The organism is Methylobacterium sp. 285MFTsu5.1 (genome assembly GCF_000383455.1).
Taxonomy (GTDB): Bacteria; Pseudomonadota; Alphaproteobacteria; order Rhizobiales; family Beijerinckiaceae; genus Methylobacterium.
The window spans coordinates 275,467-385,753 of the sequence record NZ_KB911270.1 but is presented as its reverse complement, the minus strand read 5'-3'; the positions used below and the strand labels follow the sequence as shown (position 1 = coordinate 385,753).

Sequence of the window (110,287 nt, the reverse complement as noted above, 5' to 3'; positions counted from 1 at the left end):
GTCGGTCTCGAAGATCTGCGTGGTGGAGCGCTCCGCGCGGCCGGACGCCGACATCGACTACACCTTCGTGCAGGTCGTGGTCCGGGACGGCCGCATCGACCTCTCGGGCAATTGCGGCAACATGCTCGCCGCCGTGGGGCCGTTCGCGGTCGACGAGGGGCTCGTCGACGTCCCGGACGGCCCGGTGCGGCTGCGGATCTTCAACACCAACACGCGCAAGCTGATCGTGGCGGGCTTCGCGGCCGCGGGCGGCCGCAGCGTCTACCGCGGCGACCTCGCGATCCCCGGCGTCACCGGCACGGGCGCGCCGATCCAGCTCGACTTCCTGGATCCGGGCGGCGCCACGACCGGCCGGCTGCTCCCGACCGGCGCCGTCCGTCAGTGGCTCGACGTGCCGGGCCTCGGCGCGATCGAGGCCTCGCTGATCGACGCCGCCAATGCCTGCGTGTTCGTCCGCGCCGCCGATCTCGGCCTCGCCGGCACCGAGCTGCCCGCCGCCCTGGAGGCCGTGCCGGGCCTCCTCGACCGGCTGGCGCGGATCCGCCGGGCCGGCTCCGTGGCGATGGGCATCGCGCCCGATCTCGAGGCGGCGGCGCGCGTCGTCCACGTGCCCTTCGTCGGCCTCGTGGCGCCGCCGCAGGATTCCGGCAGCCTCTCCGGCGCCACGATCCGCGCCGCCGAGACCGACCTGACCGCCCGGGTCATCTCGAACGGCGTGCCGCACCAGGCGCTGCCGCTCACCGCCACCCTGTGCCTCGCGGTCGCCGCCCGGCTCGAAGGCAGCCTCGTCCACGAGGCCGCCCGCCCCACCGAAGCGGTCCTGCGGGTCGGCATGCCGTCGGGCATCCTCACCGCCGACGCCGCCGTGACCCGCGGGGCCGACGGCTGGCGGGCCGAGCGCGGCGCCTTCTTCCGCACGGCGCGCCCGCTGATGCGCGGCGCGGTGTTCTACGATGCGCCGCCGCCCGTCTGAGCGACCGACGCATCCATGATCGACCTCATCGGCCTCTTCTCCCTGCGCCGCCGCTCCATCGCGGTGCGGCTCGCCGTGTCGGCGTTCCTCTCGAGCTCCGCGATCCTGCTGATCGCGGCCTGGATCCTCACGACCCTCTACCGCGAGAACACCGAGCGCTCCTTCGACAGCCGGCTCCTCGTCTTCGCCAACAATCTCGCCACCGACCTCGTCTCGCCCAACGACCCCGAGAGCCGGACCTTCTCGCTCGGCGACCCGCGCTTCGACCTGCCCCTGTCCGGCTGGTACTGGCAGGTCGGCAAGCCCGACGCGAAGCCGCGCGACGTGCGCACCTCGCGCTCCCTCGTAGGCGTGCCGCTGCCGGCCGCGACCGATTCCGACGGGAAAGTCGGGGTCGGGCAGATCCGCCAGGGCTACGGCAAGGGGCAGGACGGACGCCTCCTGCGCATCATGGAGCGCGACGTCGATCTCGGCGAGGAGGGCCGCTACACGGTCCGGGTCGCGGGCCCCGCCGACGAGATCGTCAACGACGTCGACCGGTTCCGGAACTCGCTGACCATCACCTTCGGCCTGCTCGGCCTGTCGCTTGCGATCACCACGCTGCTGCAGATCCGCTTCGGCCTCGCGCCCCTCAAGAAGATGCGCGCCGCGCTCGGTGCCGTCCGCCGGGGCGAGGCCGACCGGATCACCGGCACCTATCCCCGCGACATCGCGCCGCTCACCGGCGAGGTGAACCTCCTGATCGAGACCAACCGCGAGATCCTGGAGCGCGCCCGCACCCAGGTGGGCAACCTCGCCCACGCCCTGAAGACGCCGCTCTCGATCATCGTCAACGAGGTCGGGGCCTCGGACGCCCCCGAGGAGCTCGCGCAGAAGATCCGCGAGCAGGCCGCGGTGATGCGCGATCAGGTCAACTACCACCTCGACCGGGCCCGCGCCGCGGCGCTCGCCGGCACGCTCGGCACCTCCACGGAGGTCGAGCCGGCGCTCGCCGGCCTCGTGCGCACCTTCGGGAAGATCTACCGAGACAAGGACATCGCCTACGACGTCCACGTCCCGCCGGGCCTGCGCTTCCGCGGCGAGCGCCAGGATTTCGAGGAGATGGTCGGCAACCTCGTCGACAACGCGTCCAAGTGGGCCCACGGGCGGGTGGCGATCCGGGCCGAGGCGGTGAGCAAGGACGATTATCCCCACCTCGTCGTCGCCATCGAGGATGACGGTCCGGGCCTGCCGCCGGAGGCCCGGCAGGCCGTGCTCGGCCGGGGGCGCCGCCTCGACGAATCGAAGCCCGGCTCGGGACTCGGCCTGTCGATCGTGGCCGACCTCGCCGCCCTGTACCGGGGGCGCTTCACCCTGGAGCAGGCGGCGCTCGGCGGCCTGCGCGCGGTGCTGGAGGTGCCGGGGGACCTGCCGGTCGGCACGGCCGCCCACTGAGGTCGTCGGCCGCGCCCGGGCAAATCCGGGCACGTCCGGCCGCGTCCGGGTACGGGCCGGGAGGCGGCGCGCGGCCTCATGGCTCCCGCCCGGGGCCTTGTCATCGCAACAGAGTTGCGTGACACCGAGCCGCCGCCGGGAGGCGTCGTGGCATCACGCCGCCGGCTCCACAGGGCGTGGGGAGGGGCGGGCCGGTGCGGCCCGTTGGCGATAAGGTCCATGACGGCGATCTGGTTCATCCTGGCGGCCATGACCGCGGCGGCCGTGCTCGGCCTGCTCTGGCCGATGTCGCGGCGCGCCGCCGTGCCGACCGGCGAGGCCGGCGGCAGCGGGCTCGCCACCGAGACGGCGTTCTACGAGGATCAGATCGCCGAGATCGACCGCGACCTCGAGCGCGGCCTGATCGCCCCCGACGAGGCCGAGACCGCCAAGGCCGAGGCGGCGCGCCGCCTGCTCCGGTCGAGCCGCGAGGCGCAGCGCGAGGCCGAGGATTCCGGCATCGCCGAGGCCGCGCGCCCGGCCGAGCCGCGCCTGCGCCGCCGGCGCGCCGCCTCGGCCTTCGCGCTCTCCACCATCCCGCTCGTGGCGCTGATCGCCTACGGGCTCTACGGCTCGCCCGAGGTGCCGGCGCAGACCGAGGCCGACCGGCAGGCCGCCCGCGGCGGCGCCGACGAGCTGATGAAGGCGGTCGGGCAGATCGAGGCGCGCCTCGCCCGGGACCCGAACGATGCCCGCGGCTGGGCCGTGCTCGCCCCGGTCTACATGCGCACCGGCCGATTCGACGACGCCGCCCGCGCCTACGGCCACCTCGCGCGGATCAAGGGCGAGACCGCCGACCTCCTGGCCGACCAGGGCGAGGCGCTCACGGCGGCCGGCGACGGCACCGTGTCGCCCGAGGCCAAGGCGCTGTTCGAGAAGGCGCAGGCCAAGGAGCCGAACGCGCCCAAGCCGCGCTTCTACCTCGCCCGCGCGGCCGAGCAGGCCGGCGACACCGGCGAGGCGATCCGCCAGCTCACCGAGCTCGAGGCCAGCAGCCCGCCGAACGCCCCGTGGCTCGGGATCGTCAAGCAGAGCCTCGCCCGCCTCAAGGGCGAGCCGCCCCCGCCCGCGACGCTCCAGGCCGCCCCCGAGATCCCGGCCGAGCAGCAGGCGGCGATTCGTGGCATGGTCGACGGGCTCGACGCCCGCCTCAAGACCGGCGGCGGCACCCCCGACGAGTGGCTGCGGCTCGTCCGGTCCCGGATGGTCCTCGGCGAGCGCGCGCAGGCGACCGACGCCCTGGCCCGCGCGCGCACGGCCCTCGCGGGCGACCCGCAGGGTCTCGCCCAGGTCGAGCAGGGCGCCCGCGCCGTGGGTCTCGGCGCCGAGGGCGCGGCGCCCGCGCCGGCCGAATCGGGCCGGGCGGGACCGGGCGTCCAGGCCGAGAAGGAGGCCGCGATGGCGGCCGTGCGCGCCATGCCGCAGGCGGAGCAGCAGGCGGCGATTCGCGGGATGGTCGAGGGACTCGACCGGCGCCTCGCCGCGCGGGGCGGCACGCCGGACGAGTGGATGCGGCTCGTGCGCTCCTACAGCGCGCTGGGCGAGCGCGACCAGGCGGTGAAGGCCCTCGACCGCGCCCGCATGGCGCTGGCCGCCAACAGCGAGGCGGTGGCGCGGCTCGACGGTCTCGCCCGGGAGCTGGAGCTCCCCGCCAAGCCGAACCCCTGACGCACCGAACCCCTGACGCACCGAACCCCTGGCGCGCCCGTTCCCCGGCGCCACGAAATCGCGAGCCCACCTCCGCGGAGCGGCCCGTACGACAATCGGTCCCGACGCCCGCCCTTGACCCGCGGGCGCCTGGAGCCGACACCCTCAAGACTAGAATGAGAACGGTTCCGGTCGAGGCGGGTCTCCGCGCGCCGGACCGCGGGGTGGAAGTATCGTGACGCGTAAGAAACGCCGCCTGATCCTGATCGCCGCCTGCGGCAGCGTCCTGGCGCTCGCCGTGGGGCTGATGCTGTACGCCATGAGCGGCTCGATCGTGTTCTTCCGCTCGCCCACCGACATCGCCAAGCAGGCCATCGCCCCGGGCACGCGCCTGCGGCTCGGCGGGCTGGTGAAGGACGGCTCGCTCAGGCGCGGCCCCGACCAGACGGTCGATTTCGCCGTCACCGACACGAACGAGACCGTCGAGGTCCACTACAAGGGCCTGCTGCCGGACCTGTTCCGGGAAGGGCAGGGCGTGGTCGCCGAGGGCGTGCTGGAGCCGGGCGGGCAGTTCCGCGCCGACACGGTGCTGGCCAAGCACGACGAATCCTACATGCCCCGCGAGGTGGCCGACGCGCTGAAGGCGCAGGGGCGCTGGCAGGAGGGCGGCCCGAACAAGGGCGGCCCGGCGCCGAAGCCCGCCACCGCGGCGGCGGACAGCACCCTCGGTCCCCGCAGCGAGCGGTGAGGGAACCCGCATGATCGTCGAGACCGGCCACTTCGCCCTCGCGCTCGCGCTGGCGATCTCCCTCGTCCAGGTGGTGATGCCGATCTGGGCCGCCCGCTCGGGCGATCCGGCCCTGCGCCAGACCGCCTCGCAGGCGGCGCTCGGCGCCTTCGCCTGCGTGCTCTTCGCCTTCGCGGCGCTCACCTACGCGCACGTCACCTCGGACTTCTCGGTCCAGAACGTCGTCGAGAACTCGCACACGCAGAAGCCGCTGATCTACAAGATCTCCGGCGTCTGGGGGAACCACGAGGGCTCGATGCTCCTCTGGGTCCTGATCCTCACCCTGTTCGGCGCCTGCGTGGCGGCGGCCAAGAATTCGGTGCCGCCGCGGCTGCGGGCCAACACCCTGGCCGTGCAGGGGCTGATCACCTTCGTGTTCGTGCTGTTCATCATCACGACCTCGAACCCGTTCACCCGGGTGATCCCGGCTCCGCTCGAGGGCAACGACCTCAACCCGCTGCTGCAGGATCCGGGTCTCGCGGTCCACCCGCCACTGCTCTACGTCGGCTATGTCGGCTTCTCGATCAGCTTCGCCTTCGCGGTGGCCGCGCTGATCGACGGGCGGATCGACGCCGTCTGGGCGCGGGCGGTGCGGCCCTGGACCCTCGCCGCGTGGTGCTTCCTGACGCTCGGGATCGCGATGGGCTCCTACTGGGCCTACTACGAGCTCGGCTGGGGCGGCTGGTGGTTCTGGGACCCAGTGGAGAACGCCTCCCTGATGCCGTGGATCGCCGGCACGGCGCTGCTGCACTCCACCGTGGTGATGGAGAAGCGCGACGCCCTGAAGGTCTGGACTGTGCTGCTCGCCATCCTGACCTTCTCGCTCTCGCTGATCGGCACCTTCCTGGTCCGCTCGGGCGTGATCACCTCGGTGCATTCCTTCGCCACCGACCCGACCCGCGGCGTCTTCATCCTGGCGATCCTGATCCTGTTCATCGGCGGCTCGCTGACGCTGTTCGCGTGGCGGGCGCCGCTGCTGCGGCAGGGGGGCTTGTTCGCGCCGATCTCCCGCGAGGGCTCGCTCGTCCTCAACAACCTGTTCCTGGTGGCGGCCTGCGCCACCGTGCTGGTCGGCACGCTCTACCCGCTGGTGCTCGAGATGCTGACGGGCGAGAAGATCACGGTCGGTCCGCCCTTCTTCAATTCCACCTTCGTGCCGCTGGCGATCCCGCTGCTGCTGATCGTGCCCATGGGGCAGGCGCTGGCCTGGAAGCGCGGCGACGTGCTCGCCGCCGCCCAGCGCCTGTTCGCCGCGCTGGCGGTCGCCCTGGTGGTCGGCTTCGCGGTGCTGGCGCTGACCTGGGGCGGGCCGGTGCTGGCGCCGGTCGGGATCGGCCTCGGCGCCTACCTGCTGATCGGGTCCGCCCTGGAGATCGTCACCCGCGCCCGCGGCTACGGGGCGAGCCGCGCCCGGTCCCTCGGACAGATCGGCCGCCGCGCCGTCGGCCTGCCGCGCTCGGCCTGGGGCACCGCCATCGCCCATGCCGGGGTCGGCGTGGTGGTGCTGGGCATCGCCGCGCAGGGCTGGGCCACCGAGGGGCTGGCGACCCTCAAGCCCGGGGAGAGCCTGGCGACGGGGCCCTACGTGGCGACCCTGGACCGGGTCGCGCCGCGCAAGGGACCGAACTACGAAGAGGCCGCCGCCTACCTGACGATCCGCACCCGCGGGGGCGACGAGGTCGGGAAGGTCGAGACCGGCAAGCGCTTCTACCCGAGCCGCAAGATGGCCGTGACGGAATCGGGGCTGCTGACCAACGGTGTCAGCCAGGTCTACGCGAGCCTCGGGGAGATCGGGCAGGACGGCGGCGTCGGCCTGCGCCTCTACTACAAGCCGCTGGTCCTGCTGATCTGGCTCGGGGCGGTGGTGATGGCGCTGGGCGGCGGCCTGTCGCTCACGGACCGGCGGATGCGCGTGGGCGTCCCCGCCAAGGCGAAGGCGCGGCCGCTCCCGGTCGCGGTGCCGGCCGAGTGATGGCGCGCCGTTCGCTCCGCCCGGCGCTGGCCGCGCTCGCCCTGCTGGCGTCACTGCCGGCCCTGGCGGTGCAGCCCGACGAGGTGCTGAAGGATCCCGCGCTGGAGCACCGCGCCCGGGAGATCTCGGCCGAACTGCGCTGCCTCGTCTGCCAGAACCAGTCCATCGACGATTCCGACGCGCCGCTCGCCAAGGACCTGCGCCTGATCGTCCGCGAGCGGCTGGAGAAGGGCGACAGCGACACGGCGGTGCTCGACTACGTCGTGGCCCGCTACGGCGAGTTCGTGCTGCTGCGCCCGGTCTTCGCGCTGCACACCCTGCTGCTGTGGCTGACCCCGGTGCTCGCGGTGCTGCTCGGCGGGCTCGGCATCTGGCGTCTCGCCCGCCGCCGCCCGCCCGCGCCGGCCCGGAACCTGTCGGCCGCCGAGCAGGCGGAGGTCGCGGCGCTGCTGCGACGGGAGTAGAATCGCCGCCGGAAGCGATTCGCCCGCCCCGTTCGGCACGAGTCTTGGATCGGGCCTCGCAGACCGCACGATCGGCGACGCGCCCGGGGCAGGACGATGACGGCCGCTACGCTCACCATCTCGAGCCGCAACTACTCCTCGTGGTCCCTGCGGGGCTGGCTGATCTGCCGGATGGCCGGGCTCGACTTCCGGACGGAGGTCCTGTCCGGCACCGACGCCACCACCCGGGCGGAGCTGCTGCACCTGTCGCCCTCGTTCCTGGTGCCCCGCCTGCGCCACGGCGACGTGGTCGTCTGGGACACGCTGGCGATCGCCGAGTATCTCGCCGAGACCTTCCCGGAGGCCGGCTTCCTGCCCGGCAACGTGGCGGAGCGCGCCCATTGCCGGTCGATCTCGGGGGAGATGCATTCCGGCTTCGTCAATCTGCGCTCGGCGCTGCCGATGAACCTGCGCGCCTTCCACCCCGATTTCCGCGTGTTCAACGGTGCCAAGGCCGATATCGAGCGCATCGTCACGATCTTCGACGATTGCCTGGACCGCTACGAGGGGCCGTACCTGTTCGGCGCGCGGCCGTGCCTCGCCGACGCGATGTTCGCCCCGGTCTGCACCCGCTTCCGCACCTACGACGTCGCGCTGCCGCCCCGCGCCGCCGCCTACCGCGACACGATCCTGCACTGGCCGCTGATGGTCGAGTGGGCGGAAGCCGCCGCCGATGAGCCGGACGAGATCGAGGAACTCGAGATGGAGTTCTGACGCGGCCGAGGCTGCCGTCTTGGAGCCCGCCACCGTCCTTGCGAGCGGAGCGAAGCAATACAGTCGCGCCACGCTTGCCGAGGTCGCGCTGCCCTGGATTGCTTCGCTCCGCTCGCAAGGACGGAGTGTTCTAACCGGACGTTCCGGGCCCGACGTGGCGGAATGCAATTTCTTGCAAAGCACAAATTTATGTTGCGACGCAAGCGACAAATCCTGACTGCGGATCGGATCTGAAAAATCGCGCTGCGGCAACAGGTTAACGAACTGGCTCCGCTCCTCGGGCCTGCGCGTTACAGCTCGACAAACGTCCTTTGTCGCCCGACCGGACAGCGCGATTGATGCCATTCGGCATTTCTGTTCCTCTTCGCATTAGAACAGGAACAGACTGGGCTGGAAACCATGGCGCGTCACGAGCCCTGGAGCGCGGAGCGCGCATCCAAGATCATCGCCGAGCACACCCATCTCGAGGGGGCCACGCTGCCGATCCTGCACGCGCTGCAGGAAACCTTCGGCTACGTGGATTCCGGTGCCGTGCCGCTGATCGCGGACGCGCTGAACCTGTCGCGCGCCGAAGTCCACGGCTGCATCACCTTCTACCACGACTTCCGGGCGCACCCCGCCGGCCGCCACGAGGTGAAGCTGTGCCGGGCCGAGGCCTGCCAGGCCATGGGCTCGGACAAGCTGCACCGCGAGATCCTGGGCCGCCTCGGCTGCGGCTGGCACGAGACCACCGCCGACGGCAGCGCCACGGTCGAGCCGGTCTACTGCCTCGGCCTCTGCGCCAACGGCCCCGCCGCGCTGGTGGACGGTGAGCCCGTCGCGCACCTGACCGCCGACGCCCTCGAAGCTGCCCTGACGGAGGTGCGCCAGTGAGCGTCACGCTCTACGTTCCGCGCGACGCCGTCGCCCTCGGGCTCGGCGCCAACAAGGTTGCCCGCGCCCTCTTCGCCGGCGCCGAGCGCCGCGGCCTGGACGTCACCATCGTCCGCACCGGCTCCCGCGGCCTGTTCTGGCTGGAGCCGATGGTTGAGGTCGGCACCCCCGAGGGGCGCGTCGCCTACGGGCCGGTGACGGTCAAGGACGTCGATGCCCTGCTGGATGCCGGCCTGACCGCGGGCGGCGACCACGCCCTGCGCCTCGGCGATCCGGAGAAGATCCCCTACCTCGCCCGGCAGCAGCGCCTGACCTTCCACCGCTGCGGCGTGGTCGACCCGGTCTCCGTGGACGATTACCGGGCCCATGGCGGCTACCGCGGCCTCGAGGCCGCCCTGAAGCTCGATGCCGAAGGCATCGTGGCGGCGGTGCGCGATTCCGGCCTGCGCGGCCGGGGCGGTGCCGGCTTCCCGGCCGGCATCAAGTGGAACACCGTGATGCTCGCCAAGGCGGACCAGAAATACGTGGTCTGCAACGCCGACGAGGGCGATTCCGGGACCTTCGCCGACCGGATGATGATGGAGGGCGACCCCTTCAACCTCATCGAGGGCATGACCATCGCGGGCGTCGCGACCGGCGCCACCCGCGGTTACATCTACCTCCGCTCCGAGTACCCGCAGGCCTTCGCCACCCTGAAGGAGGCGATCGCCAACGGCGTGACGGCCGGCGTGCTCGGCGACGACATCCTGGGCTCCGGCAAGAGCTTCCACCTGGAAGTGCGCCTCGGCGCCGGCGCCTATATCTGCGGCGAGGAGACCTCGCTGCTGGAGAGCCTGGAGGGCAAGCGCGGCATCGTGCGGGCGAAGCCGCCGATCCCGGCGCTCAAGGGCTTCCTGGGCAAGCCGACGCTGGTCAACAACGTCATGACCTTCACGGCCGTGCCGTGGATCCTGGAGAACGGCGCCAGGGCCTACGCCGATTACGGCATGGGGCGGTCGCTCGGCACCCTGCCGATCCAGCTTGCCGGCAACGTCAAGCACGGCGGCCTGATCGAGATGGCCTTCGGCATCACTCTCCGGCAGGTGATCGAGGATTTCGGCGGCGGCACCCGTTCGGGCCGGCCGGTCCGGGCCGTGCAGGTCGGCGGGCCGCTCGGGGCCTACTTCCCCGACCATCTCCTCGACACGCCCCTCGACTACGAGGCGATGGCGGCCAAGAAGGGCCTCGTCGGCCACGGCGGCATCGTGGTGTTCGACGACACCGTCGACATGGCCTCCCAGGCTCGCTTCGCCTTCGAGTTCTGCGCCACCGAGTCGTGCGGCAAGTGCACCCCCTGCCGCATCGGCGCGACCCGCGGCGTCGAGACCATGGACAAGGTGATCGCCGGCATCCGGCCGGACGCGAATCTCAAGCTGGTCGAGGACCTCTGCGAGGTCATGACCGACGGGTCGCTCTGCGCCATGGGCGGGCTGACGCCCATGCCGGTGATGAGCGCGATCACCCATTTCCCCGAGGATTTCAGGCGCGCCGGCGATCTGCCGGCCGCGGCCGAGTGAGGAGACGTCGATGGGCCTGATCAAGGAGATCGACTACGGCACGCCGATCCGCGTCAGCGAGCAGACGGTGACGCTGACGATCGACGGCATGTCGGTGACGGTGCCGGCCGGCACCTCGGTGATGGCGGCGGCGATGCAGGCCGGCACCCAGATCCCGAAGCTCTGCGCCACAGACTCGCTGGAGCCGTTCGGCTCCTGCCGCCTCTGTCTCGTGGAGATCGAGGGCCGGCGCGGCACCCCGGCCTCCTGCACGACCCCGGCCGAGAACGGCATGGTGGTGCACACGCAGAACGAGAAGCTCGCCAAGCTCCGCAAGGGCGTGATGGAGCTCTACATCTCCGACCACCCCCTCGACTGCCTGACCTGCGCGGCGAACGGCGACTGCGAGCTGCAGACCCAGGCGGGCGTCGTCGGCCTGCGCGACGTGCGCTACGGCTACGAGGGCGACAACCACGTCCGGCCGAGCTCCGAGAAGTACCTGCCGAAGGACGAGTCGAACCCGTACTTCACCTACGACCCGTCGAAGTGCATCGTCTGCAACCGCTGCGTCCGGGCGTGCGAAGAGGTGCAGGGCACCTTCGCGCTGACCATCGCGGGCCGCGGCTTCGACAGCCGCGTGGCCGCCGGCCCGACCAATTTCTTCGAGTCCGAGTGCGTTTCCTGCGGCGCCTGCGTCCAGGCCTGCCCGACCGCGACGCTCCAGGAAAAGTCGATCCACGAGTTCGGCCAGCCCGAGCACGCGGAGGTCACGACCTGCGCGTATTGCGGCGTCGGCTGCTCGTTCAAGGCCGAGATGCAGGGCGAGCGCGTCGTCCGCATGGTCCCCTACAAGGGCGGCAAGGCCAACGAGGGCCATAGCTGCGTGAAGGGCCGCTTCGCCTACGGCTACGCCACCCACAAGGACCGCATCACCAAGCCGATGATCCGCGAGAAGATCACGGATCCGTGGCGCGAAGTGTCCTGGGAGGAAGCGATCGACCGGGCGGCGAGCGAGTTCAAGCGCATCCAGGCGAAATACGGAAAAGATTCGGTCGGCGGCATCACCTCGTCGCGCTGCACCAACGAGGAAGCTTACCTCGTCCAGAAGCTGGTGCGCGCCGCCTTCGGCAACAACAACGTCGATACCTGCGCCCGCGTCTGCCACTCGCCGACCGGCTACGGCCTGATGTCGACGCTCGGCACCTCGGCCGGCACCCAGGACTTCAAGTCGGTCGAGAAGTCCGACGTGATCTTGGTGATCGGCGCCAACCCGACCGACGGCCACCCGGTCTTCGGCTCGCGCATGAAGAAGCGGCTGCGCGAGGGCGCCAAGCTGATCGTCGCCGATCCGCGCAAGATCGACCTCGTGAAGTCGCCCCACATCAAGGCGGACTTCCACCTGCCGCTGAAGCCCGGCTCCAACGTCGCCTTCATCAACTCGCTGGCGCACGTGATCGTCACCGAGGGGCTGATCGACGAGGCCTATGTCCGCGAGCGCTGCGACCTCGCCGAGTTCGAGTCCTGGGCCCGGTTCATCGCCGACGAGCGCCACTCCCCGGAGAACCAGCAGTCCTTCACCGGCCTCGACCCCGAGCAGGTCCGCGGGGCGGCCCGGCTCTACGCCAAGGGCGGCGCGGCCGGCATCTACTACGGGCTGGGCGTCACCGAGCACAGCCAGGGCTCGACGATGGTCATGGGCATGGCCAACATCGCCATGGCCACCGGCAACATCGGCAAGCTCGGCGCCGGCGTGAACCCGCTGCGCGGCCAGAACAACGTGCAGGGCTCCTGCGACATGGGCTCGTTCCCGCACGAGCTGACGGGCTACCGCCACGTCTCGGACGACGCCACCCGCGAGAGCTTCGAGGCCCTCTGGGGCGCCAAGCTCGACAACGCGCCGGGCCTGCGCATCACCAACATGCTGGACGAGGCCGTCGAGGGCACGTTCAAGGGCATGTACATCCAGGGTGAGGACATCGCCCAGTCGGATCCCGACACGCACCACGTGACCTCGGGCCTGATGGCGATGGAGTGCATCGTCGTCCAGGACCTGTTCCTGAACGAGACCGCCAAGTACGCCCACGTCTTCCTGCCGGGCGCCTCGTTCCTGGAGAAGGACGGGACCTTCACCAACGCCGAGCGCCGCATCTCGCGGGTCCGCAAGGTCATGGCCCCGATGGGCGGCTACGGCGACTGGGAGGGCACGGTGCTGCTCTCCAATGCCCTCGGCTACCCCATGAACTACAATCACCCGTCCGAGATCATGGACGAGATCGCCTCGCTCACCCCGAGCTTCACCGGTGTGTCCTACGCCAAGCTCGACGAGCTCGGCTCGGTGCAGTGGCCCTGCAACGAGAAGGCGCCGCTCGGCACGCCGATGATGCACGTGGACCGGTTCGTCCGCGGCAAGGGCCGGTTCATGATCACCGAGTTCGTGGCCACCGAGGAGCGGACGGGGGCGAAGTTCCCGCTGATCCTGACCACGGGCCGGATCCTGTCCCAGTACAATGTCGGCGCGCAGACCCGGCGCACCGAGAACTCGCGCTGGCACGAGGAGGACGTGCTGGAGATCCACCCGTTCGACGCGGAGCTGCGCGGCATCGTGGACGGCGACCTCGTCGCCCTGGAGAGCCGCTCCGGCGACATCGCCCTGAAGGCCAAGGTCTCCGAGCGGATGCAGCCCGGTGTGGTCTACACGACCTTCCACCACGCCAAGACCGGCGCCAACGTCATCACCACCGACTACTCGGACTGGGCGACCAACTGCCCCGAGTACAAGGTGACGGCGGTGCAGGTCCGGCGGACCAACCGGCCCTCCGACTGGCAGGCGAAGTTCTACGAGGAGGACTTCTCCCTGACCCGGATCGCCCAGACCCTCGACGCGGCAGAGTAAGAGTATCCGATGAGCGCCGTGACGCAGGCGGACAAGCTCGTCCGCATGGCCAACCAGATCGCGACCTTCTTCCGGTCCTACCCGGAGGAGGAGGCGGTGGCCGGGATCCAGAAGCACATCAAGGCGTTCTGGACGCCCAAGATGATCGCGCATCTCGAGGCCGCCCTGCCGGAGCAGGGCGACCGGGTCGACGGCTACGTGCGGCGGGCGCTGCAGGGCGAGGAACCGGCGGCCGACAGCCCGGTGCGACCCGCGACCCGGGATCCGCAACTCGCGGGCGCGGGCGCCAGCGACGCGGGCTGAGCCGCCCGAGGCCGGGCGGGACCCACAGCCCGCGCCACGCCTGGCCGGCACGCAGTCACGCGAAGCACCCCTGTCCCGACTGGGAGCGGGGGTGCTTCGCGTTCGATGCGGTTTCCGGGTCACCGACCGGTTCCGCCGTCCTCGCGAGCGGAGCGAAGCAATCCAGCAGCGCCCCGCTCTGCACGATGGCGCGACCCTGGGTCACTTCGCTGCGCTCGCGACGACGGAGCGCGCCGTCTGAACCGAAAACCGCCTGAGCCGATGTGGAAAGGCGTTGGGCGGCGGCACCGCGGGACGGTCGGGTGCCCGGCCGTCTCCCGCCCGGCGACGCCGGCCGCCGGGCCCCGAGGCGTCAGTTCTTCAGGGCGACGGTGAAATCGGCCTCGGTCTTGCCGCGGATCTCGTCCTCGGTGACGCCGTCGCCGAGCTCGATGAGCCTCATGCCGCCGTCGCCCTTCTTGTCGATCTCGAACACGCCGAGATCGGTGATCACCAGGTCGACCACCTGCGTGCCGGTGAGCGGCAGGTCGCAGGCCTTGAGCAGCTTCGGGCTCTCGGTGCCGTCCTTGTTCTTGGCGACGTGCTCCATCACCACGACCACGCGCTTCACGCCGGCCACGAGGTCCATGGCGCCGCCCATCCCCTTCACCATCTTGCCGGGGATCATCCAGTTGGCGAGGTCGCCGTTGCCGGCCACCTGCATGGCGCCGAGGATCGACAGGTTGATGTGCCCGCCGCGGATCATCCCGAAGGAATCCGCCGAGGAGAAGTAGCTCGTCGTCGGCAGAGCGGTGATCGTCTGCTTGCCGGCGTTGATCAGGTCCGGGTCCTCCTCACCCTCGTAGGGGAAGGGGCCCATGCCCAGCATGCCGTTCTCCGACTGGAGCTGCACCGACATGCCCTCGGGGATGTAGTTCGACACCAGCGTCGGGATGCCGATGCCGAGGTTCACGTAGAAGCCGTCCTCCAGCTCCTTGGCGGCGCGCGCCGCCATCTGCTCGCGGGTCCAGGCCATCGTTCTCGCTCCCTTCCCGTCCGATCAGTGCGTGCCGCCGCCGGCCGCCGCGGCCGGGGTGCTGTCGCCGCGCTTGCGCGTGGTGCGCTGCTCGATGCGCTTGTCGCGCTGCCCGACGTCGATGATGCGCTTCACGAAGATGCCGGGCGTGTGGATCGTGTCCGGATCGATCTCGCCCGGCTTCACGAGGTGCTCGACTTGCGCCACGGTCATCTTGGCGGCGGTGGCCATCATCGGGTTGAAGTTGCGCGCGGTCATCCGGTAGCGCAGGTTCCCCTCGGTGTCGCCCGTGTGGGCGTGGACCAGGGCGAGGTCGGCGAACAGGCCGCGCTCCATGACGTATTGCTCGCCGTCGAACTCGCGGACTTCCTTGCCCTCGGCGACCTTGGTGCCGACGCCGGTCTTGGTGAAGAAGGCCGGGATGCCGGCGCCGCCGGCGCGGATCCGCTCGGCCAGCGTGCCCTGCGGGTTGAACTCGATCTCCAGCTCACCGCCGAGGTACTGCCGGGCGAACTCCTTGTTCTCGCCCACGTAGGACGAGATCATCTTGGCGACCTGGCGGGTGTCCAGGAGCTTGCCGAGACCGACCCCGTCGATGCCGGCATTGTTCGACACGACGGTGAGGCCCTTGACGCCGGAGAGGCGCACCGCCTCGATCAGCTCGTCGGGGATGCCGCAGAGGCCGAAGCCGCCGCACATTACCATCATGTCGTCGCGCAGGAGGCCGGCCAGGGCCGCGGCGGCATCCGTGTAGACCTTCTTCATCGAACCGTCCTTTTCCCGCCGGACCCGACCGGCCGAAACCTCGGGACGCGCGTGTCCTCGCGCCTGCTCTTCCCGATTCCGCGCGCGAAATCCAGTGGTGCACCGCACCGGCCGGCGCGGTCCCGGGCGATCCGTAACCGGCACTGCGCTGGGGAGGGCAGGGCGGCCCTGCGCGGGCGCGGCAGACAAAACCGGCCGGGGACGCTAAGTTGCCCACTCGACGTGCAGACCCTGCCGGGCCGTGGCAGCCGGAGGGGCCGGCGCGGCGCCCGGCTTCCGGCCACAGCCGCCGCCCTCTCGGAGCATGATGTCGCTGCGCCGCCCGATCTTCATCCTCGCTCTCGGGAGCCTGATCGCGGCCGGCCTCGGCCTGCGCGACTGGCCCCTGGAGGATGGCCGGGCCACGGCCTTCGCCCGCCGCGCCTTCGACGCCTACGGACTCGGGCTGACGCTGCGGGGGCCCGCGCGCCTCGCGGTGCTGCCCTGGCCGCGCCTGACCCTCGACCGCGTCCGGCTCGCTGCCGGTTCCGACGGCCCGGTCCTAGCGGATGAGGGCCGTCTGACCATCGATCTCGACCCGCTGAGCCTCCTCGGCGGTCGCGCCGCGGTGAGCGGCCTCCGCCTGGAGGGCGCGCGGCTGTCGGACGACCCCGCCGGCTGGGACGCCCCCCTCGCGCGCCTCGCCGAGCAGGCCCGGTCCGGCGAGACGGCCCGGCCGCGCCGGATCGTCGTGCGCGACGCGCGCCTCGCCGCCGGCGACACGGCCCGGGACATCGACCTCGACATCGCGTGGCCGCTCTGGGGCAAGGCCGCCGAGGGCCGCGCCAGCCTCATCTGGCGCGGCGTTCCGACCCGGATCGCCCTCAGCCACCTGCGTCCGGCCGAGATGGCCCAGCGCCGCGGGAGCCCGTTCACCGTGGAAATCACGTGGCCGGACGGCCGCCTCGCGGCGGACGGAACGGTGGCGCCGCCGGCGGAGGGGAGCGCGCTGCCCGTCATGTCCGGGCAGGTCCGGTTCGAGACGCGATCCCTGCCGGAGAGCTTGGCCTGGATCGGCCGCGATATGCCGCTGGCGCCGCTCGCCGGCGCCTTCTCGGTCGACGGCCGGTTCGAGACGGGCGAGCGGTCCGTCTCGTGGCCGAGCCTGCGCATCGGCCTGGGTCAGAACGTGCTCGAGGGGGCCGGCGCCGTCGCGTTCGGGCCCGGCAAGGCGCCGCGCCTCTCGGTGCAGGCGACCCTGGCGGCCGAGACGCTCGATCTCATGCCTCTCGTCGCGGATGTGTCGCGGCTCCTCGACCCCGCGCCCGCGTCGATCGCCCTGGCGTCCTTCACGCGCGGCGACCTCGACCTGCGCCTGTCGGCGGCCGAGGGGCGCGCCGGCGCCGTCCGGGTGCAGGATCTGGCGGCGAGCGTCCTGGTGCGGGAGGCCGCCCTGGAGGTCGCGGTGAACCGGGCCCGGATCCAGGACGGCACGTTCAAGGGGCGCGTCAATCTGACGAGCGGGTCCGATCCGGCCGCGACCGAACTGCGCACGCAGGGAAGCCTCGACCGCGTCGACCTCGGCGCGCTGCTCGGCGAGATCGGCGCGGCCCGCTGGGTGGTGGGGCCCGTGCAGGGGCATTTCGCCCTCGAATCCAGGGCCCGGGACACGGTCGGATTGCTGGCGCACCTGAATGGCCGGGCCACGCTCGCCATGGACGGTGGTGCCATCGCGGGCCTCGACCTCGCCGACGTCATCCACCGCAACGGCGCGGTGGCGTCCGGCGCCCTGGCGCGCCGCAACGGCCGGACGGCCTTCGAGCGGGCCGTGGTGACGCTGCGCTTCGCCGACGGCGTGGGCGAGATCGCCGAGTCGGGTCTCCTGGGGCCGAGCGTCGGGGCGACCCTGCACGGCCAAGTCTCGCTGCCGGAGCGTCGGCTCGATGCCAAGGGCGACCTCGTCCTGCGTCCGCCCGGCGATTCCTCCCGCGGGATCCTGTTCGCGGTGACTGGGCCCTGGAGCGCCCTGACGGCTCAGACGGTCGCGCACAGCGAGATCCCCGACCCGGTCGGCCGGTACGGGGGCGCGATGCTCCCCGACCCGCTCAAACTGCCCGCCACGCTCGGCCTGCCCGGCAACGCCCGCGCGTACGCGCCGTGACCGCGGCGCCATGGCGCCGGCTCCGGCCAAGCTCTAAGATCGGGCCTCGAACGCCTTCATGATCCCCATGCGCCGCCTGCTCATCGAGGAACCCGTGACCCGCGCGGGGCCGCTGGCCCGGCGGCTCGCCGTGTTCTCCGTCATCGCCACCGGGATCGCCCTGGTCCTCGTCCGGGATCCGCGCTCCGACACGGACGCCGCCCTCGTGGCGCTCGTGGCCGGGCTCGGCGTCGCGCTGCTGGCGGCTGCGGCCGCGATCTTCGCCTTCGTGCGGGTCTGGCGCGAGGGCGCCCGCGGTCTCGGGGCCGCCCTCGCCGGATTGATCCTGGCGCTGGCGGTTCTCGGCTACCCCGCCTTCCTGGGCCTGCGCGGCCTGCGTCTTCCCGCCCTCTCGGACATCACCACCGACATCGACAATCCGCCGGCCTTCTCGCGCTCGCGGGCGGCCTTCGCGGCCCGCGGCGGGCGCTACCCGGCGGACCCGAGCCCGGCTGCGCGCGAGAGCCAGCGCGGCGCCTACCCGCAGATCGCGCCGCTGACCCTCGATATCGGCGCCGACGAGGCCTTCGAACTCGCCCGGCAGGCTGCCCTGAAGCGGCACTGGCAGATCGTCGAGGCGATCCGGCCGGGCGGCCGGACCGGGAACGGCCGGATCGAGGCCGTGGCGCGGGGGCTGGTCCTCAACCTGCCGGACGATGTCACCGTGCGCATCCGCCCCCGCGCCGACGGGGCGCGGATCGACGTGCGCTCGGCCTCGCGGCTCGGCGGCCGCGATTTCGGCAGCAATGCCGACCGGATCCGGGCCTATCTCGACGACGTCGCCAACCTCGCTCTCGCGGTGAAGTGAGCCGCCGCGCCTCTCAGGCCGGCGCGTAGGTGCCGTCGAGGCGGGGGGCGCCGTCGCAGGACGCGAGCCCACGTCCGACCAGATCCTCCAGGTGGGCGAAGACCGACAGCGCCGCCGCGCCGCGGAGCCGGGGATCGAGCCCCTGGTAGATCGCAGCGACGATGTCGGCGATCCGCCCGTCGCCGGCGGCCAGCCGCGCGCGGATCGCCGCCTCGCGCTGGCGGCGATGCCCGGCGAGCCCGCGGAGGAACCGGGCGGGCTCGCGCACCGGTCCGCCATGGCCCGGCCAGTAGACCGTCTCGTCGCGCCCGCGCAGCTTGTCGAGGGAGTCCATGTAGGCCCGCATCGCGCCGTCGGGCGGCGCCACGATCGTGGTCGACCACGCCATGACGTGGTCGCCCGAGAACAGCACCCGCGCCTCCGGCAGCGCGAAGGCGAGATGGTTCATCGTGTGCCCGGGGGTCTCGACGGCCACGAGGGTCCAGCCCGGGCCGGACACGGCGTCGCCCTCCACCATGATCCGTTCCGGCGCGTGCGCCCGGTCGGCGCTCGCGTCGAGCATCGGGGTCTCCGCTTCCGACAGGGCCCGCGCGGCCCTGTGCGGCGCGCATCCGACGATCGGCGCGCCGGTGCGCGCGGCGAGCAGCCTTGCTCCGGGCGAGTGATCCCGATGGGTGTGGGTGACCACGATGGCCTCGACCCGCTCGGTGCCGAGATCCCGAAGCAGCGCCTCGACATGGGCCGGATCGTCCGGGCCCGGATCGATCACCGCGACGCGATCCTGGCCCACCACGTAGGTGCAGGTGCCGCTCGCCGTGAACGGGCCTCCGTTCGGCGCGACCCGCCGGCGGATCAGTGGCGCGACCCGGTCCAGCCGGCCGGCCGGAGGCATCGACGGATCGAAGGTCAGGGTGGTCTCGTCGGTGTCCGCCATCGCGATCCCGTGCGATCGATACGGCGGTTCCTTGGACGGTTCGCGGCCGCGTGGCAATCGCCCTCAAGGCCTAGGGGATGCGAGGCCGCGGTGCGAGGCATTCTGGGGTGGCGGCAGGACCTGCCCGCTGTCCTGCCGGTGATCCTGACGCAGGGGTGATGCTGTCCGGCGCCTGTGAGGGACGCGGACGGGGTCGCGTCCGCTCCGGGGTCGCGCGCGTCCCGCGATCAATCCTGCCGGCGCGGTCCGCGTGCGCGCACGCGGACCGGTACGGGCGCCGGTGCCGGCATGAGACCGAGCGCGGCCGCGCGCAGGGCGTCGCCGGCCCTGTCGACGATCTCGGTCACCCGCGCCGCCATCGCGGCGGCCTTCGATCGAACGGCACTCTTGGCAGATTGCAGCATCGCAAATCCCGGATCGAGCCTTAAGACCTATCTTCGAACGCTAGCGCCCCTGTCTCGTTCCGTCACCCCATGTCGCGGCCGGCGCTCGCGCCCGCGGGGACTCACAGGACTTCGCGATGGGGGCGGAACCGGAGCGAAACCTTGGCGTTTTCGTGTTCAGAACGACGCGGCCCGCCCGCGTTGGTACTTTCTAAGGATACGAACCATGCTCGGTTGGGCCGTAACTTTTCTCGTCGTCGCTCTCGTGGCCGCTCTGCTTGGGTTCGGCGGCATCGCCGGCACCGCCATGGAGGCGGCCAAGCTGGTCTTCTTCGTAGCGATCGTCCTGTTCGCCATCTCGGCCGTCGTCGGCCTGATGCGGGGCCGTTCGCCGACACTTTGACCGAGGGCCGGAGCGGCCGGCCCCGTTCAGCGGGCCGGCGCACGGACCCACGGAAGAGCCGTCGCCGCAGGGCGGCGGCTTTTTCCATCGCGGCGCTGCCATCGCGCCGTTGCAGGGGTGGATTGTCCCGGTGACGGGACGAGCGGTTTCAGGCCTTGCGGTCGGCGCTGTCGAGCTTGGCGATCAGTTCGGCGAAGCGATCGGGTACGGGCTGCTGCGTGACCGTGTCGTACATCGCGCGCAGCTGCGCGGCGATGCGGTTCCGGGTCTGATCGCTGAGGCCGCCCTTGCTCCTGGAGCGGTCGGACGGGTCGGAAGCGGCCGTACCGCCGGAGCTGTTCTCGGACTCCGACAAGCGATCCGAAGCGGTCTCGACGTGCGGATCGCGCGCGCGAAGACCGGCCTCCTTTCCCTGGTCCACCATCAACACGCCCCTTGTTGCCGAAGTCGGCCCGGCCGCATTGTGCTGCGGCTCGACATACGCCATGGCTGCGCCGGCAACGCCTGCGCGCCGGCATCGGTTCCGCTGGGGGGTGGAACGGAGTGCGGGCCTCCGCGTTGGGCGGTAGGCTGCGCAGGACAGAAAGCCGGCCCCGGCAGGCCCTCGGTGACGGATCGAGGCGTTCGCGGCCGGGCAACACGGCGAGGCACAGGGGATCGAATGTCGACATCGCAACTCGTGGTACAGCACCTGCCGTACCTGCGCCGCTACGCGCGCGCGCTCACGGGTAGCCAAGTGGCGGGTGACGCGTACGTCGCCGCCACCCTGGAGACCCTCGTCAACGAGCCGGACACGCTCGGTCGCAGCACCAACATCAAGGCCGACCTGTTCCGCGTCTTCACGCGGATCTGGAACTCGCTCTCGGTCAACGGCCGCAGCGAGCAGGTCCAGCACGACCTGCCGGCGGAGGTCCGCCTCGGCCAGATCACCCCGCTGCCGCGCCAGGCCTTCCTGCTCTCCTGCCTCGAGGGCTTCTCCGAGGAGGACGCGGCGATCATTCTGGGCGTCGACGTGTCCGAGGTTCGCGACCTCGTGGACGAGGCCGGTCGGGAGCTCGCCGCCGACATGGCGACCGAGATCCTCATCATCGAGGACGAGCCCCTGATCGCGATGGATCTGGAGGCGCTGGTCGAGGGTCTCGGCCACAACGTCATCGGCGTCGCCCGCACCCGCACCGAGGCGATCAAGATCGCCGGCGAGGGCAAGCGCCCCGGCCTGATCCTGGCCGACATCCAGCTCGCCGACGGCTCCTCCGGCCTCGACGCCGTGAACGACCTCCTGAAATCCTTCGAGGTGCCGGTGATCTTCATCACCGCCTATCCCGAGCGCTTCCTCACCGGTGAGCGGCCCGAGCCGGCGTTCCTGATCGCCAAGCCGTTCCAGCCCGCCAACGTCTCGGCGGTGATCAGCCAGGCGCTGTTCTTCCAGCAGACCGCCCGTCGGCGGGAAGCCAAGACGGCCTGAGCTGACGGCCTGAGCTGACGGCCTGAGATCCGGCCTGAGGTCAGGCTTGGCGGTTCGCCCCCGGGAGTGACCCGGGGCGTCCGCGACCGAGAGTGGCGACAACGAAAAAGCCCCGGCTCACGCCGGGGCTTTTTTTGTTGTCGGTCCGCACGCCCTCGTCGGACGCCGCGCACAAAAAAACGGGCCGGAGAGAGCTCCAGCCCGTCGCGAAGGTTCCGGCCGATGCACAAGGGGAATGCGGGGAGGACCAGGTGGCCGGGTGCACAGAGAACGGGTGCCGGCGCGGGAGGTTCCAGAATGGGCGCTTTTTCGTGAGGTGTGCTTTTTCTGCCACGAACCGTGGCTGTGGATAGCGGGCGTGCGCCGCCGCACCAACAGCCGAGCTGCGTTCGAATACTCAGGATTCGTAGACGCGAGACAGTCTAGGAACCTGCGATTGCAGGGCGCGTTGTACGAACATCCTGTCAAGCTCTCTCAATGAGGTCGGGGCGATGCTGCGGTCTGGTTTCATCCTGGGCGTGAGTGCTCCTGCGGCTCTTCTCACCGTTCTGGTCCAGCCGGTGGTTCGCGACACGGCGGATCGGTGGACGATGCCGGTCCCGACCGCGCAGACCATTTCGGCGCCGCTGCCCGGGATGCGCCCCGTGTCGCTGTCGATCAGCCCGACGCGGGTGGCGGGGGTGCAGCGCCTCGACAGCCGGAACGCCCCGGTGGCCGGCGAGGCGCAGGATCTGGAGATCAAGCCGATCCTGCGGCAGCCGCCACGGCGCATGCGCGAGGGGTGCGAGGCGGCGCTGAGCTCCCTGGTCGGTCCCGAGGCGCGCCGCATGACCCCCGGCCGCTGCATTTCCTGATCGGCGCCGACAGGTCTGGAAATCAGAAGGCCCCGCCGTCTCGGCGGGGCCTTTATGCTGTGTGGATCGGCCCTAGATCGCGATCCGCGGCCTAAACTTGAAACGAAAACGGCGCCCGTCCCGAGGGACGCGGCGCCGCTACGCGGTACGAAACGGCAGCGGCCTCACTCGGCCCGGCCGGTCCCCGTGGACTGACCGCCCTTGCGGCCGGCGGACGAGGCGAGCTCACGGTCCTGCGAGAAGGAGCGCTTCTCGGCCGGAACGCTGCGGCCGCCCTTGCTGGCGATCTCGCGCTGCCGCTCCAGGTCCATCGAGGCAAAGCCTCGCTTCGAGGTCGAATTTCCGGACGCCATCAGTTCCTCCTCAGGCTTCGCTTCACCCCGCAACAACCTTCAGCAATAACCAAGGTTCCTGTCCCGAGACCTGCTCAAGCTTCCGACAGCTAAGCTTGGCAGCAACCCCGACTTGTGTGCCGCGTTGGTCGACATTCGACCTTGGTTGAAGTCCGCGTCGGGTCCGACAGGCCCGGAGGCCCGGCGACTCGTCCCGGGCGGACGGCGCGGCCTCACGGCACGAGAGAAGGGTTTTCGCGCATGACGAACCGCAACATGGTCAAGGATGCCGCTCCGGGGGCACAGGCCACGCAGCCCAACACGCCGCCGCTGCCGCCGATGCCGGCGCCGGAAGATTCCGCCACCCCGACCACCCGCGAGGAGCCGACGGATTCGCCGCACCTGAATGCCAGTCTCAAGCGCGACGCGCCCCCTCCCGGGGGACAGGGGCTCTCGACGAAGCGCTGAGCGGGGCGAGGGCGTTCTCAGGTCCGGCGCCGGTGCGCGAGGCGCGTCAGGCCCGCGACGAGAAGGGCGATCGCCAGGATCGTGACGATCCCGGCCACCGTCAGGATCCGCTGGATGAGGGGCGTGTAGACGCCGCGCGCGGCATCGTAGCCGTAGCAGAGCAGGGTGAGCCGGTCGGCGATGCTGCCGACCCGGCCCTCGCCGGCTTCCGTCAGGGCGAGGCGCAGGTCGCGCCCGGTCAGCGCCAGGGGCGACAGCACACGGGCTACCCGGCCGTCGGCGGTGAGGAGAAGCGCCGCCGCGGGATGCGCGAAGCTGTCGGTCCCGGCATCGTAGACAGCTTCATAGCCCAGCGCGCCGGTGAGGCGCGCGAGCGCGGCGTCCGACACGATGAGCGCCCGGGGCCGGACGGATCCCGCCCGATTCCCGAGCGTCTCCGCCAGCATGCGCCGGGCGGCCGCGGCGTCGTCGCGGGGATCGATCCCGACCAGCACGAGGGCGTAGTCGTCGATCGGCAGGCCGGTGGCCGCCAGCGCGTCCACCGACAGGGACAGCATGGGGTCGCAGACGTTCCCGCAGGTGTAATCCACCGGCAGCAGAAGGGCCGCGCGGCCGCCCAGGGCCTGCCCGAGGGTGGTCGGCCGGTCGGTGCGCGCGTCGGTGGCGGCGAGGTCGAGCGGAGCCCGGGCACCCGGGGGCGGCGCGACCGCGACGCGGGCGAGGTCGGCCTTGACGAGGCGGGCCGCTGCCGGCTCCGGCGACAGGACGAGGCACAATGCCAGGAGGGCGCCGAGACCACACCGACAGGTTGCGTAAGGCGCGGGGCTGGACAAGTGCCTGACGAACCGCATGGATAAGCGGGCCCGTCCGGCCCCGCCGTCCTGGGCGTGAGACCCGTCGCGGAGCCCCCGAATGACCCTCGACACCGAGGTTTCCTCCCTGAAGCAGGTGCCGCTGTTCCGCGAGGTGGAACCGGCGCGCCTGAAGCTCCTGGCCTTCACCAGCGAGCGGGTGCATTTCGAGCCGGGGCAACGCTTCTTCGCCCGCGGCGACGTCGCGGATGCGGCCTACGTGATCCTCTCGGGTACGGCGGACGTCAGCATCGACGGTCCCGCCGGCCCGGTGCGGCTGGCGCTGCTCGGCCAGGACGCCCTCGTCGGTGAGATGGGCATCCTGGCCGAGCAGCCCCGCTCCGCCACCGTGACGGCGCAATCCGCGGTGACCGCCCTGCGTATCGACCGCGGGGTGTTCTTGGAACTGCTGGCCCAGTTTCCACAGATCAGCATCGCCCTGATGCGCGTGCTGGCGCTGCGGCTGGAGCAGACCAACCAGGCGCTGGCGGAGAGCCGGGGCTGATCATCCCGCGTAGGTGATGAATTCCAGGAGCGAGCCGTCGGGATCCCGGAAGTAGACGCTGATCCCCGCGCCCGCGGCGCCGTGCCGCTCCACCGGGCCGAGTTCCACCGGGACCCCGGCGGCCTCGAGATGCGCGATGGCGGTCTCGATCGCGCCCGACCAGCGGAAGCACAGGTCGCTGTTGCCCGGCTGGACGGGTTTCGCCGCGACCGGTACCGGCTCGACGCCCGGCCCGTGGCAATTGAGCTGGACGCCGCCGAACCGGTAGGCGAAGCCGGGACCGCGCTCGAGGATCTCGGCACCCACCACGTCGCGGTAGAAGGCGTTCGAGCGTGCCCAGTCGCTCACGTGGATCACGCAGTGATCGAGGTGTATCGCCGGGCTGAGCGGGACATCGGGAGCGACCGTCGCCTCGGTGGGAAGAGTTTCGGTCTCGGCCATCGTTCACCTCCGCTCCGGGCGCAGTAGAGCACCGCTGCGATTCAGAATTAGGGCACAACCGTGGCCGTGGGAGCGGCCCGCGCGCGGCCGGCTGCGGCGCAAAAGCTACATCGTCACAGGCGCAGAGGCGGTAGGCATGGCGCGACGACCGTATCCCGCACGACAGGACCTATGATCGCCACGCTTCCCTCGGCCTGGAGCCGCCTGCGCCGGATCGTTCTCTCGCGAATCCTCCTCGCCGTCGTGGCGATCGCGCCCCTCGCGGCCTGCCAGACCCGTCCGGTCCAGGTCGCCCAGGATGACGAGGCGGCGTGGTACGTCGGCAGCAAGCCCGACAAGCCCTTCGACATTCCGCTGGTCGACACCCAGCGCCTCGATCCGAAGTACCGCCGCCAGCAGGTGAGCTACAACGGCCCCGAGCAGCCGGGGACGATCGTGGTCGACATCGACAAGCGGCAGCTCGTCCTGGTCCAGGCCGACGGCACGGCGATGCAGTACGGTGTCGGCGTCGGCAAGGCCGGCTTCTCCTGGAAGGGCGAGGCGCGGGTCGGGCGCAAGGGCGTCTGGCCGGACTGGAGCCCGACCGTCACGATGGTCTCGCTGCATCCCGACCTGCCGCGCACCCGCAAGGGCGGCCTCGACAATCCCCTCGGCGCGCGCGCCCTCTACCTCTACCAGGGCAACCGCGACATCCTGTTCCGCATTCACGGCACCAACGAGCCCTGGAGCATCGGCGAGCAGATGTCGTCGGGCTGCGTTCGGATGCTGAACGAGGATATCGCCGACCTGTATGAGCGCGTGCCGGTGGGCACCCGCGTGCTCATCAAGCGCAACGGCAAGTACCGGACCTGAGCGGGCGAGGCGCGGATTCCTGACCGGTCAGCCGGCCGGCGTCCCCGCGGCGGACGCGTCGCGGACCTCGCCGGAGACCCGCTTTGCGAGCCGGTCCAGAGCCGCTCGATCCAGATCACCCCGATCCGGGCCGCCGGGGGCCGCGGCCGGCTCGCCCGGTCGACCGTCCGGCCCCATGCCGTCGCTGGCCAGCACCGCGGCGGTGGTCAGGCCCGGACTGGTCCGGTCCGTCGGCCGCTCCGGGCCGATCGAGAGGCCGGCCCAGACGAGGAGAGCCGCGCACAGGGCCAGGCTGGCCAGCAGGGTCTTGAGAAAGGTCATGTTTCATAACGAGCGGCTCCGGGCCGTCGTTCCGTTGCCAAGCTTCGCTCCGACGGGCGGAACGCTTTGGCAACCACGGCGGTCGAAACTCGGCATCGCGCTCGCGAGGCCGATTCGGTCACCCGGCAAATTCGCCACATTGGCCGGGCACCGTCGCGGCCTCGACGCCCCCGTCACCAGCTGACTCGCCACGCGCGTGGACATTCCCGCTATGATCAGACCGATGCTCGCCCTGCTCCTCCTCTGCGGCCCCGCGGCCGCGGCCGGGACGGTCAGCGGCCCCGCGACCGTGATCGACGGTGACACGATCGAGGTGCAGGGCACGCGTATCAACCTCTACGGTATCGACGCCCCCGAGACCGCGCAGCGCTGCGAGACCGCCAATGGCCAGGAGTATCGCTGCGGCAGCAAGGCCGCGCAGGCCCTGCGCGCGCGGATCGGCGGCGGCGCGGTCACGTGCGAGCGGCGGGAGGGCGGCGTGCCCGGTCGCGTCACCGGGATCTGCCACGTCCACGGTGAGGACCTGTCCGCCTGGATGGTCGGGCAGGGCCTGGCGCTGGCCAACCGTCAAGTGACGGCTCCCTATATCCGCCAGGAGGGCCACGCCTGGGCGACCCGCCGCGGCATCTGGGCCGGCACCTTCGAGAAGCCGGCCGACTGGCGCCAGGACCGGCGCCGAGTCGAGGCCGCGGCCGGCACGAGCGCGGCCGACTAGCCGCTCCGGCGGCTCAGGCCGTCGCGTCCTGTCCCTCGGTGAATTCCCGCCAGAGGAGGACCAGGGCGGCCATCACGGCCGGCCCTAGGAACAGGCCGAGGAGCCCGAAGGTCTCGACGCCGCCGAGGATGCCGAGGAGCACCCACAGGAAGGGCAGCTTGGTCGTGCCGCCGATCAGCGCCGGGCGAATGAAGTGGTCGGCCACGAAAGTCACGACGAGGCCCGCCGCCGCCACCACGAGAGCCGCCGTCACCGACCCGGCCGCCACCAGGAGGAGCGCCGCGATCGCGATGGCCACGGCGGCGCCGAACGGGATCATCGCCGCCACCGCCGTGAAGGCGCCGAGCAGGACCGGGTGGGGCACGCCCGCGAAGTGGTAGACGATCCCGAGCACGAAGCCCTCGCCGAGGCCGACCAGCACCAGCCCGTCGACCGTGCCGTGCACGGAGGCCACCATCTGGCGGGCGACGCGCTCGCCGCGCGGCCCGAACAGCCGGTGGCAGGCGGTGAGCGACTGGTCCCGCACCGTCCGCCAGTCGCGGAACAGGAAGAACAGCGCCACGAGGCTGAAGCCGAACAGGACGATGCGGTGCAGCACCTCGCGGCCGACATTGCGGGAGGCCCCGAGCACCGAGTGGTTCTCGAACCGGCGCAGCAGGTCGGAGCCCGCCTGCGCGTGGCCGAGATTGTCGTTCCACCACGCGGTCGCCTGCGCGGCGCCGTAGGGCAGGTGCTGCAGGAATTCCGGCGCCGGCACCCCGTTCGCCTCGGCGTTCCGAACGAACTCGGCCACGTCGTGGGCCTCGCGGGCGGCCTGGATGCCGAGGATCGCGAGCGGCGCCAGGAAGACCAGCGCCACGGCCGCGGTCATCAGCGTGGGCAGGAGGATGTTGTGCTTGCCCGGCGGGAAACGGTGCTCGAGCCGCTGGTAGACAGGCCAGAGGGCGATCGCCAGGACCACCGCCCAGGCGAGCGCCGGCAGGAACTCGTGCAGGATCCAGAGGCCGAGCGCCGTCAGGGTCAGGACCAGCAGGACCCGGGCCGCTCCCTGGGAGCGCGCGCGCTCCTGCGGCGGCAGGGGCGGCGTCTCGACGCGCGCCGGCGGGGCGGCGGGCTTGGTGATCGGTGGCATCCGTCTGGTCTCCTAGGGACGCGCCTCGTCTCGCCGTCAAGCTAGGGCCGGCGCGTCCGGAGCGTACGCGCGTCCCCGCACCCGGCGGCGCACGCCTGTGGACAGGCGCTGAAACGCCGGGGAAGCGCCGCGGTTGCCGCTTCTGACACCCTCGTGTAGAGGTCGCCGCCATTCGACCGGGCCGCGTTCCAGGCCCCGTCCACGCGTCGGGCGGCCGCCCGGGCGGCGAGGGGGCTCCCGCACGACCGATCCGGAACTCGAACAGCCCGCGAGAAGACATGTCCGACGAGCCCGCCCACGGCAGCGCCACCTTCGAGCGCGTGGCCGACATCATTGCCGAGACCGCCGACATCCCGCGGGACAAGATCACGCGCGAGAGTCACGCCATCGACGACCTCGGCATCGACAGCCTCGCCTTCCTCGACATCGCCTTCGCGGTCGACAAGGCTTTCGGGATCAAGCTGCCACTCGAGCGGTGGACCCAGGAGGTCAACGAGGGCAAGGTCCCGGCCGAGGAGTACTTCGTCCTCAAGAACCTGTGCGCGCGCATCGACGGCCTCGTGGCCGAGAAGGCCGCCAAGGTCTGAACCGAGGCCGATCCGACCCGTCATGCGCCTCGAATACTTCGAGATGATCGACTCCGTGCGGCTCCTCGACAAGGCCGCGGGCCGCATCGAGGCGCTCGCCCGGGTGCCGATGGCGAGCCCGGTCTTCGAGGGCCACTTCCCCGGCCATCCCCTCGTGCCGGGGGTCCTCCTCACCGAGACGATGGCCCAGGCCTCCGGGTATCTCGTACTCGCCCATCTCGACTTCGCCCGGATGCCGTTCCTCACCGGGGTCGACAAGGCGCGCTTCCGGTCCTTCGTCGGGCCCGGCGCGGACCTCCTCGTCACGGCCACCCTCGAGCACGACGGCTCGGGCTACGCGGTGACCAGGGCGGCGATCAGCCACGACGGCAAGGCGCTGTGCGACGCGGAACTCCGCTTCCGCACCATGCCGTTCCCGGACGGACTCGACGCGCCGATGCGCGAGCGCGCGCGGACCATCGGCCTGTTCCCCGATCCGGCTCCGGCCGAACGCGAGCCCTGAGCCAGCCATGAGCCAGCCATGAGCCGCCCCGTCGTCGTCACCGGCCTCGGCCTCGTCTCCTGCGCGGGCGAGGGCGTCGACGCCCACCTGGCCGCTCTCGCCGGGGAGGCGGCCCCGCGCACCGACAGCGAGACCTTCGCGCCCTATCCGGTCCATCCGGCCCCGGCGATCGTCTGGGACGGCCAGATCCCCAAGCGCAGCGACCAGCGCCAGATGGAGGCGTGGCAGCGGCTCGGCGTCTACGCCGCCGGCCTCGCGCTCGACGCGGCGGGCGTGAAGGACGACGCCGCCTTCAAGCAGGCGCTCCACCTCGTCGTGGCCGCGGGCGGCGGTGAGCGCGACTACGCGGCGGACGGAGCGATCCTGACCGGCCTGCGCGACGCCGCCGATCCGGGCGCCTACCTGAACGAGCGGCTCCAGAACGATCTCCGCCCGACCCTGTTCCTCGCCCAGCTCTCGAACCTGCTCGCCGGCAACATCGCCATCGTGCACGGGGTGACGGGCGCCTCGCGCACGTTCATGGGCGAGGAATCCGCCGGGGTCGACGCCCTGCGGATCGCCCAGGCGCGGGTGGCGTCGGGCCAGATCGACGCGATCTTGGTCGGCGGCTCCTACAGCGCCGAGCGGCCGGACGTGCTGGTGATCCACGAGATGGGCGGCTACCTCGCCCGCGACGCCTACCGCCCGGTCTTCGCGCGGGGCGAGTCCGGTGGCGGGGCGGGCGGGTTCATCCTCGGGAGTTGCGCGGCCTTCCTGATGCTCGAATCCGCCGCCCACGCCGCGGCGCGCGGCGCCCGCGCCCTGGCCCGGCTGGAGCCAGTGGCGAGCGATCGGACCCGGCGCGCGCCGGGCAGTGTCGCCGGCAGCCTCGAGACGCTCTGGCGACAGGCCGGCCTCTCGGCTCCCGACACCGTCCTGTCCGGCGCTACCGGCGTGGCCCCGATCACCGCGGAGGAGCGCGGCGCGGTGGCGCGGCTCGCACCGGGCGCGCGCCTGCGCGCCCTCGGGGACGTGATCGGGCACGGGCTCGAAGTGGCGGCGCCGTTCGGGGCGGCGCTCGCCGCCGCCCTCGTCGCCGCCGGCGGTGCGCGCGAGGTCGCCGTGACGGCCGTCGGCCACCGGCGCGGCGAAGGGATCCTGCGCCTCGTCCCGGCCTGAGCGAACCCGCGTCACGCGGCGCATGTCGGCCGCGTCCGATCGTCCGGTCGGCAGCACAGCTTTCGCGCGGACGCGCCGTATTGAAATCCCTTATCCCGTTGTTCAAGCGACCGTTCCGGCGCCGCTCAACCGGAATTTCCGGAAAGAGTTTCCCGCATCGCTGCGGCGCTGGCCGAGGGAAATATTTCTCTGCGCTTGCCAAAGAACCGCCGGCGGTCTACTTCTACCGCATCGGCACGTGTCCGGATATCTTGGACCGTTACGCCTTCGCAGGGCGGTTCTGACTTTCCTATCGCTATCGGTCGATGCCGGCGCCCCCTCGTTCGGGCGGGTGCCATCTCTCACTATGCCTGCGAAGATCAAGGACTTCCATGAGCACCGGAACCGTCAAGTGGTTCAACGAGACCAAGGGCTACGGCTTCATCCAGCCGGATGACGGCGGCAAGGACGTGTTCGTCCACATCTCGGCCGTCGAGCGCGCCGGCCTGCGCGGCCTGAACGAGGGCCAGAAGGTCACGTACGAGCTGGAGACCGACCGTCGCAGCGGCAAGCAGTCCGCCGGTCAGCTCCAGACGGCCTGATCGCCGTCCTCAGCGTTTCTCCGGAAGCCGCTCCTCTGGGAGCGGCTTCTTCGTATCTGCCATCGTGTTTCTAACCCCCCCTCTGCGGGTGACGGCCTTCGCCGCACCCGATCCAGGAGTGTCTGTGAGCTTTTTGAACAAGCAGGGTGTCGCCGATCGCCTCGAGACCGCCGCCAAGGCGCGCTCCGAGATGCTGGCCCGGTTCCGGGCCCGCCCGTCCGCCGACGACCCGGCCGTCCTCGCCCGCCAATCCGCCCGCCGCGCTGTGGTCGATGCCCGCGAAGTCCGCGCTGCCGAGCGCGCCGCCCAGCGTCAGGCCGAGATCGAGCGCGCCGCCGCCCTCGCCGAGGCGGAACGCCTCGCCGAGATCGAGCGCAAGCACGCCGAGCAGCTGGCCGCCCAGGAGCGCGCCAAGGCCTTGCAGGCCGAGCAGAAGGCCCAGCGCGACGCGCGCTATCTCGCCCGCAAGGCGAAGGCTCAGAAGAAGCGCTGAGGCGCGTTCCGCAGCGATGCCCGTCCAGGAGCTCGGCATGTCCCACAAGTTCAAGGTCGGCGAGCGCGTCTGCCGGTCCCGCCTGGGCATCCCGGGCGAGACGGGCGAGGCCGAGGTGTTCGAGATCCTGCGGCTGATGCCGGCGGATCAGACTGGCGAGCCGAGCTATCGGATCCGGACGAAGACCGGCGAGCGGGCGATCCGCGAGGGTGACCTCGTCGCGGCCCCGCAGGCCTGATCCGGGCGCCTCAGAGCGTCCGGAACATCACCAGCGCGTCGACCGGCCCGAGCGTCGGGTGCCGGAAGGCGCCCGGCAGCCGGCCGACCACGTCGAAGCCGAAGCTCTCCCAGAGCCGGACGGCCCGGGCGTTGGTGCTCACCACGAAGTTGAACTGCATCGCCGCGAAGCCCCGCGCCCGCGCCCGGTCGAGGGCGTGCGCGCACATGGCCCGCGCGACCCCGCGGCCGAGGGCGGCCGCTCCCGTCATGAAGCCGCAATTGGCGACATGGGCGCCCCCGCCAGCCTGGTTCGCGCGCAGGTAGTACGTGCCGAGCACCGTCCCTGCCTCCTCGGCCACGAAGGTCTCGCGGTCAGGGCCGGTCCAGTACGCGAGGGCCTCGGCCTCGCCGAGGTCGCGGTCCAGCGCGTAGGTCTCACCGGCCCGGATGGTCGGCACGATGATGCCGGTGATGGCCGCGTGGTCGGCCGCCTGCGCGGCCCGGATGTGCAGACTCACCCGAATTGCTCCCGCAGGATGCGCTCGTCGAGGCTGTGGCCGGGATCGTGCAGCAGCACGAGCTCGGTGGCGCGGTCGAGGGAGGTCTCCACCGTGCAGACCCGGCGGAACTCCGTGTGATCGGCCACCGCCGCGACCGGGCGGTGGGGGGCGTCGAGGACGTCGATCCGGATCCGGGCGTAGTCCGGCAGAAGTGCGCCGCGCCAGCGCCGGGGGCGGAAGGCCGAGATCGGTGTCAGCGCCAGAAGCTTGGCGTCGAGCGGCAGGATCGGTCCCCCGACCGACAGGTTGTAGGCCGTGGAGCCCGCCGCGGTGGCGACGAGCACGCCGTCGGCGATCAGCAGGTCGAGCCGGACATTGCCGTCGACGGCGATCTTCAGTTTGGCGGTCTGGTGGGTCTGGCGCAGCAGGTAGACCTCGTTGATCGCCCGCGCCCGGTGGGATCGGCCCTCCGTGTCGAGCACGTCCATCACCAGCGGGTGGATGACGCTGCGCTGGGCGTTCTCCAGATGCTCCAGGAGGTCGTCGTCGCGGAACTCGTTCATCAGGAAGCCGACCGTGCCGCGGTTCATCCCGTAGATCGGCTTCGGGTGGTCCATGAAGCGGTGCAGCACCTGGAGCATCAGGCCGTCACCGCCCAGGGCCACGACGACGTCGGCCTCCTCGGGCGGGACGTGGTCGTAGCGCCGCATCAGGGCGGCCGCGGCCTCGCGGGCGTAGCCGGTCGGGCTCGCCACGAAGGCGATCTTCTGGAAACGCGGCATGGATCAGGCGCAGCCGCGCAGGCGCGTCGGGATCGCCTCAGGGTTCACGTCACGGCTCCAGTCTGACGAGCGAACCGCCCGGTTGACGTCCTTGCCCGGCATGCGCCTCACTCCGCGAGCACACGCGCAATTGGAGGCATAGCATGGAGCGTCCGCTCCTCGTCTACACCACCTTTCCCGACCTCGCCTCGGCGCTGAACATCGGCGAGGCGCTGGTCCGCGAGCGCCTCATCGCCTGCATCAACGTGCTGCCTGGCATGCAGTCCGTCTACAGCTGGAAGGGTGCGGTGGAGCGCGGTGCCGAAGTCGCCGCCATCCTCAAGAGCCGCGAAGGTCTGGCCGACGCGCTGGCGGTCGCGCTGAAGGCCCGCCATCCCTACGACACGCCGATCATCCTGCATCTGCCGGTCGCCGGGGCGGACGCCGACACGGCCGCCTGGATCCTGGCGGAGACGCAGCCCGGTGAGCCGTCCGAGAACGGGACCCAGGCGGACTGATCCGGCAGACTGCGCCGCGCTGCTTCCCACCCTGACCCTTCCGGCCGGTTCCGCGAGTGTGCCGGACAGGGTCCAGACGGCTGTGGACAAGCGCGCTTTGCCGTCGGTGCGGGCGCCACAATGGCTCGTCGGACACTGGTGCCATTGGCGTAGTCGTGGAGTCGAATTAAAAAGACATAAATATACGAATCTATGCGAAAAATATCCGATCTTGAATTATAGAACGAGAATTTATACTGAGCGATTGGAGTAGAAGATTGAATTCATCTGGTGTGCTTGGCTAGAAAACCTCCGTGCGTACACCGCACGCGATGCGACGCGGAGGAAAATCATGGGACGTTTCAGGAATGCAGGACGGTTGGGTTTGGTCCTGCTCGCCGCAGTCGCGGGCGCCGTGCATGCGCAAGCGGCCGGGGCACCGAAGAGCGAGCCGCTAATGACCGTCGCGCCGGCGCCGTCCGGTCCCGCCGGCCTCGCATCGGCCGATCCGCCCGCCTTGCGGTACGGTGTCCTCTATGCCGACGACAAGGGCCACAGCCATGTCCAGTATTGCGACCTGAAGAACTTCATCTTCAAGAGCTACGCGCCTCCGGCAGCGCCGCAATATGTCGGCTTTCCGCCGGGTGAGGTGACGTCGATCAAGTACGCGGTCCTGCCGGTCGGCTATGTCGGTACGTGGCACACGGCGCCGGGTCCCCAATGGGTGATCACCCTGTCGGGCCGCTGGTCCGTGGAGGCTACGGACGGGTCGGTGCTGGAGCAGGGCCCCGGCGAGGTGGAATTCAACGCCGATATGGGATCGACACCACAGGGGCCTGAGGGCCATGTCGGACACCTGACCCGGCAGGTCGGCGACGTGCCGAACGTGCAGCTCATCGTCTCGCTGAAGCCGCAGGTCGGAAAGGCCCGCTCCACCGATCCGTGCCAGCCGTCCCAGCCCTGAAGCGCGGTGCGGGCCGGCGACGCTCGTTCCGCCGGCCCGCGCGGGTCAGCCGCCGCTCACCGGATAGCTGCGGCCCTTCCAGATCGCCGCGCCGGCCCGTTCGCGGCGCAGGAGCACGTTCCACTGGATCGCCAGGGCCACCGCGACCGCCGCGGGGTGGAGCGGGATCGTCGCCCACGGGGCCCGGACCGCGACGGTGACGGCCGTTCGGGTCGCCAGGGACAGGCCGAGGGCCAGGGCGGCCGGGGTCAGGGCGGAGGCCGGCAGCAGCCCGAGCAGCCCGGCCAGGACGAGGAGCGGCGGCAGGATCTGACCGCAGCCGAGGAGCAAGGTCCAGATCGGAAGGGCGCGGGGCGTGGCCATGCCCTCGTGGGCGTTCTTGGAGAAGCCGGCCCAGGCCTGGGCGAAGCCGTCGTACATCCGGCAGGTGGCCAGCGCGGCGGCGGCCACGAGATCCGTCCGGTAGCCCGCGGCCCGGAACAAGCGGGGCAGGCGGACTCCGTCGTGCAGGGAGGTGCGGATCGCGCCGTGGCCACCGGTGGCCGCGTAGGCCCCCCGATCCATCAGGATCAGTTGACCGCAGGCCGCGCCGAGCGACGGGTCGGACAGGCGGCGCATCAGTGGCACGGGCAGGAAGCCGAGGAGCAGGAAGTCGATCATCGGCACCGTCAGCATCTCACCCACCGTGTCGGTCCGCTGCCGGGGCACGCCGCTGACGAGGGCCGCGCCGGTGCGGCGAGCCTGCGCCGCGAGGGCGGCGGCTGCCCCGGCCTCGAGGCGCACATCGGCGTCGATGAACAGCAGGTGGTCGCCGCGGGCGAGCCCGGCCATGTGGCTGCAGGCGTGGTTCTTGCCCGTCCATCCGTCGGGCAGGGCCGGCACCGGGACGAGACGCAGGCGCGGGTCGCCGACGGCGCGCACGATCTCGGCGGTCGCGTCGGTGGAATGGTCGTCGCCGACGATCACCTCCACCGGGACCGCGGCGCTGGCGAGCGCCGCCCGCACGGTGGCGTCGATGTTGCCGGCCTCGTTGCGCGCCGGGATCAGGATCGAGACGAGACCGGCCCCGGCCTCCACCGCGGGCTGGCGCAGGACCGCGAGATTCACCGCCGCCAGGATGGCCGGCAGGAGGGCGGTGGCGAGGCAGAGGTACGCCAGGGCCGTGAGGATCGAGTCGGTCATCGTCTGCGCCGGCAGGGGAGCGCGCCACGATAGGGGATCGGGCGGGATCTGGCGCGCGCGGGCGGTCTCATCCGGCGCGATCCTGGCCGCCCGCGGCGCGGTGCGCCGGATCGAACCGGCGGCCGGAGAGCCGGGCCGACAGGCGCCGCCACAGGTCGTAGAGGCCGCCGACGCCCTTCCGGCCGGAAACCAGCGTGCGGAAGCGTCCGGGCTCCCGGCTGATCACGTCGGCGCTCAGGCGGTCGAGGGTTCGGGTCAGTTCGGATTCAAGGCGCGCGAGGCGCTGATCGCGCGGGAGCGCGGCGAGTTCGGATCCGGCGATCCCCGGCCCGAAGGCCGCGAAGGCTCCCGCGCCGCGCTCGTCCCAGAAGGTGTACTCGACGGCGAGCGGGACGAAGAGCGCGTCGGGGGCGATCTCGGCGAGCCGCGCGACGCCGGGACGGAGGGCCAGCGGCCGCGCGCGGGCATCGGCGAAGCGGCCCTGCGCGGTGATCCAGAGCATGCCGTCGGGGGCTCCGAGGATCGACCGTGCGGCGGCCAGGAACTGCGCCGCCCCGCGCGGGCTGTCGAGGTCGACGCCGAAGGCCCCGATCCGCTCGAAGATGCGGTAGCGCGCCAGCATCGCGGCGTCGAACGGCGCGCGGCTCGCCCGCTCCGGATAGAGCCGGCCGCCCAGCACGATGATCAGCGCGGCGTCCCACCAAGCCGGATGGTTGCAGTAGACCACGATCGCGCCGGGATGGTTCGCGTCAGGTGGCGTGCTCCAGAGGGGCAGCCGCAGGGCGTCGAGGTGGCGGTGCAGGTATCGCTCGAACCACGCCACCATAAAGGCGCGGATCCGGGGCGAGACCGAGGGCAGGGGGGCGCCGTGCGCGCCTCTCGCGCCCCCCGCACCGGGGGGCGGAGATGGCGGCGTCGCGGTCACGCCGAGGCGCGCAGGGCGCCGCGCGCGTCCTGGTCATGCGCGTCGGCGGCGATCCAGCCCGACATCATCACCATCGGCATGCCGGGCCCCGGATGGGCGGCGCCGCCCGCGAGGTAGAGGCCGCGCACCTGCCGCGACCGGTTGCCGGGCTTGAACGCCCCCATCACGCGCCCGTGGGAGGCTAGGCCGTAGATCGCGCCGTTCAGGACCTTGTAGCGCTCGTGGATGTCCTGCGGCGTGAGGTGGCGCTCGACGACGATACGCTCTTCGAGGTCCGGCATGCCGGCGGTGCGCTTGAGCTTGTCGAGGATCGTGCGGCGGTAGTTCTGGAACAGCGGCCCGTCCGGACGCCAGTCGTGGTGCGGCCGCAGATACGGCGTGTGCACGAGGACGTAGAGCGCCTCGCCGCCCTCGGGCGCCACGCTCGGATCGGTGGAGGAGGGAGCTGCCAGATAGGCGGTGGGGTCCGGGGCAGGCTCGCCCTTGTTGTAGATGTAGTCGAACTCCTCCTCCGGGTCGCGGGAGAAGACGAAGTCGTGGTGGTTGAGGTGCTCGTAGCGCTTGTTCAGGCCGAGATAGAGCACCACGCCCGAGCAGGCCGGTTCGGGGTTCTTCTTGGCGTAGGCCTTGGCGGCCTCGCCGCCCACGAGCTCGCGGTAGGTGCGGACCGAGTCCATGTTGGAGATCACGGCGTCGTAGGGCGTGACCCCCGCGGCCGTCCGCACGCCCCGGACCGCGCCGTTGGCGGTCTCGATCCCGGTCACCTCGGTGTCGGTCTTGCACGTGGCGCCGAGTTCCTGGGCAAGCTTCGCCAGCCCCTCGGCGACGGCGCGGGTGCCGCCCATCGGGTACCAGACGCCGTCGGCCGTCTGCATGTGGGCGATGGCGCAGAGCACCGCCGGCGCGCCGTAGGGCGAGGAGCCGACATACTGCACGAAGTGGTCGAGCATCTGCGCGAGCCGCGCGTCCTTGACCTTGCCGCGGATCGTCGAGGCCACCGAGGCGTGCATGCGGAGTGACAGTACGTCGCGCAGCGTGCCCGGGTTCATGTTGGCGCGGATGTTGATCGTGTCGAACAGGTCCTCGACCGGCTTCCAGAAGAAGAATTTCTCGGACACGCCGTGAAGATGCTCGGAGATGGTGATGAACTTCTTGTAGCCCTCGCCGGTGCCGGGGGCGAAGCGCTCCATGTCGCCGGCCATCCGCTCGACGTCCTGCATCAGGTCGATATGCGTGCCGTCGTCGAAGAAGCAGCGCCACTGCGGGTCCAGGCGGCGCAGGTCCATGTAGTCGTGGACCGAGCGGCCGGACTCCGCGAAGATCCGCTCCAGCACCCGGGGCACGGTCAGGATCGTCGGCCCCATGTCGAAGCGGAAGCCGCCCTCGTGGAGCACCGCCGCCTTTCCGCCGAGCCAGCCGTTCTTGTCGTAGACCGTCACGCGGTGGCCCCGCGCGGCGGCGACGCACGCGGCGGCGAGTCCGCCGAGCCCGCTGCCGATGACGGCGACCGTGGAATCCTGGCTCATCCTGCTGGCTGGCTCCCCGGGCCGAGGAAGGCGTGGCCCGCAGAGCGAAGCTAGACCTGGGGCCGGGCGGGTCAACGCGCCACCCGGTCGCGGTCGCCTAGTGGCGGCGCTCGCCTGTGGACAGGCGCGCCAGGAAGTTCCCGATCTCCCGCCGGCGGAGCCCGGCCTCCAGCACTTCGGGCCCGACGCCGTGACGCCAGGCCAGGCGGCGCGCGGTCTCCGGGTCGTGGCCCTGGAGCGTCGCGACTTCGTCGGCATAGGCGGCCACGGCCCGCGAGTTCTCGGCGAGTCCCGCCTCGACAATGGCGGTGTCGCAGAGGCGCAGCATCGCGGCCAGCTCGTCGAGGTCGAGCTCGGGATGATACTGCGTTCCCCAGAACCAGCCGCGATCCCGGCGGATCTCGAGGGCCTGGATGCCGAGAACGCGGTTGCCGGCGAGTACGCGGGCGCCCAGGGGCGGCTCTAGGACGGCGTCGGAGTGGATCGCCGGGGCATCCCAGGTCGCCGGACGGCCGGCCAGCAGAGCGTGAGTCCGGCCCTCCTCGGTCGGGGTGATCGCCCGGGCGAAGCCGTATTCCGGCCCGCGGGGATTCTCGGCGGCGCGCCCGCCCGCCACCGTGGCGGCGACCTGCACTCCCCAGCACGAGCCGAAGACCGCGCGCCCGGCCTCGAAGGCCGCGCGCATCAGGTCGAGCTGCCGGTTCACGGCCGGCGTGCCCTCCGAGACCTTGAGGGTCGAGCCGGTGAAGATCAGGCCATCGAACTCCGCGAGACCCGCCGGCAGGGCCGCGTCGGCGTCGGCGGCGTTGACGTGCCGGCAGACGGAGCCCGGCGCGAGGTCCCGCACCACCGCCGCGTAGGACTCGGCCGAGGTTCGTCCGGTGGCCGCGACGTGGCGGTCGCGGGCAGCGCGATCGTTGCCGTCGGCGATGAGCAGGCGGAGCATGCGGGATACCGGGGAGCGCGGCCGTAGCGGAGGCGCCTCTATGTCGGTGCACACCGCGTCGCAGGAACGGCGCGGATCGTCGCGGGAGGCGGCCGCTGAAATCTGGCCCGACTCCTCCAAACGGGTGATGCGCCCCGCGAGGCCGGGTTTACCCCTGCCGTCTCGGACTCCGAGGAACGATCAGCGCGGAGGACAGGATGCCAGATCTCGCCGAGGTGGAGCTCTACTGCGCGGAAGCCCGGGATATCCTCGCTCACGCGGAGAACATCGTTGCCGACCTGGACCGGAGAGGTGCCTGCGAGGGGCACTGCCTGATGGCGAACCAGGGCCTCGCGGCGCTGCGGAACCTCGACCGCATCATCGAGCGGCACCGCAGGCGGCTGGCGTTCCTGGCCCTGCCCAACGCGGTCGGCCCGTCCCCACCTCCGTCCCCTCCGCGGAAGCGGAACTGGCTGCTCTTCCTCCGGCGGCGCGGCGGGTACGCGGGCCATGGCATCGAGGCGCATTCCTAAGGCTTCCCCGGAGGATCGGGCGAGCCACGCGAGGCGCGCAGATCCCCGCCTGCCGGTGACGCGGCGGTGCGACGGCCTGTCGAGAACCCTGCTGGTCGGGATCGTGCTGCTCGTCCTGGGGTTGGCCATCCCGGCCACCGCCCGGCGAGCACCCCCGCCGTTGCACCAGGCGGCCGAGATCGAGGCCCTGGTCAACAGGGCGGCCGACATGCTGGAGGCCGAGGGCGCGCGGGCGTTCGACGCGTTCCGGCGCAAGGGGAGCACCTGGCGATACGGGGACGTCTACCTGTTCGTCGTCGACCTGCGGGGGATCGTCCTCTTCAACGCCGCCCATCCGAATCGCGAGGGCCACGACCTGCTCCACGAGCGCGACGCCGACGGGAAGCAGTTCCACCACGATTTCATCGACGCCGTCACGCGGTTCGGGGCCGGATGGGTCGACTACATGTTCCCGAAGCCCGGCCAGTCGGCGCCGAGCGTGAAATGGAGCTACGTCTGCGCGACGCGCGTGGCCGGCGTGGAGGCGCTGGTCGGTGCCGGCGTCTACGTGGAGTAGCGCCGTCCGGGTCGGGACGCCGGGACCTAGGCCGTCCGCCGCGCCGCCAACGCGAGGGCGAACGCGAGACCGGCCAGGGTCAGCGCCGCCAGGACGCCCAGGGCCGGGGCCGCGGCGGAGAAGCCCTCGCCCAGGGCGCTCTGGTAGGCCTCGATCGCCCAGGCGTTCGGGGTGAGCCATCCGGCCTGCTGCAGCCAGGGCGGCATCAGGAACCGCGGGACCATCGAGCCTCCGACCGCCGAGAGCAGCAGCACCCCGAAGGTCGAGGCGAGATGCGCCTGCTGGCGCGAGGCCGCGAGCGCGCAGGCCGCGAGCGCCAGACCGGCCGCCATCGCGGAGACCAGCAGGCAGGCGGTTAGGAAGGCCGGCCAGTGCGGACCGATCTCGACGCCGTAGAGAAGCGCAGCGGCCAGGAAGATCAGTCCGGCCTGGACGAGCCCCTGCAGCGTCAGGAAGGCGAACTTTCCGAGCACCACGACGGGCAATCCACCCGGCCCGGCCATCAGCCGCTCGGTGAGGCCCGTCTCGCGCTCCTCGACCAGGGACATGGCGCCCTGCATGGCGGCGAAGAGCAGGAACACCGCGGTGATCGCGCCGGCGTAGTAGCTCACCCGGGCATTGGCGGTCCCGGACGCGGTGCTGCGGCGCTCCACCAGGGAGGCGAAGCTGAACGGTTCCTTCTTGGCACGCTGCTCGGCGAAGGCCTCGTCGAGGAACCGGCGCTCGTCTGGACCGATCTTGCCCGTGCGCTCGACGTCGGCGACGACCCGCGACAGGACCACGTCGGGCAGCGCCTCGTTCAGGACCCGCTGGAGCTGGCCGAGGGCGATCGGTGTCGCCAGCGCCTTGGCGGGGTTCTCGACCAGCACCACCGGCTGGTCCGCGGAACCGGGCGCGGCCTCAGCAGGGGCGGCGATCAGGTCTCCACGCAGGACCAGCGCCACGTCGACCTCGCCGGCCCGCACCGCCTGCGCCACGGCGTCGATGTCGGGCGCGGGCAGCCGCGTCACCCGGAGCGAGGGATCGGCCGCGAGCGCGTCGGCGAGGCGCTGTGTTGCCGCGGTGTGGACGAGGTCGGCCAAGCCGAGATGGATGCGGATCCGGTCGCCGATCGCACCGGAGAAGATCGCCGCGAAGATCGAGAAGATCACGGTCGGCAGCACGAAAGCCATCACCAGCGCGGCCCGGTCGCGCAGGAGGGTCAGGAGCATCACCCGGAAGGCGGCAGCGATCATCCGGCGGCCCCGACCCGGAGCGGGGTGGCTTCGGGATCCGTCAGTTCCCGCGGGCGGAGGGCGTCGAGATAGAGCGTCTCCAGCCGCGGCGCCCGCACCCGGATCTCGGCCACCGGCACGTTCTGGGCGCGCAGGGCGCCGAGCAGCGCCGCGCCGTCGAGGCCGGCCCGTTCGACCGACCGCCAGACGAGGCCGCCAGCCTCGGCGGGCACGAAGCCGGCCCGGCGCAGCACGCCCTCGGCCTGTCCCGTCACCGGGCCGGTGAGGCTCAGCTCCCGCTCGGGCGCGCCCGTGCGCAACTGCGCGAGCAGGTCGGCGAGACGGCCGGCACGCACGACCCGGCCCTGGGCCAGGAACGCGACCCGGGAGGCGAGGCGTTCCGCCTCGGCGAAATCGTGGGTGGCAATCAGGATCGCGGTGCCGGCGGCCTTCAGGCGATCGAGCACCGCGTGGATCGCGGCCCGCGCGGCGAGGTCGACGCCGCTGGTCGGCTCGTCGAGGAGCACCAGCCGGGGCCGGTTCATCAGGCTCGCGGCGATGTTCACCCGGCGCCGGTACCCGCCCGACAGGACGCCGACCGGGCGCCGAGCCACGTCGCCGATGTCGGCCATGGCCAGGGCGGCCTCCACGGCCGCCTTCCGGTCGCGGCGGGAAACCCCCGCCAGCTGCCCGAACACGCCGAGATTCTCCGATACGGTCAGCCGCGGATAGAGGGCGATCTCCTGCGGCACCCATCCGATGGCGCGGCGGGCCTGTCCCGCGCGGTACGGGTCCGCTCCGGCCACGCGCACCGAGCCCGCACTGGGCGCGAGCCGCCCCGCCACGAGGCGCATCAGCGAGGACTTACCGGCCCCGTTCGGTCCAAGCAGCGCCAAGGTGTCGCCAGTGCCGAGGTCGAGATCGACCTGATCCAGCACCCGTCGGCCGCGGAGGTCGAGGCCGACGCCCGCGAGCCGGACGAGGGGGGCGTCCATCGGTTCACCGACCCGGCAGGGCACGGCCGAGGCGCACCCGTACGGCGGCGCCGGGCTCCCGGAGGGCGAAGGCCGCCTCGGCGAAGTCGGGTCGCGCTCGCCGCCCGACGGCCCCCGAGAAGCCGTAGGGCTCGAGCGGCAGGCCGAGGCCGGTGCGGTCGAGGCGCCCGTTGCCGTTGGCGTCCTGGTAGGCTGCCACCGCGTAGGTTCCCGGCGGGACATCCCGGAAGGTGAACCGCGCCCGGTCAGTGGTGGCCGGCGCGTCGTCCCCCCTGAGACACGACGTCTCCGAGAGACCGCCCTGACAGAGCGCGACGCGCACCTGGCCGCCCCCGGGCTCGATGCCGTCGACCTCGACCTGGACGGCGGCGGCCCATGCCGGCACGGCCGCGGCGCAGAACCAGGCCGCCACGGCAACCGTCACGCGTCCTCTCGGCCTCCGGAGAAGGCTCCGGTCGGTCGCCGCGCTCACGAGGCCTCGCTGGAGGTGGCCAGCGGGGCGGTGTCGGGGATGCCGGCCGCGGCGGCGGCGCGGGCACCGGCAAGCTCCTCGATCAGCAGCCGGGCCGATATGCGGGCTCCTTCGTAGATCACCGGCAGGCCCGAGCCCGGATGGGTGCCGCCACCGACGATGTAGAGCCCCGGTCCGAAACGATTGTGCGGCCGGAAATACAGCATCTGCATCAGGTCGTGGGCGAGGTTGAAGGTGGCGCCCTCGTGGACGGCGAAATCCTCCTCCCACTGGGTCGGGTCGATGATCCGCTCGTAGCGGATGCGGGACTCGAGATCGTCGATTCCGAGGAGCTTCAGCCGTTCCAGGACCAGGGCGCGGTAGGTCTCCCGCATCGCCGCCCAGTCGATCCCCGCCTTCAGGTTGGGCACCGGCACCAGCACGTAGAGGGCTGTGTGTCCGGGCGGCGCCATGCCGCCATCCGTGTAGCCCGCGTGCTGCACGTACAGGGACGGCTGCATCGGCAGCGTGCCCTCCGTGATCTCGCGGATGTTCTTCTCGTAGCCGTCGGCCAAGAGGATCGTGTGATGCCCGAGGCTGTCGGGCATTTTCCCCTCGAGGCCGAGATATAGCATGAAGGTCGAGCAGGAGAGCCGAGCCTTCCGGATCTTGGCGTCGCGCCAGCGCGGCCGGTGCCGCTCCGGGACGAGGGCGCGCACGACCTTCGCGAAGTCACCGTTGATCAGCACCGCGTCGGCGTTGAAAGTCTCGCCGTCCGCCACCAATCCAGTGGCGCGCTTGCCGTCGAACAGCACCTCCTCGACGTTGCTGTTGAGCCGGAGGTCCACGCCCATGCGGCCGGCCAAGCCCGCCATCGCCTCGGAGACGGCGCCGCAGCCGCCCACCGGGTGATAGACCCCGTGCTCGTATTCGAGGAACGACAGGATGGTGAACAGGCTCGGGCACCGGAACGGCGACATGCCGAGGTACTTGGTCTGAAACGAGAAGGCGAGGCGCACCCGCGGGTCGGCGAAGTGGCGCTTGAGGTCTCGGTCCACGCTCCGGCCCGGATGCAGGTAGGGCAGGGCGGCCAGCATGGCCGGGCTCGCCATGCTGCGCAGGGTGTGGAAGGCCTGTTCCAGGACCGGCTTGAAGTAGTTCAGCTTGGTCCGGTTCTCGGAGAAGAAGGCCTTGACGTTCTTGGCGTCGTCCGGCGCGAGGCGGGCGACCTCGCGCTCCAGGCGCTCGACGTCGCCGGTCGCGCGGATCGTTCCCGAGATCCCCTCCGCGCCCTCGAACACGAGGTGGTACTGCGGGTCGAGCCGCTCGAGCTTGACGTGGTCTTCCAGCCGTTCGCCGCAGCTCGCGAAAATATCCGCAAGAATCTGTGGATAGAGGAAGAACGTCGGGCCGATATCGAACCGGTAACCGCCGGGAGCCTCGACGGTCTTCGTCCGACCCCCGACCTGCGGGTCCTTCTCGAAAATGGTGACGTGGATCCCGGCCCGCGCGAGCAGTAGGGCGGCGGCCAGTCCGCCCGGTCCGGCCCCGACCACGGCCACCCGGCGTCCGGTCAGCGCCCGCAACCCATCCCCAGACTGAAGCAACGTCCCCGACTCCTCACAGAATCCCGATACCCCGTCCAGCCAAGCTAGCTTCGCATCATCGCGCGGCAATTGCAGCCGTTTGTCGCGCGCACAACGCTGTATACGATCATACGGTGGATACACATCCGCAAGGTTTCTCGACGCGAGCCGCGTCGCGGACCGCCCGTGGCCTCACCGGCGGCCTCGCCAGCGCCGGATCGCGTGTCGGGCCGTCCTCGGTGGAGCGGGCGCGTCAGCGCTGGCCCAGACGCTCGTACCAGGCGTGGGCCTGGGCGGGCGTCCGCTCGAACGTCCGGGTGCCGTGGGGCCTCCGCGTCTGGCGCCATTCCCGCGGCGTCACCCCGAATCGAGCGCGGAAGGCGCGGCTCAGGTGGGCGGGATCCTTGAAGCCGTGCTCGCTCGCCAGGCGCACGAGCGCCCGCGTCTCGAGCGGATCCTCCAGGGCGATCCGGATCGCCTCCAACCGCTTCTCCCAGACGCGGTGCATGACGCCGCCGACGTTCTGGAAGGCGCGGTACAGCACGGTCCGCGAGACGCCCACCCCGTCGGCGAGGCGGTCCGGCGATAGGTCGGGCGAGGCCAGGTGGAGATCCATCAGGCGCTCGACGAGGGCGACGAAGCCGGCATCCAATTCCGGGCCCTGCAGCACGTCCGAGGCCGCGGACGGATCAAACAGGCGGCGGACGAAACCGGTCAACTCACCCGCGATCGCCGGCTCGTCGTCGGCGGTGGCCGTCGGCAGCCGGCGGTACAGGGCGTGCAGCCGGGCGACGAGCAGACGGTTCCGCTCCCTGTCGAGGAAGATCGGGATCCGCTCGACCGCGCAGTCGGCCAGCAGGCGTCGCGGGATGGTCAGCCCGATCGCGCTGGAGCTCACCCCGCGGGCATCGAGTTCCCGGCCCATATTGGCGGCCATAATCCGGTTGCGCTGCTGCACCACCGGGCTGCCCGCGACGTCCCCGGACAGGCCACCCGACACGTAGAGCATGAACGTGAAGTGATCCGGCGTCGCCGCGGCGTGGCGGCGATCGCGGACCATGTGCTGGGCCGAGAAGACCATCCGGCTGGCGAGGATGTCCCCCAGGACCGTGCAGGACGGGTTCCCGCGCGGCACCGGAGCCCCTTTGATCTGCTCGATCCGAACGATGGGTGCCATCAGATCGCGCCAGGCGGCGAAGGCCTGCGCGGGTTCGAGGGGATCGGTGTTGAAGTGAAGCGTCGGGAGACTCGACATGCGATCCGGCGCGGCGTCGTGACGGTCTTGAGATCTCAGCTTGCGCACACCCGCGCGCGGCGTCGAGATGTCCATGTGTTGCAGGCGGACGATTGTGTGCCGGCCCTATTTGGCGGCGTCCGCGCGGAGAATACTGAGTTCAGGAAACGGCCGGCCTGGGCGAAGGGAGCTGTCGTCGCGGCGCGTTCACGTCCTGCCGAGGCGCCCCTGGCCGTGCGCGATGGTGTAGAGGGCGACGCCCGCCGCGGTGGCGACGTTGAGCGAGTCGAAGCCGGCGGCCATCGGGATCCGGATCGGACGCGACCGGGCCAGCGTCGCCGCATCGAGGCCGGGTCCCTCGGTGCCGAGGATCAGGAGCGCGCGCGCCGGGACGTCGAGCGTGTCCAGAGTTTCGGTCGCCCCCGGGCTGAAGGCCAGCGGCTGGAGATCGAGGGTTTCGGCGAGCCGCAGCCAGTCCTGCCCTTCCGGCAGCCGCGCGAAAGGCTGGATCAGGGCGGCCCCTGCGGAGACGCGGATGCTCTTGCGGTAGAGCGGGTCGCAGCTCGCCCGGTCGAGGAGCACGGCGTCGGCCCCGAAGGCCGCCGCGTTGCGGAAGGCGGCGCCGACATTGTCGTGATTGGTCAGGCCCGCGAGGCCGACCACGAGGGCGGGGGCGGGCGGCGGCGGTACGAGGTCGGCCGCGCCGGGCTCCGGCCCGCGCAGGCCGACCGCGAGGACCCCGCGGTGGATCGGGAAGCCCGTCACGGCGCTCATCACCGCCTTCGAGGCGCCGAACACGGGCGGCGGCTCCGCGGCGGCGGCGACGTCGGCGGCGAGTCCGGGCCAGCGCTCAGGCGCGAGGAGGATCGATTCGGCGCGGAAGCGGCTGCGGCGCCCGAGGAGCAGCCGCAGGGTCACCTCGCCCTCGACGATGAAGCGCCCGGCGCGGCCCACGAGGTCGCGCTCGCGCATCCGGGTGTAGGGCTCGAGGCGGGGATCGTCCGGGTCGGCGAGGAGCTCCGGGACCGGAGTCACCTCAGCCCTGGGACCGGTCGGAGCGGTTCGCCAGCGGGTCGGCCTCGGCCTTGGTCGGCACCTTCACCAGGGCCTCGCCGTCGAGGACTGTCTCACCGCCCACCGAGCACTTGCAGGCGAGGCGCGCGCGCCGCCGCTCAGGCATGAGTTCGGCCACCGTCACGGTGACGTCGACGACGTCGCCGATCCGCACCGGGGCGCGGAAGTTCAGGGTCTGGGAGATGTAGACGGCGCCGGGCCCCGGCAGGCGGGTGCCGAGCACCGCCGAGATCAGCCCGGCCGTGTAGAGGCCGTGGGCGATGCGTGTGCCGAACGGCGTGCGCGCGGCGAAGTGCTCGGACAGGTGGATCGGGTTGCGGTCGCCGGTGATCTCGGCGAAGCCCACCACGTCCGAGGAGGCGATGGTCTTCGAGAGGGTCTCCGACAGGCCGACCTCGAGATCCTCGAAATAGAGCACGCGCAGTTCGGGCAGCATGACGCGGCAGACCTCCGGTTCCGGCCGGTCATTCGTCTCGTGCAGCCGGCTCCGGCAACGGCGTCGCACGATCCCGGCGGCGAATCCACCCGGACAAAGGCGTAACGGCGTCGAACTTTCTTGAGCCGCGGACAGGCTTTTCTCAACGGCCGCTCGACAGCGCCGCGCGCGTCGGCGAAGAGGCGTCCCGTGATCGCCGATGATGCGCCCCGGCCCGCGCCGCCCGCCCTCCGCCCGATCGTCGCCCGCGTGGCGGCGCTCAACCTCGGCTATTTCGGCATCGAGATCGCGGTGGCGCTCGCCATCGGCTCGGTGGCGCTGATCGCCGACAGCCTCGATTTCCTCGAGGACGCGGCGATCAACCTGCTGATCTTCGCGGGTCTCGGCTGGAGCGCGCGCAACCGCGCCCGCCTCGGGACCGCCATGGCGGGGATCCTGCTCCTGCCGGCGCTGGCGGGGGCCTGGGCGGCCTACGGCAAGATCGCTGACTTCACCGCCCCCGCGGCACTGCCCCTGACCCTCGCGGGGCTCGGGGCGCTCGCCGTGAACCTCACCTGCGCGCTCATGCTCGCCCGGCACCGCTCCGGCTCGGGCAGCCTGACCCGGGCGGCCTACCTCTCGGCGCGCAACGACGCCGTCGCCAACCTGGCGATCATCGCCGCCGGTCTGGTGACGGCCCTCCACCCGTCCCCCTGGCCCGACCTCGTGGTGGCGGCCGGGATCGTGATCCTCAACGCCGACTCGGCCGCCGACATCCTCAAGGCAGCCGCGGCCGAGCACAGAGCCGCGCGGTAGCGGTCCCGAGCGGCGACACGGCAGCGACCATCATGCGCATCTTCCCCATCTCGGACCTGCACCTGGAGCGGCGTCCCCTCGACCGGATCGCGCCGCCCGCGGAGCCGTTCGACCTGCTCGCCTGCCCAGGCGACCTCCACGAGGGACATCCCGAGCGGGGGCTCGCGGCGCTGCTGCACCTCGCGCAGGGACGGCCGATCGTGCTGGTGCCGGGCAACCATGAGCGCTACGCGCCGACCGGGGACCGGCGGACCGCGCCGGAGCTGATCGCCGCCCTCGAGGCCGAGGTCGGCCGCCTCAACGGGCTCGGCGCGCGGATCCATCTGCTCCAGCACGCGCGGAGCTGCGTCATCGACGGTGTCCGCTTCGTCGGCACCACCCTGTGGAGCGACTGGACCCTCGCGGGGCGCTGGCTCGCACCGGACGCGCCGAACCGGCCCGACGATCCGGTGGCCTACGCGGCGTCGCGCATGACCGACCCAGTGACGGGCTCGCGGGAGTATCTCGGATCGATCCGCAAGGCCGACGGCAGCCCCTGGCAGCCGGCGGACGCGATGGCGGAACACCGGATCGAGCGGGCGGCCCTGCACGCGGCGCTCCGGACCCCGCACGACGGACCGACCGTGGTGGTGACCCATCACCCGGCGAGCCCGCTCGCGGCCGACCGCTTCCAGGACGCGCCCGGCGTCCCCTGGTGGGTGCCGGCCTTCTACGCCAGCACGGCCCTCGACGACCTCGCGGAGGCCGAGCGGCCGGAGCTGTGGATCTCCGGGCATTTCCACGCCGGCCACGACCTGCGGATCGGCCGTTGCCGCTGGATCTCGAACCCGGTGGAGGGCACGACCTACCGCGGCGACTTCGTCGTCGAAGTCGAGGGGCGGTGATTTAGTCCCCTCGCCAAGAGAACGGTCTGTCGACGCCGTGCGATCGCGCACAGCTTGGCCGTAACGGCGGGATGCTGTCGGAGTGAACGCCCGTCAAACCCTGATCGGCCCCGAATGACGGGGCTCAGGTTCGGGGTTTTCATGGCCGGATTTAGCCTGACGTCACGTTGGGTCGCGGCGGCGGCTCTTGCCGTCTCGGCCCCGATCGCCGCCGCGTCGACGGCCACGACCGCGCGGGCGGCGTCCGCGGCGCAGCCGGGACAGACGGTCGGCCTGCCGGTGGGCGACCAGCTGCCGGTCGGCCTGTATTTCGTGAACCTGTCGAGCTTCGGCGTGCGCGGCACGCTCCCGCGCGACTCGTCGACCAACGTCAACCTGCCGACCTTCGCGTGGGCGACGCCCTGGGATGTTGCCGGTGCGCGCCTGCAGTTCTTCTTCACCCAGCCGGTCGCGGCGGCGAGCAGCCAGGGCGCGCCCTATCAGAGCGGCGTCGGGCAGCAGCTGCTGGCGGCCCAGCTCGCCTGGGACCTCGGCGGCGACGTCGGCTTCAGCTACCTGTTCGGCGGCTACCTGCCGATCCAGACGCGGTTCCTGACGCAGTCGGCCTCGCTGACCCACCGCTTCGCGCTGAGCTACACCGGCCAGGGCTGGAACCTCACGGCGAACCTGCTCTACGGCGTCTTCCTCGACACGCGCTCGCCCAGCGGCACCCTCTACCCGGACTACATGAACCTCGACCTGACCATGACGAAGAAATTCGGCTCCTGGCAGATCGGCGCGGTGGCCTTCGGGTCGACGGACCTTCCTACCGGCGTGGCGAGCTACCGTCCGCAGGGCCAGATCGCGGTGGGCGGTCTCGTCGGCTACAATTTCGGGCCCGTGAACCTGCAGGCCTACCTCACGCACGACGTGGTCGAGCGCAATTACGGCGGCCGCGAGGTCCGCGGCTGGCTGCGCGCGATCGTGCCGCTGTATCAGGACAAGAACGAGGTCGAGCCGGGCCGCACTCTCGTGACGCGGCGGCAGGCCGAGTAGCCGAGCCGGCTGAAACTGTCCGGGCCGGTGTCATCCCTGGCATAGGCCGCGGGGCCGGGCGGGGGGCCGTACGAACGGGGCCTCCGAGATCGTCGCATCTCGGAGGCCCCTTCGTGCGTCCAGGACGGCGCCGCCGATCCGGCGCGGATTCGCGCCCCGACTGACGGGGCGCGGCGGAAGCCTCAGCCGTGCACCAGCACGTTGCGGAACTGCCAGGGATCGCTGGTGTCGATGTCCTCCGGGAACAGGCCCGGGCGGTCGGTGAGCGGCGTCCAGTCCGTGTACACGCCCACGACTGGGCCGAGATACGGGGTCTGGACCTCCAGGCAGCGGCGGAAGTCCATCTCGTCGGCCTCGACGATGCCGGCCTCCGGATTCTCCAGGGCCCAGACCATGCCGGCGAGCACCGCCGAGGTCACCTGCAGGCCGGTGGCGTTCTGGTACGGGGCAACCCGGCGGGTCTCCTCGATGGAGAGCTGCGAGCCGTACCAGTAGGCGTTCTTCGCGTGGCCGTAGACGAGCACGCCGAGCTCGTCGATGCCGTCGACGATCTCGGTCTCGTCGAGGATGTGGTGCTGCTCCTGCACCTGCGCCGCCTTGCCGAACATCTCGTGGAGCGACAGCACGGCGTCGTCGGCCGGGTGGTAGGCGTAGTGGCAGGTCGGCCGGAAGACCGGCTTATCGCCCTCGCGCACCGTGTAGTAGTCGGAGATGGAGATCGCCTCGTTGTGGGTGACGAGGAAGCCGAACTGCGACCCGGCGGTCGGCACCCAGGTGCGCACCCGCGTGTCGGCGCCCGGCTGCAGCAGGTAGATCGCGCAGCGCGACCCCTTCTCCTGCTCGCGGGCGTTGGCGGGCTTCCAGGTCTCGTGCGTCCCCCAGCCCAGCTCGGCCGGCTGGTTGCCCTCGGAGACGAAGCCCTCGACCGACCACGTGTTCACGAAGACGCCCCGCGGCTTCGGATTCTTGGCGCGCTGCGTGTCCCGCTCGGCGATGTGGACGCCCTTCACGCCCAGATCCTTCATCAGGGCGGCCCACTCGGCCTTGGTCTTCGGCTCGGGCCGCTGCAGGCCGGTATCCTGGGCGATGTTCAGGAGCGCCTGCTTGACGAACCACGAGACCATGCCGGGATTGGCGCCGCAGCACGACACGGCCGTGGTGCCACCGGGCTTCTGCGCGCGGGCGTCGAGGATGTTCTCGCGGAGCGCGTAGTTGGTGCGGTCGCCCTGGCTCTTGGTCTTGTCGAAGTAGAAGCCCGGCCAGGGCTCGGCCACGGTGTCGATGTAGAGGGCGCCGAGTTCGCGGCAGAGCTCCATGATGGCGCGCGAGGAGGTGTCGACCGACAGGTTGACGCAGAAGCCCTGGCCGCCGCCCTCGGTGAGGAGCGGGGTGAGCACGTCGCGGTAGTTCTCCGGCGTCAGGGCCACCTTCTCGAAGCGCAGTCCGTGCTTCTCGGCGAGCGGCCGGTGCGTGTCGACCGGGTCGATCACGGTGAAGCGGGCGCGGTCGTACTCGAAATGGCGCTCGATGAGCGGCAGGGTGCCCCGGCCGATCGAGCCGAAGCCGATCATCACGATGGGGCCGGTGATGCGGCCATGGATCGGGTGACGCGTCGGCTGGTCGGTCATGCGGGATATCCTCGTCTGGCGGACGCCGGGCGCGTCCGCTCATCTGGCTCGCGGGCGGGTTATGGCGCGCGTGTGACAGTGCGGCGACAGGCCCGCGCCGCCGGAGCGGTGCCGGAGCGGTCCAGGGTCCGAGTCGCCGGAAACGCGCTCAATGGCGGCTTGCCCGTCGCCGGTCAACCGCGCCCGCGGAACCCTTCGTTAACGTCCCCTTACCCGAAAGTCGCGCGGAGTATGAACTCAGCGCATGCGTCCCCCATCATCTGTCCAGTGGCAAGCTCGGGACGCGGGCCTCATATTGCGATGCAGCAAGGTCGCGCAGAGGGCCGCAGAAACTTGGGGAGCTTGGAAACGCCCGGGACCTCGCACCTGGAGTCCGTCATGCTCGCGCTCATCACCGCCCGGATCCCCGGCCCTGCCGTCGAGACCGCCGATCGCGATCCCGGCTTCCTGACCCTCGTCTTCGCGGTCGCCCGCACGCTGCGCGTCGGCGCGGAGAGTGCCTTCGCCCGCCGCTGCGCGCTCGCGCGCTCGATCGGTGGCCCGAATCCTCTCTGAGACGCGCGCAACCCACCGGCGCCGCCTCCGGCGATTGCGTCGCCCCGGCTTGGGCATTAGGCGGCACTGCCGCCCAATGGCTCTCCGGGGGATCGTGATTCCATGTCGACATTTCGTGCGCTTCTGCGTCTCAGCCTGATCGCGACGTCGCTTGCGGCGGTCCCGAACCTGGCGGCGCGCGCGCAGGATGCCGAACCCGACGCCGCTCCGGCCGCCGAGGCGCCCGCGAAGCCGAAGCCCAAGCCGCGGCCGAAGCCGGCTCCCCACAAGGCGGCCAAGCCTGCCGAGGCGGCGAAGCCCGAGGAGGCCGCCACGCCGGCGGCCGCTGCGGCGCACGCCGTGTGGCCCGCCGGCGCCAGCACCGTCAGCGAGAGCTACGGCGACTGGACGATGACCTGCACGCGCCCGAGCGACAAGGTCACCTGCATCGTGGCCCAGTCCCAGGGCGATTCGCGGACCGGCCGGCGCAAGTTCGGCTTCGAACTGCAGACGCCCGCGAACGGCCGGGCCGAGGGGATCGTGCTGATGCCCTTCGGGCTCGCCATCGAGCCGGGCGTGACCTTCAAGCTCGACGAGCAGACCCTCGGCAAGGGCGCCCCCTACACGACCTGCAGCGCCGAGGGCTGCATCGTGGCGATCAGCTTCCCGACGCTCGCCCTCGACGGCATGCGCACCGCCAAGGCCCTCACCGTGACCGGCGAGAAGGCGGGCGGGACCGAGCCGGCCACCGTCACGGTGCCCCTGACGGGCTTCTCGCAGGCCTTCGATCGCGCCGTCGCCCTCGGCGGCTGAGCCGCGCGGCGGCCCGCGGCCTTTTCCGGTTACGGTTAAGCCAGCGTTAGCCGCGGTCGAGCAGGATCCCGCCGAGAAGTGGCGCCGCGCGCCGCGGTCCCTCGGGTGCCGCGCGCCGGGTTCGGATCGGCGAGGCGATGGGATCGGTGGGCGGGCGACCCCGGAACGGTCGAGGACGCGGCGCGCGGGTGCTGACCGCGGCGCTGGCGCTGCTCGCCCTTCTGGCAGGGATCGCGCCCGCGCTGGCCGCGCGGCTCGTCAGCACCAAGGGCAGCGAGGTCGGCACCGGGGCCGGCGGCTACGGCCGGATCGTGCTCACCTTCGACAAGCCGGTCGCGGTCAAGGCGAAGCTCGCCGGCGGCGTCCTGCTCCTGAGCTACGGCGAGCGGGTGGCGCCCGGGCCCGAGCACCTCACGGACGAGATGCCGGCCTTCATCGCTAGCGTCCGCCGCGATCCCGACGGCACGGGGCTCCGCCTCGCCCTGCAGCGCCCTTACCGGGCCAACGTCCAGTCGGCCGGCGAGCGCGTGTTCGTGGACCTGCTTCCGGAGGGGTGGTCCGGCCTCATGCCGCCGCTGCCGGCCGAGGTGATTGCCGACCTCGCCCGCCGGGCCCGGGCGGCCGAGGAGGCGCTCAGGGCGCGCACGCCGGAGCCGGTGCGCCGGGCGCTGTCGCTCGAGCTCGCGCTGCTTCCGACCCTGACGCGGCTGTCGCTGCGCCTCCCCGCGGAGGCCGTCTCCACGGTGACCGCCGAGGGATCCGTGACGCGCGTGCGGGTGATCGGCGCCTGGACGATCGATCCGAGCGGCACCCGCGGCCGTCCGCGCCCCGGAATCGCCAAGCTGGCGACGGAGACCGACACGAACTCGGCGAGTCTGCTGATCACGCCCGAGGACGGGTTCAGGATCGGCACCGAGCGCGAGGACGGCGCCATGTACGTGGACGTGGTCCGCCCCAAGCCTCCGGAGCCGGCCGCGACCGCCGTCGACGTGCCGGGTCCCGCCGCCGCGAAGCAGGCGCCGCCGCTGCCGGTCGCGCCGCGCCCGGCCCAGGTCAGTGCGCCAGTCACTGCGCCAGTCACGGCGCCCGTCGCTGCGCCAGTCACTGCGCCGGCGGTCGCGCCGCGCCCCCCCGAGCCGCCGCCGACGCGCCGGGCCGGCGGCGGCTTGCTCTTCCCGTTTCAAACCCTCCCGCCGGCGGTCCTGTTCGAGCGCGGCGGGATCGCGACGCTGGTCTTCGAGACCGCCGAGCCGGTGGTCGTCCCGCCGGCGAGCCAGGGCCTCGCGCCGATGGGCGCACCCGCCCGGACGGGGCCGCTCACGGTCGTGCGGTTCCCGGTTCCGCCGGGTCGGCTCGTCGATCTCAACGCCGTCACCACCGGGACCGGCGTGGCCTGGGAACTCTCGGCGGGCAGTGCGCTGAGTCCGAGCGACACGATCGATCCCGTCCGCAAGCCCGATCCGTCCGGCCGCATCGCCGTCACCCTGACGCTGCCGCATCCCGGATCGGCGACGTGGCTCGCCCTCGACGATGAGCGGATCGCGGTGGTCACGTCGGCCGCGCAGCGCCCCGTCGGCAATCCGAAGAACCGTCGCTTCGTCGATTTCGAGATCCTGCCGAGCCGGCACGGCCTCGCGGTGCTCGCCGGCGCCGACGATCTGGCGGTGCGGCCCGAACTCGACGGCGTCTCGATCGGCCGCGAGGGCGGACTCGCCGCGTCCATGGCGGCGCGCAAGCCGGACGTGGCGCTCGTCGACGCGGGGGCCCTCGCGATCGCGAAGGAGCCCTGGGAGCGCGCCAGGATGGGGAATGTCCGCGCGACCCTGCGCGGCCTCTTCGACGCGGCCGTCGCGGCGACGCCGACCGAGCGCGGTCCGGCCCGCTTGGCGCTGGCCCGCGCGGATCTCGCCAACGGCCTCGATTACGAGGGCCTCACCGCACTGGAGATCGCGGCCGCCGACGATCCGCTCCTGGCCATCCAGCGCGACACCGCCGTCCTGCGGGGCATCGCCCTGGTCCGGATCGGCCGGAGCGCGGAGGCGCTGAAGGCCCTCAGCGTCCCGCTCCTGAGCGACGATCGCGAGGCCGCCCTGTGGCGCGCGATGGCCTCGGCCGGGGCGGGCGACTGGAAGACGGCGGAAACGGGCTTCCTCAAGGTGCTGCCGCTGGCCGACGGCTATCCCGCGGACGTCGCGCAGACGATCCGGGCCCGGGCCGCCGAATCGGCGATCGAGAACGGCGATGCCGAGACCGCTGCCGCGCGCGCCGAGGCCGAGCGCGACCTGCCGCCCTGGATCCGCGACCGGCTGGCGATGGTCCGCGCCCGCGTGGCCGAGGCGACCGGCCAGACCGAGGCGGCCCTGGACGCCTACGCGCGCCTCGACAACTCGGCCGTCCGCCCGGTCTCGGTCGAGGCCGCGCTGAGGGGCGCGCTCCTGGCGCAGGCCTCCGGCAAGCTCGCGCCCGACGCCGCCATCGAGCGGCTGGAGCGGCTCGCCCTGACCTGGCACGGGGGCCCGGTCGAGGACGGCATCACCGCCGGTCTCGCCCGCCTCTATCTCGCCGCCGGCCGGTGGCGCGACGCTTTCACGGTGGTGCGCCGGGCCAACGTCTTCGCGCCGAACGCCCCAGCGACCGCGGCGCTGGCGCGGGACGCGCAGACGGCCTTCGAGAACCTCTACCTCACCGACAAGGGCGACAAGCTCTCCGGGATCGAGGCCGTGTCGCTTTTCTTCGATTTCCGTGAGCTGAGCCCGATCGGGCGGCGCGGCGACGAGGTGGTGCGCCGTCTGGCCGACCGCCTCGTGACCCTCGACCTCCTCGATTCGGCCGCCGACCTGCTGCAGTACCAGATCGACAACCGCCTCACCGGCCCGGCGCGATCCGCGGTGGCGGCGCGCCTCGCGACGGTCCGGCTGATGGACGACAAGCCGATGGAGGCTCTGAAGATCCTCGACGCCACCGAGCTGCCCGAGCTTCCGGGCGAACTCAAGCGCGCCCGCGGGCTGGTCCGCGCCAGGGCCCTGTCGGACCTGACCCGCACCGACCTCGCGCTGGAAACGATCGAGGACGAGAGCGGTCCGGATATCGAGCGTCTTCGCGCCGACATTTACTGGGGCGCGCGCCGCTGGCGCGAGGCCGGGGAGGCCCACGAGGCCCTGCTGGGCGATACGTGGCAGTCCGGCCAGCCGCTGGACGATCAGGCGCGCGCCGACATCGTGCGCGCCGCGATCGCCTACGATCTCGCGCACGAGGCCGTGGGCCTGGAGCGGCTGAAGGCGAAATTCTCTGAGGGGATGGCGGCGAGCCCGGACGCCCGCACCTTCGCGCTCCTGACCGGCACCGACCCGACCCGGGCACCGGGCTTCCGGGACATCGCGGCGCGCGCCACGAAGGTCCAGACGCTGTCGGCCTTCCTCGCCGAGTATCGCAAGCGCTATCCGGATGCCGCCGCGCCCGCGCGCGGTCGACCCGAGGCGCCGGGTGCAGGCGGCGAGGCGCCCGCCGCCGGTGCCCAGGGCGGACAGCAGCAGAGCAGCGCCGGGACACCCGGCGCGCCGCCCGGGTGAGCGCGGCGGTCGTCGTCGACCCGGACGCCTTCCTCGAGACCGAGCGCGGCCGCGTCTGGACGCCCGAACGGAACGCCGAGGCGTGGCGGCTGGCCCTCGCGGCGCTGCGCGCGGCGCTCGCCGCGGACTCGGTCGAGCGGCTCGTGGTCGTGTGCGGGCTGCAGGGGGCCGGCAAATCGACCTGGATCGCCCGGCAGCGGCCCCGGCTCGGCCGCGTCTACTTCGACGCCGCCTTGCCCGGCCGGCGGCACCGTGCGCCGATCCTCGCCATCGCGCGAGCCTGCGGCGTTGCCGCGGAGGCGGTTTGGATCCGCGCGCCGCTCGCGGTCGCCCTCGAGGGGAATCGGCGGCGCGCCGCCGACCGACAGGTTCCCGAAGAGAGCATCCGCTCCGTCGACCGTCTGTTCGAGCCGCCGTCGCGCGCGGAGGGCTTCGCGGCGGTCCGGATCGTCGACGCGACGTCCCGCGCCGGCTGACGGCCCGGCACGGCCGCCGTCAGCCGCCGTAGCTCTGGACCAGGGAGCCGGCCACCAGGGTCCAGCCGTCGACCAGCACGAAGAAGATCAGCTTGAACGGCAGCGCGACCGTGGCCGGCGGGACCATCATCATGCCGACCGCCATCAGCACCGAGGCGACCACGAGGTCGATGATCAGGAACGGGATGAACAGAAGGAAGCCGATCTCGAAGGCGCGGCGCAGCTCCGAGATCATGAAGGCCGGCGTGACGATCTCCAGGCCGACATCCTCGGGGCCCTTCGGTGTCGGCACCTTGGCGAGGTCGAGGAACAGCTTCAGGTCCTTCTCGCGGACGTTGCGCAGCATGAAGGTCTTGAACGGCGCCGAGGCGCGCTCGAACGCCTGCGCCTGCGTGATCCGGCCGGCGATCAGCGGCTCGATACCGGCGCTGTAGGCGGCGCGGCCGGTCGGGGCCATCACGAAGGCGGTCAGGAACAGCGCGAGGCTGACGAGCACCGCTGTCGGCGGCGCCGTCTGGGTGCCCAGCGCCGACCGCAGGATCGACAGCACGACGACGATGCGGGTGAAGGCCGTGGCCATCACCAGCACCGAGGGGGCCACCGCCAGGACGGTGATCAGCGCCACGAGCTGGAGGGCGCGCTCGGTGGTGCCGCCGGCACCGAGATCGAGGGTGACGCTCTGCGCGAGGGCCGGACCGGCGGCGAGCACTCCGCCGGCCAGCGCGACCAGTGCGGCGAGCGCGACCGGCGGCAGGCGCAGATTCGGGACCTGGCGCATCGGGCGTGTCGGCACGGGAAGGTCTCGAGTCACGGACGGTCGCAGGTGGGTGTGGCCGGGCGAACGCCGGCGCGGCGGGCCTCGAGATTCTGCCAGACGAGGAGGGCCGGCAGGCCGAGCACCACGTCGGGCACGCGGCGGGCGAGCGACAGGGCGAGGGCGGTCCCCGCGTCGATGCCGAACAGGCCGCAGACCAGCACCAGCCCGCCCTCCTGGACGCCGAGCCCGCTCGGGACCACGAAGGCGGCGGCCTTGATCGCCTGGCTCAGCGCCTCGATCACCAGAATGTCGGCCCAGCCGACATGGTCCACGCCGATGCAGGCGAGGACGACCGCGACCTCGACCGTGCCGAGCAGCCAGGCCAGGGCGTGGAGCGCGAGCGACTGGGCGAGGTGGCCCCGGCGGCCCGGAGCCCAGACCGTGTCCAGGGCGCCCTGGATCCGGCGGTTCGGCTCGGGGCGCGCCTCGGCGTCGCGCACGAAGCGCCGGCCGAGGGCGGCGAGGCGATCCTCGAGCACCCGCACGATGCCGGTCCGCTGGAGGGCGAAGAAGGCCGCCACCGCCAGCCCGGCCACGACGAGCGTCCGCAGCGTCCAGCTGGCCAGGGCGGCCGCTTCGGCGCCCTCGACCCGGCTCAGGAGGCCGGCGCCGAGGCCGGCGAACAGGGCGAGCGTTCCCACCTGAAACAGCATGTCGGCCAGCACGGAGGCGGCCGCCAGGGAGCCGGCGACGCCCCAGAAGGTGAGGAGGCGGGCGCCCAGCACGTCGCCGCCCACCGAGGCCACGGGCAGCAGCACGTTGATGCCTTCGCGGACGAAGCGCAGGATCATGCAGGCCGAAGCCGTCGCGGGCGCCAGCCCGTCGAGAATGCGCGCCCAGGCGAGGCCGCAGAGCAGGATCACCACGATCCGCACCAGCGTGACGCCGGCGAAGCCCGCCACGCCGATCCGTCCGAAGGCCGCGGCCACCGCGGCGAGATCGTTGGTCGCCACGAGCCAGACGGCGAGGCCGAGGCCGATCAGGGTGCCGAACAGCGGCAGGCGACGCAGCACGGCGTGGGCCGCCCGCCGCTTCCGGGAAACAGGGTCGCCGGTCACGGTGTGCGGGCCTCGCGTCGAGAGGCGGGCAAGAGCGCGCTCCAGGTTGTGCCGGTCAGCGGACCGGCGGCGATTCGTCGGGTGGTATCGCCGCTAGAGCGGTATTGGGGCCGAATTCGGGGACCCTGCGACGCGGCAGGACGGGATTGAGCACCGCGGCGAGCGCCTCGGCGGGCCCGGCGGCGGGATCGAGCAGGACGACCCGGCCCTCGGCCAGGCTCGCGCCGGTCGCGACCGCCACGGCGCGCTTCGGACAGGGGCCGAGGCAGCCCGATTCCACGATGCGCAACTTCCGCCGGCGTCCGCCGCCGCCGTCGCGGGCGGCCCGCTTCCCGGCCTTCTTCAGCAGCGCGCAGACGTCCCGCCCGCGCAGGCCCTGCCGCTTCGCGCATTTCGAGCAGACGACGACGATCTCGGAGAGTTTGGTCTTGGCCGTGCGGCCGGTCGGGCAGCCATCAGGGGAGCCATCCGGGGCCGCGGCACGCGGTTCTGTCATCATTCAGAGACTGTAGGACGCGATACCGACCCCGGGCTACGGCGCCCGTCGCCGCGGTGCAGCAGCCGGGCGGCGGGCGGGCTGGGCGCCATAAAAAGGGCCTAAAAGAACGGGATTCCGGTAACCGCGCACGGGCCGCCCCTCGGCCGGCGCCGCGGCAGCGGAACCGGCGCAGACCCAGGAACAAAGAGCGGATGAGCTTCGACGACGTCAAGGACGACACGCGCGAAGGCGAGATCGTGACGTTCGCCGCTCCGACCATGACGGAGCTGCGGCGCAGCGCGGAGACGATCCGGCCGGTGCCGGAGAAGCGGACTGCCCGGGCCCTCGTGGCGACCGTGCGGCAGCGCCTCGACTGGAGCCGTCTGCCGGGCCTGCGTCCCCGCGAGGAGGACACCTCGACCTACGGCGCGCGGATCATCCGCCGCGTCGGCCTGTTCGTGCTCCTGCCGACCCTGGTGGTCGGCCTGTACCTGTTCGCGTTCGCGTCCAATCAGTACGTCGCGGAAGCCCAGTTCGCGGTCCGCGGCAACGTCGAGCCGATGGAGAACATCTCGCTCGGCCAGTACACGAACCTCATCCAGAAGCACAACAGCCAGGACAGCTTCATCGTCCGCGACTACATCAACAGCCAGACGCTCGTCGAGGCGCTGGAGAAGAGTATCGGCATCTCCAAGATGTTCTCGCGGTCCGAGGCGGATTTCTGGGCCCGCTTCGACCCCAGTGATCCGATCGAGGACCTGACCAAATACTGGCGCAAGCACGTCGAGGCGCATATCGACTCGATCTCGGGCGTGATCCGCCTGTCCGTGCGCGCCTTCACGCCGGAGGACGCCCTGACCATCGCCCAGGCGGTGGTGTCGCGCTCCGAGGCGCTGATCAACGACATCTCCAAGCGCGCCCAGGCCGACATGGTCGCCCAGGCCGAGGCCGACGCGAAGGTCGCCCAGGACCGGCTGCGCAAGGCGCACGTGGCGCTGCAGGCATTCCGCAATCAGTGGGGTGTGATCGATCCGATCAAGACCGCCGAGGGCACGCTGACCACGCTGACCCTGCTGCGGAAGGACAAGCTCAAGGCCGAGAACGACCTGCAGGTCCTGCGCGGCTCCAGCCTCGACGAGCGCTCGCGCTCGATCCAGACGCTGGTGGCCAACATCGCGGCCATCGACCAGCAGATGAAGTCGCTTCAGGACGAGCTGACGAGCGCCAACGCCGCCGCCGGCGGCCAGAACATGACCGAGGCGCTGCTCCAGTACGAGGGCCTGCTGGTCGAGCGGACCATCGCCGAGAAGCTGGAGGAATCGGCCCACAGCCTGCTCGACCGGGCGCGCATCTCGGCGAGCAAGCAGCACATCTTCCTGGCCACGTTCGTGCCGCCGGTCCTGCCGACCGACAGCCTCTATCCCGAGCGGGGCCACTCCCTCCTGGTGTCGTTCTTCTGCTTCCTGGTGATCTGGAGCTCGTCCGCGCTGCTGATCGCCGGCATCCGCGACCAGAGGATGTAGCGGCATCCGCGGCTCCCGGGATCTGGATCCCGGGCCGCGCGATCTGTAGAGGGAGGCGGCCCGGCCAACCGGGCGCACCTGGATGAGCGAAGTCTAACGGTCCATGTCGGATTTCTCCGATCTCGTCGCGAAGGCGATCCAGCCGTCGATGACCCGTGAGGAGCGCGAGGCGGTCTACACGGTCGTGCGGCAGGCCGTGCTCCGGCTGCAGGAGCGGGAGGCGTTCCCGCCGGACGACCCGCGGGTCGCCCTCCAGCGCCACCTCGTCGAGGAGACGATCCGCGACGTCGAGGGCGACGTCGCCCGCTACGAATCCCTGCGCAAGCTCGACGCGGCTTTCGCGGCCCAGGCCGAGGCCCACAAGGCGGCCCAGAGCGGGCGGCGCTAGGGCGTCACCGCCGGTCCGCCCCCGTCACGGCACGGGTAAGCCCGGCCCTTCACATCCGTGACGTTCGCCGTCGTCCGGCGCGTCCGCGCCGGGGCCGCTCCGTGGATGCGCGTCAGCCGCAGGCGACGCTCGCCCGGACGCTGCCGGGCTCGGCCACGTCGAGGCCCGCCGACACGTACTCGTTGAGCTTGTTGCGCAGGGTCCGGATCGAGATGCCGAGGATCTTGGCCGCGTGGGTCCGGTTACCGAGGCAGTGGTCCAGCGTGTCGAGGATCAGGTCGCACTCGACCTGCGCCACGGTCCGGCCCACCAGCCCGCGGGTGGCGGCCTCGGCGACCTGGGCGGCGCGCGCGGCCGGCCCCTCGACCGCGAAGGTCTCGCCCTCGGGCGACAGGATCGCCTCCGGGCCGATCGCGTCGCCCGAGGCGAGCAGCACCGCCCGGTGCAGGGTGTTCTCCAACTCGCGCACGTTGCCGCGCCACGGGTTCCGCAGCACGAGCGCCCGGGCCTCCGCGGAGAGCGGGCGGACCGGCATCCCGTTCACCGCGGCGTATTTGCGGGCGAAGTGGGTGGCGAGTTCGAGGATGTCGGCCGGGCGCTCGCGCAGCGGCGGGAGCCGCAGGCCGACGACGTTGAGCCGGTAGAGCAGGTCCTCCCGGAACGTGCCCTTGCGGACCTCCTCGGCGAGGTTGCGGTTCGAGGTGGCGAGCACGCGGATGTCGACCCGCACCGGGGCGGTCCCGCCGACCCGGTCAATGACCCGCTCCTGCAGGGCGCGCAGCAGCTTCGCCTGCAGGCGCACGTCCATCTCGGAGATCTCGTCGAGGAGCAGCGTGCCGCCGTTGGCCTCCTCGAACCGGCCGATGCGCCGGGCGACCGCGCCGGTGAACGCGCCCTTCTCGTGGCCGAACAGCTCGGATTCGAGCAGGGCCTCGGGGATCGCCGCGCAGTTCACCGAGACGAAGGGCTTGCCCGCCCGGTTGGACTTCTGGTGGACGTGCCGGGCCAGCACCTCCTTGCCGGTGCCGCTCTCGCCGGTGATCAGCACCGAGGCCTCGGAGCGGGCGACCTGCTCGGCGAGCTTGACCACCCGCTCCATGGACGGGTCGCGCCAGACGAAGGCGGCGCGGTCGGTGGCGACCGCCTCCAGCACCGCCGCGATCATCTCGGGATCGGGCGGGAGCGGGATGTACTCCTTGGCGCCCGCCCGGATCGCCGCCACGGCGGCCGAGGCGTCCGCCGAGACGCCGCAGGCGACCACCGGCGTGCGGATCCGCTCTCCCTCCAGCGCGGTGACGAGGTCGCGGATCGGTAGACCCACGTCGATCATGATGAGATCGGCGCCCCGCGCGCGCAGGACGGTGAGGCCCTGCGGCACGGCGTCGGCCTGCGTGACGGCGGCGCCGCGCTGCATCGCGATCTTCGAGGCGGTGATCAGCTCGCCGTTGAGCCGCCCGATCATCAGGAGCCGCATGGTTCGTCCCTCTCAAAACCCGCGCGCGGACAGCACACCGGCGTCCGCGGCTGAAAATCACTCACCCTTGACGATCTCGGTCATCGTCACGCCGAGCCGGTCCTCGACGAGGACGACCTCGCCGCGGGCCACCAGCCGGTTGTTGACGAACACGTCGATCGCCTCGCCGACCTTCCGGTCGAGTTCGAGCACCGCGCCGGGCGCGAGCCGGAGCAGGTCGCCGATCGGCATCCGGGCGGAGCCGAGCACCGCCGAGACCATCACGGGCACGTCGAAGAGCTGCTCCAGGTCGGCCGCGGTCTTCGGGGTGGTGGGCGCGTCGCGGATCGAGCCCGCGGCGTAGTCGGTGTCGTGCTCGCCGAGCTGGGGCAGGCTGAAATCGTCGGACATCAGGATCTCCTCACGGGCCCGTCGGCAGGCCGAGGGCGTCGAGCACCGCCGCCTCGATGCGGGCGCGCTCCCGAACGATGCCGCCGTCCGCCCACTCGATGCGGGCGTCGCCCGCCGCCATGTCGGGGTCGCCCAGCACCACGAGCCGGCCCTCGTAGCCGCGCTCGCGCGCGAGGCGCTTCACCAGGGTCTCGGCCTCCTCGACCAAGCCGTCGTGCACCCGCACCACCAAGTGCGGCACGCCGCGCAGGTGCTGGAGCGCCGTCCGGGCCGCCTCGCCGATGCCGGCGAGCGGGGCGGCGTCGAGGGCGTCGCCCGCGACCTTGCGGGCGATCAGCATCGCCACCTCGACCGCCTGCGCCTCGCGCTCGGCGTCGCGCGCGTCGGCCTGGGCGATCAGGCCCGCGGCGGCGAGCGCCAAGCGGGTCATGGCGTCGGCGAGCCGGCCCTGGACCTGCGCCTCGGCCTGGACCCGGCCCTCCTGCATGCCGCGGGCATGGGCCTCGGCCTCGGAGCGGGCCGCGGTCTCGGCGGCGCGCAGGGCCTCGGCGCTGGGGCGGCCGCTGCGGAAGTCGGTCTCGAACAGGAACGGCTTCGCGCTCCGGGCGGATTGGGCGCTCAATAGACCAGCTCCTCCTCGGCGCTATTCTTGGCGATCATGATCTCGCCCTTCTCGGCGAGGTCCTTGGCGATCTCGGTCATCTTGGCCTGCGCCTCATCCACTTCCTTGAGGCGGACCGGCCCGAGCGAGGCCATCTCGTCCGTGAGGTTCTTGGCCGCGCGGGTCGACATCTGCCTCAGGAAGAAGCCGCGGGTCGGCTCGTTGGCGCCCTTGAGCGCGCGGCACAGGGTCTCGTTGTCGATGCTGCGCAGCAGGGTCTGGACGCTGCCCGGATCGAGTTTCAGCAGGTCCTCGAAGGTGAACATCAGCTCGCGGATCCGCTTGGCCGAGCCGCGGTTCGCCTGGTCGAGCGCGGCGAGGAAGCGGCCCTCCGTCTGCCGGTCGAAGGCGTTGAACACGTCGGCCATCATCTCGTGGGCGTCGCGGCGCTGGGTCTGGGCGATGGTCGACACGAACTCGACCCGCAGCGTCTCCTCGATGTGGCGCAGCGCCTCCTTCTGCACCGTCTCCATGCGCAGCATCCGGTTGAGGACGTCGATGGCGAAGTCCTCCGGCAGGATGGTGAGCACCTTCGCCGCGTAGTCGGCGCGCACCCGCGACAGCACCACCGCCACGGTCTGCGGGTACTCGTTGCGCAGGAACGACGCGAGGATCTCCGGGTCGACCTGGGCGATCGAGGCCCAGACGCGCTTGCCCGACGCGCCCTTGATCTCCGCCATGATCAGCGAGACCTGATCGCTGGGGAAGATCTTGAGGAGCAGCGCCTCGGTCCGCTCGAAGTTCGACGAGATGCCGCCGCTGTTGCCGAGCTTGGTCACGAACTCGATGATCAGCTTCTCAACGGTCTGCGCCTCCAGCGTGCCGAGCTGGACCATGGCGGCGCTGACCTTCTTGATCTCCTCCTCCTCGAGCATCTGCCAGATCGGGGCGCCTTCCTCTTCCCCGAGCATCAGCAGGAGCGCGGCGGCGCGCTGCGGCCCGGGCATCGACGCGAACGAATCGCCGCCCGCCGTCGCCAGCGTGTTGGCCAGACCCAGTGCCGCACCTGCCGCCATCGTGTTGCCCTCGACGCCCTACGCTTCACTCTTCCTGGATCCAGGTGCGCAGCACCTCGACGGTCTCGGACGGGCTCGCCCGGACCATGTCGACCACGCGCTGGACCGTCTCGGCCTGGACCTGGCCGTTGATCTTGGCGAACTCCATCAGCCGCGCGGTCGGGTTGTCGCGGTCGATGACCGTCACGGTCTGGCCCGGACCCGCGACCGCGGCGGCGTCGCCGGGGAGCGCGATTCCGGACGCCGTCAGGACCGGGGCCTCTGGGACCGGCGCGAGCACCTGGCGCACCAGGGGGCGGACCACCGTGAGCAGGACGATGAGCGTCAGCAGCGCCAGGACGGCGAGCTCGGCCATGCGCAGCACGTCCTCCTTGGTGGGGGCGAGCAGCGACTGGATCAGCGTGGGCTCGGTGAATTGCGGCACGCTCGGCGCCTCCGCGAAGCGCAGGTTCACCACCTCGATCTGGTCGCCGCGGGCCTTGTCGAAGCCGACGGCGCCGCGCACCAGCGCGGTGATCCTCTCGATCTCGGCGGGCGTGCGCGGGCTGTAAGTCTGCTTGCCGTCGGGGGCGGTGGCGTAGACGCCGTCGAGCACCACGGCGACCGACAGGCGCTTGATCCGGCCGCTCTCGGCGATCTCGGTCTTGGTGACCCGCGAGATCTCGTAGTTGGTGGTTTCCTCGTTCTTGTTGGTCGCGTCCTTGGGCGTCGGCGTCTTGTCGCCGCCATTGGCGCCGGGCAACTCGTTGCCGACGCTGACCTGTCCCTCAGCATTGCCGGTGACCGCCGATTCGGTGCGGGTCTGGGCGGAGCGCACGACCCGGCTCTCGGGATCGAAGGTCTCGGAGCGGCTCTCGACCCGGTTGAGGTCGAGTTCCGCGTTGACCTGGACGCGGGCCCGGCCCGGGCCGACGATGCCGGCGACGACGTCCTCGATCTGGCCGCGCAGGCGCCGTTCGAGGCCGACCTGCCGGTCCTCGAACCCGCCGGCGACGTCGGCCGCGGCGTCCCGGGCGCCGTCGGCCAGAAGCCGGCCGCGCTCATCGACGATCGAGATCCGTTCGGGCTTGAGGCCCTCCACCGCGGAGGCCACGAGATGGCGGATCGCCCGGACCTGCCCGGAATCGAGATCGCCCATCAGCTTCAGCACGATCGCCGCGCTCGGGCTCTCCCGGTCCCGCTCGAACAGGCGGCGCTCCGGCAGCACGAGATGGACGCGGGCCGCCTGGACCCGCCCGATCGCCCGGATCGAGCGCGCCAGTTCGCCCTCCAGGGCGCGCAGGTGGTTCACGTTCTGAACGAAGTTGGTGGACGAGAACGCGTCGCCCTTGTCGAAGATCTCGTAGCCGACGCCGCCCTGGGTCGGCAGGCCCTTGCCGGCGAGGTCCATGCGCAGCTTGGCGAGGTCCGGGCGGGGGGCCAGGATCGTCTGCCCGGCATCGCCCCGCGTCTCGTAGCGGATGCCGCGGCTGTCCAGCTCCCGGACCACGGAGGCCGAGTCCTGCATCGACAGGTCGGAGAACAGCACGCCCATGTCGGGGCGCGAGACCCGCAGGATGATGAAGGCGAAGAAGCCGATGAGCGTCAGCGTCACCGCCGCCATGGCGGCGATTCGGGCCGGTCCGAACTTCGTGACGAGATCGAGAACCGGCTTCACGGGAGGATTCGCTGCCCTCTAACGCTGGCGGACCCCGGCGGCCCGCTCGGCAGAAATTGCCCAGGTCGTGGTTAGCGGGTCGTTAATGCGGGGGCGTCCCGCGGGCTCGGATGCGGGCGCCGGAACGACCGAAGCCGCGCCCGGGGTCCGGACGCGGCTTCGTGAGTCCTCGGATTCGACCGGGCCAGCCCCTCGGCGCCGTCTGAGGTCGTCGCTGCGGGCGGGTGGCCTTCGCGTCGGTCCGGGGCCGCGAAGCGGGTCCCTCGACCAGAGTCGCCGACGCGCCGGGTCCGGCACCCGCGGCCTCGATGAGACCCGGAAGCGCCGGCGGCGTCCCGGGATAGGGGCGCCCGGCACAGGCGCCGCGGATCAGTGACGGTAGTGCTGGATCCGGGTCGTCCGCAGGCCGGCGAGGCCGTGCTGGTCGATGGAGAACTGCCAGCTGAGGAATTCCTCTGTGGTCAGCGTGTAGCGCTTGCACGCCTCCTCCAGGCTGAGGAGACCGCCGCGCACCGCGGCCACGACCTCGGCCTTGCGCCGGATCACCCAGCGACGGGTGCTCGGGGGCGGAAGGTCCGCGATCGTCAGGGGGCTGCCGTCGGGCCCGATCACGTACTTCACTCTCGGGCGGCTCGGTTCGGTCATGATACGCTCTACACTCGACTGACCTGTCGAGCATTGAAGGTACTTGTGCCCGCTTAAGAGATGTTGAAGCGAGTCACTCGGATGTGATTCGTTAAGTGCCACTTGTGGACAACCCGATGGTCTGCACGCTGGACAGCGGCACGCGCTGCGAACCGATCACCAGCACCGGCGACGTTCCGCTGAGATCGACCTCGTCGACCGTGCCCGTGAGGCTCGTATCGACCGAAACGCTCGAGCCGGTGGCATCCGTGGCCGCCACCTTGATCGAGTAGTTCCCGTCGGGCGCGGTCAGGCCGGCCGAGGTCTTGCCGTTCCACGTGTAGGTCTGGCTGCCGGCATTGAGCGCGGTGGTCTGCGTGGCCACGACGTTGCTCTTCGAGTCTAGGACCGTGATCACCGCCTTCGAGGCGGCCCGGGCCGGGTTCAGCGTCCAGGAGGCGGAGCCGCCGGACAGCTGCGAGGCGCTGCCGTCGGCCGACACGGTCTTCCCGATGTAGCTCGTGGCCGAGGCCGAGCTCGCCGATTGCGAGGCGCTCAGGATGCTGTCGAGGCGGTCGTTGGTCTTGAGCTGCTGCTCGACGCCGGCGAACTGCACCAGCTGCTGCGTGAACTGGTTGGTGTCCATCGGGTCGAGAGGGTTCTGGTTCTTGAGCTGCGTGGTCAGCAGCGTCAGGAACTGCGTGAAGTTGCTGGCGATCTCGGTGGCGTTGCCGCTGCTGCTCGTGGAAGAGCCCGTCGTGTTCGTCGTGCTCGTCAGGCTCGATATGCCGCTCGTCATGCTGATCTCTCCCGTGCCGCGTCCTGGCGCAGGGGCCGGATGCGCGTCGTGTCTGTGTGGGTCCGCGATGCGGGCGCCGCGCGCACCGCCTAGATCCTCATGTCGAGGCCGCCGTAGCCACGCAGGACGCGGATCGGGGCGACCTCCTGGTGGACTTCCGCCTGATCGCGCGACCAGCCCGTGCCGCCCCCGCGCGGGGAATCGCCCGGCTGACCGCCGCTGCCGCCGCTCTGGGCGCTTCCGTCGCCCCGCAGCGACAGGTTGATGCCGCCGGCCGAGGGATCGAAGCCGGCCTGGGACAGCGCCTGCTGCAGCTGGCCGGCGTCGCGCTGGAGCAGCGCGAGCGTCTCAGGCCGGTCGACCACCAAGTGGGTCATGACGCGGCCGTGCGCCTTGTCGATCTCCAGCTTGACGTCGATGCGCCCGAGCTCGGCCGGGTCGAGCCGGATCTGGAACTCGTTGGATCCGCGCAGCGACCTCAGGCCGATGGTCATCGGCACTTGGCCGATCGGGATGGGTGGGTCGGTCTGGAGCGACGCGGTCTGCGTCGGCGCGGCGGTCTCCTGGGCGGCGCGCGTCGTGTCCACGGCCTGGCCGGATGTCGCGGGCGGCGCCGGACCACCCTGCGCCGCCGCGGGCAGCGTCTGAAGCGGACCTGCGCCCTGGCCAACGTCGGTCAGGACGGTGAGGAAATCCTGGGCCGCCGCATCGGACGTCGCGGCCGCCGCGCCGCCGGCCGTCAGGCCGTCGACCGGGACGCTGCCCGGTCCGACTTTGCCGGGTTCGTGACCGGCGCCCGCCGATGCCGGAGTGGTCCCGGCGATGCTGGGGACGGTTCCGGCCGCGCGGCCGCCGCCCTGAGCGTTCGTGCCGGAAGGGCCCGCGGTTGCGCCGGTTCCGGAGAGAGCCGCCGAGCCGTCCTGCGCTGGCGCCGTGCCGCTACCCGCATCCGTCTCAGCCTCGGCCTCGGTCTTGACCGTCCCGGTCGCGCCGCCCCCCTCGGACAGCGCGGCGATGAGGGCCAGAAGGGAGGCGGACGGCCCCGAGGCCGCGGGTTGCGCGGGGGCCTCGGCCTTCTGCGGCGGCACCGCCGCGTCGGCCTCGGGGCCTGCGGTGCCGGCCGCCTCGGCGGCCGGATCCTGCCCGGCCGCGACGGCCTCGGAATCCTGCTGCCCGGCGGCTCCCGTCCGGCCGGTCTCGGCGGTGCGCGCCGCGCCCGCCTTCGGAGCCTCTGCGCGCGCGCCCGCGGCGGAGGGCGGTCCCTCGGCCTGCGCGGCCGAGGCCGGCGCATCCGTCGGCTTGGCGAGGCTGACCCTCTTGTCCGCGACCCGGGCCTCGGTCTGAAGCGCCGCATCCCGGGCGCGGTCGCCGGCCAGCCGCGCGGCGTCGGCCTGATCGCGCAGGTCGGCCTGACGGGCGCGGGCCGAGGCGGCGACGTCGCGCTGATCGGCGGCGCGGGCCCGCGCCGTCGCGGCGTCGTCGCGGGCCTGGGCCGCGCTCAGGGCGGCGCCGAAGCGGTCCTGCGCGGAATTGCCGGCGCGGGCCGCCACGCCCGCGGCCTCCCAGCCCGAACGCTGCGCCTGCGCGTTCCGCGCGGACGGAATCCACGTGGTGACATCCAAACGATCCGCCGCGCCGCTCGCCATTCCGGACTCCTCTGAGCCGCACAGCAGCAAGGCGCGCGCCACCGTGCCGGACGGATAAGTCTCTGAAAAATATCGTTCTCTGCTTGCAGCACGCGGGTCGGACCTGATCGAAGCTGCCGCCCGCCCGGCAGGATCTGCCGAGTGTCCGATCCCGCTGCCCTGGAAAGCCGGGCGAAGTCCCGCTATAGACGGCCCGTGCAGCCAGGGAGCTTCCGGGCCGGCGGCTGCGGACCCTCGCGATGAACGCCCTCGATCTTCCCAAAGCCCCCCACGAGACGCGCGTCGTCGTCGCCATGTCGGGCGGCGTCGATTCCTCCGTGGTCGCGGGCCTGCTGAAGCGGCAGGGCTTCGACGTGGTCGGCGTCACGCTCCAGCTCTACGACCACGGCGCGGCGAGCCACCGCAAGGGCGCGTGCTGCGCCGGCCAGGACATCCACGACGCCCGGGCGGCGGCGGAGCATCTCGGCATCCCGCACTACGTCCTCGATTACGAGGATCGCTTCCGCGACGAAGTCATCGAGAAGTTCGCCGAGAGCTACCTCGCGGGCGAGACGCCGATCCCCTGTGTCGAGTGCAACCGCACGGTGAAGTTCCGCGACCTGCTGGGCCTCGCCCGCGACCTCGACGCCGACGCGCTCGCCACCGGCCACTACGTGGCCAGCCGGGCGCTCCCGGGCGGCGGCCGCGCGCTCCACCGCGCCCTCGATCCCGCCCGTGACCAGAGCTACTTCCTCTACGCGACCACGGCGGAGCAGCTGGACTTCCTGCGCTTCCCCCTGGGCGAGATGGAGAAGACCGAGACCCGCGCGCTCGCGAAGGATCTCGGCCTGTCCCTCGCCGAGAAGCCGGACAGCCAGGACATCTGCTTCGTGCCGCAGGGCCGCTACAGCGACGTGATCGCGCGTCTGCGCCCCGACGCGGCGCGGCCCGGCGAGATCGTCGACCTCGCCGGCCACGTCCTCGGCCGGCACGACGGGATCGTGCATTACACGGTGGGCCAGCGGAAGGGCCTCGGCCTGTCCGGGCCCGAGCCGCTCTACGTCGTGCGGCTGGAGCCGGACTCGGCCCGCGTTGTGGTCGGGCCGCGCACGGCGCTGGCCACGACCCGGATCCGCCTCTCGGACCTCAACTGGCTCGGCGAGGGGCCGGTGGCGGCCGTGCGCGACCTGCCGGTGGCGGTCCGCGTGCGCTCGACCCGTCCGCCGCGCCCGGCGACGCTGACGGTCGGGCCGGACGGCGCGGCCGAGGTCGTGCTCGCCGAGCCCGAGGACGGCGTGTCGCCGGGGCAGGCCTGCGCGATCTACGCGGATGACGGCCCTCGGGCCCGGGTCCTGGGCGGCGGCACCATCCGGCGTGTCGACGCGTTGTCGGCCCGGCCCCGCGAGGCCGCCTGATCTCAACCTCTGGAACCTTCGAACGATGCTGAGCGAGCCGCAGATGGCCGGGCCGAGCACGGCCCTGATGCGCAAGGCCTATGCCCGCTGGGCCCCCGTCTACGACGTGGTCTACGACAAGCTCACCGAGCCCGCGGCCCGCGCCGCCGTCGAGGCGGCGGCCGAGCATGGGCCGCGGATCCTGGAGGCCGGCGTCGGCACCGGGCTGGCGCTGGGCTACTATCCGAAGGCCAGCTTCGTCTGCGGCGTCGACCTCTCCGAGGACATGCTCAAGCGCGCCCGCGCCAAGGTCCGGCGCCGGAACCTGTCCCACGTGAAGGGCCTCCAAGTGATGGACGTCTGCCACTTGGGCTACGCCGACGCGAGCTTCGACGCCGTCGTGGCCCAGTTCCTGATCACCCTGGTGCCCGACCCCGAGGCCGCGATGTCGGAGTTCCTGCGGGTGGTGCGCCCGGGCGGCGGCATCGTCCTCGCCAACCATTTCGGCCAGAGCGACGGCCCTCTGGCCCGGGTCGAGGAAGTCGTGGCGCCGCTCTGCACGAAGATCGGTTGGTCGTCGGACTTCAAGGCGACGCGGATCGAGGCCTGGGCGCGGCGCAACGGCGTCGAGGTCCTGGGATTGAAGCCGACCTTCCCGGGCGGGTTCTTCAAGATCCTGCGGATGCGCAAGCCCGGGTGAGCGAGACCGGCAACGCCCCCGTCGCCGAAGGCCGCGTCGAGAACCGCGAGGGGCGCTGGAAGCGCCTGCGGCGCTGGCTCCCGCTGGCGCTGCTCCTGACGGTGTCGGCGGTGGTCCTGGTCTCGGGAGCCGCGCAACTCCTCAGCCTCGACCGCCTGCTCGCGTCCCGCCTCTGGCTGCGCGGCTTCGTCGAGGCCGGGTATCTCCGCGCGCTGGTCGCGGCCTACTGCCTCTATGTCGGGGCCGTCGTCGTGTCGGTACCGGCCACGCTGATCCTCACGATGGTCTGCGGCTTCCTGTTCGGCATCGTGCCGGGGGCGCTCACCGCGGTCTGTGCGGCCACGACCGGGGCGGCCATCGTTTTCGCGATCGGCCGCGGGCCCGGCGCCGACCTGCTGCGGCGCATGGGCGGCACGCGCCTCGCCGGGCTGGCCGAGGGCTTCCGGCGCGACGCCTTCGGCTACATCGCGGTGCTCCGCCTCCTGCCGCTGTTCCCGTTCTGGGTGACCAACCTCGCGCCCGCCGCCTTCGGGGTGAAGATGCGGGTCTTCGTGCTCGCGACGTTCCTGGGGCTGCTGCCGGGCGCGGTCGTGTACGCCACCACGGGCGCGGGCATCGAGGACGTCGTCGCCGCCCACGAGGCCGCCAGGGCCGCCTGCCTCGCGACGGGGGCGGGCGGCTGCGACCAGGCCCTGACCCTGCGCGCCCTGGTCACGCCCAAGATGGTTGCAGGTCTCGCGATGCTGGCGGTCTTCGCCCTGGTCAGCATGCTGCTGAGCCGCCGCGCCCGACGCGGCTGAGATGCGCCGCCGAGACGCGCGATCCGCCGCCGGCTGTGTTTTTCGGTGTCTGAGGGCGCGTGCAACCGCTTGGAGGGGGATATCGTATAGTGCTCGCCGCCGGGAGCCTGTATTCCCGCCTGCGAATCTGTGGCTTGCGAACATGTATCCCGCGAAGGCCGAACCCGGCTCGAGCTTTCTCAATCCTCTCTCCGCCGATCCTCATCCGCGATGCCGGCGCGGAGCGTGACCGGCGTGTCCCTCGAGTCCCATCAGGCCGCGGCACCGGCGACGCCGGCGCCCGCACCGGCCCGCGACGTCCCCGAGCGGCGCACCGCGCGCCTCGGCCTGTCCGGGCGCCTGTTCCTCGTCACCGTCGCGTTCGTGGTGGTAGCCGAGGTGCTGACCTACGTGCCGGCGGTGGCCAATTACCGGATCGAATGGATGTCCGACCGCCTGGCGGCCGCGCAAGTCGCCGCTCTGGTGCTCGACGGGCGGACCGGCGAGCCGGTCTCCGAGCCGCTCGAGAGCCGGCTCCTGGCCGGCGTGAACGCCCGCGCCATCGCCGTCCGCGGCGGCGGCGCCCAGCGTCTGCTCGCCATCGAGCCCATGCCCGAGCAGGTCGCCGACACCGTCGACCTGCGCGACGTCACCGCCCTGTCGGCGATCCGGGGCGCGTGGCGCACCCTCGTGGCGCCGGTCCACGAGCCGATCCGCGTGGTCGGGGAGGGCGGCATCGGCTTCGACCGGGTCGAGATCCTGCTCGACGAGGCGCCGCTGCGCACCGCCATGATCGACTACGCGCTGCGCCTGCTGGTCTCCTCGCTGATCATCGCGGCGGCCGCCGCCGGTCTCGTCTTCGTGGTGCTGCAGGTGCTGATCGTGCGCCCCGTGCGGCGGCTCGCCACCAGCATCACGGCCTTCGCGGATGATCCGGAGGATGCCGGGCGGATCATCGCGCCGTCCCGCCGCAGCGACGAGATCGGCCAGGCCGAGCGGGCGCTCGGGCGGATGCAGCGCAGCCTCGCCGACCAGCTCCGGCAGAAGCGGCGACTCGCCGAACTGGGCTTGGCGGTCAGCAAGATCAGCCACGAACTGCGCAACCTGCTGACCGGCGCGCAGCTCCTGGGCGACCGCCTGGAGGGGACCGAGGATCCGACCGTGCAGCGCGTGGCCCCCCGCCTCGTCGGGACGCTGGCCCGCGCTATCCGCTTCTGCGAGGCGACCCTCGCCTACGGGCGCGTCTCCGAGCGCGCGCCGCTCCTCACCAGCACGCCGCTGGCACCGGTCTTCGCGGAACTTCCGGATCTCGCCGCGCTGGCGGCGCATCCGGTCAGCGTCCAGGTCGCGGCGGGCGATCTCTCCGTGCAGGCCGATCCGGAGCAGCTCGGGCGGGCGCTGGCCAACCTCGTGCGCAATGCCGTGCAGGCGCTGGACGGGGCGGCCGTGCCGGAGGCCGCCGTGAGCGTGGTCGCTGCCCGCGCGGCACCGGGCCGGGTCACGATCCTGGTCGCCGATAACGGTCCCGGTCTCCCGGCGCGCGCGCGGGAGAACCTGTTCGCGCCGTTCCAGGGATCCATGCGGTCCGGTGGCACGGGCCTCGGGCTGCCGATCGCCGCCGAGCTGATCGGGATCAACGGCGGCACCCTCACCCTCGACGATTGCGAGGCCGAGGGGCTGAGCGGCGCGCGCTTCCGGATCGTGCTGCCGGAAGGCTGACGGGACCGGACCCGCGGGACGTCGCCCCGCTGCCGCTACTCTGCCGCGGCCCGGACGGGCTCCCCGACCCGGATGCCGAGATCGGCCAGCAGCGCCGCGTCGTCGTCCTGCCCGTTATTGGCGGTGGTGAGCAGCCGCTCGCCGTAGAAGATCGAGTTGGCGCCGGCGAGGAAGCACAGCACCTGGGCCTCGCGGGTGAGGCTCTTGCGGCCGGCGCTGAGCCGCACGCGGGAGCGCGGCATCACGATCCGCGCCGTGGCGCACATGCGCACGAGATCGAACGGATCGACCGCCGGCTGGTCCTCCAGCGGGGTGCCGGGCACCGCCACGAGGGCGTTGATCGGCACGCTCTCCGGGTGGGGAGCGTGGTTGGACAGAACCTGAAGCATCGCGGCGCGGTCGGTGACACCTTCGCCCATCCCGACGATACCGCCGCAGCACACGCCGATCCCGGCCTCGCGGACGTTCGCGAGGGTCTGCAGGCGCTCGTCGTAGGTGCGGGTGGAGATGATGTCCTCGTAGAAATCCGGCCCGGTATCGAGGTTGTGGTTGTAGGAGGTCAGCCCGGCCTCGGCGAGGCGTCCGGCCTGCGAGGGCGTGAGCATGCCGAGCGTCACGCAGGCCTCCATGCCGAGGCCGCGCACGCCGCGCACCATGGCGAGCACCGCGTCGAATTCCGGGCCGTCCTTCGGCTGGCGCCACGCGGCGCCCATGCAGAAGCGCTGGGCGCCGGCGGCCTTGGCGGCGGCCGCCTCGGCCAGCACCGTCTCCACGGGCATCAGCCGCTCGCGCGCGACGCCCGCGCCCTTGTGATGGGCCGATTGCGGGCAGTAGGCGCAATCCTCCGGGCAGCCGCCGGTCTTGATCGACAGGAGAGACGCCCGCTGGATGTCGGCGGGGTCGTTGTGCCGGCGGTGCACCTGCGCGGCCCGGAACACGAGGTCCATCAGCGGCAGGTCGTGGATCGCGCGGATCTCCGCCACGCTCCAGTCGTGGCGGATGTCGCCGAGGTCGGGCTGCTGGGAACCGGGGAGGGAAGTCGCGCTCATGCGGTGTTTGAGCCGGATCGGCGGACAGAAATCAAGCGGGCCTCGCGCCCGAACCTCCGACCGAGGGGTCGGTCTGGACGATCATGCCGTACCAGCCCAGCCCGCGATAGGTCTCGTATCCCGGTGTCCGATGGTACGCCGTGACCGTGCCCGACCGCGGATCCCGCACGACTCCGCTCGTCTCGCCGTCCATCCGGCAGGAGACCCGCTCGGTCAGGAGACCGACCTGATCCGAGGCGGCCAGCACCCGGCCGCCGGCATCGACCAGCAGGGCGCGGGTGCGCCCTCGATCTTCCGGCGCGACCCGGATCCCCGAAACGATGGCGTGGGCCTGCGGTGCCCAGTCGAAGTGGATCGCCAGGACGCCGAGCGGTGCGCCGGTCGCCTGACCGCCCGCCCGCACGCTCGCCGCGTAGGTGGCGACCTGCGCGCCGCCCAGCGCATCCTCCTGCCGCACGTCGGCGCAGACGAAGGCGTCGCCGCTCTCCAGGGCGAGCGCCTCCCGGAACCACGCTTCCCCCGCGACGCTCCGGCCCTGCAGTCCCGGGTAGCGATCGGCGCGGCCGGTCGCGAGGATGCGGCCGTCCAGGCCGCAGATCCAGAGATCGAGATAGACCGTGTAGGCCGAGAGGATGATGCCGAGGCGGTCGCCCGCGAAGGCCGCCGCGGCCGGGCCGGGATCGGCCGCGCAGGCGACGACGGCGGCGTCGGTCGCCCACCAGCGCACGTCGCAGGTCCGCTCGTAGAGGTTGCGATCGATCAGCTCGACCGCGTTGAGCGCGAGATCGACCAGGCGTTCTCCCTGGACGCGGCCCGCCATCGTCTCGACGGTGCGCTGCAGCTCGACGATGCGGCCGGACAGGTGAAGCTCCAGCTCGCCGGCGATGACGTCCACGGATTCGCCGAGGGCGCGCACTTCCTGGGCGACGACCGCGAAGCCGCGTCCCTCATCTCCGGCCCGCGCGGCCTCGATGAGCGCGTTGAGGGCGAGGATCTTGGTCTGCGCCGTGATCCGCCGGATCCGGCCGGTCTTCTCCTGCGCCGCCTGCTTGACGGCATCGGCCAGGATCTCGATCGACCTGAGCGTCGGCGGCTCGGACTCCGATCCGGAGGTCCGGCCATTGGGGAAATCAGTTTTCGCACTCATGCCGGGCCCGATCGACGAGGCGGGCATTTTACAGCTATAATATAATACAGTCTTAACCGATCAAGGCCGGCGATATAACTTACAATACTAAAATCAATCCATAATTCAATCGAGAGTATATAGGTCCCGTCGGTCGCGGGTGCCGGGCGCTCGCCATTATCGGTGACGTTGCCCGGGCGCGGGGCCGCCGCCCGGGCTCGGGCGGCGGCCCCGTCTGTCAGTGCGTCGGCTCGCCGGCCGAGACCTTGGCGGTCCAGTCGTCGAAGGCGATGACCTTCTGCCGCTGCTCGCCGAGCCGGTCGATGCGCAGGACCATCTCGTCCCCGGCCTTGAGGTAGCGCGGCGGCTTCATGCCGAGGCCGACGCCAGGCGGCGTGCCGGTGGTGATCACGTCGCCCGGCTCCAGCAGCATGAAGTGCGACGCGTAGGCGACGAGTTGGGGAACGTCGAAGATCATCGTTGCGGTCGAGCCGGTCTGACGGCGCTCGCCGTTCACGTCGAGGCTCATGGCGAGGTTCTTCAGGTCGGGAATCTCGTCGAGGGTCACCAGCCATGGGCCGAGGGGGCCGAAGGTCGGCGCGCTCTTGCCCTTGGTCCAGGTCGGACCGCGGTTCATCTGCCACTCGCGCTCGGAGACGTCGTTGCAGATGCAGGCGCCCGCAACGTAGCTCAGCGCCTCGTTGGCGTGGACGTAGCTGGCGCGCCGCCCGATCACCACGGCGAGCTCCACCTCCCAGTCGGTGCTGTGCGACCCCTTGGGAATGATGACCGTGTCGTTCGGCCCGCACAGGCTGGACGGGGCCTTGTTGAAGATGATCGGCTCCGCGGGGATCGGCGAGCCGGTCTCGGCGGCGTGGTCGGCGAAGTTCAGGCCGATGGCGACGACGTTCCGGGTGCCGCCGACGCAGGGGCCGAGCCGCACGTCCGGGGGCAGCTTCGGCAGGGTCTCGGGATCCAGGGCGCGCAGCCGCACCAGCGAGTCGGGCGCGAGGGCCGGCCCGGCGATGTCGCGCACGATGCCCGACAGGTCGCGCAGCCCCCCGCTGGCATCCACGAGGCCGGGCTTCTCGTCGCCGCTCGGGCCGTGCCGGAAGAGCTTCATGGCCGCACTCCTCATCCTTCCCTGAACCGGTCTGCGCCGGACGCCGGGACCATGGCCGGGCCTCGACCCGGGTGCAAGGCCGGCCGCGTCGGCGTGTCGGTCCGCCGGGTGTCGCCGCAGGGCAACAGGACGGCGGAAAAGTGCAGGGTCGGCGACGTTCGGATATATTGTTCCTGTCGCCATCTCGGTGTGACAGCTCGGATCAAGACTGAAAAATCTCGATCATCACGGGCTTTCGCTCGTGAAGGTGCCGTTTACCGCTCCTTATCTACTACTATTCCTCTCGGTGCCGAAAATGGTCGGGGTCATTGCGGTTCCGCACCCGAAACCGGCACCATGCATGGAAGGTCGCCGCATAACGGGTCTCGAACAATCGACGGCGCCCAGCAGAACGAAGGCTTGGGGGAAGAGATGGGCGGGACGGTTCGCGCTGCGATGCTGGCGGCGACGGCGGTGGTCCTCGGCGCCGGGCAGGTGCAGGCGGGGGCGTTCGGGATCCGGGAGCAGAGCACCGAGGCCCAGGGGCTGGCCTTCGCGGGCGCGGCGTCGGGATCGGGCGGCGTCTCGTCGATGTTCTGGAATCCCGCGACGATCACGATGAACCCGGGCTTCGTCGCGGAGCAGAACTTCACCTATATCGGCCTGTCCTCGGAGATCCGGCCCGCGCCGGGCACCAATCCGGGCTTCGCGCGGCTGGGCGGCTCGGGTGAGCTGGGCCAGGGCGCCGTCGTGCCGGCGGGCGCGACCTCGTACCAGCTGAACGACCGCCTGTGGCTCGGCCTCTCGACCGGCGCCCCCTTCGGCCTCGTCACCAAGCCGCGGGACGTGTGGGCCGGCGAGGTCTACGGACGCTCGTCGCGGATCTTCTCGCTGGCGATCAACCCGGTCATCGGCTTCAAGGTCAACGAGTGGCTCTCGATCGCGGCCGGCCCGAACATCGAGTATTTCCGCCTGACCCTGCGGCAGGCGCTGCCGATCCCCGGCATCCTGCCGACCTCGTATCCGAGCTCCTTCCTCAAGGGTGAGTCCTGGGGCGCGGGCTTCACCGCCGGCGCCACGCTCACGCCCCGCGACGGGACCGTGCTGGGCATCGGCTACCGTTCCTCGGTGCACCACGACATCGACGGCTCGATCGGCGTCCCGCTCGTCGCCCTGGCGCCGCTGGCCGGACAGGTCCGCGCCAAGCTGAACACGCCCGAGAAGCTGAGCGTCGGCCTGACCCAGGCGGTCTCGCCGGTGGCGCGGGTGAATCTCGGCTTCGAGTGGGACAACTGGTCGAGGCTCGGCACCATCGGCATCGTATCGAAGACGATCGGCCTGCCGGTGAACAACCTGCCGCTCAACTACAAAGACGGGTTCACCTACGCGATCGGCGCCGAGTACGACGCGTCGCCGAACCTGACGCTGCGGACCGGCTTCGCCTACGAGACCTCGCCCATCGACTTCCGGAACCGCTCGGTGCGCCTGCCGGACGGCGACCGGTACAACGTCTCGGTCGGCGCCAGCTACCGCTGGAGCCAGCAGCTGACGCTGAACCTCGCCTACTCGCACTTCTTCCTGGACCGCTCGCGGATCCTCGCGGGCATCGGCCGCGACTACAACATCAGCAACATCGCCTTCGCGGGCGTGGTGGATTCCAGCGCCGACATCGTCTCGGTGGGCTTCCGCTACGTCTTCGGCGCGCCGCCGGCCCCGGCCCCGGCGCCGCTCGTGCGGAAGTACTGACGGGCAGCTCCGGTCGTGTCCTTCGCTGCCGCCGTCTTCGCGAGCGGAATGAAGCGATCCAGGGCAGCGCCACGCCGACAGGTGTCGCGCTGCCCCGGGTCACGTCGCTCCACTCGTGATGTCGGGGCGGCTCCGTGACCATCGGGGCCGATCACCCATCGATCCGAGCGCGTCGCGCGCCTCAGGCGCGCATCCGCACGTATGTGCCGGGCGCCGGCCCTAAGGATTGCAGCGCGTCGCCGCCCGGCTGCCGGGCCGGCACCCGCTCCGGGGCCTGCGCCTCAATCCACTGGAACCAGTAGGGCCACCACGAGCCCTTGGTCTCGACCGCGGCCCTGATCCACTCCTCGAGCGTCCCCTTCACGGGGCCGCCGGTCCAGTAGCCGTATTTCGGCTTGGACGGCGGGTTGATCACGCCGGCGATGTGGCCGGAGCCGGCGAGGACGAAATCGACCTTCCCGCCGAAGACCTTCGAACCCTCGAAGACCGACAGCGCCGGCGCGATGTGGTCCTCGCGGGTCGCGAGGTTGAAGATCGGCACCTGGACCTTCCTGAGGTCGAGGCGGACGTTGCCGAGCACCATCCGCCCCTGCGCCAGCGTGTTGTCGAGGTAGCAGTTGCGCAGGTAGAACGAGTGGTTGGCCGCCGGCATCCGGGTGGCATCGGAGTTCCAGTACAGCAGGTCGAAGGCCGAGGGTGCCTTGCCCTTGATGTAGTTGTTCACGACGTAGGGCCAGATCAGGTCGTTCGGCCGGAGCATGTTGAAGGCGTTCGCCATGCGGGCGCCCTCCAGGTAGCCCTGCTCGGCCATGCGCGCCTCGACCTGGCGGATCTGCTCCTCGTCGGCGAAGACCTTCAGGTCGCCCGCGTGGGTGAAGTCGACCTGTGTGGTGAGCAGCGTCGCGCTCTTGATCCGCCGGTTGCCGGTGGCCGCCTGCATGGCGAGCGTCACCGCGAGCAGCGTGCCGCCGACGCAGTAGCCCGCCGCCGTGACCTCGCTCTCACCGGTGGCGACGCCGATCGCGTCGATGGCCGCCTCGATCCCCTCGCGCATGTAGGACTCGAAGTCCTTGTCGGCGTGGCGGGAATCGGGATTGACCCAGGAGATGCAGAAGACCGTCAGGCCCTGGTCGACCATCCACTTCAGGAAGCTCTTCTGCGGATTGAGGTCGAGGATGTAGAACTTGTTGATCCAGGGCGGGACCATCAGGAACGGGCGCCGCAGCACGGTCTCGGTGGTGGGCGCGTACTGGATCAGCTCGATCAGGTCGTTGCGGAACACCACCTCGCCGGGGGTGACCGCCATGTTGCGCCCGACCTCGAACCCGCTCGGGTCGGTCTGGCGCACGCGCAGCTGCCCGCCGCCGGCCGCCAGATCCTCCTCGTACATCTTGAGGCCGCGGACGAGATTGGCGCCGTTCTCCTGCAGGGTGTGGCGGATCAGCTCCGGGTTGGTCGGCAGGAAGTTCGAGGGCGACAGCATGCTGGTCACTTGGCGCAGGTAGAACTGCGCCTTGTGACGCGTGTGCGCGTCGAGCCCCTCGGCCTCGTCGACGAGGCTCTCCGCCCAGCGGGTGGCGAGCAGGTAGGCCTGCTTGAGGAAGTCGAAATACGGGTTGGTCGTCCACTCGGCGTGGGCGAAGCGCGCGTCCCGGGGCTCGGGCAGCGCCACCGGATCGGCGGGCTGGCCCTGCAGGCGCAGGTAGGTCGAGCCCCAGAGCGACAGGAAAGCCTGCGACAGGCGCGCCTGAGCCTCGGCGCTGCGGTTCGGATCGGCGAGCCAGGTCTCGGCCACCTGACCGAGCACCTTGGCCGCCTCGTTCATCTCGCTGCCGGGTGCGGCCGCCTGGCCCTCGGGCCCGAGGAGGCGGGCGACGTTGCGCCCCATCGCCTCGACGAACTGACCGGCATTGCGGGAAATCGCCTCGAAATCCGGCATCGGGGCGACCGTGCCGTCCGGCATCGCGCCGTTCGAGACCGACTTCGGAGGGGCGGTCCGATCCGGCGCCTGCGGGCTCGTCAAACGTGCCTCCCTGTGCTTCATCTGTTGACCCGATGGCGCGGGCCTCGTTTCCGACAAAATAAGGAGCGAGCCAGAGTTTTCGCCAGCCCGGCTCAGGACGTCGCCGAAACATCCGGCCGATCTTTTCATACGCATGTGACGATGGATCGTGCCATTTTGAACCCCGCTATCCGCCCGCATCGCGCCGGTCCGCTGCGCCGCCTGACGCGCGCGGCCGGCCTGGGCGTGCTGGTCGGCGCGCTCGGGGCCTGCTCGGGCGACGTCGTCCGCTCGCTGGCCTCCGATGCAGGCTACGGGCCGCGGGTCGTCGCGGCCCCGGATTTCGTCACGGACACCCGCAGCAAGGCGCAGCCCGACTTCATGCCGGTTGGCGTCGACGCGCCGAAGCGGCCGGTCCGGGCCAAGTCGGTCACGGGCCAGAAGGCCCTGGAGGCGGAGCTGGAGGGTGCCCGCGGCCGCAACGAGGCCCGGGGGCGGGCCGCCGAGAGCGCCGGGCGGGGCGCGGCCGCCACCGTCAAGCCGGCTCCGGCGGCGCAGTAGCCGGCCCTTTTTCAGGGTCGGCGGCGGCCCGCAACTCTGGTAGAGCACGTGGTTCGCCCGACCGGCCCAAACGAGAGACGCCGGATCCGGGACGCGCCGATGGACACGCCCATGACCGACTTCCACCGCATCAAGCGACTGCCGCCCTACGTCTTCGAGCAGGTCAACCGGATCAAGGCTGCCGCCCGCGCGCAGGGCGCCGACATCATCGATCTCGGCATGGGCAACCCCGATCTGGACGCCCCGAAGCACGTCATCGCCAAGCTGTGCGAGACGGCCGGGCGGCCGCGCACGGATCGCTACTCGGCCTCCAAGGGCATCGCGGGCCTGCGCAAGGCCCAGGCGGGCTATTACCAGCGGCGCTTCGGCGTGACCCTGAACCCCGACACCCAGGTGGTGGCGACTCTCGGGTCCAAGGAAGGGTTCGCCAACATGGCCCAGGCGATCACCGCGCCGGGCGACGTCGTGCTGGTGCCGAACCCGAGCTACCCGATCCACGCCTTCGGCTTCCTGATGGCCGGCGGCGTCATCCGCTCCGTGCCGGCCGAGCCGACCCCGGCGATGTTCCCCGCCCTGGAGCGGGCCATGCGCCACTCGATCCCGAAGCCGGTGGCGCTGGTCGTCTGCTACCCGTCGAACCCGACCGCCTACGTGGCGAGCCTCGACTTCTACCGCGACCTCGTGGCCTTCGCGAAGCAGCACGAGCTGATCCTGCTGTCGGACCTCGCCTACGCGGAAGTCTATTTCGACAACAACCCGCCGCCCTCGGTGCTGCAGGTGCCCGGCGCCATTGACTGCACGGTGGAGTTCACCTCGCTGTCGAAGACCTACTCGATGGCCGGCTGGCGGATGGGCTTCGCGGTGGGCAACGAGCGCCTGCTCGCGGCGCTCACCCGGGTGAAATCCTACCTCGATTACGGCGCCTTCACGCCGATCCAGGTCGCCGCGACGGCCGCCCTCAACGGCCCGGACGATTGCATCCACGAGATGCGCAGCATCTACAGGAAGCGTCGCGACGCGCTGGTGGAGTCCTTCGGCAAGGCCGGCTGGACCATCCCGTCGCCCGCCTCGTCGATGTTTGCCTGGGTGCCGATCCCCGAGCGGTACCGGGAACTCGGCAGCCTCGAATTCTCCAAGCTGCTCCTGGAGAAGTCCGACGTGGCGGTCGCGCCCGGCATCGGCTTCGGCGAGTTCGGTGACGAGTACGTCCGCATCGCGCTCGTGGAGAACGAGCAGCGCATCCGGCAGGCGGCGCGCAATATCCGCCGGTTCTTCGACGGCACCGACAAGACGCTGCACAACGTCCTGCCGATGGCCCGGACCGGCTAGACCGGCCCGCGCAAATTGTTGCCGCGGGGCGACAGACGCCGTCAAAGGTGTCGGCGCCCCGCGCCGGCGCTTGTCAGCGCGGGGCGCGATGGCCAGGGTCAGGTGCGGGGGTCTTCCCGCGTCCCGAGTCTCGCATGCGCCGCCTGAACCTCATCGCCGCCCTGCTGCTCGCCGCCGCGGCCTCGGCCTGCGCGCCGAACCCGATCATCGCCCGGGACCCGATCCCTGCGCCAGGGCCGGCGGACGTGTACGCGTGCGACTCGAAGCCGTTGCCGGTCAACGCCTTCACGACCGATTGCCGCCCCGTCCCGGCGAGCCCGCAGGTCGTGCTGCGCGCGCGGGGCTGAACCCGCCCGGAATTTCGGTAACCGGTCGATTCGGACGGGCCGGACAAGCCGCCCGCGATCAGCTAGACTGTAGGCCAGATGCCGGCCCGCCCGGCCCCCTGACGGAGCATCGCGTGAGCACCAAGACCCTGATCGCCGCCGGATTGCTCGCCCTCCTGGCGGGGCAGGGCGCCTCGGCCTCCGACGCCGCCTACCCGCCGGCGCCCTACCAGCCCCGCGCCTTCGTGTTCACCGCCCCGAACGGCCCGACGGTCCTGCAGACCGAGGGCTGCTGCCAGGTGGTGGTGCCGCCGGGCCGGCCCGATCTCGCCCAGCCCGCCGTGCCGGTGGCCGAGGTGATGAACGGCGGCGGCTTCGGCTACACTGGGTTCGACTACTACAACGACCAGATCACCGAGGGGCGGTTCGGCGCGCGCAAGCGGCCGCGGGAGTACGTGATCGCTCCGTCCTACATCGTGCCGCCGCGCTACTGAGCCGCCGGGCGTTCCGGGGCCTCAATCCTTCTGCGGATCGTGGCCCCAGTTCATCAGCGACATCCGCCATGGGGAGTCGGGGTCCTTCCGGGCCTCGCCGCCCTGCTTGAGATGGCGGTGGACGTAGCCCACGACCTTGCGCATGGCGGCGTAGTCGTCGTCCGTCAGGTCGGCCTTCTTGGTGTCCTTGATCGCCAGGATCCGCCGGCCCATCTCGTGCCCGGTCGACTCGCCGCCGTCTTTCTTCTGGCCGACCCCCCGGCTCGCCGCGCTGTCGAGGTGCTTCCTCAGCGCCGCCGGCGTCATGTTGACGGCCTCGTTGAAGTCCTTCCACGTCTCCGCGTGATCGTCCGCCATCCGCCTGCCTCCCGGGCCGTGTCGCTCGTCCCCGACAACGCGCCCGAGGCTCGCCGGCTCGCCGCCATCCCTGCGGTCGGGCGCCGCACGGGCGACGGGCGACGCGGCGGGCGACGTGGCGGGCGACGTGGCGGGGAAGCGTTTACAGGCCGGGTCCCGGGGGGTATCACCCCGACCCGACGAGCTTCCATTCTCTCCCCACACCCCATTCCCGAAAAGCCAGATGCGCGCCGAGATCGAGCAAGCCTCGGATGCCGCCAAGCAGTCTATAGGGCTGCTGAGGAGGCATCTTTGACTGGGATACAGTCGATAAACGCCTCGCGGAGCTGAACGCGGCTTCCGAGGACCCCGACCTCTGGAACGATGCCGAGGCCGCCCAGAAGGTCATGCGCGAGCGGCAGCAGCTCGACGAGGCCGTCACGGCGATCAAGAAGCTGGAGCGCGACCTCGAGGACGGCGCCACGCTGATCGAGCTCGGCGAGATGGAGGGTGACGAATCCTCGATCCGCGAGGGCGAGGCGGCGATCCTAGCCGTCGAGAAGGAGGCCGCGAGCCGGCAGGTCGAGACGCTTCTGTCGGGCGAGGCCGACGGCTTCGACACCTATCTCGAGGTCCATGCCGGGGCCGGCGGCACCGAGAGCCAGGACTGGGCAAACATGCTCCAGCGCATGTATGCCCGCTGGGCCGAGCGCCGGAAGTACAAGGTCGAGGTCGTCGAGATGACCGACGGCGAGGAGGCCGGGATCAAGGGCGCCACGCTCCTGATCAAGGGCCACAACGCCTACGGCTGGCTCAAGACCGAGTCCGGCGTGCACCGTCTGGTCCGGATCTCGCCCTACGATTCCAGCGCCCGGCGGCACACCAGCTTCGCCAGCGTCTGGGTCTATCCGGTGATCGATGACCGGATCGAGATCGAGATCAAGGAATCCGACTGCCGGATCGACACCTACCGGTCGTCCGGCGCCGGCGGCCAGCACGTCAACACCACCGACTCGGCGGTGCGCATCACCCACAACCCCACCGGGATCGTGGTCGCGTGCCAGCAGGAGCGCTCCCAGCACAAGAACCGGGCGACCGCCTGGAACATGCTGCGCGCCCGGCTCTACGAGGCGGAGCTGAAGAAGCGCGAGGAGAAGGCCAACGCCGAGGCCGCCTCCAAGACCGATATCGGCTGGGGCCACCAGATCCGGTCCTACGTGCTGCAGCCGTACCAGCTGGTGAAGGACCTGCGCACCGGCACCCAGTCCACCGATCCGGACGAGGTGCTCGACGGCGACCTCGACCCGTTCATGGAGGCCTCGCTCGCGCAGCGGGTCTACGGCGGCGGCGAGGCGGTCGAGGATATCGACTGAGGCGGCGTGAGCTGCCTCCCCGTCATCACGAGCGCAGCGAAGTGACCCAGGGCGGCGCGCGATCGATCGGCGTGGCGCGACCCTGGATCGCTTCGCTCCGCTCGCAATGACGGCGGTGCTGACAGAGAGCGCCGTTGAGGCCGCCAAAGGATGAGCGCCGGCGGCGCCCATCCTCCCACGCCTCTCAATACCCCAGCGCCGCCCCGTCCTTGCGCGGGTCGGATCCGGCCGCCAGCGTGCCGGCCTTGCGGTCGATCCAGATGACCTGCCCCCCGCCGAGCGGCAGCGGCGCGCGGATCGCCGGGTGGCCGCGCTCGACCAGCCCCGCCATCACGGCGTCGGAGATCCCGCCCTCGACCTCCAGGCTGCCGCCGTAGGCGAAGCTGCGCGGGGCATCGAGGGCCTCCTGCACGTCGAGGCCCCGGTCGAGGAGACCGGAGAGCAGCTCGACATGGCCCATGGCTTGGTAATGGCCGCCCATGACGCCGAACGGCGCGACGGCCTGCCCGTCCTTCATCAGCATGCCGGGGATGATCGTGTGCATCGGCCGCTTGCCCGGCCCGACGCTGTTCGGGTGGCCGCCCTCCGTGCGGAACGACAGGCCGCGATTGTGCAGCAGCACGCCGCTCTCGGGCGCCAGGATGCCGGAGCCGAAGCCCTGGAAGATCGAGTTGATCAGCGACAGCGCGTTGCCGTCCCGGTCGACCACGCAGAGGTAGACCGTGTCCTTGTGGGCGCGGCCCTCGGCCATCTCGCGGGCGATCTCCGGATAGATCTCCGGCGCGCGGGCGCGGCCCATGTCGATCGCCCCGTGGGCGGCGGCCTTCCAGGCGTCGGAGAGCAGGTGCTCGACCGGCACGTTGGCGAGGGCCGCGTCGCCGAACAGCACGTCGCGGTGATGGTAGCCCTGCTTGCAGACCTCGGCGAAGAGGTGGAGCCGGTCGAGGTCGGAGAGCGCGCCGACGTCGTAGTGCGACAGCACGTTCAGCATCATCAGCGCCGTCAGACCCTGGCCGGCGGGCGGGCACTCGTAGACGTCGTAGCCGCGGTAGCGGGTCGAGACCGGTGCGACCACGTCGGGCTGCGCGGCGGCGAAGTCGTCCAGCGTGTGCAGGCCGCCGAGGGCGTTCAGCCGGCTTACCATGTCCTCGGCGACGGGGCCCTCGTAGAAGGCGCGCGCCCCCGCCTCGGCGATCGCCCGGAGCGTCGCCGCGAGCTTCGGCAGGCGGACGACGCTGCCGATCGTCGGCGCCTGCCCGCCGGGCAGGTAGGTCTCGGCGGCGTACGGATCCGTGGCGACGCGCTCGGCGCCGCGCAGCCAGTCCCAGCCGACCCGCTGCTGCACGACGAACCCGTCCTCCGCGTAGCGGATCGCCGGCTGGAGCAGCTCGCCGAGGGACCGGGTGCCGTGCTCGCGCACGAGTAGATCCCAGGCCGCGACCGCGCCGGGCACCGTCACGGCGTGTGGCGAGGTCGGCGTGATGGTGACGCCGTGCTCGGCGTACCAGTCGGGCATGGCGGCGGCGGGCGCCCGGCCCGAACCGTCGAGGGCGATGGGCTTCGTGGCGCCCGCGGGGGCGTAGAGGGCGAAGCAGTCGCCGCCGATGCCGGTCATGAGCGGATCGACTACGCACTGCACGGCGACCGCCGCGATGCCGGCATCGATGGCGTTGCCGCCGGAGCGCAGAACCTCGATGGCGGCGAGCGTCGAGAGCGGGTGCGAGGTCGCGACCGCGGCGTTGGCGGCGTAGACCGGGGAGCGGCCGGGGGCGGAGAAGTCTCTCACGGGATGTCCTGCTCTGCTGGGCGACTTAAAGAATCACCGCTCGATGCATATCGCCACCTCGGGATGAGGCGGTGACGGAGATGACGGCGCGGCCTCGTCCATGACGGATGGCTTCGCCGCCTCGTCTCTGCGAGCGCAGCGAAGCAATCCAGTCGGCGCAACGCTGAGCAACCTCGCGCTGCCCTGGGTCACTTCGCTGCGCTCGTGATGACGGCGGAGGCCGGGCTGACCGGTTGTTCCGATCGAGGATCGCCTGGACGATCACGCGTGCTGCCCTCTCGGCAGCGCCACCCAGTGCCCAGGCGCCACCTCGGTGAGCGGCCCGTCGGGCGGCTGGTCGTGGCCAGTGAGGTCGCGCGCGGCAAGGCGCGCCCGCTCCTCGGCCGGGTGCGGCACCGGCACGGCGGCGAGCAGGCGCCGGGTGTAGGGGTGGCGCGGATCCTCGTAGAGCGCGGCGGCCTCGGCGAGCTCGACGATCCGCCCGCGCCAGAGCACCGCGACCCGGTGGCAGAGGTAGCGCACCATGCGCAGGTCGTGCGAGATGAACAGGTAGGACAGGCCCATCTCGTCCTGCAGGTCCTGCAGCAGGTTCACCACCTGCGCCTGGATCGAGACGTCGAGCGCCGCGATCGGCTCGTCGGCGACGATGAAGCTGGGCTTGAGGGCGATCGCCCGGGCGATGCAGATGCGCTGGCGCTGGCCGCCCGAGAACTGGTGCGGGTAGCGCCCCATGAACCGCGGATCGAGCCCGACCCGCTGGAACAGGGCGGCAACCGCCTCCCGCCGCTCCGGGCCGCGCATGTCCCGCCGATGCAGCTTGAACGCCTCCGCGACGTACTCGCCGGCGCTCATCCGCGGGTTGAGGGCCGCGTAGGGATCCTGGAACACGGTCTGGATTCGCGCGCGCATCTTGCGCATGGCGCCCGCCGAGAGCTTGGCGAGGTCGGTGCCCTCGAAGGCGATCGTGCCCGAGGTCGGCGGGTTGAGCATGGTCACGGCCCGGCCGATTGTGGATTTGCCGGAGCCGGACTCGCCCACGAGGCCCAGGGTCTCGCCGGGGCGGATGTCGAAGCTCACGCCCTCGACGGCGCGGAACACCGCGCCCTTGCCGCCCCACCAGGAGCGGAGGGGATAATGCTTGGACAGGTCGCGCACCGAGACGACCGGCTGCTGCGACGCGTTCATCGCGCGGCCTCCTCACCCAGGAGCTTCGGCAAGTCGTACCAAGCGGCGACGAGGTGGCCCGGAGCGGCGCCGGGCGCCTGCGCCAGGGGCGGCATCTCGGCCCGGCAGCGCGGCGTCGCGAAGGCGTTGCGCGGCGCGAACGGGTCGCCCGGCGGGAGATGGCGCATGTCCGGCGGCGCGCCCTCGATCTGGTGGAGGCGCCGCCGCCCGGCGCGGCCGCCGGAGAGATCCGGCAGGGACCGCAGCAGGCCGAGCGTGTAGGCGTTGCGGGGATCGGCGAAGATGTCGTCGACCGGGCCGCGCTCCAGGATCCGGCCGGCATACATCACCTGCACGGTGTCGCTGATGCCCGCCACCACGCCGAGATCGTGGGTGATCCAGATGATCGCCATGCCGAGCTCACGCTTCAGCTCCTGCACCAGGGCGACGATCTCGGCCTGGACGGTGACGTCGAGCGCCGTGGTCGCCTCGTCGGCGATCAGAAGCTTCGGCCGGCAGCTCAGGCCGATCGCGATCATCACGCGCTGGCGCTGGCCGCCGGAGAACTCGTGCGGGTACTGGTCGAGGCGCGCGGCCGCGTTCGGGATGCGCACGAGGTCGAGCAGCTCCCGGGCCCGGGCGCGGGCCGCGCGGGCGTCGAGGCCGAGATGGATGCGCAGCGGCTCGACGATCTGCGCCGCCACGGTCATGCCGGGGTTGAGCGAGCTCATCGGGTCCTGGAACACGAAGCCGATCGCGCCGCCGCGGATCTTGCGCAGGTCCCGCTCCTTCAGGGCGAGGAGGTCGCGTCCCTCGAACAGCACCTGCCCGCCGGTGATGCGGCCGGGCGGGCGCGGGATCAGGCCCAGCATGGCCAGCACGTGCACGCTCTTGCCGGAGCCGGACTCGCCGACGATCCCCAGCGTCTCGCCCTCGTGCAGCGTGTAGGACACGCCGTTGACCGCGTGGACCGCGCCGCCGTCGGTGTCGAAGGCGACCGCGAGGTCGCGGACGTCGAGGAGGGGCTTCGTCATCGCGGCCGTCATGTGCGCTGCCTCGGATCGAGGGCGTCCCGCAGGCCGTCGCCGAACAGGTTGAAGGCGAGTACCGCGAGGAAGATCGACAGGCCGGGCCAGATCGCCATCCAGGGCGCCTCGTCCATGAAGTTCTTGGCGGTGTTGAGCATCGCCCCCCAGGACGGCTCGGGCGGCTGCTGACCGAGGCCGAGGAACGACAGGCTCGCCTCCGCGATGATCGCGGCCGCGATGGTCAGCGTCGCCTGGACGAGGATCGCCGGGACGATGTTGGGCAGGATGTGGACCCGGGCGATCCGCCAGGGCGGGTTGCCCATGGCGCGCGCGGCCTCGACGAACTCCTCCGCCGCCACGGCGCGCACCTGCGCCCGGGTCAGCCGGATGAAGGTCGAGGTCGCCGAGAGGCCGATCGCGATCATCGCGTTGACGAGGCTCGGGCCCAGGAAGGCGGCGAGCGCGATCGCCAGGATCAGGAACGGTATCGCCAGCAGCGCGTCGGTGAGCCGGGAGATCGCGCCGTCGATCCAGCCACCCGCGTAGCCGGCGAGCAATCCCAGGGGCAGGCCGAGGGACACCGCCAGCGCCACCGAGACGAGGCCGGCGCCGAGCGAGGCCCGGGTGCCGAAGATGATCCGTGAGAGCACGTCGCGCCCGACCTCGTCGCCGCCGAACGGGTGCGCGAGGCTCGGGGGCCCGCGGACGTTGCCCCAGTCGGTGGCTGTCGGGTCGTAGGGAGCGATCCAGGGCGCGAACACCGCCATCAGCACCAGCAGGCCGACGATGACGAGGCCCACGACCGCGCTCCGGCGCGCGCGCAGGCGTCGCCAGAAGGCCGCGAGGGTGCCGGGCTCTTGGAGGATGGCGTGGGCGGGGGCGCCGGACGGGGCGGCCTCCAGGCCGACCGCCTCGGCGCGGGCGATCTCGCTGCCGGTGCTCATGCCCGCCTCAGCTTCGGGTTCACGGCCGCCGCGAGCAGGTCGGCGGCGAGGTTCAGGGCGATGTAGGTGGCGGCCGTGCAGATCACGACGCCCTGCACGGTGGCGAAGTCCCGGTTGAACACCGCATCGACCATCAGCTTGCCGAAGCCCGGCACGGAGAAGACCTGCTCGGTGAGCACCGCCCCCGACAGGAGCTGGCCGAATTCCAGCGCCCCCAGGGTGATGATCGGGATCGCGGCGTTGGGCAGCGCGTGCCGCAGGGTGACCCGCAGCGGCGAGACGCCCTTGGCGCGCGCGGTACGGACGTAGTCGGAGCCGAGCACGCCGAGCATCGCCGCGCGGGTGTGGCGCATCATAACCGCCGCGATGGCGTTGCCGAGCACGAAGGCCGGCATCGCCATGGCGGCGAGGTTCTCTGACAGGCTCTCGAATGGTGAGACATAGCCCGAGGCCGGCAGCCAGCCGAGCTCCACCGAGAACAGCAGGATCAGCAGGATCCCGAGCCAGAAATTCGGCACCGACAGGCCCCAGAGGGCGATCCCGTTGGCGACCGTGTCGGCGGCCTGACCGCGCTTGACCGCCGAGAGCACGCCCATCGGCACGCCGATGGCGAGCGCCACCAGCATGGCGAGGCAGGCGAGTTCCAGCGTGACCGGCAGCTTCTCGACGATCAGCTCGGAGACCGGCTTCTGCAGCCGGATCGACTCGCCGAGATCGCCGCGCAGCACGCCGCCGGCCCAGTAGGCGTAGCGGACCGGCAGGGGCTCATCGAGGTGGTACTTCTCGCGGATGAAGGCGATCACCTGCGGGTCGCGCTCCTCGCCGGTGAGCGCCGTGGCGACGTCGCCCGGCAGCAATTGCTGCAGGGCGAAGATGATCATCGAGGCGAGGATCAGGGTCGGGACCGCCAGGGCAAGGCGCCGTGCGAGAAACCGCAGCATCAGTTCAGCTTCAGCCCGGTGAAGCGCACGAGCCCGTCCGGGTAGGGCACGAAACCCGTGATCTTCTGGCTGTAGGCCCAGAGCAGCTTGCGGTGCAGGATGTAGATGCCCGGCCGGTCCTTCAGGACCTGATCGGCCAGGGCCTTCCAGGCAGCCTTGCGCTTGGCCGGATCCACCGTCCCGCGCTCCGCCTGGAGGGCCGCGTCGGCTTCCGGGCTGCAGTACTTGGGATAGTTCAGCGCCGCCTTGCAGGCCAGGAAGCTGAACGTGTTGCCGTCCGGGTCCGAGCGGCCGCTCCAAGAATAGAGCTGCGCCTCGTAGTTGCCCTTGTCGGCGGCATCGAGCGCGGTCGTGAAGTCCACGGCCTGGATCTTCACGTCGAAGCCGGCCTCCTTGGTCATCGCCTGGATCACCTGGCCGACCTGCGGCGACTCGCTGTTGGCGTAGACGGTCAGCGTGATCTGCGGGTTCGGCTTCCCGGCCTCGGCCAGCAGCGCCTTGGCCTTGGCGACGTCCCGCTTCGGGATCGGGTACTCGGCGACGTAGTTCGGGTTCTTCGGGTTGACCCACTGGTTCCCGGCCAGGAACTCGCCGTTGTAGACCACCTGATTGATGGCGTTGCGGTCGATGGCCGCCTCGAAAGCGGCGCGCACCTTCGGGTCGGAGACCGGCGAACCGGCCTTGTGGGGGTTGAACAGGATCTCTTGGAAGCCGAGCTCGTAGGTTGAGTCGAGCTTCAGCTTGGCGTCACGCTTCACCTGTGCCACGTCGGTGGGGGCGAGGCGCTCCAAGAGGTCGAGCTGACCCGCGCGGAGGTTGGTGAGCCGCACGGTGGCGTCAGGGATCGGCCGGAACTCGATCCGCTGGATGTGGATCGCGTCCTTGTTCCAGTAGTCGGCGAAACGCTCAACCACGATCCGGTCCTGAGGCACCCGCTCGACGAACTTGTACGGACCGGCGCAGACCGGCGCGGAGGCGAACTTGTCGCCGAGCCGTTCAGCGGCCTTGGGCGAGACCATCATGCCGGCCCGGTCGGTGAACTGCGCGAGCAACGGCGCGAACGGCTGCTTCAGGTTGATGCGGAAAGTCAGGTCGTCGACGACATCCACGGAGTCGATCGGCGCGATCTCCGAGCGGCGCTGCGAGCCCGGCATCTTCATGTGGCGCTCGATCGAGAACTTGGCCGCCGCGGCGTCGAGCCTCTCGCCGTCGTGGAACAGCACGCCCGGGCGCAGGTGCATGGTCAGCGCCTTCTCGTCAGGCGAGAGTTCCCAGGAGGTCGCGAGCTGCGGCACCGGTTTCAGATCGGGCCCGATATCCACGAGCTTGTCGCAGAGCGCGGCGAACACCATCCGGCTCGCGAAGGTCCGGGCGAGCGTCGGGTCGAGGGCGTCCGGATCCTCCATCATGCCGAAGCGCAGGGTCTGCGCGGCGGCGGGCCCGGTGAGGGCGAGCCCGGCGAGGAGACAGGCGGCGTAACGCAACATGAGACCGATCCGGGTGGAGGCGGGAGAAGCGGAGCGGACCGGCCGGTCCGTTCCGGAGGCGGCCGGCAGTGTTGCGCGGCCGTTTGGCATGCACAATCCCAGGCAGCATCCATGCCATACAATCAGGATGCATCTTTTATTCAATCCGCGCCGCGAGCCTCTGAGGCCGCCGTTTCGAGCCGGCCGGCGGCGTTCGATGACGGCGCGACCGCGCCAAGGTCGAGATCGGCCTGCGAACAGCTTCGTGAGCGCCGGATCTGAGGTGCGACTTAGATCGGGATAAGTCCAATTTTACGCATTGCTTGAACAGGCCAGAAGAAACTTCGGCCCCAGAAGGTCGCCGATGTATTCTTTATGATGATGCGGGTGTGATGGTCCGGCGGCACATCGTCATGTTGCCCGCGTTGTGCTGGAACCAGCGGCGTCGCGATTTCTACGCCGTGACCGCCGACGTCTCGACCGAGGGCATCCGGTTCCGCTCCTCGTCGCTCCTGGTGCCGGGTGAGCATCTCACCTGCAGCATCCGCCATATCGGCACGCTCGAGGCCCGCATCGCCCGCGTGGCCGGTCAGGAGTTCGTTGTCTGTGTCCGCGGTGGACGCGCGACTCTCACTGACGTCGCCCGTCAGTTCGTGACGCTGGCAAAGGCCCAGGACCTGCAACCCGAACCGATCCGCGCGCACCGTCGGATCGTGCCGAAGCAGAAGATCGTCCAGATCACCACTTCATCGGGCGAGGCCCTCCAGGGACACGTCCTCAACGTTTCGGCCTCCGGCGTCGCCCTTCTCGTCGACCACGCGCTGGAGATCGGGGCGATGATCCGGGTCGGGCGAAAGACCGCCACCGTGATGCGCCACTTCACCCACGGTGTCGGGGCCGCCTTCTCGGAGCCGTTCGCGCCGTCCGCGGTCCACGAGGCGATGTCGCTCTGAGGGCCGCCCGCGAAACCGGGCGCCGCCGCGGTGCGGCGATCGTCGGCCACCCGCCCCTCGCAGAGGCGGCGGAAGGGCGCTACAACTTCGCGGGTCCAGCGAAGGATCACCGATGAAGCGACCGCTCTCCGCCCGTTCCGCCACATGCCTCGCGCTCCTGCCGGCCGCACTCGCCCTGCTGCCCCAGGTGGCCTTCGCCCATCCGGGGCACGGCACCGCGACGGGCGCGGAGGCCGGGTTCCTCCATCCGCTCCTGGGCGCCGACCATGTTCTCGCGATGGTCGCGGTCGGCCTCCTCGCCAGCCTGCGCGGCGGACGGGCGCTCTGGGCGCTGCCCCTGTCGTTCCTGGCGTTGATGAGCGTGGGGGCGGGGCTGGGCATGGCCGGCGCGGTGCTGCCGCATGTCGAGCTCGGGATCGCGCTGTCCATCGTCGTGTTCGGCCTCGCCGCCATCGTCGGCCTGCGCGCGCCGGTGGCCCTGCTGGCTGCCCTGGTCGGCGTCTTCGCGGTGTTCCACGGCTACGCCCACGGTGCCGAGATGCCCGAGACCGCCTCCGGCCTGTCCTTCGGCCTCGGGTTCCTCGCGGCCACCGCGCTCCTGCACGCCGCGGGGATCGGACTCGGCGCCGCGGCGTCGCGGATCGGAGCGACGCGGGCCGCCCCGGCCCTCGGTGTCGGCCTCGCCGCGGCCGGTCTCGCGCTGCTGGCGCTCCCCGCCTGAGCGCCGTACCCGACCCGCTCCGGAGCCCCGCCCGGGCCGCGGGCGCGGCGCCCCGGCTGAGCATCCGCATCGATCTCGGGCCGGGGCACCGCCTCGGCCCCGGCAAGGTGCGGCTCCTGGAGATGATCGCCGAGCACGGTTCCATCGCGGGCGCCGGCCGCGCGCTGGGCATGTCGTACCGCCGGGCCTGGCTGCTGGTCGAGGCGATGAACAGAGGCTTCGGTCGCCCCGTGGTTGAGGCGCAGACCGGTGGCCGGGCCGGCGGGGGCGCGCGCCTCTCGGCCTTCGGCACCGACGTGGTGCGGCGCTACCGGGCCGTCGAGGCGGCCGCGGAGGCTGCGGCCGCGCCGTTCCTGATCTGCCTGGGACAGGCCGGGGACGCGTAACCGGGCCGGGCACGGGCGCGAACCCGGATGCGATGTCACAGGCCCTCGTGGGCTGACGTCCCATCATCCCGCCCCACGTCCAGCCGGTCGCGACAATCCCGGCACCAGGAAGAGAACCCCCATGGCAAAACTCACGACGCTCGCCCTGATGAGCCTGCTGGCCGTCACCACCGGTGCGCAGGCGGCGCCGAAGGTCGAGCGCCTGCGCGGGACCGTCGAGGCGGTCGCGGGCGGCGGCTTCACGCTGAAGACACGGGACGGCGCGTCGGAGACCGTGGCGCTTGCCCCCGACGCCAAGGTTTCCTGGGTGGTCCCGTCGAGTCTCGACGCGATCAGGGACGGGGTCTTCATCGGCACGGCCACGAAGGGCGAGCCGCCGGTGGCCCTGGAGGTGGTGCTGTTCCCCGAGGCGATGCGCGGCACCGGCGAGGGACACTACGACTGGGACATGATCCCCGACCACACCGCGGGCGGGGCGTCGGTGCGGAGCGCCATGACCAACGGAACCGTGAAGGCGGACGTGCGCTCGACCGCTCCCGACGCGCCCCGCGTGAAGAGCGCGATGACCAACGGGACGGTCAAGGCGAGCCGCGGCGGGGCGGAGCGGACCCTCACGGTCGATTACGGTCAGGGCCAGTCGCTGCAGATCCTGGTACCGCCACAGGCGCCGGTCGTCAGCTTCGAGCCCGCCAGCGCCGCGGCCGTAGCGCCCGGCGCCAAGGTCTTCGTGATCGCCGCGCGCGGGGACGACGGCCGCATCACGGCGCGGCGCGTCGCCGTCGGAAAGGACGGGCTGACGCCGCCCATGTAAGGCGCCCGTCCGGCGCCGGCGAATCGGCTGGGACGGCGTGAGCCGCCCGGTCCCGGGTCGGGGCCGGGCGAAAGGCTGCCCGTCGGCGCGGCAGCTCAGCCGCTCAGGACAGCATTCGTGCACATTCGGCGGACCGTTGCCGACTAAAGCGCCCCGAGAATGTTGCCAGGCCGCAACATCGCGCTGGAACTGCCAAGGCAGCCGCGAATCCTCGTTGCTCGCGGAAACCCGTTCGCACATGGTGATCGTGCACGGGGGCATCGCCAAGCGAGAGCCCGCAGGAGCCTGCCACCTAAGACGCGGGCCAAACCTACAGAACGTGCGGCTAGACCCGGATAACCGGGCAGGTCCGCATCATTGGGTCTCGAAGCTTTGGAGATGTCTATGAAGCTCTTGAAGAGCTCATTGCTCGGGTCTGCTGCTGCGTTCGCGGCCGTAGGCGCAGCCCACGCCGCCGACCTCCCGGTCAAGAAGGCGGTCCCGATCGAGTACGTCCGCGTCTGCGGCGCCTACGGCGCCGGCTTCTTCTACATCCCCGGCACCGACACTTGCCTGCGTCTCTCCGGCCGCGCCCGGTTCGAGGGCGGCTACATGACCAGCTACTCGCGCCAGGGCACCAACGGCGACACGTCGGGCTACCAGGGCCGGATGCGCATCAACCTCGATGCCCGCACCCAGACCGCCTACGGCACCCTGCGCGCCTTCGTCCGCCTCGATGCCGGATCCCGCACGGGCTACTCCGGCGTCGGCACCTCCGGCACCCAGCAGCGTATCGCTCAGGCCTTCCCGGGCCTCGGCATCGACCAGTTCGGTCGCGCCTCGCAGTTCGTGAACGTCGACAAGGCCTTCATCCAGTTCGCCGGCATGACCGCCGGTCGCGCCTCGTCGTTCTTCGACTTCTACGCCCACGACTTCGAGTTCGCCGGCGCCACGCTCGGCTCCGACGTCGCCTCGACCAACCTGCTCGCCTACACGGCCACGCTCGGCAACGGCCTGTCCGCCACGATTTCGGTCGAAGATCCGGTCTTCCGCCGCAGCCCGATCTTCTCGCAGACCAACAACCCGACCGGCGCCACCGTTAACGCGACGATCCAGAACTTCGCTCAGACGGCCGCGCCCGCCGAGGTGTTCATCGGCTACACCGGCGGCGTGCCGACCCGGTTCAGCTTCGTCGACGCGATCCAGCGCTCGCGCATGCCCGACTTCGTCGGCGCCCTGCGCCTCGACCAGGCCTGGGGTTCGGCTCAGGTCTCGGCCGCCGTGCACGAGCTGAACGTCGGCAACGTGCAGAACGGCGCCGGCACCGGCACCGGTTCGAACATCAGCATCCCGCACACCAGCAACTCGTACGGCTGGGCGGTCCAAGGCGGCCTGAAGATCAACACGCCGTTCATCGCGCCGGGCGACGCCCTCTACCTGCAGGGCGCCTACGGCTCCGGTGCCCAGATGTACACCGGCTACTGCGCCTTCAGCGGCTGCTACTCGCAGAACCCGGCCACCATCCAGGGCCAGAAGTTCGCGCAGTACATGAACGACGCGACGATCAACCCGTTCTCGGGCCGACTCGAGCAGTCGACGAGCTTCACTGCGACGGCCTCGTACCTCCACTACTGGACGCCGGAGTGGCGCTCGGCCTTCTTCGGGTCGTACGGTGAGATGAGCTACAGCAGCGGTGCCCGTCTGGCCCAGGGCGCGGCCTTCGCGCTCGCCAACCCGGCCGGTGCCAACTCCTTCGGCGTGAACGCCGTCGGCGTGCCGGGCACCCGGTTCTTCCAGCTCAGCGAGGCGCTGCGCGACACCTACCAGTTCGTGGCGGGCGGCAGCATCATCTGGTCGCCGGTGAAGGATCTCGATATCGGTGTCGAGGGCTTCTACACCCAGATCGGCGTCAAGAACGGCCGCGTGATCGACCGCGACAAGACCCCGACGGCCTACGCGAACGTCGCCGGCATCAACAACGGCACCTTCGTGCCGCGGACCACGACGGCGGACAGCGTGTCCACCTTCCGCTTCCGCGTCCAGCGCGACTTCTAAGCCACTCCACCGGCGCCGGGGCCTCGGCCTCCGCGCCGGTCCCCGTGCTTCAGAAACCTCAAGGCTCGGCTTCAGCCGGGCCTTTTTCGTTGTGCCGGGCCGCCCTGGATCCGTAACGCCTCCGGCCGCCAGCGCGCGGTCGGCACGCGACCCGGTGCGTTCCGCGCCGCGATCCCGCCCGCTCCCGGCCGGTCCGTTGACCGACCCATGATAGGGTCCGGCGATGCGCCGCCCCGCGCGCAGGGCGCCGCCGATGCGCGCCATCGTTCGTTCGGACCCGCTTTCCGGGCGCGCGCCGCGTCCATCGAGCCGGGCAAACGCCGCCGCGCCGTGCGACACGTGCCATCCCGCAAATGAGCCGAGCCTCCGGCCGACGCGTCGGACGGGCAGGATTCGCGCGTCGAATCGCTCGCCGGCGACCGCGTGCCGTTCGCGGGGCACCCAGGCGGTTCTGACTGCATCCGCCACGCCTGTCCGGTCAGAGACGGCCCGCACGACAGCTCCGAGTTGACTTCCGGGCCATCGCTTCTCGATTGGTGCTGGTCGTTCGAACGAGCCGATTTTATCAATATTTCATTCGCTCGGCTAACCTGATAATATATAGATATACTGAGTAATTATCTCCGATTTTGCATTATTGGATAACATTTTGTTGCGTACGCGCAACGTTCATATGCAGGATTGAAGATAAATCCGAATCTTTGTTGCACGCGGTGGTGCCGCTGCACATCGTCGCCGGGCAAATGGGCCTCAAAACCGCCGTGGCGAGCGAAAACATGCCAATGATCTGCGAACAAATCGTGGATTATATTTGGTGTGTCCGGTCTCGCTCATCCGTTTGCGAGAATTGAGCTTGAAATTCCGGAGACATCGATGACATTACTGAGATCATCGCTGCTGGCGACTGCCGCCGCGTTCGCGACAATGGGCGCTGCGCACGCCGCCGACCTGCCGGTCAAGAAGGCTGTCCCGGTCGAGTACGTCCGCGTCTGCGGCGCGTACGGCGCCGGCTTCTTCTACATCCCCGGCACCGACACCTGCCTGCGCATCTCGGGCCGCGCCCGGTACGAGGGCGGGTACATGACGGCGTCGACGCGGCAGGCCGGCACCAACGCCGGCGACAGCGCGGGCTATCAGGCGCGTCTGCGCATCAACCTCGATGCCCGCACGCAGACCGCTTACGGCACCCTGCGCGCCTTCGTCCGCCTCGATGCGGGATCCCGCACCGGCTACGCGCGCTCGGGGACGCAGGCGCGCATCGGGCAGGCCTACGACGCCACCGGCGTCGACCAGGCCGGGCATGCGCAGCAGTTCATGAACGTCGATAAGGCGTTCATCCAGTTCGCCGGCCTGACCGCCGGTCGCGCCTCGTCGTTCTTCGACTTCTACGCCCACGACTTCGAGATCTACGGCGCGACCGCGGGCTCGGACGTCTCCTCCACCAACCTCCTCGCCTACACGGTGACGGCCGGCGCCGGGCTGTCGGCCACGCTGTCGGTCGAGGACCCGGTCTTCCGGCGCAGCCCGATCTACGCGCCGGCCGGCACCGCGTCGCCGGTCAGCCCGGTCTTCGTCGGCTACTTCAGAGGCGCACCGATCGGGGTCAGCGGCGTCGACAGCATCCAGCGCGAGCGGCTGCCCGATGTCGTCGGCGTCCTGCGCGTCGATCAGGGCTGGGGCTCGGCGCAGGTCTCCGCCGCGGTTCACGAGCTGAACGTCGGCAACATCGCGGCGACGCCCGCGGCGGGCGCCAATGTCAGCGTCGCGCACACCAGGAGCGTCGAGGGCTGGGCGGTGCAGGGCGGCCTGAAGATCAACGCCCCCTTCGTCGCGCCGGGGGACGCCCTCTATCTCCAGAGCGCCTACGCCGACGGCGCGCAGATGTATACGGGATACTGCGCCTTCACCGGCTGCTACACGCAGCTCAACAACGGCTTCCAGGGCCAGAAGATCTACCAGAGCTTCTCGGACGCGACGGTCAACCCCTTCACCGGCCAGTTGCAGACATCGCAATCCTTCTCGGCGGTCGCGTCGTTCCTGCATTACTGGACGCCGGAATGGCGCTCGGCGGTCTTCGGCGCCTACGGAGAACAGGACTTCTCCCGCAACGCGCGCCTCGCACAGGGCGCGCTCTACAACGTCCTGAGCTTCAACGGCGCCGCCAATCTCGGCTCCAACGCGGTCGGCGCGCCCGGAACCCGCTTCTACCAGTTGAGCCAAGCGCTGCGCGACACCTATCAGTTCGTCGCGGGCGGCAGCATCATCTGGTCGCCCGTGCGCGACCTCGATATCGGCGTCGAGGCCTTCTACACCCAGATCGGCGTGAAGCACGGTCGCGCGATCGACTCCGACAAGAGTCCCACCGCCTACGCCAACGTCGCCGGCATCAACAGCGGCACGTTCGTCCCGCGCACCGTGACGCAGGACTCGGTCTCGCAGGTCCGCTTCCGCGTCCAGCGCGACTTCTGATCGACGATCCCGGCGGCGGGGCCTCAGTCCCGTCGCCTGTCCCCGTCCGATGCCGTCATGGCCCGGTCGGCCGCTTGGCCAATTCTCTGAGCTGTGATCACGACGGAGACGGGATCTTAATCCCGGCCGACGGGACAGGTCGCGTCCTTTGTTCCCTGGATCGCGTTGCCGCCCTTCATCCGCGCTGATACGCCGGATGTCACTTTATCGCCGCCGATCGTGCGCGACCCGATGGATCGCGGCCCGGCGCGCGGTCGCGAGGGCGCGGCGAAGCGGCCCGCGAGCGGTCAGAGATCCGGGGGGACGCCATGACCAGCACCGTTTCACCGATCCCGTCGCCGGCGGAGGGCCGGGCCGAGGACGGGCGCGCGGCCCGGTTCTGGCCGGACGTCTGGTGGCGGCTGATCGACTTCAAGATCGGCATCATACCGCTCCCGATCTTCGTCGTGCTGGCGATCCTCCTCACCGTCCTGGTCCAGGAGGGCGAGATCAAGCCCGACGGGCCGACCATGATCGCCGTGCTGGTGATGGGCGGCTTCACCTGCGCGGAGATCGGCAAGCGGATCCCGATCCTGAAGAACATCGGCGCCGGGGCGATCTTCGCGACCTTCATCCCCTCGGCGCTGGTCTACTACGCCCTGGTGCCGCCGCAGATGGTCAAGGCGATCACCGATTTCACCAAGTTCACCAACTTCCTCTACATCTACATCGCCACGATCATCGTCGGCTCGATCCTCGGGATGGACCGCGAGGTCCTGATCAAGGGCTTCCTCAAGATCTTCGCGCCGCTCGCCCTCGGCTCGGTGGCGGCGGCCCTGGTGGGCACGCTGGTCGGCACGCTCCTCGGCCTCGGCCCCTACAAGACCTTCTTCTTCATCGTCGTGCCGATCATGGCGGGCGGCGTCGGCGAGGGGGCGATCCCGCTCTCCATCGGCTACGCGGCGATCTTGGGGATGCAGCAGGGCGTGGTCTTCGCCCAGGTGCTGCCGCCGGTGATGCTGGGCTCCCTGACCGCGATCATCCTGTCGGGCACGCTCAACTCCGTCGGCAAGCGCTACCCGCACCTCACCGGCGAGGGCCGCCTCCAGCCCGACTCGGACGGCATCAAGTCGAGCGACGCCCAGGCCAAGGCCGAGGCGGCGAAGGGCCAGATCGACCCCGCCACGATCGGTGCGGCCGGGCTCACGGCGATCACCCTCTACCTGCTCGGCGTCATGGCCCACCACCTCGTCGGCCTGCCGGCGCCGGTGGCGATGCTGTTCCTCGCGGTCCTAGCGAAGCTCGCCAGCGCGGTGTCGCCCCATCTCCAGGCCGGCGGCTTCGTGGTCTACAAGTTCGTCCAGGTCTCGATGACCTACCCGCTGCTCTTCGCCATCGGCGTCGCGCTGACGCCCTGGCACGAGTTGATGGCGGCCTTCACTCTGGTGAACCTGATCACGATCGTGTCGACCGTCGTGACGCTGATGACGGTCGGCTTCTTCGTCGGCCGCTGGCTCGGCATGTACCCGATCGAGACCGCCATCGTGAACGCCTGCCACAGCGGCCAGGGCGGCACCGGCGACGTGGCGATCCTCACGGCGGCGAACCGCATGGCCCTGATGCCCTTCGCGCAGATCGCCACCCGCATCGGCGGCGCGCTGACGGTGACCGGCACGATCGTCGCCATGAAGTGGATCGGTGCCTGACGGGCACCCGGAAAGGACGTCGTCATGGCCGGTGATCCCGGGGCCGTCGGGGCAACGCTCAAGTCGCGGATCGGCGCGATCCTCCGCTCGACGAGCGGCAACTTCCTGGAGATGTTCGACTTCTTCCTGTTCGGGTTCTACGCCACCTACATCGCGCGGGCATTCTTCCCCTCGGGCAACGAGACCACCGAGCTGCTCCTGACCTTCGGCACCTTCTGGCTCGGGGCGCTGATGCGGCCGCTCGGAGCGATCGTGCTCGGCGCCTATATCGACCGGATCGGCCGCCGGAAGGGCCTGATCATCACCCTCGCCATCATGGCGAGCGGCACGGTGCTCATCGCCTTCTGCCCGAGCTACGACACGATCGGGGTCGCGGCCCCGCTGATCGTGCTGGCCGGGCGCCTGCTGCAGGGCTTCTCGGCGGGCGTCGAGATCGGCGGCGTCTCGATCTACCTGTTCGAGATCGCCACGCCGGGCCGGCGCGGCTTCTACACGTCGTTCCAGTCGGCGAGCCAGCAGGTGGCGATCATGTTCGCCGCCCTGATCGGCTACGGGCTGAACGCGTTCCTGACCAAGCAGCAGCTCGGCGATTTCGGCTGGCGCATCCCGTTCTTCATCGGCTGCCTGATCGTGCCGTTCATCTTCTTCATCAGGCGGTCACTCCAGGAGACGCAGGAATTCGCCAAGCGGACCCGCCACCCGACCACCCGCGAGATCCTGACCACGGTGGCCGCCAACTGGCGGATCGTGCTGCTCGGCATGATGCTGACCACGATGACGACGGTGACGTTCTACATGATCACCGTCTACACCCCGACCTTCGGCAAGAACGTCCTCAAGCTCACCGAGACCGACAGCCTGATCGTGACGCTGTTCGTGGCGATCACCAACTTCGTCTGGCTGCCCGTGGGCGGAGCCCTGTCGGACGCCATCGGCCGCAAGCCGGTGCTGCTGACGATCTCGACCCTGTCGCTGCTGACGACCTACCCGGCGCTGCACTGGCTCGTGGCCGATCCGACCTTCGGCAAGATGCTCGCTGTCGAGCTGTGGTTCTCGTTCTTCTTCGGCGTCTACAACGGCGCGATGGTGGTCTCGCTCTCGGAGGTCGTGCCGGCCCATGTCCGCGCCAGCGGCTTCTCGCTGGCCTACAGCCTCGCCACCGCGCTGTTCGGCACGGCGACGCCCATGGTCTCGACCTTCCTGATCGAGAAGACCGGCGACCGGGCGGCGCCGAGCTACTGGCTGATGGCGGCAGCCGCCTGCGGCATCGTCGCGACGCTCGCGCTGTTCCGCGTCCGGCCCGGTCTGGAGCGCGTGCCGGCCCACGCCTGAGGGCCGGGGTCGGTCAGCTCTCCTGCCAGATCCGGATCCGCGCCTTGAAGGCGGCGCGGATATGGGCCCGGGCCGCGGCCTCGGCGGCATCCCCGTCGTGGGCCCGGATCGCCGCCACGATCGCGGCGTGCTCGGCGAGCGATTCCGCGGCGCGGTCGGGCGCCGCCAGCGTGGTGGCGCCCGGGAGCAGCACCAGCGACAGGCGCATCGTCTCCAGCGTGCCCTGCAGGAAGCGGTTGCGCGCCGCCCCGTGGATCTGGCGGTGAAACAGCCGGTTGGTCCGTGCCAGCGAGGGCGCGTCGCCGAGCAGCGTCCGGTCCCGGGCGACCATCTCCTCCAGGATCTCGGTCTCGACCGTGCTGGCGTGGATCGCCGCGAGGCGCGCGGCCGTCCCCTCCAGCACCTCGCGCAGGTCGTAGAGCTCGCTCACCTGCCCGTAGTCGAGCTGCGCCACGCTGGCGCCCCGGTGCGGCTCGTGGGCGACGAGTCCCTGCGCCTCCAGCCGGCCGAGCGCCTCGCGGACCGGCGTGCGGCTGATCTGGAACCGCTCGGCAAGCTCCGCCTCGCGCAGGCGGCTGCCGGGGGCGAGCTCGCCCTCCTCGATCGCCCGCAGCAGCCGCTCGTAGGCGCCGGCGCCGCTGGAGCGCTCCGCTTCGCTGGCCTTCATGTCCGGCTCTCCTCGGCTCGGCCATAGCGCGAAACCGTGACGCCTGAAACGCTTGCGAGAAATTGCATGCAGACGTATACAATGCGCTGAGATCAGCCACTGGAGAGGAGGCAGGCATGCAGCGTCCGGACGATGCGCCGTGGGATGTGGTGGTGGTCGGCTCGGGCAACGCCGCCATGAGCGCCGGTCTCGCCGCCCTGGATCGCGGCGCCTCGGTGCTGATGATCGAGAAGGCCGAGCGGGACCTCGCCGGCGGCAACACCGCCTACACGGCCGGGGCCATGCGCTTCGTCTACGCGGGCAACGACGACCTGATCCCGCTGCTGGTCGATCCCGAGGACCCGCGCCTGCCGCGGACCGATTTCGGTGCCTACACGGCACAGAAATTCGAGGCGGACCTGCTCGGCTTCAACGACGGGCGGCCGCTCTCGCGCGAGCAGCGCATCCTGATCGACGAGAGCGGCGCGGCCCTGCGCTGGCTGGCGACGCAGGGGGTGAAGTTCGAGCCGATCTACTCCCGTCAGTCGTTCGAGAAGGACGGGCGCTTCGTGTTCTGGGGCGGCCTGACGCTCGCCACCCACGACGAGGGCTTCGGCCTCGCCCGGGCCGAGCTGGAGGCCTTCACCCGGGCCGGCGGCGAGATCCGCTACGGCTGCCCGGCCCGGGGCCTGATCGTGGAGGACAGGCGCGTCGTCGGCGTGGAGACGCCGCAGGGTCCGGTCCGGGCGACGTCCGTGGTGCTGGCCTGCGGCGGCTTCGAGGCGAACGCCGCCCTCCGGACACGCTTCATCGGCGAGGGCTGGGACAAGGCCCGGGTGCGCGGCACACCCCACAACCAGGGCGACGGGCTGCAGATGGCGCTCGACCTCGGCGCGAAGGCCCACGGCTTCTACGGTGGCTGCCACGCCACGCCGATGGACCTGCACACCCCCGATTACGGCAACCTCGAGCTGCCGCACGGCGAGCGCAAGCACTACCGGAAGATCTGTTACTTCCTGGGCCTCATGCTGAACGCGGACGGCGAGCGGTTCGTCGACGAGGGCAAGAATTTCCGCAACTACACCTACGCCCAGTTCGGCCGCTCGATCATGGAGCAGCCCGGGCACGTGGCGTGGCAGATCTTCGACGCCAAGGTCGATCACCTGCTCTACAGCGAGTACCGGTTCCACGACGCGCACTTCGTCGAGGCCGACACCCTGGACGGGCTCCTCGACAAGCTCGAGGGCATCGACCGCGCGGCGGCGCGGCGGACCATCGCGGCGTTCAACGCCGCCGTGGACGAGAGCGTGCCCTTCGACCCGACCGTGAAGGACGGGCGCGGCACGAAGGGGCTCGCCCTGCCGAAGTCGAACTGGGCGCAGAGGATCGAGACCGGGCCGTTCAAGGCCTACCCGGTCACGGGCGGCATCACCTTCACCTACGGCGGCGTCGAGGTCGGCGACGACGGCGGCGTGAAGCGCGCGGACGGCGGCGCGATTCCCGGCCTCTACGCCTGCGGCGAGATGGTCGGTGGCGTGTTCTTCAACGGCTATCCCGGCGGCTCGGGGCTGACCTCCGGCGTCGTGTTCGGCCGCCGCGCCGGCTACGGCGCCGCCGCGAGGGCGAAGGGCTGAGGTCAGCGGCGGAGCGCGACCGAACTCCTCCGATGCGGGGAGGGAAGCCGCGCGATCGTTCCCCAGCGGCCCATCGTCCCCTGTCCGCCGCCCCGGCGCGGGCGTAGAAGCCCAGCCATGCCCGCCCGACAGGCCGTTTTCACCATCTCCCGCGGCGTCCCGTTCCTGCCGACGCTCGCCGAGGCGCTGCTCTCCGGCCGCCTCGTCGGGCCGGTGGCGGACGATCCGCTGGCGCGCGCCTCCGTCACGATCTACCTGCCGACCCGCCGCGCGGCCCGGGCGCTCGGCGCGATCCTGGCCGAGAGGCTCGGCCGGGACGCGCCCGGCCAGGCGACGCTGCTGCCGCGGATGGTGCCGCTCGGCGAGGCCGACGAGGCCGAGCTCGACCTCGCCGCCGAGCCGCTGCTGGAGGAGAACGCCGATCCCCTGAGCATCCCGATGCCGCCGCTGGAGCGCCGGCTGATCCTGGCCCGCCTCGTCCAGGCCTGGGCCAGGACCGTCGACCGGACGCTGCTGCCGCTGGACGCCGAGGTGCCGTTCCTGGTGCCGTCCTCCCCCGCCGACGCGGTCGGGCTCGCCGGCGATCTCGAGCGCCTGATGGACGCGCTCACCGTCGAGGGCCTGCCCTGGTCGGAGATCGGCGCGGCCGTCGAGGCCGAGTATTCCCGCTACTTCGGCCTGACCCTCGACTTCGTGAAGATCGCCGCCGAGAACTGGCCGAAGCTCCTGGCCGAGCGGGGCCTCGCCGATCCGGTCGCCCGCGCCCGCGGGCTCGTGCTCGCCGAGGAGCGGCGCCTGTCGCGCGGCGCGACGCTGGACCCGGTGATCGTCGCCGGCTCGCTGGGCTCCGTCCCCGCCACGGCCCGGCTCATCGCCGCCGTGGCCAAGCTGCCCCACGGCGCCGTGGTCCTGCCCGGGCTCGATCTCGACCTCGACGCGGCCGGCTGGGACGGCATCGACACCGGCGAGGGTTTTTCCCGCGTGATCGCGCACGGCCATCCGCAGGCGGTGCTGCACCGGTTGCTCGGACCGGAGAACCTCAACCTCGACCGCGCCGAGGTCGTCGCCCTCGGCGAGCCCGACCCCGGCCAGGCGGCGCGAGCCGCGCTCCTGTCGCAGGCCCTGCGGCCGGCCGATACCACCGACGCGTGGGCCGCCCTCGACCCGGCCGAGCGCGACACCGTCGCCCGCCTCGGCCTCGAGGGGCTCGCGCTCGCCGAAGCGGCCGACGAGCGCGAGGAGGCGCTGGTCGCGGCGCTGGCGCTGCGCGAGACCCTGCAGACCCCCGGTGCGACTGCGGCGCTCATCACGCCCGACCGCGGGCTCGCCGGCCGGGTCGCCGTCGAGCTGCTGCGCTGGGGCATCGTGGCCGAGGATTCCGCCGGGCTGTCCCTGGCCGTGAGCCCGGCCGGGCGGCTCGCCCGGCTCGCGGCGGAACTCGCCGCCGACCTCGCCCGCGATCAGGCCGACGCGATCCCGGCCCGGCTGATCGCGCTGCTCTCCCATCCGATGGTCCATCTCGGTCTGCCGCGTCCCGACGTGGTCCGGGGCGCGGCCGCCCTGGAGATCGGATTGCTGCGCGGTCCGGTCCCGGCACCGGGCTTCGACGGCCTGCGCAAGGCCCTCGCCGCCGAGCGCGCCGGGCCGCCCGAGCACCGGCCCCGGGCCAAACGCCGCCTGAAGGACGTCGACTGGGAGCTGGCCGCGAACCTGCTGGACCGGCTCGATCTGGTGTTCCGGGATTTCCCGGGACCGGACGGGGCGGGGGAATGCGACCTCGTCACCACCGCCGCGGGTCACCGTGAGGCGTGCGACCGGCTGATCGCCGGGCCGGAGGACGGTCCCCCGGTCGAGACGGACGGATCCCTGTCCTGCCTCGACGCCCTGTTCGACGACCTGGAGATGGCGGAGCCCGGCCTGATGCCGGGGCGGTTCGACGACTACGCCACCTTCTTCACGTCGCTCGCCCGGGAGCGCAAAGTCGCCTGCTCGGGCGACGCGCCGCATCCGCGCCTGCGCATCCTCGGGTTGCTGGAGGCGCGCCTCCTGTCGGTGGATCGCGTGGTGCTCGGCGGGCTGGACGAGGGCGTCTGGCCGGTGCGCACGCTGACCGACTCGTTCCTCAACCGGCCGATGCGCGAGCGGGTCGGCCTCAACCCGCCCGAGCGGCGGATCGGGCAGATGGCCCACGACTTCGTGCAGGCGCTCGGCTGCCGCGACGCGGTGATCACCCGCGCGCTGAAGCGGGAGGGCGCCCCGACCGTGCCGTCGCGCCTGATCCAGCGCCTGCGCGCGCTCTCGGGCGACGCCCGCTGGGACGCCGTCCTGCACGCGGGGCGCCGGCTCGCGGGCCTCGCCGCGCGGCTCGACGCGGCGCCGCCGGAGCCGCGGCTGAAGCGCCCCGCGCCGAAGCCGGACCCGGCGCTGTTCCCGCGCTCGCTCAGCGTCACCGAGATCGAGACGCTGGTGCGCGATCCCTACAGCATCTTCGCCCGCCACGTGCTCGGACTGGACCCGCTCGATCCGCTGGCGGCGGCGCCGGGCGTCGCCACCCGCGGCTCCCTGGTGCACGACGTCTTCGCGGAATTCGCCAGTCGCCATCCCAAGGACCTGCCGCCGGACTTCGCGGAGCGGCTGCTGAACTTCGCGGTGAACGCCTTCGGCGACATCGAGGCGGAGTACCCGAACCTCTACGCCGAGTGGTGGCCGCGCTACGAACGCATGGCTTCGGCCTATCTGGACTGGGAGGCGCGGCGCCGGCCCGGCCTGACCCGGGTCTACCCGGAGGTCTCCGGGCGCTGGGCGATCCCGATGGGGCGCGAGACCTTCACGCTGCGCGCCCGGGCCGACCGGATCGAGCTGCGGCCGGACGGCACCGCCTGCATCGTCGATTACAAGACCGGGACGCCGCCCTCGGGCAAGATGATCTTCTCCGGGTTCTCGCCGCAGCTCACCCTGGAGGCGGCGATGCTGATGCACGGCGCCTTCGCGGATCTGCCGGCCGTGACGACGACGCCGGACCTGCTCTACGTCCACGCCTCGGGCGGCCGGAAGCCCTTCGTCCCGATCCCGGTGAAGCCGCCCCGGGGCGAGGAGCGCGGCGTGGAGGCGATCGTGGCCGAGCACGCCGCGCGGCTCCGGGGGCTGGTGGCCCGGTTCATGACCGGCGAGGCGGCCTACACGGCGCGGCCCTACCCGCAATATGCCAGCCGGTACGGCGCCTACGACCACCTCGCCCGGGTGCTCGAGTGGTCGCTCGCCGGGGACGAGGGCGGGGAGTGACCCCGCCCGGGCCCTCATCCTGAGGTGCCGAAGCGCAGCGGAGGTCTCGAGGAAGCCTCCCGATATCGCCGCGGTTCCGGGGGACTTCTTCGAGGCGACTGCGCCGCACTTGAGGATGAGGTGACCCGGTGGGAGGCGCGTCCTCCGCGCCTCAGAAGAACGCCTGCAGCCCCGTCTGGGCCCGGCCCAGGATCAGGGCGTGGACGTCGTGGGTGCCTTCGTAGGTGTTCACCGTCTCGAGGTTCTGGGCGTGGCGCATCACGTGGTACTCGCCCATGATGCCGTTGCCGCCGTGCATGTCGCGGGCGGTGCGGGCGATGTCCAGCGCCTTGCCGCAATTGTTGCGCTTGACCAGCGAGATCATCTCGGGCGCCATCTTGCCCTCGTCCATCAGCCGCCCGACGCGGAGCGAGGCCTGGAGGCCCAGCGCGATCTCGGTCTGCATGTCGGCGAGCTTCTTCTGGACGAGCTGGGTCTGCGCCAGGGGCCGGCCGAACTGCTTGCGCTCCAGCGTGTAGGTGCGGGCGCGGTGCCAGCAATCCTCTGCGGCGCCCATCGCGCCCCACGAGATGCCGTAGCGCGCCCGGTTGAGGCAGCCGAACGGCCCCTTCAGCCCCGAGACGTTCGGCAGCAGCGCGTCCTCGCCGACCTCGACGCCCTCCATGACGATCTCGCCGGTGGTGGAGGCGCGCAGGGATAGCTTGCCCTTCAGCGTCGGGGCGGACAGGCCCTTCATGCCCTTCTCGAGGACGAAGCCGCGGATCGCGCCCTCGTGGGCCTCGGACTTCGCCCAGACCACGAAGACGTCCGCGAAGGGGGCGTTCGAGATCCACATCTTGGCGCCGGAGATCCGGTAGCCGCCGTCGATCTTCTCGGCCTTGGTCTTCATGCCGGCCGGGTCCGAGCCGGCATCCGGCTCGGTGAGGCCGAAGCAGCCGATCCACTCGCCCGAGGCGAGCTTCGGCAGGAACTTCTGGCGCTGCTCCTCGGAGCCATAGGCGTGGATCGGGTACATCACGAGGGAGGATTGGACGCTCATCATCGAGCGGTAGCCGGAATCCACCGCCTCGACCGCCCGCGCCACGAGCCCGTAGGCCACGTAGGAGGCGCCCGCGCAGCCGTACTCCTCCGGGAGCGTCACGCCGAGCAGGCCGAGCTCGCCCATCTTGCGGAACAGGCCGGGATCGGTCTTCTCGGTGGCGTAAGCCTCCACGATCCCGGGCAGCAGCTGCTCCTGCGCGAAGCTCTGGGCGACGTCGCGGATCGCCCGCTCGTCCTCGGTGAGCTGATCCTCCAGCAGGAAGGGATCGTCCCAGACGAAGCGGGCCGAGGCCGGGGCCGACGGGGAGGCGCTGCCCGGAGGGCGCATCGGAGCGTTCATCGAGATTCCTCGCCTGCAGGGTGGCGCGGGTCTTCGCGGCCCGCGCGCTTGACCCTACCCTAGACCCGCGCGCCGCCCGGTCCAACGCGCGCGGTGACGCCGGGGCGCCGCCGTCACGCCCGGCCGAGGAGCATCAGCCAGAGCAGCGTGGTGAGCGGCGCCAGCAGCGTCGAGACCAAGACCGAGGCCGCGACCATGCCGGTCTCGGTCCGGTAGCGCGCCGCCAGCAGGTAGGCGTTGATCCCCACCGGCATGGCGGCGAACAGGGTCGCGACGCCCGCGTAGGCGGCCGGCATCGCGAAGACGTGGAAGGCCAGGACCCAGACCGCCAGCGGGTGCAGGAGGTTCT

The 110,287-nt window shown here is 71.4% G+C and carries 108 protein-coding genes (2 of these 108 running past the window's edge); 59 read left to right on the top strand and 49 right to left on the bottom strand.

Annotation, left to right across the window (positions count from 1 at the left end; genetic code table 11):
* The 11 genes from H288_RS0101905 to H288_RS0101855 form a co-directional block, all read left to right on the top strand.
* A protein-coding gene (locus H288_RS0101905) for a PrpF domain-containing protein (protein ID WP_020090900.1) crosses the window boundary here: on the top strand, positions 1–973 show its 3' portion. The gene continues 188 nt to the left of window position 1, outside the view; the window shows 973 of its 1,161 coding nt (coding positions 189–1,161); its start codon lies beyond the left edge, outside the window; the stop codon is at positions 971–973.
* A 15-nt stretch (positions 974–988) separates the two neighbouring features.
* Positions 989–2,407: a sensor histidine kinase gene (locus tag H288_RS0101900; RefSeq protein WP_020090899.1), complete on the top strand. Its 1,419-nt coding sequence runs from the start codon at positions 989–991 to the stop codon at positions 2,405–2,407.
* Positions 2,408–2,626: 219 nt separating this feature from the next.
* Positions 2,627–4,114, top strand: a complete 1,488-nt coding sequence (gene ccmI, locus H288_RS0101895) for a c-type cytochrome biogenesis protein CcmI (RefSeq protein WP_020090898.1) — start codon at positions 2,627–2,629, stop codon at positions 4,112–4,114.
* A gap of 214 nt (positions 4,115–4,328) precedes the next feature.
* Positions 4,329–4,841 (top strand): cytochrome c maturation protein CcmE, encoded by a 513-nt coding sequence (ccmE, locus tag H288_RS0101890; RefSeq protein ID WP_020090897.1) that lies wholly within the window; start codon positions 4,329–4,331, stop codon positions 4,839–4,841.
* Positions 4,842–4,851: 10 nt separating this feature from the next.
* Positions 4,852–6,852, top strand: a complete 2,001-nt coding sequence (locus tag H288_RS0101885; RefSeq protein ID WP_020090896.1) for a heme lyase CcmF/NrfE family subunit — start codon at positions 4,852–4,854, stop codon at positions 6,850–6,852.
* Positions 6,852–7,316, top strand: coding sequence for a cytochrome c-type biogenesis protein (locus H288_RS0101880; protein WP_020090895.1), 465 nt, complete (start codon positions 6,852–6,854; stop codon positions 7,314–7,316). The genes H288_RS0101885 and H288_RS0101880 overlap by 1 nt, the downstream gene beginning before the upstream one ends.
* 96 nt (positions 7,317–7,412) lie before the next feature.
* Positions 7,413–8,069, top strand: a complete 657-nt coding sequence (locus H288_RS0101875) for a glutathione S-transferase family protein (RefSeq protein ID WP_020090894.1) — start codon at positions 7,413–7,415, stop codon at positions 8,067–8,069.
* A gap of 399 nt (positions 8,070–8,468) precedes the next feature.
* Positions 8,469–8,942, top strand: coding sequence for a formate dehydrogenase subunit gamma (locus tag H288_RS0101870; protein ID WP_020090893.1), 474 nt, complete (start codon positions 8,469–8,471; stop codon positions 8,940–8,942).
* Positions 8,939–10,498, top strand: coding sequence for a formate dehydrogenase beta subunit (locus tag H288_RS0101865; protein ID WP_020090892.1), 1,560 nt, complete (start codon positions 8,939–8,941; stop codon positions 10,496–10,498). Before H288_RS0101870 ends, H288_RS0101865 begins: the two co-directional genes overlap by 4 nt.
* A gap of 10 nt (positions 10,499–10,508) precedes the next feature.
* Complete coding sequence (gene fdhF, locus H288_RS0101860) at positions 10,509–13,370, top strand: formate dehydrogenase subunit alpha (protein ID WP_020090891.1); 2,862 nt, start codon at positions 10,509–10,511, stop codon at positions 13,368–13,370.
* Positions 13,371–13,379: 9 nt separating this feature from the next.
* Positions 13,380–13,673, top strand: coding sequence for a formate dehydrogenase subunit delta (locus H288_RS0101855; RefSeq protein WP_020090890.1), 294 nt, complete (start codon positions 13,380–13,382; stop codon positions 13,671–13,673).
* A gap of 352 nt (positions 13,674–14,025) precedes the next feature.
* Here the strand turns inward: H288_RS0101855 and H288_RS0101850 are convergent, their stop codons facing one another.
* Both H288_RS0101850 and H288_RS0101845 read right to left on the bottom strand, forming a co-directional pair.
* On the bottom strand, positions 14,026–14,688 hold the full coding sequence (locus H288_RS0101850) for a 3-oxoacid CoA-transferase subunit B (protein ID WP_020090889.1): 663 nt from the start codon (positions 14,686–14,688) through the stop codon (positions 14,026–14,028).
* 24 nt (positions 14,689–14,712) lie between these two features.
* Positions 14,713–15,453 carry a CoA transferase subunit A gene (locus H288_RS0101845; protein ID WP_020090888.1) on the bottom strand — a complete coding sequence of 247 codons (741 nt, stop codon included), beginning with the start codon at positions 15,451–15,453 and terminating at the stop codon, positions 14,713–14,715.
* Positions 15,454–15,757: 304 nt separating this feature from the next.
* Between H288_RS0101845 and H288_RS0101840 the strand changes: the two genes are divergently transcribed.
* The gene (locus H288_RS0101840) at positions 15,758–17,593 is read left to right on the top strand and encodes an AsmA-like C-terminal region-containing protein (RefSeq protein ID WP_020090887.1); all 1,836 of its coding nucleotides are present in this window, start codon (positions 15,758–15,760) and stop codon (positions 17,591–17,593) included.
* A 67-nt stretch (positions 17,594–17,660) separates the two neighbouring features.
* Positions 17,661–18,440 carry a DUF1499 domain-containing protein gene (locus H288_RS0101835; RefSeq protein ID WP_026604580.1) on the top strand — a complete coding sequence of 260 codons (780 nt, stop codon included), beginning with the start codon at positions 17,661–17,663 and terminating at the stop codon, positions 18,438–18,440.
* Between the two features lie 13 nt (positions 18,441–18,453).
* Here the strand turns inward: H288_RS0101835 and H288_RS0101830 are convergent, their stop codons facing one another.
* Both H288_RS0101830 and H288_RS35520 read right to left on the bottom strand, forming a co-directional pair.
* Positions 18,454–19,374, bottom strand: a complete 921-nt coding sequence (locus tag H288_RS0101830) for an MBL fold metallo-hydrolase (protein ID WP_020090885.1) — start codon at positions 19,372–19,374, stop codon at positions 18,454–18,456.
* A gap of 227 nt (positions 19,375–19,601) precedes the next feature.
* Positions 19,602–19,778, bottom strand: a complete 177-nt coding sequence (locus H288_RS35520) for a hypothetical protein (protein WP_020090884.1) — start codon at positions 19,776–19,778, stop codon at positions 19,602–19,604.
* Between the two features lie 205 nt (positions 19,779–19,983).
* Between H288_RS35520 and H288_RS33710 the strand changes: the two genes are divergently transcribed.
* The gene (locus H288_RS33710; protein WP_007568853.1) at positions 19,984–20,160 is read left to right on the top strand and encodes a DUF1328 domain-containing protein; all 177 of its coding nucleotides are present in this window, start codon (positions 19,984–19,986) and stop codon (positions 20,158–20,160) included.
* A gap of 148 nt (positions 20,161–20,308) precedes the next feature.
* Here the strand turns inward: H288_RS33710 and H288_RS0101815 are convergent, their stop codons facing one another.
* Positions 20,309–20,647 (bottom strand): NepR family anti-sigma factor, encoded by a 339-nt coding sequence (locus H288_RS0101815; RefSeq protein ID WP_234081943.1) that lies wholly within the window; start codon positions 20,645–20,647, stop codon positions 20,309–20,311.
* A 174-nt stretch (positions 20,648–20,821) separates the two neighbouring features.
* On the opposite strand from H288_RS0101815, the gene H288_RS0101810 reads away from it, so the two are divergent.
* Together H288_RS0101810 and H288_RS0101805 are read left to right on the top strand one after the other, a co-directional pair.
* Positions 20,822–21,625, top strand: coding sequence for a response regulator (locus H288_RS0101810; RefSeq protein ID WP_012321915.1), 804 nt, complete (start codon positions 20,822–20,824; stop codon positions 21,623–21,625).
* Positions 21,626–22,215: 590 nt separating this feature from the next.
* Entirely contained in the window at positions 22,216–22,479 is a 264-nt protein-coding gene (locus H288_RS0101805; protein WP_020090882.1) for a hypothetical protein, read from the top strand.
* Positions 22,480–22,643: 164 nt separating this feature from the next.
* Here H288_RS0101805 and H288_RS0101800 read toward each other — a convergent pair whose 3' ends face one another.
* The gene (locus H288_RS0101800; protein ID WP_010683678.1) at positions 22,644–22,832 is read right to left on the bottom strand and encodes a KGG domain-containing protein; all 189 of its coding nucleotides are present in this window, start codon (positions 22,830–22,832) and stop codon (positions 22,644–22,646) included.
* A gap of 240 nt (positions 22,833–23,072) precedes the next feature.
* Between H288_RS0101800 and H288_RS0101795 the strand changes: the two genes are divergently transcribed.
* Positions 23,073–23,279: a hypothetical protein gene (locus H288_RS0101795; protein ID WP_020090880.1), complete on the top strand. Its 207-nt coding sequence runs from the start codon at positions 23,073–23,075 to the stop codon at positions 23,277–23,279.
* Positions 23,280–23,296: 17 nt separating this feature from the next.
* On the opposite strand, the gene H288_RS0101790 is transcribed toward H288_RS0101795, so the two are convergent.
* Entirely contained in the window at positions 23,297–24,055 is a 759-nt protein-coding gene (locus tag H288_RS0101790) for an electron transporter (protein WP_020090879.1), read from the bottom strand.
* A 136-nt stretch (positions 24,056–24,191) separates the two neighbouring features.
* On the opposite strand from H288_RS0101790, the gene H288_RS0101785 reads away from it, so the two are divergent.
* Complete coding sequence (locus H288_RS0101785; RefSeq protein ID WP_020090878.1) at positions 24,192–24,635, top strand: Crp/Fnr family transcriptional regulator; 444 nt, start codon at positions 24,192–24,194, stop codon at positions 24,633–24,635.
* On the opposite strand, the gene H288_RS0101780 is transcribed toward H288_RS0101785, so the two are convergent.
* Positions 24,636–25,076, bottom strand: a complete 441-nt coding sequence (locus tag H288_RS0101780; RefSeq protein ID WP_020090877.1) for a VOC family protein — start codon at positions 25,074–25,076, stop codon at positions 24,636–24,638.
* Between the two features lie 171 nt (positions 25,077–25,247).
* On the opposite strand from H288_RS0101780, the gene H288_RS0101775 reads away from it, so the two are divergent.
* Positions 25,248–25,928 (top strand): L,D-transpeptidase, encoded by a 681-nt coding sequence (locus H288_RS0101775; protein WP_020090876.1) that lies wholly within the window; start codon positions 25,248–25,250, stop codon positions 25,926–25,928.
* Between the two features lie 27 nt (positions 25,929–25,955).
* On the opposite strand, the gene H288_RS0101770 is transcribed toward H288_RS0101775, so the two are convergent.
* Positions 25,956–26,249 carry a hypothetical protein gene (locus H288_RS0101770; RefSeq protein WP_020090875.1) on the bottom strand — a complete coding sequence of 98 codons (294 nt, stop codon included), beginning with the start codon at positions 26,247–26,249 and terminating at the stop codon, positions 25,956–25,958.
* Between the two features lie 211 nt (positions 26,250–26,460).
* Between H288_RS0101770 and H288_RS0101765 the strand changes: the two genes are divergently transcribed.
* Positions 26,461–26,964 carry a thermonuclease family protein gene (locus H288_RS0101765; protein WP_026604576.1) on the top strand — a complete coding sequence of 168 codons (504 nt, stop codon included), beginning with the start codon at positions 26,461–26,463 and terminating at the stop codon, positions 26,962–26,964.
* 13 nt (positions 26,965–26,977) lie between these two features.
* Here H288_RS0101765 and H288_RS0101760 read toward each other — a convergent pair whose 3' ends face one another.
* Positions 26,978–28,096: an AI-2E family transporter gene (locus tag H288_RS0101760; protein WP_020090873.1), complete on the bottom strand. Its 1,119-nt coding sequence runs from the start codon at positions 28,094–28,096 to the stop codon at positions 26,978–26,980.
* A gap of 278 nt (positions 28,097–28,374) precedes the next feature.
* On the opposite strand from H288_RS0101760, the gene H288_RS0101755 reads away from it, so the two are divergent.
* From H288_RS0101755 to H288_RS0101730, 6 genes are all read left to right on the top strand, one after another.
* Complete coding sequence (locus H288_RS0101755) at positions 28,375–28,683, top strand: acyl carrier protein (RefSeq protein ID WP_020090872.1); 309 nt, start codon at positions 28,375–28,377, stop codon at positions 28,681–28,683.
* A gap of 22 nt (positions 28,684–28,705) precedes the next feature.
* Positions 28,706–29,185: a 3-hydroxyacyl-ACP dehydratase FabZ family protein gene (locus H288_RS0101750; protein ID WP_020090871.1), complete on the top strand. Its 480-nt coding sequence runs from the start codon at positions 28,706–28,708 to the stop codon at positions 29,183–29,185.
* A gap of 18 nt (positions 29,186–29,203) precedes the next feature.
* Positions 29,204–30,343, top strand: coding sequence for a beta-ketoacyl-ACP synthase (locus H288_RS0101745; RefSeq protein WP_020090870.1), 1,140 nt, complete (start codon positions 29,204–29,206; stop codon positions 30,341–30,343).
* A 371-nt stretch (positions 30,344–30,714) separates the two neighbouring features.
* On the top strand, positions 30,715–30,924 hold the full coding sequence (locus tag H288_RS0101740; RefSeq protein ID WP_020090869.1) for a cold-shock protein: 210 nt from the start codon (positions 30,715–30,717) through the stop codon (positions 30,922–30,924).
* Positions 30,925–31,048: 124 nt separating this feature from the next.
* Complete coding sequence (locus H288_RS0101735; protein ID WP_026604575.1) at positions 31,049–31,417, top strand: DUF6481 family protein; 369 nt, start codon at positions 31,049–31,051, stop codon at positions 31,415–31,417.
* 37 nt (positions 31,418–31,454) lie between these two features.
* Complete coding sequence (locus tag H288_RS0101730) at positions 31,455–31,655, top strand: hypothetical protein (protein WP_026604574.1); 201 nt, start codon at positions 31,455–31,457, stop codon at positions 31,653–31,655.
* Positions 31,656–31,665: 10 nt separating this feature from the next.
* On the opposite strand, the gene H288_RS0101725 is transcribed toward H288_RS0101730, so the two are convergent.
* Positions 31,666–32,154: a GNAT family N-acetyltransferase gene (locus H288_RS0101725; protein WP_020090866.1), complete on the bottom strand. Its 489-nt coding sequence runs from the start codon at positions 32,152–32,154 to the stop codon at positions 31,666–31,668.
* Entirely contained in the window at positions 32,151–32,918 is a 768-nt protein-coding gene (locus H288_RS0101720) for an NAD kinase (RefSeq protein ID WP_020090865.1), read from the bottom strand. Before H288_RS0101720 ends, H288_RS0101725 begins: the two co-directional genes overlap by 4 nt.
* 143 nt (positions 32,919–33,061) lie before the next feature.
* On the opposite strand from H288_RS0101720, the gene cutA reads away from it, so the two are divergent.
* Positions 33,062–33,415, top strand: a complete 354-nt coding sequence (gene cutA / locus H288_RS0101715) for a divalent-cation tolerance protein CutA (RefSeq protein WP_020090864.1) — start codon at positions 33,062–33,064, stop codon at positions 33,413–33,415.
* Between the two features lie 331 nt (positions 33,416–33,746).
* Positions 33,747–34,358 (top strand): hypothetical protein, encoded by a 612-nt coding sequence (locus tag H288_RS0101710; protein ID WP_026604572.1) that lies wholly within the window; start codon positions 33,747–33,749, stop codon positions 34,356–34,358.
* A gap of 45 nt (positions 34,359–34,403) precedes the next feature.
* Here the strand turns inward: H288_RS0101710 and H288_RS0101705 are convergent, their stop codons facing one another.
* From H288_RS0101705 to H288_RS0101690, 4 genes are all read right to left on the bottom strand, one after another.
* On the bottom strand, positions 34,404–35,540 hold the full coding sequence (locus H288_RS0101705; protein WP_020090862.1) for a glycosyltransferase: 1,137 nt from the start codon (positions 35,538–35,540) through the stop codon (positions 34,404–34,406).
* Positions 35,541–35,607: 67 nt separating this feature from the next.
* A complete protein-coding gene (locus H288_RS0101700) occupies positions 35,608–36,366 on the bottom strand; it encodes a lysophospholipid acyltransferase family protein (RefSeq protein WP_020090861.1) in 759 nt (252 codons plus the stop codon).
* A gap of 95 nt (positions 36,367–36,461) precedes the next feature.
* Positions 36,462–37,991, bottom strand: coding sequence for a phytoene desaturase family protein (crtI, locus tag H288_RS0101695; RefSeq protein ID WP_020090860.1), 1,530 nt, complete (start codon positions 37,989–37,991; stop codon positions 36,462–36,464).
* Positions 37,992–38,088: 97 nt separating this feature from the next.
* Entirely contained in the window at positions 38,089–38,937 is an 849-nt protein-coding gene (locus tag H288_RS0101690) for a type 1 glutamine amidotransferase (protein ID WP_020090859.1), read from the bottom strand.
* Between the two features lie 197 nt (positions 38,938–39,134).
* Between H288_RS0101690 and H288_RS0101685 the strand changes: the two genes are divergently transcribed.
* Both H288_RS0101685 and H288_RS0101680 read left to right on the top strand, forming a co-directional pair.
* Complete coding sequence (locus tag H288_RS0101685) at positions 39,135–39,449, top strand: hypothetical protein (RefSeq protein ID WP_020090858.1); 315 nt, start codon at positions 39,135–39,137, stop codon at positions 39,447–39,449.
* A 55-nt stretch (positions 39,450–39,504) separates the two neighbouring features.
* On the top strand, positions 39,505–40,005 hold the full coding sequence (locus tag H288_RS0101680; protein ID WP_020090857.1) for a cache domain-containing protein: 501 nt from the start codon (positions 39,505–39,507) through the stop codon (positions 40,003–40,005).
* A gap of 26 nt (positions 40,006–40,031) precedes the next feature.
* Here H288_RS0101680 and H288_RS0101675 read toward each other — a convergent pair whose 3' ends face one another.
* The 7 genes from H288_RS0101675 to croR form a co-directional block, all read right to left on the bottom strand.
* Entirely contained in the window at positions 40,032–41,240 is a 1,209-nt protein-coding gene (locus tag H288_RS0101675) for an ABC transporter permease (RefSeq protein ID WP_020090856.1), read from the bottom strand.
* The gene (locus H288_RS0101670; protein ID WP_020090855.1) at positions 41,237–42,214 is read right to left on the bottom strand and encodes an ABC transporter ATP-binding protein; all 978 of its coding nucleotides are present in this window, start codon (positions 42,212–42,214) and stop codon (positions 41,237–41,239) included. Before H288_RS0101670 ends, H288_RS0101675 begins: the two co-directional genes overlap by 4 nt.
* 4 nt (positions 42,215–42,218) lie before the next feature.
* Entirely contained in the window at positions 42,219–42,638 is a 420-nt protein-coding gene (locus H288_RS0101665; RefSeq protein WP_020090854.1) for a DUF2141 domain-containing protein, read from the bottom strand.
* 44 nt (positions 42,639–42,682) lie between these two features.
* On the bottom strand, positions 42,683–44,272 hold the full coding sequence (gene crtI, locus H288_RS0101660; RefSeq protein WP_026604568.1) for a phytoene desaturase family protein: 1,590 nt from the start codon (positions 44,270–44,272) through the stop codon (positions 42,683–42,685).
* A 232-nt stretch (positions 44,273–44,504) separates the two neighbouring features.
* Positions 44,505–45,506, bottom strand: a complete 1,002-nt coding sequence (locus tag H288_RS0101655; protein ID WP_020090852.1) for a helix-turn-helix domain-containing protein — start codon at positions 45,504–45,506, stop codon at positions 44,505–44,507.
* A 186-nt stretch (positions 45,507–45,692) separates the two neighbouring features.
* On the bottom strand, positions 45,693–46,520 hold the full coding sequence (locus tag H288_RS0101650; RefSeq protein ID WP_020090851.1) for an RNA methyltransferase: 828 nt from the start codon (positions 46,518–46,520) through the stop codon (positions 45,693–45,695).
* Between the two features lies 1 nt (position 46,521).
* Positions 46,522–46,995, bottom strand: a complete 474-nt coding sequence (gene croR, locus H288_RS0101645; RefSeq protein ID WP_020090850.1) for a 3-hydroxybutyryl-CoA dehydratase — start codon at positions 46,993–46,995, stop codon at positions 46,522–46,524.
* A 189-nt stretch (positions 46,996–47,184) separates the two neighbouring features.
* On the opposite strand from croR, the gene H288_RS0101640 reads away from it, so the two are divergent.
* The 3 genes from H288_RS0101640 to H288_RS0101630 all read left to right on the top strand — a co-directional run bounded on the left by H288_RS0101640 (position 47,185) and on the right by H288_RS0101630 (position 49,709).
* Positions 47,185–47,790, top strand: a complete 606-nt coding sequence (locus tag H288_RS0101640) for a cation transporter (RefSeq protein WP_020090849.1) — start codon at positions 47,185–47,187, stop codon at positions 47,788–47,790.
* Positions 47,791–47,822: 32 nt separating this feature from the next.
* Positions 47,823–48,674 carry a metallophosphoesterase gene (locus H288_RS0101635; protein WP_020090848.1) on the top strand — a complete coding sequence of 284 codons (852 nt, stop codon included), beginning with the start codon at positions 47,823–47,825 and terminating at the stop codon, positions 48,672–48,674.
* A 141-nt stretch (positions 48,675–48,815) separates the two neighbouring features.
* Positions 48,816–49,709, top strand: coding sequence for a transporter (locus H288_RS0101630; RefSeq protein WP_020090847.1), 894 nt, complete (start codon positions 48,816–48,818; stop codon positions 49,707–49,709).
* Between the two features lie 182 nt (positions 49,710–49,891).
* On the opposite strand, the gene H288_RS0101625 is transcribed toward H288_RS0101630, so the two are convergent.
* Positions 49,892–51,337, bottom strand: a complete 1,446-nt coding sequence (locus tag H288_RS0101625) for a saccharopine dehydrogenase NADP-binding domain-containing protein (RefSeq protein WP_020090846.1) — start codon at positions 51,335–51,337, stop codon at positions 49,892–49,894.
* A gap of 378 nt (positions 51,338–51,715) precedes the next feature.
* On the opposite strand from H288_RS0101625, the gene H288_RS35515 reads away from it, so the two are divergent.
* The 4 genes from H288_RS35515 (at position 51,716) to H288_RS0101605 (ending at position 56,729) form a co-directional block, all read left to right on the top strand.
* Positions 51,716–51,892 (top strand): hypothetical protein, encoded by a 177-nt coding sequence (locus tag H288_RS35515; protein WP_020090845.1) that lies wholly within the window; start codon positions 51,716–51,718, stop codon positions 51,890–51,892.
* 102 nt (positions 51,893–51,994) lie between these two features.
* On the top strand, positions 51,995–52,684 hold the full coding sequence (locus H288_RS0101615; protein WP_020090844.1) for an invasion associated locus B family protein: 690 nt from the start codon (positions 51,995–51,997) through the stop codon (positions 52,682–52,684).
* A 188-nt stretch (positions 52,685–52,872) separates the two neighbouring features.
* Entirely contained in the window at positions 52,873–56,253 is a 3,381-nt protein-coding gene (locus tag H288_RS0101610; RefSeq protein ID WP_020090843.1) for a hypothetical protein, read from the top strand.
* Positions 56,250–56,729: an AAA family ATPase gene (locus H288_RS0101605; RefSeq protein ID WP_020090842.1), complete on the top strand. Its 480-nt coding sequence runs from the start codon at positions 56,250–56,252 to the stop codon at positions 56,727–56,729. Before H288_RS0101610 ends, H288_RS0101605 begins: the two co-directional genes overlap by 4 nt.
* Before the next feature lie 19 nt (positions 56,730–56,748).
* Here the strand turns inward: H288_RS0101605 and fliP are convergent, their stop codons facing one another.
* Genes fliP through H288_RS0101590 form a run of 3 tightly spaced genes read right to left on the bottom strand, consistent with a single transcriptional unit; the run spans position 56,749 to position 59,103 of the window.
* Positions 56,749–57,507: a flagellar type III secretion system pore protein FliP gene (gene fliP / locus H288_RS0101600; RefSeq protein ID WP_020090841.1), complete on the bottom strand. Its 759-nt coding sequence runs from the start codon at positions 57,505–57,507 to the stop codon at positions 56,749–56,751.
* Between the two features lie 29 nt (positions 57,508–57,536).
* Positions 57,537–58,604 (bottom strand): lysylphosphatidylglycerol synthase domain-containing protein, encoded by a 1,068-nt coding sequence (locus tag H288_RS0101595; protein WP_026604566.1) that lies wholly within the window; start codon positions 58,602–58,604, stop codon positions 57,537–57,539.
* 55 nt (positions 58,605–58,659) lie between these two features.
* Complete coding sequence (locus H288_RS0101590) at positions 58,660–59,103, bottom strand: hypothetical protein (RefSeq protein ID WP_026604565.1); 444 nt, start codon at positions 59,101–59,103, stop codon at positions 58,660–58,662.
* A 191-nt stretch (positions 59,104–59,294) separates the two neighbouring features.
* Here H288_RS0101590 and H288_RS0101585 point away from each other — a divergent pair, with 191 nt between their 5' ends.
* Positions 59,295–60,605 (top strand): capsule polysaccharide transporter, encoded by a 1,311-nt coding sequence (locus H288_RS0101585; RefSeq protein ID WP_020090838.1) that lies wholly within the window; start codon positions 59,295–59,297, stop codon positions 60,603–60,605.
* 103 nt (positions 60,606–60,708) lie between these two features.
* Positions 60,709–60,993, top strand: a complete 285-nt coding sequence (locus H288_RS0101580; RefSeq protein ID WP_020090837.1) for a hypothetical protein — start codon at positions 60,709–60,711, stop codon at positions 60,991–60,993.
* A 112-nt stretch (positions 60,994–61,105) separates the two neighbouring features.
* On the opposite strand, the gene H288_RS0101575 is transcribed toward H288_RS0101580, so the two are convergent.
* The 8 genes from H288_RS0101575 to H288_RS0101540 form a co-directional block, all read right to left on the bottom strand.
* A complete protein-coding gene (locus H288_RS0101575) occupies positions 61,106–62,467 on the bottom strand; it encodes a sigma-54 dependent transcriptional regulator (protein ID WP_020090836.1) in 1,362 nt (453 codons plus the stop codon).
* Between the two features lie 57 nt (positions 62,468–62,524).
* Positions 62,525–62,857, bottom strand: coding sequence for a flagellar motor switch protein FliN (gene fliN, locus H288_RS0101570; RefSeq protein WP_012321962.1), 333 nt, complete (start codon positions 62,855–62,857; stop codon positions 62,525–62,527).
* A gap of 10 nt (positions 62,858–62,867) precedes the next feature.
* Positions 62,868–63,479, bottom strand: a complete 612-nt coding sequence (locus tag H288_RS0101565) for a FliH/SctL family protein (protein ID WP_020090835.1) — start codon at positions 63,477–63,479, stop codon at positions 62,868–62,870.
* A complete protein-coding gene (gene fliG, locus H288_RS0101560; RefSeq protein ID WP_020090834.1) occupies positions 63,476–64,534 on the bottom strand; it encodes a flagellar motor switch protein FliG in 1,059 nt (352 codons plus the stop codon). Before fliG ends, H288_RS0101565 begins: the two co-directional genes overlap by 4 nt.
* Positions 64,535–64,559: 25 nt before the next feature.
* Positions 64,560–66,191: a flagellar basal-body MS-ring/collar protein FliF gene (gene fliF, locus H288_RS0101555; RefSeq protein WP_020090833.1), complete on the bottom strand. Its 1,632-nt coding sequence runs from the start codon at positions 66,189–66,191 to the stop codon at positions 64,560–64,562.
* A 369-nt stretch (positions 66,192–66,560) separates the two neighbouring features.
* On the bottom strand, positions 66,561–66,836 hold the full coding sequence (locus H288_RS0101550) for a DUF1153 domain-containing protein (protein WP_007569077.1): 276 nt from the start codon (positions 66,834–66,836) through the stop codon (positions 66,561–66,563).
* A 91-nt stretch (positions 66,837–66,927) separates the two neighbouring features.
* The gene (locus tag H288_RS0101545; RefSeq protein ID WP_020090831.1) at positions 66,928–67,614 is read right to left on the bottom strand and encodes a flagellar hook capping FlgD N-terminal domain-containing protein; all 687 of its coding nucleotides are present in this window, start codon (positions 67,612–67,614) and stop codon (positions 66,928–66,930) included.
* Between the two features lie 89 nt (positions 67,615–67,703).
* A complete protein-coding gene (locus H288_RS0101540) occupies positions 67,704–69,260 on the bottom strand; it encodes a flagellar hook-length control protein FliK (protein WP_020090830.1) in 1,557 nt (518 codons plus the stop codon).
* A 239-nt stretch (positions 69,261–69,499) separates the two neighbouring features.
* On the opposite strand from H288_RS0101540, the gene mnmA reads away from it, so the two are divergent.
* From mnmA to H288_RS0101520, 4 genes are all read left to right on the top strand, one after another.
* The gene (mnmA, locus tag H288_RS0101535; protein ID WP_020090829.1) at positions 69,500–70,654 is read left to right on the top strand and encodes a tRNA 2-thiouridine(34) synthase MnmA; all 1,155 of its coding nucleotides are present in this window, start codon (positions 69,500–69,502) and stop codon (positions 70,652–70,654) included.
* 25 nt (positions 70,655–70,679) lie between these two features.
* Positions 70,680–71,333 (top strand): class I SAM-dependent methyltransferase, encoded by a 654-nt coding sequence (locus tag H288_RS0101530; protein WP_020090828.1) that lies wholly within the window; start codon positions 70,680–70,682, stop codon positions 71,331–71,333.
* Positions 71,330–72,133 (top strand): TVP38/TMEM64 family protein, encoded by an 804-nt coding sequence (locus H288_RS0101525; protein ID WP_020090827.1) that lies wholly within the window; start codon positions 71,330–71,332, stop codon positions 72,131–72,133. The genes H288_RS0101530 and H288_RS0101525 overlap by 4 nt, the downstream gene beginning before the upstream one ends.
* Positions 72,134–72,343: 210 nt before the next feature.
* Positions 72,344–73,831: a HAMP domain-containing sensor histidine kinase gene (locus tag H288_RS0101520; protein ID WP_020090826.1), complete on the top strand. Its 1,488-nt coding sequence runs from the start codon at positions 72,344–72,346 to the stop codon at positions 73,829–73,831.
* Positions 73,832–73,866: 35 nt separating this feature from the next.
* Here the strand turns inward: H288_RS0101520 and bioB are convergent, their stop codons facing one another.
* From bioB to H288_RS0101505, 3 genes are all read right to left on the bottom strand, one after another.
* Complete coding sequence (bioB, locus tag H288_RS0101515) at positions 73,867–74,880, bottom strand: biotin synthase BioB (RefSeq protein ID WP_020090825.1); 1,014 nt, start codon at positions 74,878–74,880, stop codon at positions 73,867–73,869.
* A 31-nt stretch (positions 74,881–74,911) separates the two neighbouring features.
* Positions 74,912–76,027, bottom strand: a complete 1,116-nt coding sequence (locus H288_RS0101510) for a methyl-accepting chemotaxis protein (protein WP_106735891.1) — start codon at positions 76,025–76,027, stop codon at positions 74,912–74,914.
* A 217-nt stretch (positions 76,028–76,244) separates the two neighbouring features.
* Complete coding sequence (locus tag H288_RS0101505; RefSeq protein ID WP_020090823.1) at positions 76,245–77,129, bottom strand: fumarylacetoacetate hydrolase family protein; 885 nt, start codon at positions 77,127–77,129, stop codon at positions 76,245–76,247.
* 411 nt (positions 77,130–77,540) lie between these two features.
* Here H288_RS0101505 and H288_RS0101500 point away from each other — a divergent pair, with 411 nt between their 5' ends.
* Positions 77,541–78,854 carry an OmpP1/FadL family transporter gene (locus tag H288_RS0101500; protein ID WP_026604564.1) on the top strand — a complete coding sequence of 438 codons (1,314 nt, stop codon included), beginning with the start codon at positions 77,541–77,543 and terminating at the stop codon, positions 78,852–78,854.
* Between the two features lie 181 nt (positions 78,855–79,035).
* Here H288_RS0101500 and phaC read toward each other — a convergent pair whose 3' ends face one another.
* Positions 79,036–80,877, bottom strand: a complete 1,842-nt coding sequence (gene phaC / locus H288_RS0101495; protein ID WP_020090821.1) for a class I poly(R)-hydroxyalkanoic acid synthase — start codon at positions 80,875–80,877, stop codon at positions 79,036–79,038.
* Positions 80,878–81,018: 141 nt separating this feature from the next.
* Here phaC and H288_RS0101490 point away from each other — a divergent pair, with 141 nt between their 5' ends.
* The 4 genes from H288_RS0101490 (at position 81,019) to H288_RS0101475 (ending at position 83,566) form a co-directional block, all read left to right on the top strand.
* Positions 81,019–81,417, top strand: coding sequence for a hypothetical protein (locus H288_RS0101490; RefSeq protein ID WP_042671931.1), 399 nt, complete (start codon positions 81,019–81,021; stop codon positions 81,415–81,417).
* Between the two features lie 111 nt (positions 81,418–81,528).
* Complete coding sequence (locus H288_RS0101485) at positions 81,529–82,746, top strand: LL-diaminopimelate aminotransferase (protein WP_026604561.1); 1,218 nt, start codon at positions 81,529–81,531, stop codon at positions 82,744–82,746.
* 134 nt (positions 82,747–82,880) lie between these two features.
* Positions 82,881–83,093 carry a hypothetical protein gene (locus H288_RS0101480; protein WP_020090818.1) on the top strand — a complete coding sequence of 71 codons (213 nt, stop codon included), beginning with the start codon at positions 82,881–82,883 and terminating at the stop codon, positions 83,091–83,093.
* A 113-nt stretch (positions 83,094–83,206) separates the two neighbouring features.
* Entirely contained in the window at positions 83,207–83,566 is a 360-nt protein-coding gene (locus tag H288_RS0101475) for a hypothetical protein (RefSeq protein ID WP_020090817.1), read from the top strand.
* A gap of 21 nt (positions 83,567–83,587) precedes the next feature.
* On the opposite strand, the gene H288_RS0101470 is transcribed toward H288_RS0101475, so the two are convergent.
* Entirely contained in the window at positions 83,588–83,923 is a 336-nt protein-coding gene (locus H288_RS0101470; protein ID WP_020090816.1) for a DUF3140 domain-containing protein, read from the bottom strand.
* Positions 83,924–84,146: 223 nt separating this feature from the next.
* On the opposite strand from H288_RS0101470, the gene prfB reads away from it, so the two are divergent.
* A protein-coding gene (gene prfB / locus H288_RS0101465) for a peptide chain release factor 2 (RefSeq protein WP_103984661.1) occupies positions 84,147–85,275 on the top strand; the annotation gives its coding sequence in 2 pieces (ribosomal slippage) (positions 84,147–84,215 and positions 84,217–85,275; 1,128 coding nt in all).
* Positions 85,276–85,459: 184 nt separating this feature from the next.
* Here the strand turns inward: prfB and ggt are convergent.
* The 6 genes from ggt to H288_RS0101435 form a co-directional block, all read right to left on the bottom strand.
* The gene (gene ggt, locus H288_RS0101460; RefSeq protein WP_020090814.1) at positions 85,460–87,061 is read right to left on the bottom strand and encodes a gamma-glutamyltransferase; all 1,602 of its coding nucleotides are present in this window, start codon (positions 87,059–87,061) and stop codon (positions 85,460–85,462) included.
* A gap of 261 nt (positions 87,062–87,322) precedes the next feature.
* A complete protein-coding gene (locus H288_RS0101455) occupies positions 87,323–88,246 on the bottom strand; it encodes an ATP-binding cassette domain-containing protein (protein ID WP_020090813.1) in 924 nt (307 codons plus the stop codon).
* Positions 88,243–89,259 carry an ABC transporter ATP-binding protein gene (locus tag H288_RS0101450; RefSeq protein ID WP_187299665.1) on the bottom strand — a complete coding sequence of 339 codons (1,017 nt, stop codon included), beginning with the start codon at positions 89,257–89,259 and terminating at the stop codon, positions 88,243–88,245. The genes H288_RS0101455 and H288_RS0101450 overlap by 4 nt, the downstream gene beginning before the upstream one ends.
* 8 nt (positions 89,260–89,267) lie before the next feature.
* On the bottom strand, positions 89,268–90,197 hold the full coding sequence (locus H288_RS0101445) for an ABC transporter permease (RefSeq protein ID WP_020090811.1): 930 nt from the start codon (positions 90,195–90,197) through the stop codon (positions 89,268–89,270).
* The gene (locus H288_RS0101440; RefSeq protein WP_020090810.1) at positions 90,194–91,138 is read right to left on the bottom strand and encodes an ABC transporter permease; all 945 of its coding nucleotides are present in this window, start codon (positions 91,136–91,138) and stop codon (positions 90,194–90,196) included. Before H288_RS0101440 ends, H288_RS0101445 begins: the two co-directional genes overlap by 4 nt.
* On the bottom strand, positions 91,138–92,625 hold the full coding sequence (locus H288_RS0101435) for an ABC transporter substrate-binding protein (protein WP_020090809.1): 1,488 nt from the start codon (positions 92,623–92,625) through the stop codon (positions 91,138–91,140). Before H288_RS0101435 ends, H288_RS0101440 begins: the two co-directional genes overlap by 1 nt.
* Before the next feature lie 392 nt (positions 92,626–93,017).
* On the opposite strand from H288_RS0101435, the gene H288_RS0101430 reads away from it, so the two are divergent.
* From H288_RS0101430 to H288_RS0101395, 8 genes are all read left to right on the top strand, one after another.
* Positions 93,018–93,557 (top strand): PilZ domain-containing protein, encoded by a 540-nt coding sequence (locus H288_RS0101430; protein ID WP_106735895.1) that lies wholly within the window; start codon positions 93,018–93,020, stop codon positions 93,555–93,557.
* 112 nt (positions 93,558–93,669) lie between these two features.
* Entirely contained in the window at positions 93,670–94,278 is a 609-nt protein-coding gene (locus tag H288_RS0101425; protein WP_020090807.1) for a HupE/UreJ family protein, read from the top strand.
* A 62-nt stretch (positions 94,279–94,340) separates the two neighbouring features.
* Complete coding sequence (locus H288_RS0101420) at positions 94,341–94,664, top strand: LysR family transcriptional regulator (RefSeq protein WP_026604652.1); 324 nt, start codon at positions 94,341–94,343, stop codon at positions 94,662–94,664.
* 121 nt (positions 94,665–94,785) lie between these two features.
* Positions 94,786–95,475, top strand: a complete 690-nt coding sequence (locus tag H288_RS0101415) for a hypothetical protein (RefSeq protein ID WP_020090805.1) — start codon at positions 94,786–94,788, stop codon at positions 95,473–95,475.
* 384 nt (positions 95,476–95,859) lie between these two features.
* A complete protein-coding gene (locus H288_RS0101410; protein WP_020090804.1) occupies positions 95,860–97,509 on the top strand; it encodes a porin in 1,650 nt (549 codons plus the stop codon).
* Between the two features lie 873 nt (positions 97,510–98,382).
* The gene (locus H288_RS0101405; RefSeq protein ID WP_026604560.1) at positions 98,383–99,978 is read left to right on the top strand and encodes a porin; all 1,596 of its coding nucleotides are present in this window, start codon (positions 98,383–98,385) and stop codon (positions 99,976–99,978) included.
* Positions 99,979–100,286: 308 nt separating this feature from the next.
* Positions 100,287–101,663, top strand: a complete 1,377-nt coding sequence (locus H288_RS0101400) for a 2-hydroxycarboxylate transporter family protein (protein WP_020090802.1) — start codon at positions 100,287–100,289, stop codon at positions 101,661–101,663.
* A 24-nt stretch (positions 101,664–101,687) separates the two neighbouring features.
* The gene (locus H288_RS0101395) at positions 101,688–102,995 is read left to right on the top strand and encodes an MFS transporter (protein WP_020090801.1); all 1,308 of its coding nucleotides are present in this window, start codon (positions 101,688–101,690) and stop codon (positions 102,993–102,995) included.
* Positions 102,996–103,008: 13 nt separating this feature from the next.
* Here H288_RS0101395 and H288_RS0101390 read toward each other — a convergent pair whose 3' ends face one another.
* Positions 103,009–103,662 carry a GntR family transcriptional regulator gene (locus tag H288_RS0101390; RefSeq protein ID WP_020090800.1) on the bottom strand — a complete coding sequence of 218 codons (654 nt, stop codon included), beginning with the start codon at positions 103,660–103,662 and terminating at the stop codon, positions 103,009–103,011.
* Between the two features lie 116 nt (positions 103,663–103,778).
* On the opposite strand from H288_RS0101390, the gene tcuA reads away from it, so the two are divergent.
* Together tcuA and addB are read left to right on the top strand one after the other, a co-directional pair.
* Positions 103,779–105,275, top strand: coding sequence for an FAD-dependent tricarballylate dehydrogenase TcuA (gene tcuA, locus H288_RS0101385; RefSeq protein WP_020090799.1), 1,497 nt, complete (start codon positions 103,779–103,781; stop codon positions 105,273–105,275).
* Positions 105,276–105,392: 117 nt separating this feature from the next.
* A complete protein-coding gene (gene addB / locus H288_RS0101380; RefSeq protein WP_020090798.1) occupies positions 105,393–108,557 on the top strand; it encodes a double-strand break repair protein AddB in 3,165 nt (1,054 codons plus the stop codon).
* 151 nt (positions 108,558–108,708) lie between these two features.
* Here addB and H288_RS0101375 read toward each other — a convergent pair whose 3' ends face one another.
* Both H288_RS0101375 and H288_RS0101370 read right to left on the bottom strand, forming a co-directional pair.
* Positions 108,709–109,938 carry an acyl-CoA dehydrogenase gene (locus H288_RS0101375; RefSeq protein ID WP_020090797.1) on the bottom strand — a complete coding sequence of 410 codons (1,230 nt, stop codon included), beginning with the start codon at positions 109,936–109,938 and terminating at the stop codon, positions 108,709–108,711.
* Positions 109,939–110,051: 113 nt separating this feature from the next.
* Positions 110,052–110,287: the final stretch of an AEC family transporter gene (locus H288_RS0101370; protein WP_020090796.1), read on the bottom strand. 694 nt of this gene lie beyond the right edge of the window; the window shows 236 of its 930 coding nt (coding positions 695–930); its start codon lies beyond the right edge, outside the window; its stop codon occupies positions 110,052–110,054.

What these genes read in the sequence shown, in the direction of transcription:
- H288_RS0101900 (WP_020090899.1), top strand. Translation starts at nt 989, where the DNA reads ATGATCGACCTCATCGGCCTCTTCTCCCTGCGCCGCCGCTCCATCGCG.
- ccmI (WP_020090898.1), top strand. Translation starts at nt 2,627, where the DNA reads ATGACGGCGATCTGGTTCATCCTGGCGGCCATGACCGCGGCGGCCGTG.
- H288_RS0101885 (WP_020090896.1), top strand. Translation starts at nt 4,852, where the DNA reads ATGATCGTCGAGACCGGCCACTTCGCCCTCGCGCTCGCGCTGGCGATC.
- H288_RS0101880 (WP_020090895.1), top strand. Translation starts at nt 6,852, where the DNA reads ATGGCGCGCCGTTCGCTCCGCCCGGCGCTGGCCGCGCTCGCCCTGCTG.
- H288_RS0101875 (WP_020090894.1), top strand. Translation starts at nt 7,413, where the DNA reads ATGACGGCCGCTACGCTCACCATCTCGAGCCGCAACTACTCCTCGTGG.
- H288_RS0101870 (WP_020090893.1), top strand. Translation starts at nt 8,469, where the DNA reads ATGGCGCGTCACGAGCCCTGGAGCGCGGAGCGCGCATCCAAGATCATC.
- fdhF (WP_020090891.1), top strand. Translation starts at nt 10,509, where the DNA reads ATGGGCCTGATCAAGGAGATCGACTACGGCACGCCGATCCGCGTCAGC.
- H288_RS0101855 (WP_020090890.1), top strand. Translation starts at nt 13,380, where the DNA reads ATGAGCGCCGTGACGCAGGCGGACAAGCTCGTCCGCATGGCCAACCAG.
- H288_RS0101850 (WP_020090889.1), bottom strand. Translation starts at nt 14,688, where the DNA reads ATGGCCTGGACCCGCGAGCAGATGGCGGCGCGCGCCGCCAAGGAGCTG.
- H288_RS0101845 (WP_020090888.1), bottom strand. Translation starts at nt 15,453, where the DNA reads ATGAAGAAGGTCTACACGGATGCCGCCGCGGCCCTGGCCGGCCTCCTG.
- H288_RS0101840 (WP_020090887.1), top strand. Translation starts at nt 15,758, where the DNA reads ATGATGTCGCTGCGCCGCCCGATCTTCATCCTCGCTCTCGGGAGCCTG.
- H288_RS0101835 (WP_026604580.1), top strand. Translation starts at nt 17,661, where the DNA reads ATGCGCCGCCTGCTCATCGAGGAACCCGTGACCCGCGCGGGGCCGCTG.
- H288_RS0101830 (WP_020090885.1), bottom strand. Translation starts at nt 19,374, where the DNA reads ATGGCGGACACCGACGAGACCACCCTGACCTTCGATCCGTCGATGCCT.
- H288_RS35520 (WP_020090884.1), bottom strand. Translation starts at nt 19,778, where the DNA reads ATGCTGCAATCTGCCAAGAGTGCCGTTCGATCGAAGGCCGCCGCGATG.
- H288_RS33710 (WP_007568853.1), top strand. Translation starts at nt 19,984, where the DNA reads ATGCTCGGTTGGGCCGTAACTTTTCTCGTCGTCGCTCTCGTGGCCGCT.
- H288_RS0101815 (WP_234081943.1), bottom strand. Translation starts at nt 20,647, where the DNA reads ATGGCGTATGTCGAGCCGCAGCACAATGCGGCCGGGCCGACTTCGGCA.
- H288_RS0101810 (WP_012321915.1), top strand. Translation starts at nt 20,822, where the DNA reads ATGTCGACATCGCAACTCGTGGTACAGCACCTGCCGTACCTGCGCCGC.
- H288_RS0101805 (WP_020090882.1), top strand. Translation starts at nt 22,216, where the DNA reads ATGCCGGTCCCGACCGCGCAGACCATTTCGGCGCCGCTGCCCGGGATG.
- H288_RS0101800 (WP_010683678.1), bottom strand. Translation starts at nt 22,832, where the DNA reads ATGGCGTCCGGAAATTCGACCTCGAAGCGAGGCTTTGCCTCGATGGAC.
- H288_RS0101795 (WP_020090880.1), top strand. Translation starts at nt 23,073, where the DNA reads ATGACGAACCGCAACATGGTCAAGGATGCCGCTCCGGGGGCACAGGCC.
- H288_RS0101785 (WP_020090878.1), top strand. Translation starts at nt 24,192, where the DNA reads ATGACCCTCGACACCGAGGTTTCCTCCCTGAAGCAGGTGCCGCTGTTC.
- H288_RS0101780 (WP_020090877.1), bottom strand. Translation starts at nt 25,076, where the DNA reads ATGGCCGAGACCGAAACTCTTCCCACCGAGGCGACGGTCGCTCCCGAT.
- H288_RS0101775 (WP_020090876.1), top strand. Translation starts at nt 25,248, where the DNA reads ATGATCGCCACGCTTCCCTCGGCCTGGAGCCGCCTGCGCCGGATCGTT.
- H288_RS0101770 (WP_020090875.1), bottom strand. Translation starts at nt 26,249, where the DNA reads ATGACCTTTCTCAAGACCCTGCTGGCCAGCCTGGCCCTGTGCGCGGCT.
- H288_RS0101765 (WP_026604576.1), top strand. Translation starts at nt 26,461, where the DNA reads ATGATCAGACCGATGCTCGCCCTGCTCCTCCTCTGCGGCCCCGCGGCC.
- H288_RS0101760 (WP_020090873.1), bottom strand. Translation starts at nt 28,096, where the DNA reads ATGCCACCGATCACCAAGCCCGCCGCCCCGCCGGCGCGCGTCGAGACG.
- H288_RS0101755 (WP_020090872.1), top strand. Translation starts at nt 28,375, where the DNA reads ATGTCCGACGAGCCCGCCCACGGCAGCGCCACCTTCGAGCGCGTGGCC.
- H288_RS0101750 (WP_020090871.1), top strand. Translation starts at nt 28,706, where the DNA reads ATGCGCCTCGAATACTTCGAGATGATCGACTCCGTGCGGCTCCTCGAC.
- H288_RS0101745 (WP_020090870.1), top strand. Translation starts at nt 29,204, where the DNA reads ATGAGCCGCCCCGTCGTCGTCACCGGCCTCGGCCTCGTCTCCTGCGCG.
- H288_RS0101740 (WP_020090869.1), top strand. Translation starts at nt 30,715, where the DNA reads ATGAGCACCGGAACCGTCAAGTGGTTCAACGAGACCAAGGGCTACGGC.
- H288_RS0101730 (WP_026604574.1), top strand. Translation starts at nt 31,455, where the DNA reads ATGTCCCACAAGTTCAAGGTCGGCGAGCGCGTCTGCCGGTCCCGCCTG.
- H288_RS0101720 (WP_020090865.1), bottom strand. Translation starts at nt 32,918, where the DNA reads ATGCCGCGTTTCCAGAAGATCGCCTTCGTGGCGAGCCCGACCGGCTAC.
- cutA (WP_020090864.1), top strand. Translation starts at nt 33,062, where the DNA reads ATGGAGCGTCCGCTCCTCGTCTACACCACCTTTCCCGACCTCGCCTCG.
- H288_RS0101710 (WP_026604572.1), top strand. Translation starts at nt 33,747, where the DNA reads ATGGGACGTTTCAGGAATGCAGGACGGTTGGGTTTGGTCCTGCTCGCC.
- H288_RS0101705 (WP_020090862.1), bottom strand. Translation starts at nt 35,540, where the DNA reads ATGACCGACTCGATCCTCACGGCCCTGGCGTACCTCTGCCTCGCCACC.
- H288_RS0101700 (WP_020090861.1), bottom strand. Translation starts at nt 36,366, where the DNA reads ATGGTGGCGTGGTTCGAGCGATACCTGCACCGCCACCTCGACGCCCTG.
- crtI (WP_020090860.1), bottom strand. Translation starts at nt 37,991, where the DNA reads ATGAGCCAGGATTCCACGGTCGCCGTCATCGGCAGCGGGCTCGGCGGA.
- H288_RS0101690 (WP_020090859.1), bottom strand. Translation starts at nt 38,937, where the DNA reads ATGCTCCGCCTGCTCATCGCCGACGGCAACGATCGCGCTGCCCGCGAC.
- H288_RS0101685 (WP_020090858.1), top strand. Translation starts at nt 39,135, where the DNA reads ATGCCAGATCTCGCCGAGGTGGAGCTCTACTGCGCGGAAGCCCGGGAT.
- H288_RS0101675 (WP_020090856.1), bottom strand. Translation starts at nt 41,240, where the DNA reads ATGATCGCTGCCGCCTTCCGGGTGATGCTCCTGACCCTCCTGCGCGAC.
- H288_RS0101670 (WP_020090855.1), bottom strand. Translation starts at nt 42,214, where the DNA reads ATGGACGCCCCCCTCGTCCGGCTCGCGGGCGTCGGCCTCGACCTCCGC.
- H288_RS0101655 (WP_020090852.1), bottom strand. Translation starts at nt 45,506, where the DNA reads ATGTCGAGTCTCCCGACGCTTCACTTCAACACCGATCCCCTCGAACCC.
- croR (WP_020090850.1), bottom strand. Translation starts at nt 46,995, where the DNA reads ATGCTGCCCGAACTGCGCGTGCTCTATTTCGAGGATCTCGAGGTCGGC.
- H288_RS0101635 (WP_020090848.1), top strand. Translation starts at nt 47,823, where the DNA reads ATGCGCATCTTCCCCATCTCGGACCTGCACCTGGAGCGGCGTCCCCTC.
- H288_RS0101630 (WP_020090847.1), top strand. Translation starts at nt 48,816, where the DNA reads ATGGCCGGATTTAGCCTGACGTCACGTTGGGTCGCGGCGGCGGCTCTT.
- H288_RS0101625 (WP_020090846.1), bottom strand. Translation starts at nt 51,337, where the DNA reads ATGACCGACCAGCCGACGCGTCACCCGATCCATGGCCGCATCACCGGC.
- H288_RS35515 (WP_020090845.1), top strand. Translation starts at nt 51,716, where the DNA reads ATGCTCGCGCTCATCACCGCCCGGATCCCCGGCCCTGCCGTCGAGACC.
- H288_RS0101615 (WP_020090844.1), top strand. Translation starts at nt 51,995, where the DNA reads ATGTCGACATTTCGTGCGCTTCTGCGTCTCAGCCTGATCGCGACGTCG.
- fliP (WP_020090841.1), bottom strand. Translation starts at nt 57,507, where the DNA reads ATGCGCCAGGTCCCGAATCTGCGCCTGCCGCCGGTCGCGCTCGCCGCA.
- H288_RS0101590 (WP_026604565.1), bottom strand. Translation starts at nt 59,103, where the DNA reads ATGATGACAGAACCGCGTGCCGCGGCCCCGGATGGCTCCCCTGATGGC.
- H288_RS0101585 (WP_020090838.1), top strand. Translation starts at nt 59,295, where the DNA reads ATGAGCTTCGACGACGTCAAGGACGACACGCGCGAAGGCGAGATCGTG.
- H288_RS0101580 (WP_020090837.1), top strand. Translation starts at nt 60,709, where the DNA reads ATGTCGGATTTCTCCGATCTCGTCGCGAAGGCGATCCAGCCGTCGATG.
- H288_RS0101575 (WP_020090836.1), bottom strand. Translation starts at nt 62,467, where the DNA reads ATGCGGCTCCTGATGATCGGGCGGCTCAACGGCGAGCTGATCACCGCC.
- fliN (WP_012321962.1), bottom strand. Translation starts at nt 62,857, where the DNA reads ATGTCCGACGATTTCAGCCTGCCCCAGCTCGGCGAGCACGACACCGAC.
- fliG (WP_020090834.1), bottom strand. Translation starts at nt 64,534, where the DNA reads ATGGCGGCAGGTGCGGCACTGGGTCTGGCCAACACGCTGGCGACGGCG.
- H288_RS0101550 (WP_007569077.1), bottom strand. Translation starts at nt 66,836, where the DNA reads ATGACCGAACCGAGCCGCCCGAGAGTGAAGTACGTGATCGGGCCCGAC.
- H288_RS0101545 (WP_020090831.1), bottom strand. Translation starts at nt 67,614, where the DNA reads ATGACGAGCGGCATATCGAGCCTGACGAGCACGACGAACACGACGGGC.
- H288_RS0101540 (WP_020090830.1), bottom strand. Translation starts at nt 69,260, where the DNA reads ATGGCGAGCGGCGCGGCGGATCGTTTGGATGTCACCACGTGGATTCCG.
- mnmA (WP_020090829.1), top strand. Translation starts at nt 69,500, where the DNA reads ATGAACGCCCTCGATCTTCCCAAAGCCCCCCACGAGACGCGCGTCGTC.
- H288_RS0101530 (WP_020090828.1), top strand. Translation starts at nt 70,680, where the DNA reads ATGCTGAGCGAGCCGCAGATGGCCGGGCCGAGCACGGCCCTGATGCGC.
- H288_RS0101520 (WP_020090826.1), top strand. Translation starts at nt 72,344, where the DNA reads ATGCCGGCGCGGAGCGTGACCGGCGTGTCCCTCGAGTCCCATCAGGCC.
- bioB (WP_020090825.1), bottom strand. Translation starts at nt 74,880, where the DNA reads ATGAGCGCGACTTCCCTCCCCGGTTCCCAGCAGCCCGACCTCGGCGAC.
- H288_RS0101510 (WP_106735891.1), bottom strand. Translation starts at nt 76,027, where the DNA reads ATGAGTGCGAAAACTGATTTCCCCAATGGCCGGACCTCCGGATCGGAG.
- H288_RS0101505 (WP_020090823.1), bottom strand. Translation starts at nt 77,129, where the DNA reads ATGAAGCTCTTCCGGCACGGCCCGAGCGGCGACGAGAAGCCCGGCCTC.
- H288_RS0101500 (WP_026604564.1), top strand. Translation starts at nt 77,541, where the DNA reads ATGGGCGGGACGGTTCGCGCTGCGATGCTGGCGGCGACGGCGGTGGTC.
- H288_RS0101490 (WP_042671931.1), top strand. Translation starts at nt 81,019, where the DNA reads ATGGATCGTGCCATTTTGAACCCCGCTATCCGCCCGCATCGCGCCGGT.
- H288_RS0101485 (WP_026604561.1), top strand. Translation starts at nt 81,529, where the DNA reads ATGACCGACTTCCACCGCATCAAGCGACTGCCGCCCTACGTCTTCGAG.
- H288_RS0101480 (WP_020090818.1), top strand. Translation starts at nt 82,881, where the DNA reads ATGCGCCGCCTGAACCTCATCGCCGCCCTGCTGCTCGCCGCCGCGGCC.
- H288_RS0101470 (WP_020090816.1), bottom strand. Translation starts at nt 83,923, where the DNA reads ATGGCGGACGATCACGCGGAGACGTGGAAGGACTTCAACGAGGCCGTC.
- H288_RS0101455 (WP_020090813.1), bottom strand. Translation starts at nt 88,246, where the DNA reads ATGAACGCGTCGCAGCAGCCGGTCGTCTCGGTGCGCGACCTGTCCAAG.
- H288_RS0101450 (WP_187299665.1), bottom strand. Translation starts at nt 89,259, where the DNA reads ATGACGAAGCCCCTCCTCGACGTCCGCGACCTCGCGGTCGCCTTCGAC.
- H288_RS0101445 (WP_020090811.1), bottom strand. Translation starts at nt 90,197, where the DNA reads ATGAGCACCGGCAGCGAGATCGCCCGCGCCGAGGCGGTCGGCCTGGAG.
- H288_RS0101440 (WP_020090810.1), bottom strand. Translation starts at nt 91,138, where the DNA reads ATGCTGCGGTTTCTCGCACGGCGCCTTGCCCTGGCGGTCCCGACCCTG.
- H288_RS0101435 (WP_020090809.1), bottom strand. Translation starts at nt 92,625, where the DNA reads ATGTTGCGTTACGCCGCCTGTCTCCTCGCCGGGCTCGCCCTCACCGGG.
- H288_RS0101430 (WP_106735895.1), top strand. Translation starts at nt 93,018, where the DNA reads ATGTTGCCCGCGTTGTGCTGGAACCAGCGGCGTCGCGATTTCTACGCC.
- H288_RS0101425 (WP_020090807.1), top strand. Translation starts at nt 93,670, where the DNA reads ATGAAGCGACCGCTCTCCGCCCGTTCCGCCACATGCCTCGCGCTCCTG.
- H288_RS0101415 (WP_020090805.1), top strand. Translation starts at nt 94,786, where the DNA reads ATGGCAAAACTCACGACGCTCGCCCTGATGAGCCTGCTGGCCGTCACC.
- H288_RS0101410 (WP_020090804.1), top strand. Translation starts at nt 95,860, where the DNA reads ATGAAGCTCTTGAAGAGCTCATTGCTCGGGTCTGCTGCTGCGTTCGCG.
- H288_RS0101405 (WP_026604560.1), top strand. Translation starts at nt 98,383, where the DNA reads ATGACATTACTGAGATCATCGCTGCTGGCGACTGCCGCCGCGTTCGCG.
- H288_RS0101400 (WP_020090802.1), top strand. Translation starts at nt 100,287, where the DNA reads ATGACCAGCACCGTTTCACCGATCCCGTCGCCGGCGGAGGGCCGGGCC.
- H288_RS0101395 (WP_020090801.1), top strand. Translation starts at nt 101,688, where the DNA reads ATGGCCGGTGATCCCGGGGCCGTCGGGGCAACGCTCAAGTCGCGGATC.
- H288_RS0101390 (WP_020090800.1), bottom strand. Translation starts at nt 103,662, where the DNA reads ATGAAGGCCAGCGAAGCGGAGCGCTCCAGCGGCGCCGGCGCCTACGAG.
- tcuA (WP_020090799.1), top strand. Translation starts at nt 103,779, where the DNA reads ATGCAGCGTCCGGACGATGCGCCGTGGGATGTGGTGGTGGTCGGCTCG.
- addB (WP_020090798.1), top strand. Translation starts at nt 105,393, where the DNA reads ATGCCCGCCCGACAGGCCGTTTTCACCATCTCCCGCGGCGTCCCGTTC.
- H288_RS0101375 (WP_020090797.1), bottom strand. Translation starts at nt 109,938, where the DNA reads ATGAACGCTCCGATGCGCCCTCCGGGCAGCGCCTCCCCGTCGGCCCCG.